The organism is Shewanella algicola, assembly GCF_014648035.1.
GTDB classification, from domain to species: Bacteria; Pseudomonadota; Gammaproteobacteria; order Enterobacterales; family Shewanellaceae; genus Shewanella; species Shewanella algicola.
Genome location: NZ_BMQI01000002.1, coordinates 1 through 115,343 on the forward strand (window position 1 = coordinate 1; position 115,343 = coordinate 115,343).

At 43.9% G+C, this 115,343-nt stretch carries 101 protein-coding genes and 1 pseudogene (1 of these 102 running past the window's edge); 29 read left to right on the plus strand and 73 right to left on the minus strand.

What is annotated here, in order from left to right:
- Positions 1 to 418: 418 nt before the first annotated feature.
- From IEY42_RS01245 to IEY42_RS01255, 3 genes are all read right to left on the minus strand, one after another.
- Positions 419 to 1,996, minus strand: coding sequence for a general secretion pathway protein GspF (locus IEY42_RS01245; RefSeq protein ID WP_188923575.1), 1,578 nt, complete (start codon positions 1,994 to 1,996; stop codon positions 419 to 421).
- A gap of 119 nt (positions 1,997 to 2,115) precedes the next feature.
- Complete coding sequence (locus tag IEY42_RS01250; protein WP_229779847.1) at positions 2,116 to 4,554, minus strand: LamG domain-containing protein; 2,439 nt, start codon at positions 4,552 to 4,554, stop codon at positions 2,116 to 2,118.
- 2 nt (positions 4,555 to 4,556) lie between these two features.
- Positions 4,557 to 5,825 carry a hypothetical protein gene (locus IEY42_RS01255; protein WP_188923576.1) on the minus strand — a complete coding sequence of 423 codons (1,269 nt, stop codon included), beginning with the start codon at positions 5,823 to 5,825 and terminating at the stop codon, positions 4,557 to 4,559.
- A gap of 390 nt (positions 5,826 to 6,215) precedes the next feature.
- On the opposite strand from IEY42_RS01255, the gene IEY42_RS01260 reads away from it, so the two are divergent.
- The 22 genes from IEY42_RS01260 (at position 6,216) to IEY42_RS01360 (ending at position 40,993) form a co-directional block, all read left to right on the plus strand.
- The gene (locus tag IEY42_RS01260; protein ID WP_188923577.1) at positions 6,216 to 8,873 is read left to right on the plus strand and encodes an HzsA-related protein; all 2,658 of its coding nucleotides are present in this window, start codon (positions 6,216 to 6,218) and stop codon (positions 8,871 to 8,873) included.
- Between the two features lie 55 nt (positions 8,874 to 8,928).
- The gene (locus IEY42_RS01265) at positions 8,929 to 9,669 is read left to right on the plus strand and encodes an outer membrane beta-barrel protein (protein WP_188923578.1); all 741 of its coding nucleotides are present in this window, start codon (positions 8,929 to 8,931) and stop codon (positions 9,667 to 9,669) included.
- On the plus strand, positions 9,639 to 10,301 hold the full coding sequence (locus IEY42_RS01270; RefSeq protein WP_229779849.1) for an outer membrane beta-barrel domain-containing protein: 663 nt from the start codon (positions 9,639 to 9,641) through the stop codon (positions 10,299 to 10,301). The genes IEY42_RS01265 and IEY42_RS01270 overlap by 31 nt, the downstream gene beginning before the upstream one ends.
- Before the next feature lie 52 nt (positions 10,302 to 10,353).
- Positions 10,354 to 10,872: a TlpA family protein disulfide reductase gene (locus IEY42_RS01275; protein WP_188923579.1), complete on the plus strand. Its 519-nt coding sequence runs from the start codon at positions 10,354 to 10,356 to the stop codon at positions 10,870 to 10,872.
- Positions 10,873 to 10,879: 7 nt separating this feature from the next.
- Positions 10,880 to 11,140, plus strand: coding sequence for a DUF4266 domain-containing protein (locus IEY42_RS01280; RefSeq protein WP_188923580.1), 261 nt, complete (start codon positions 10,880 to 10,882; stop codon positions 11,138 to 11,140).
- Entirely contained in the window at positions 11,127 to 11,927 is an 801-nt protein-coding gene (locus IEY42_RS22555) for a DUF3570 domain-containing protein (protein ID WP_248972619.1), read from the plus strand. Before IEY42_RS01280 ends, IEY42_RS22555 begins: the two co-directional genes overlap by 14 nt.
- Positions 11,903 to 12,286 carry a DUF3570 domain-containing protein gene (locus IEY42_RS22560; RefSeq protein ID WP_248972621.1) on the plus strand — a complete coding sequence of 128 codons (384 nt, stop codon included), beginning with the start codon at positions 11,903 to 11,905 and terminating at the stop codon, positions 12,284 to 12,286. Before IEY42_RS22555 ends, IEY42_RS22560 begins: the two co-directional genes overlap by 25 nt.
- On the plus strand, positions 12,286 to 12,906 hold the full coding sequence (locus tag IEY42_RS01290) for an AraC family transcriptional regulator (protein WP_229779851.1): 621 nt from the start codon (positions 12,286 to 12,288) through the stop codon (positions 12,904 to 12,906). The genes IEY42_RS22560 and IEY42_RS01290 overlap by 1 nt, the downstream gene beginning before the upstream one ends.
- Before the next feature lie 6 nt (positions 12,907 to 12,912).
- Positions 12,913 to 15,051, plus strand: coding sequence for a tetratricopeptide repeat protein (locus IEY42_RS01295; RefSeq protein WP_188923581.1), 2,139 nt, complete (start codon positions 12,913 to 12,915; stop codon positions 15,049 to 15,051).
- A complete protein-coding gene (locus IEY42_RS01300; RefSeq protein ID WP_188923582.1) occupies positions 15,051 to 18,095 on the plus strand; it encodes a tetratricopeptide repeat protein in 3,045 nt (1,014 codons plus the stop codon). Before IEY42_RS01295 ends, IEY42_RS01300 begins: the two co-directional genes overlap by 1 nt.
- Positions 18,082 to 18,870 carry a tetratricopeptide repeat protein gene (locus IEY42_RS01305; RefSeq protein ID WP_188923583.1) on the plus strand — a complete coding sequence of 263 codons (789 nt, stop codon included), beginning with the start codon at positions 18,082 to 18,084 and terminating at the stop codon, positions 18,868 to 18,870. The genes IEY42_RS01300 and IEY42_RS01305 overlap by 14 nt, the downstream gene beginning before the upstream one ends.
- Position 18,871: 1 nt before the next feature.
- Complete coding sequence (locus tag IEY42_RS01310) at positions 18,872 to 19,192, plus strand: hypothetical protein (RefSeq protein WP_188923584.1); 321 nt, start codon at positions 18,872 to 18,874, stop codon at positions 19,190 to 19,192.
- A gap of 119 nt (positions 19,193 to 19,311) precedes the next feature.
- Positions 19,312 to 19,965 (plus strand): MotA/TolQ/ExbB proton channel family protein, encoded by a 654-nt coding sequence (locus IEY42_RS01315; protein ID WP_188923585.1) that lies wholly within the window; start codon positions 19,312 to 19,314, stop codon positions 19,963 to 19,965.
- Positions 19,966 to 19,970: 5 nt separating this feature from the next.
- On the plus strand, positions 19,971 to 20,525 hold the full coding sequence (locus IEY42_RS01320) for a biopolymer transporter ExbD (RefSeq protein ID WP_188923586.1): 555 nt from the start codon (positions 19,971 to 19,973) through the stop codon (positions 20,523 to 20,525).
- Complete coding sequence (locus IEY42_RS01325; protein WP_188923587.1) at positions 20,522 to 21,055, plus strand: ExbD/TolR family protein; 534 nt, start codon at positions 20,522 to 20,524, stop codon at positions 21,053 to 21,055. Before IEY42_RS01320 ends, IEY42_RS01325 begins: the two co-directional genes overlap by 4 nt.
- A 1-nt stretch (position 21,056) precedes the next feature.
- Entirely contained in the window at positions 21,057 to 22,061 is a 1,005-nt protein-coding gene (locus tag IEY42_RS01330) for an AgmX/PglI C-terminal domain-containing protein (RefSeq protein WP_188923588.1), read from the plus strand.
- Between the two features lie 372 nt (positions 22,062 to 22,433).
- A complete protein-coding gene (locus IEY42_RS01335; RefSeq protein WP_188923589.1) occupies positions 22,434 to 23,306 on the plus strand; it encodes a transcriptional regulator in 873 nt (290 codons plus the stop codon).
- Positions 23,290 to 31,188: a type I polyketide synthase gene (locus IEY42_RS01340; protein WP_188923590.1), complete on the plus strand. Its 7,899-nt coding sequence runs from the start codon at positions 23,290 to 23,292 to the stop codon at positions 31,186 to 31,188. Before IEY42_RS01335 ends, IEY42_RS01340 begins: the two co-directional genes overlap by 17 nt.
- Entirely contained in the window at positions 31,185 to 33,278 is a 2,094-nt protein-coding gene (locus IEY42_RS01345; protein WP_188923591.1) for a PfaB family protein, read from the plus strand. The genes IEY42_RS01340 and IEY42_RS01345 overlap by 4 nt, the downstream gene beginning before the upstream one ends.
- A complete protein-coding gene (locus tag IEY42_RS01350) occupies positions 33,275 to 39,070 on the plus strand; it encodes a hotdog fold thioesterase (RefSeq protein WP_188923592.1) in 5,796 nt (1,931 codons plus the stop codon). Before IEY42_RS01345 ends, IEY42_RS01350 begins: the two co-directional genes overlap by 4 nt.
- Positions 39,071 to 39,089: 19 nt before the next feature.
- Positions 39,090 to 40,718 (plus strand): eicosapentaenoate synthase subunit PfaD, encoded by a 1,629-nt coding sequence (gene pfaD / locus IEY42_RS01355; protein ID WP_188923593.1) that lies wholly within the window; start codon positions 39,090 to 39,092, stop codon positions 40,716 to 40,718.
- A gap of 17 nt (positions 40,719 to 40,735) precedes the next feature.
- Entirely contained in the window at positions 40,736 to 40,993 is a 258-nt protein-coding gene (locus tag IEY42_RS01360; protein ID WP_188921947.1) for a hypothetical protein, read from the plus strand.
- A gap of 76 nt (positions 40,994 to 41,069) precedes the next feature.
- Here IEY42_RS01360 and IEY42_RS01365 read toward each other — a convergent pair whose 3' ends face one another.
- The 4 genes from IEY42_RS01365 to IEY42_RS01380 form a co-directional block, all read right to left on the minus strand.
- On the minus strand, positions 41,070 to 41,759 hold the full coding sequence (locus IEY42_RS01365; protein ID WP_188923594.1) for a fumarylacetoacetate hydrolase family protein: 690 nt from the start codon (positions 41,757 to 41,759) through the stop codon (positions 41,070 to 41,072).
- Positions 41,760 to 42,069: 310 nt separating this feature from the next.
- The gene (locus IEY42_RS01370) at positions 42,070 to 43,080 is read right to left on the minus strand and encodes a succinylglutamate desuccinylase/aspartoacylase family protein (RefSeq protein ID WP_188923595.1); all 1,011 of its coding nucleotides are present in this window, start codon (positions 43,078 to 43,080) and stop codon (positions 42,070 to 42,072) included.
- The gene (rimK, locus tag IEY42_RS01375) at positions 43,080 to 43,985 is read right to left on the minus strand and encodes a 30S ribosomal protein S6--L-glutamate ligase (RefSeq protein WP_188923596.1); all 906 of its coding nucleotides are present in this window, start codon (positions 43,983 to 43,985) and stop codon (positions 43,080 to 43,082) included. The genes IEY42_RS01370 and rimK overlap by 1 nt, the downstream gene beginning before the upstream one ends.
- Before the next feature lie 4 nt (positions 43,986 to 43,989).
- Positions 43,990 to 44,421, minus strand: a complete 432-nt coding sequence (locus tag IEY42_RS01380) for an ATP-dependent zinc protease family protein (protein WP_188923597.1) — start codon at positions 44,419 to 44,421, stop codon at positions 43,990 to 43,992.
- 554 nt (positions 44,422 to 44,975) lie between these two features.
- Between IEY42_RS01380 and IEY42_RS01385 the strand changes: the two genes are divergently transcribed.
- Positions 44,976 to 45,647: a DUF2461 domain-containing protein gene (locus IEY42_RS01385; RefSeq protein ID WP_188923705.1), complete on the plus strand. Its 672-nt coding sequence runs from the start codon at positions 44,976 to 44,978 to the stop codon at positions 45,645 to 45,647.
- Positions 45,648 to 45,831: 184 nt separating this feature from the next.
- A complete protein-coding gene (locus tag IEY42_RS01390) occupies positions 45,832 to 47,193 on the plus strand; it encodes an RsmB/NOP family class I SAM-dependent RNA methyltransferase (protein ID WP_188923598.1) in 1,362 nt (453 codons plus the stop codon).
- Positions 47,194 to 47,433: 240 nt separating this feature from the next.
- Here IEY42_RS01390 and IEY42_RS01395 read toward each other — a convergent pair whose 3' ends face one another.
- From IEY42_RS01395 to IEY42_RS01640, 50 genes are all read right to left on the minus strand, one after another.
- Positions 47,434 to 47,832: a DUF2802 domain-containing protein gene (locus tag IEY42_RS01395; protein ID WP_188923599.1), complete on the minus strand. Its 399-nt coding sequence runs from the start codon at positions 47,830 to 47,832 to the stop codon at positions 47,434 to 47,436.
- A gap of 82 nt (positions 47,833 to 47,914) precedes the next feature.
- Entirely contained in the window at positions 47,915 to 48,409 is a 495-nt protein-coding gene (locus tag IEY42_RS01400; RefSeq protein WP_188923600.1) for a chemotaxis protein CheW, read from the minus strand.
- A 2-nt stretch (positions 48,410 to 48,411) separates the two neighbouring features.
- Positions 48,412 to 49,494 (minus strand): chemotaxis protein CheW, encoded by a 1,083-nt coding sequence (locus IEY42_RS01405; RefSeq protein WP_188923601.1) that lies wholly within the window; start codon positions 49,492 to 49,494, stop codon positions 48,412 to 48,414.
- On the minus strand, positions 49,478 to 50,272 hold the full coding sequence (locus IEY42_RS01410; protein ID WP_188923602.1) for a ParA family protein: 795 nt from the start codon (positions 50,270 to 50,272) through the stop codon (positions 49,478 to 49,480). The genes IEY42_RS01405 and IEY42_RS01410 overlap by 17 nt, the downstream gene beginning before the upstream one ends.
- Positions 50,273 to 50,309: 37 nt before the next feature.
- The gene (locus IEY42_RS01415) at positions 50,310 to 50,774 is read right to left on the minus strand and encodes a membrane anchored protein in chemotaxis locus (protein WP_229779853.1); all 465 of its coding nucleotides are present in this window, start codon (positions 50,772 to 50,774) and stop codon (positions 50,310 to 50,312) included.
- Positions 50,767 to 51,972 (minus strand): protein-glutamate methylesterase/protein-glutamine glutaminase, encoded by a 1,206-nt coding sequence (locus tag IEY42_RS01420; RefSeq protein ID WP_188923603.1) that lies wholly within the window; start codon positions 51,970 to 51,972, stop codon positions 50,767 to 50,769. Before IEY42_RS01420 ends, IEY42_RS01415 begins: the two co-directional genes overlap by 8 nt.
- A gap of 8 nt (positions 51,973 to 51,980) precedes the next feature.
- Positions 51,981 to 54,227 carry a chemotaxis protein CheA gene (locus IEY42_RS01425; RefSeq protein WP_188923604.1) on the minus strand — a complete coding sequence of 749 codons (2,247 nt, stop codon included), beginning with the start codon at positions 54,225 to 54,227 and terminating at the stop codon, positions 51,981 to 51,983.
- Positions 54,228 to 54,242: 15 nt separating this feature from the next.
- A complete protein-coding gene (locus IEY42_RS01430) occupies positions 54,243 to 54,980 on the minus strand; it encodes a protein phosphatase CheZ (RefSeq protein WP_188923605.1) in 738 nt (245 codons plus the stop codon).
- A 13-nt stretch (positions 54,981 to 54,993) separates the two neighbouring features.
- Positions 54,994 to 55,377 carry a chemotaxis response regulator CheY gene (gene cheY / locus IEY42_RS01435; protein ID WP_007649667.1) on the minus strand — a complete coding sequence of 128 codons (384 nt, stop codon included), beginning with the start codon at positions 55,375 to 55,377 and terminating at the stop codon, positions 54,994 to 54,996.
- A 45-nt stretch (positions 55,378 to 55,422) separates the two neighbouring features.
- On the minus strand, positions 55,423 to 56,142 hold the full coding sequence (locus IEY42_RS01440; RefSeq protein WP_188917954.1) for an RNA polymerase sigma factor FliA: 720 nt from the start codon (positions 56,140 to 56,142) through the stop codon (positions 55,423 to 55,425).
- The gene (locus IEY42_RS01445; RefSeq protein WP_229779854.1) at positions 56,135 to 57,016 is read right to left on the minus strand and encodes a MinD/ParA family protein; all 882 of its coding nucleotides are present in this window, start codon (positions 57,014 to 57,016) and stop codon (positions 56,135 to 56,137) included. The genes IEY42_RS01440 and IEY42_RS01445 overlap by 8 nt, the downstream gene beginning before the upstream one ends.
- Before the next feature lie 4 nt (positions 57,017 to 57,020).
- Complete coding sequence (gene flhF, locus IEY42_RS01450; protein WP_188923606.1) at positions 57,021 to 58,409, minus strand: flagellar biosynthesis GTPase FlhF; 1,389 nt, start codon at positions 58,407 to 58,409, stop codon at positions 57,021 to 57,023.
- A 29-nt stretch (positions 58,410 to 58,438) separates the two neighbouring features.
- Positions 58,439 to 60,538 (minus strand): flagellar biosynthesis protein FlhA, encoded by a 2,100-nt coding sequence (gene flhA, locus IEY42_RS01455; protein WP_188923607.1) that lies wholly within the window; start codon positions 60,536 to 60,538, stop codon positions 58,439 to 58,441.
- A 112-nt stretch (positions 60,539 to 60,650) separates the two neighbouring features.
- Complete coding sequence (gene flhB / locus IEY42_RS01460; RefSeq protein ID WP_188923608.1) at positions 60,651 to 61,784, minus strand: flagellar biosynthesis protein FlhB; 1,134 nt, start codon at positions 61,782 to 61,784, stop codon at positions 60,651 to 60,653.
- Positions 61,785 to 61,793: 9 nt separating this feature from the next.
- The gene (gene fliR / locus IEY42_RS01465) at positions 61,794 to 62,597 is read right to left on the minus strand and encodes a flagellar biosynthetic protein FliR (RefSeq protein WP_188923609.1); all 804 of its coding nucleotides are present in this window, start codon (positions 62,595 to 62,597) and stop codon (positions 61,794 to 61,796) included.
- Between the two features lie 3 nt (positions 62,598 to 62,600).
- Complete coding sequence (gene fliQ, locus IEY42_RS01470; RefSeq protein ID WP_188917944.1) at positions 62,601 to 62,870, minus strand: flagellar biosynthesis protein FliQ; 270 nt, start codon at positions 62,868 to 62,870, stop codon at positions 62,601 to 62,603.
- A 12-nt stretch (positions 62,871 to 62,882) separates the two neighbouring features.
- A complete protein-coding gene (gene fliP / locus IEY42_RS01475; RefSeq protein WP_229779867.1) occupies positions 62,883 to 63,608 on the minus strand; it encodes a flagellar type III secretion system pore protein FliP in 726 nt (241 codons plus the stop codon).
- 35 nt (positions 63,609 to 63,643) lie between these two features.
- A complete protein-coding gene (fliO, locus tag IEY42_RS01480) occupies positions 63,644 to 64,045 on the minus strand; it encodes a flagellar biosynthetic protein FliO (RefSeq protein WP_229779869.1) in 402 nt (133 codons plus the stop codon).
- 42 nt (positions 64,046 to 64,087) lie between these two features.
- Positions 64,088 to 64,471, minus strand: a complete 384-nt coding sequence (gene fliN, locus IEY42_RS01485) for a flagellar motor switch protein FliN (protein ID WP_188923611.1) — start codon at positions 64,469 to 64,471, stop codon at positions 64,088 to 64,090.
- A 10-nt stretch (positions 64,472 to 64,481) separates the two neighbouring features.
- Entirely contained in the window at positions 64,482 to 65,510 is a 1,029-nt protein-coding gene (gene fliM, locus IEY42_RS01490) for a flagellar motor switch protein FliM (protein ID WP_188923612.1), read from the minus strand.
- A gap of 29 nt (positions 65,511 to 65,539) precedes the next feature.
- Positions 65,540 to 66,061 carry a flagellar basal body-associated protein FliL gene (fliL, locus tag IEY42_RS01495; protein ID WP_275974515.1) on the minus strand — a complete coding sequence of 174 codons (522 nt, stop codon included), beginning with the start codon at positions 66,059 to 66,061 and terminating at the stop codon, positions 65,540 to 65,542.
- 98 nt (positions 66,062 to 66,159) lie between these two features.
- Positions 66,160 to 68,043: a flagellar hook-length control protein FliK gene (locus IEY42_RS01500; RefSeq protein ID WP_229779855.1), complete on the minus strand. Its 1,884-nt coding sequence runs from the start codon at positions 68,041 to 68,043 to the stop codon at positions 66,160 to 66,162.
- A 301-nt stretch (positions 68,044 to 68,344) separates the two neighbouring features.
- Positions 68,345 to 68,791, minus strand: coding sequence for a flagellar export protein FliJ (gene fliJ, locus IEY42_RS01505; protein ID WP_188917937.1), 447 nt, complete (start codon positions 68,789 to 68,791; stop codon positions 68,345 to 68,347).
- Between the two features lie 3 nt (positions 68,792 to 68,794).
- Positions 68,795 to 70,135, minus strand: coding sequence for a flagellar protein export ATPase FliI (fliI, locus tag IEY42_RS01510; protein ID WP_188923613.1), 1,341 nt, complete (start codon positions 70,133 to 70,135; stop codon positions 68,795 to 68,797).
- Positions 70,132 to 71,199, minus strand: coding sequence for a flagellar assembly protein FliH (fliH, locus tag IEY42_RS01515; protein WP_188923614.1), 1,068 nt, complete (start codon positions 71,197 to 71,199; stop codon positions 70,132 to 70,134). Before fliH ends, fliI begins: the two co-directional genes overlap by 4 nt.
- A gap of 106 nt (positions 71,200 to 71,305) precedes the next feature.
- Entirely contained in the window at positions 71,306 to 72,352 is a 1,047-nt protein-coding gene (gene fliG, locus IEY42_RS01520) for a flagellar motor switch protein FliG (RefSeq protein ID WP_188923615.1), read from the minus strand.
- On the minus strand, positions 72,345 to 74,027 hold the full coding sequence (gene fliF, locus IEY42_RS01525; protein ID WP_188923711.1) for a flagellar basal-body MS-ring/collar protein FliF: 1,683 nt from the start codon (positions 74,025 to 74,027) through the stop codon (positions 72,345 to 72,347). Before fliF ends, fliG begins: the two co-directional genes overlap by 8 nt.
- A gap of 72 nt (positions 74,028 to 74,099) precedes the next feature.
- Positions 74,100 to 74,441: a flagellar hook-basal body complex protein FliE gene (gene fliE / locus IEY42_RS01530; protein WP_188923616.1), complete on the minus strand. Its 342-nt coding sequence runs from the start codon at positions 74,439 to 74,441 to the stop codon at positions 74,100 to 74,102.
- Between the two features lie 189 nt (positions 74,442 to 74,630).
- Positions 74,631 to 75,980 (minus strand): sigma-54-dependent transcriptional regulator, encoded by a 1,350-nt coding sequence (locus IEY42_RS01535; RefSeq protein ID WP_188923617.1) that lies wholly within the window; start codon positions 75,978 to 75,980, stop codon positions 74,631 to 74,633.
- Positions 75,973 to 77,196 (minus strand): sensor histidine kinase, encoded by a 1,224-nt coding sequence (locus IEY42_RS01540; protein WP_229779857.1) that lies wholly within the window; start codon positions 77,194 to 77,196, stop codon positions 75,973 to 75,975. The genes IEY42_RS01535 and IEY42_RS01540 overlap by 8 nt, the downstream gene beginning before the upstream one ends.
- Positions 77,197 to 77,424: 228 nt before the next feature.
- A complete protein-coding gene (locus IEY42_RS01545; RefSeq protein ID WP_188923618.1) occupies positions 77,425 to 78,855 on the minus strand; it encodes a sigma-54 dependent transcriptional regulator in 1,431 nt (476 codons plus the stop codon).
- A gap of 427 nt (positions 78,856 to 79,282) precedes the next feature.
- Positions 79,283 to 79,687, minus strand: a complete 405-nt coding sequence (gene fliS / locus IEY42_RS01550; RefSeq protein ID WP_188923619.1) for a flagellar export chaperone FliS — start codon at positions 79,685 to 79,687, stop codon at positions 79,283 to 79,285.
- A gap of 6 nt (positions 79,688 to 79,693) precedes the next feature.
- Positions 79,694 to 80,020 (minus strand): hypothetical protein, encoded by a 327-nt coding sequence (locus IEY42_RS01555; protein ID WP_188923620.1) that lies wholly within the window; start codon positions 80,018 to 80,020, stop codon positions 79,694 to 79,696.
- 12 nt (positions 80,021 to 80,032) lie between these two features.
- Positions 80,033 to 81,397 carry a flagellar filament capping protein FliD gene (gene fliD, locus IEY42_RS01560; RefSeq protein WP_188923621.1) on the minus strand — a complete coding sequence of 455 codons (1,365 nt, stop codon included), beginning with the start codon at positions 81,395 to 81,397 and terminating at the stop codon, positions 80,033 to 80,035.
- Positions 81,398 to 81,493: 96 nt separating this feature from the next.
- Positions 81,494 to 81,898, minus strand: coding sequence for a flagellar protein FlaG (locus IEY42_RS01565; RefSeq protein ID WP_229779859.1), 405 nt, complete (start codon positions 81,896 to 81,898; stop codon positions 81,494 to 81,496).
- 105 nt (positions 81,899 to 82,003) lie between these two features.
- Positions 82,004 to 82,822: a flagellin N-terminal helical domain-containing protein gene (locus IEY42_RS01570; RefSeq protein WP_188923622.1), complete on the minus strand. Its 819-nt coding sequence runs from the start codon at positions 82,820 to 82,822 to the stop codon at positions 82,004 to 82,006.
- 312 nt (positions 82,823 to 83,134) lie between these two features.
- The gene (locus IEY42_RS01575; RefSeq protein ID WP_188923623.1) at positions 83,135 to 83,956 is read right to left on the minus strand and encodes a flagellin N-terminal helical domain-containing protein; all 822 of its coding nucleotides are present in this window, start codon (positions 83,954 to 83,956) and stop codon (positions 83,135 to 83,137) included.
- A gap of 80 nt (positions 83,957 to 84,036) precedes the next feature.
- The gene (flgL, locus tag IEY42_RS01580; RefSeq protein ID WP_188923624.1) at positions 84,037 to 85,239 is read right to left on the minus strand and encodes a flagellar hook-associated protein FlgL; all 1,203 of its coding nucleotides are present in this window, start codon (positions 85,237 to 85,239) and stop codon (positions 84,037 to 84,039) included.
- Positions 85,240 to 85,249: 10 nt separating this feature from the next.
- Complete coding sequence (flgK, locus tag IEY42_RS01585; protein ID WP_188923625.1) at positions 85,250 to 87,163, minus strand: flagellar hook-associated protein FlgK; 1,914 nt, start codon at positions 87,161 to 87,163, stop codon at positions 85,250 to 85,252.
- Positions 87,163 to 88,299, minus strand: a complete 1,137-nt coding sequence (gene flgJ / locus IEY42_RS01590; RefSeq protein ID WP_188923626.1) for a flagellar assembly peptidoglycan hydrolase FlgJ — start codon at positions 88,297 to 88,299, stop codon at positions 87,163 to 87,165. The genes flgK and flgJ overlap by 1 nt, the downstream gene beginning before the upstream one ends.
- Positions 88,300 to 88,316: 17 nt before the next feature.
- Positions 88,317 to 89,414 carry a flagellar basal body P-ring protein FlgI gene (locus IEY42_RS01595; protein ID WP_188923627.1) on the minus strand — a complete coding sequence of 366 codons (1,098 nt, stop codon included), beginning with the start codon at positions 89,412 to 89,414 and terminating at the stop codon, positions 88,317 to 88,319.
- 10 nt (positions 89,415 to 89,424) lie between these two features.
- A complete protein-coding gene (flgH, locus tag IEY42_RS01600) occupies positions 89,425 to 90,099 on the minus strand; it encodes a flagellar basal body L-ring protein FlgH (protein WP_188923628.1) in 675 nt (224 codons plus the stop codon).
- Between the two features lie 9 nt (positions 90,100 to 90,108).
- A complete protein-coding gene (gene flgG / locus IEY42_RS01605; RefSeq protein ID WP_188923629.1) occupies positions 90,109 to 90,897 on the minus strand; it encodes a flagellar basal-body rod protein FlgG in 789 nt (262 codons plus the stop codon).
- An 11-nt stretch (positions 90,898 to 90,908) separates the two neighbouring features.
- Positions 90,909 to 91,652 carry a flagellar basal-body rod protein FlgF gene (flgF, locus tag IEY42_RS01610; protein ID WP_188917902.1) on the minus strand — a complete coding sequence of 248 codons (744 nt, stop codon included), beginning with the start codon at positions 91,650 to 91,652 and terminating at the stop codon, positions 90,909 to 90,911.
- A gap of 251 nt (positions 91,653 to 91,903) precedes the next feature.
- Positions 91,904 to 93,277, minus strand: coding sequence for a flagellar hook protein FlgE (gene flgE / locus IEY42_RS01615; protein ID WP_188923630.1), 1,374 nt, complete (start codon positions 93,275 to 93,277; stop codon positions 91,904 to 91,906).
- Between the two features lie 60 nt (positions 93,278 to 93,337).
- Positions 93,338 to 94,120 (minus strand): flagellar hook assembly protein FlgD, encoded by a 783-nt coding sequence (flgD, locus tag IEY42_RS01620; protein ID WP_188923631.1) that lies wholly within the window; start codon positions 94,118 to 94,120, stop codon positions 93,338 to 93,340.
- 23 nt (positions 94,121 to 94,143) lie between these two features.
- Complete coding sequence (flgC, locus tag IEY42_RS01625; RefSeq protein WP_188923632.1) at positions 94,144 to 94,560, minus strand: flagellar basal body rod protein FlgC; 417 nt, start codon at positions 94,558 to 94,560, stop codon at positions 94,144 to 94,146.
- A gap of 2 nt (positions 94,561 to 94,562) precedes the next feature.
- Positions 94,563 to 94,961 carry a flagellar basal body rod protein FlgB gene (gene flgB / locus IEY42_RS01630; protein WP_188923633.1) on the minus strand — a complete coding sequence of 133 codons (399 nt, stop codon included), beginning with the start codon at positions 94,959 to 94,961 and terminating at the stop codon, positions 94,563 to 94,565.
- A 136-nt stretch (positions 94,962 to 95,097) separates the two neighbouring features.
- Entirely contained in the window at positions 95,098 to 95,931 is an 834-nt protein-coding gene (locus IEY42_RS01635) for a CheR family methyltransferase (RefSeq protein WP_188917892.1), read from the minus strand.
- A gap of 56 nt (positions 95,932 to 95,987) precedes the next feature.
- Positions 95,988 to 96,908 (minus strand): chemotaxis protein CheV, encoded by a 921-nt coding sequence (locus tag IEY42_RS01640; RefSeq protein ID WP_188923634.1) that lies wholly within the window; start codon positions 96,906 to 96,908, stop codon positions 95,988 to 95,990.
- Positions 96,909 to 97,284: 376 nt separating this feature from the next.
- Here IEY42_RS01640 and flgA point away from each other — a divergent pair, with 376 nt between their 5' ends.
- From flgA to IEY42_RS01655, 3 genes are all read left to right on the plus strand, one after another.
- Positions 97,285 to 97,992, plus strand: coding sequence for a flagellar basal body P-ring formation chaperone FlgA (gene flgA / locus IEY42_RS01645; protein WP_188923635.1), 708 nt, complete (start codon positions 97,285 to 97,287; stop codon positions 97,990 to 97,992).
- Between the two features lie 73 nt (positions 97,993 to 98,065).
- Entirely contained in the window at positions 98,066 to 98,395 is a 330-nt protein-coding gene (gene flgM, locus IEY42_RS01650; protein WP_188923636.1) for a flagellar biosynthesis anti-sigma factor FlgM, read from the plus strand.
- Positions 98,396 to 98,491: 96 nt separating this feature from the next.
- Positions 98,492 to 98,917 (plus strand): flagella synthesis protein FlgN, encoded by a 426-nt coding sequence (locus IEY42_RS01655; RefSeq protein WP_188923637.1) that lies wholly within the window; start codon positions 98,492 to 98,494, stop codon positions 98,915 to 98,917.
- A gap of 52 nt (positions 98,918 to 98,969) precedes the next feature.
- Here IEY42_RS01655 and IEY42_RS01660 read toward each other — a convergent pair whose 3' ends face one another.
- The 3 genes from IEY42_RS01660 to IEY42_RS01670 all read right to left on the minus strand — a co-directional run bounded on the left by IEY42_RS01660 (position 98,970) and on the right by IEY42_RS01670 (position 102,687).
- The gene (locus IEY42_RS01660; protein ID WP_188923638.1) at positions 98,970 to 99,530 is read right to left on the minus strand and encodes a chalcone isomerase family protein; all 561 of its coding nucleotides are present in this window, start codon (positions 99,528 to 99,530) and stop codon (positions 98,970 to 98,972) included.
- A gap of 81 nt (positions 99,531 to 99,611) precedes the next feature.
- On the minus strand, positions 99,612 to 100,091 hold the full coding sequence (locus tag IEY42_RS01665; RefSeq protein ID WP_188923639.1) for a DUF2947 domain-containing protein: 480 nt from the start codon (positions 100,089 to 100,091) through the stop codon (positions 99,612 to 99,614).
- Positions 100,092 to 100,203: 112 nt separating this feature from the next.
- Complete coding sequence (locus tag IEY42_RS01670) at positions 100,204 to 102,687, minus strand: 6-hydroxymethylpterin diphosphokinase MptE-like protein (protein WP_188923640.1); 2,484 nt, start codon at positions 102,685 to 102,687, stop codon at positions 100,204 to 100,206.
- Positions 102,688 to 103,296: 609 nt separating this feature from the next.
- Between IEY42_RS01670 and pseB the strand changes: the two genes are divergently transcribed.
- Both pseB and pseC read left to right on the plus strand, forming a co-directional pair.
- Positions 103,297 to 104,295 carry a UDP-N-acetylglucosamine 4,6-dehydratase (inverting) gene (gene pseB, locus IEY42_RS01675; protein WP_188923641.1) on the plus strand — a complete coding sequence of 333 codons (999 nt, stop codon included), beginning with the start codon at positions 103,297 to 103,299 and terminating at the stop codon, positions 104,293 to 104,295.
- Positions 104,295 to 105,446: a UDP-4-amino-4,6-dideoxy-N-acetyl-beta-L-altrosamine transaminase gene (pseC, locus tag IEY42_RS01680; protein ID WP_188923642.1), complete on the plus strand. Its 1,152-nt coding sequence runs from the start codon at positions 104,295 to 104,297 to the stop codon at positions 105,444 to 105,446. The genes pseB and pseC overlap by 1 nt, the downstream gene beginning before the upstream one ends.
- A 230-nt stretch (positions 105,447 to 105,676) precedes the next feature.
- On the opposite strand, the pseudogene IEY42_RS01685 reads toward pseC, so the two are convergent.
- From IEY42_RS01685 to IEY42_RS01745, 13 genes and pseudogenes are all read right to left on the minus strand, one after another.
- Positions 105,677 to 105,940: pseudogene (locus IEY42_RS01685) on the minus strand (integrase core domain-containing protein); the annotation flags it as partial.
- A gap of 205 nt (positions 105,941 to 106,145) precedes the next feature.
- On the minus strand, positions 106,146 to 107,363 hold the full coding sequence (locus IEY42_RS01690) for a class I SAM-dependent methyltransferase (RefSeq protein WP_188923643.1): 1,218 nt from the start codon (positions 107,361 to 107,363) through the stop codon (positions 106,146 to 106,148).
- A gap of 1 nt (position 107,364) precedes the next feature.
- Positions 107,365 to 108,555: a class I SAM-dependent methyltransferase gene (locus tag IEY42_RS01695; protein WP_188923644.1), complete on the minus strand. Its 1,191-nt coding sequence runs from the start codon at positions 108,553 to 108,555 to the stop codon at positions 107,365 to 107,367.
- Positions 108,556 to 108,565: 10 nt separating this feature from the next.
- Entirely contained in the window at positions 108,566 to 109,291 is a 726-nt protein-coding gene (locus tag IEY42_RS01700) for an SDR family NAD(P)-dependent oxidoreductase (protein WP_188923645.1), read from the minus strand.
- Positions 109,288 to 110,433: an AMP-binding protein gene (locus tag IEY42_RS01705; RefSeq protein ID WP_188923646.1), complete on the minus strand. Its 1,146-nt coding sequence runs from the start codon at positions 110,431 to 110,433 to the stop codon at positions 109,288 to 109,290. Before IEY42_RS01705 ends, IEY42_RS01700 begins: the two co-directional genes overlap by 4 nt.
- Positions 110,433 to 110,678: a phosphopantetheine-binding protein gene (locus tag IEY42_RS01710; RefSeq protein WP_188923647.1), complete on the minus strand. Its 246-nt coding sequence runs from the start codon at positions 110,676 to 110,678 to the stop codon at positions 110,433 to 110,435. The genes IEY42_RS01705 and IEY42_RS01710 overlap by 1 nt, the downstream gene beginning before the upstream one ends.
- The gene (gene pseH, locus IEY42_RS01715) at positions 110,675 to 111,241 is read right to left on the minus strand and encodes a UDP-4-amino-4,6-dideoxy-N-acetyl-beta-L-altrosamine N-acetyltransferase (protein ID WP_188923648.1); all 567 of its coding nucleotides are present in this window, start codon (positions 111,239 to 111,241) and stop codon (positions 110,675 to 110,677) included. Before pseH ends, IEY42_RS01710 begins: the two co-directional genes overlap by 4 nt.
- A gap of 10 nt (positions 111,242 to 111,251) precedes the next feature.
- Positions 111,252 to 112,013: an SDR family NAD(P)-dependent oxidoreductase gene (locus IEY42_RS01720; RefSeq protein ID WP_188923649.1), complete on the minus strand. Its 762-nt coding sequence runs from the start codon at positions 112,011 to 112,013 to the stop codon at positions 111,252 to 111,254.
- Between the two features lie 19 nt (positions 112,014 to 112,032).
- Positions 112,033 to 112,266, minus strand: a complete 234-nt coding sequence (locus tag IEY42_RS01725; protein ID WP_188923650.1) for an acyl carrier protein — start codon at positions 112,264 to 112,266, stop codon at positions 112,033 to 112,035.
- Positions 112,267 to 112,347: 81 nt separating this feature from the next.
- Positions 112,348 to 113,085 carry a cytidylyltransferase domain-containing protein gene (locus IEY42_RS01730; RefSeq protein ID WP_188923651.1) on the minus strand — a complete coding sequence of 246 codons (738 nt, stop codon included), beginning with the start codon at positions 113,083 to 113,085 and terminating at the stop codon, positions 112,348 to 112,350.
- Positions 113,086 to 114,162 (minus strand): pseudaminic acid synthase, encoded by a 1,077-nt coding sequence (gene pseI, locus IEY42_RS01735; RefSeq protein ID WP_188923652.1) that lies wholly within the window; start codon positions 114,160 to 114,162, stop codon positions 113,086 to 113,088.
- A 2-nt stretch (positions 114,163 to 114,164) separates the two neighbouring features.
- Positions 114,165 to 115,274, minus strand: coding sequence for an aromatic ring-hydroxylating oxygenase subunit alpha (locus tag IEY42_RS01740; protein WP_188923653.1), 1,110 nt, complete (start codon positions 115,272 to 115,274; stop codon positions 114,165 to 114,167).
- On the minus strand, positions 115,274 to 115,343 hold the final stretch of the coding sequence (locus tag IEY42_RS01745) for a PseG/SpsG family protein (RefSeq protein WP_188923654.1). It continues 920 nt past the right edge of the window; the window shows 70 of its 990 coding nt (coding positions 921-990); the start codon falls outside the window, past its right edge; the stop codon is at positions 115,274 to 115,276. Before IEY42_RS01745 ends, IEY42_RS01740 begins: the two co-directional genes overlap by 1 nt.

The following is a 115,343-nucleotide window of genomic DNA, read 5'->3' on the forward strand; positions in this document are numbered from 1 at the left end:
ATTAAAAATCGATAAGCACAACATATAGTGGTTGGTTGTGCTAAGTGGATAGCCCTTACATAAAATCAGTACATACCATATAAAAGTGTCAATGCTGATTTTTTCACATACGAAGCATGTGATGCTTGGGGTTAATATCCCCCCCTTTGTTCGAGGTGAATCAACCGCATCCATGAGCCAATATTTAGCTACACATCAAGTCAATACAGCCAGCAACGAAGACATAGAACCTCAAGTGCAAGCGCGGCTTTGACCGTCCATGACATGGACGTCATGGCCGAGCTTACAAGGATGTACTGGCAGCGTGTCACAGAAGTGTTTGAACTTGAGGTGGTTCAGCCGCATCCATGCGAGCTAGCGAGATTTTATAAAGTTTCTTTAATCAGGCCAGTATAAAATTCTGGCGCAGTAACACTCCCTACACTATCGGTTGAAACGCGGTTAGCGAGTCGAGCATAGTGGCATTACCTAACCCTTGCATTGGGGCTACCGAGGTAAATTGGCCTTGTTCTCCGTGTAATGCCATGTAATTAAGCAGTACGGTTTCCACCAACAAATTCACGTTATTGGCCGATGGGGCTGACGCGGTATCGACTGACGCATCAGAGCGCATAAAGCCAATTTGTTGTTTCATCGCCATTTGGTCGTCATTGCCGCCCATTAATTGGGGTTTTCCAGACGGGTTATACACCAAAAAGAACGAGGCTCCGGTTGAAGAGTTATCACCCGTCCATTCGCCTTTACCACGGCCTTCCATTGAGTCATCAATACGGCCATTACTTGAAACAGAACCATCACTGAACACATACAACATTAACGGCATATTACGGCGCGAAGCATACTCTAAGCAGGCTCCCATACAGCGCCCTGCACGTAAATCGCGTAACTCACCGGTTGCCCGCTCGCCAGTGTGATAATCAAACCCACCCATAGTAACCGTACCCGCACCAGAAAAGCCGTTCACCACTAGCTTCATAATTGATGCAGTTTTTTGAAACTCTGATTCAGAATCAAACTCGTTAATGCCAAATATGCCACCAGGGCCAACAATATCTGGGTCTAATAATGGATTTAGGGTTGAAGGGTCGCCAAAACGATCCGCTAAATCAGCGCTTTTAACATAGCCGCAATTGACTAAATCTTTAATCACATCGCCACGGGTCACCTGAGTATTTACCGCCGCCATTTTTTGCGCGCTAATGCGTTGAATACTCTCCATAACCGCCACAGCATCGCGTTGCGACAATAAACTAAACAAGTCGCCCACATCCACCAAACCGGTGACATCAGACGGCCTATCAATTTTGGTTGGTCGCATGCTTAAATCAATAAAACTGGTTGGCGCCATTGAATTGCCGCCCGAGTCAGAATTACGCGAGCCCACCAACGGCATTAACGAGCCATTCGCGCCCGCCGCCGCAATGGCATACATTGGGTTATGCGGGTTGTTACCGGTGTCGTTGTCTGAGCGATTTGGGATCACAGCACCGTTTATGCGTGATGCCGTGTCTGGAGAAACCTTTTCTAAAATACCGCGTAAAAACGCAGAGTCAGAATGAAACGCTAAACCTAAATCGGTATTGATAAAATCAGACATGCCAACATTAGGATTAGCAATCGATGGCGCCATGTCACCCGGTAAGCCAAGCTTGTTGTATCCGGCCGTTGATAAAAAGTCTTGCTGGCCACCCGCGCCGCCAACTAATACATTTGAGCCGGCAATGTTAGCGCCACCAGCCAAATCAAAACTAATAAATGGAATTTTACCCGCACCTTGAACGCTAATGCCGCAAGAGCCCCTTAATGCTTCAAGATCTGGCGACAATGCCGCATGCGCATTGTTAGGATTAGCAAACATGCTAAACATAGATAATCCCGCAACTGCCGCACCACCTTTGTATAAACCCGTTGAAATAAACTCGCGTCGAGTCATGGGTTTACGGTGGTCGGCAAACAACAATGGACTGTCTGGATGAAGATGCTTTGATTTAGTCATTGTTGGATCCTTTTTGTCTCTGTTTTACGACAACATTTGCAGTGCTGTTCAGTGGTGCATGCATCAATTGAACAAAGCCCAATTGCGCGGTTGTTAATATATTTATCATCTGCGGCCCCCTATTGCACTAGCATGACAGCACTGGCCAATACCGCAGCACAGGTTGATTTAGCAATGGTTCGAGTGCGCTCTGCATTACAGGTACCACTGCACACCGACAAGCCGGTCACCAAGCTGTCTAATTCTGCATACACATCGCTTTGGCTAGGTTGGTTACTCAATGACAATGGCATTAATTGATTAATTAATGGATTGAGCAAGTTACCTCTATCAGCCGCACTTAATGCCACGCTAGGTACCGCAGTAAAATCAACATCAGGGAACCAATTACTGCGTATGCTGTTATCTTCAATTGCCGAGTCGCAATAAGCGATCGCTAATTGAGTAATGCCCATTTGCTGCGCTGAAATAAAGGTTTCAATGTTCTCAAGGCTAGGTAATTGACGTTTAACCAGCTCATAAGTGGCAAACACCTTGGTTGATTGTTGCGCCACTCCGGTTAGCACACTCATGCTGTGATTAATTTCAGCAAAGTTACGCACACCCACTTGAGCAGATTCAGTGGTGGCTGGCACCTCTGCTGGGGTAACAAATACGCCAGGTAGTACCACATTACTGTGCTCGCCTAATTGCTCAAAGGTTAAGAAAAACTCATCCTGACTCGCGCCTTTTTCAAGCGCGATAATGGTGCCAAGTGCCGAGATAGAAAACGGCTCTGCAAGTACCTGGCCAGCCGATACCGACAAGTCGAGATTAACGTACGACTGACCTTGTGCGCTTTCTTTACCATTAATACCAATACGTAAGCCTTTTACCTCAAAACTGTCGCTCACTAGCGTGCCGTCTATATTCACAATCGCAGCATTACTGAATAAATAACTGTAATTATCAAATTGGCTTACCTCAAACATCACATAAGTATTAGGTAAATCGATGAGATGGCTGATTGAGAACAATAAAAAGAACTTTTCACCAACGCCCACTTCATAATTTTGTTGCACTTGCTCAGGAGCTAAAACCCTGTTGTAAAGCGCAAGTAAGCGAACATCGCCCTGCCATACATGTTGATTAGACGCTTCACGGCCTAAAATTAGCGCAAAGCTGTCATCCCAATTTGCTAATGGAGCAATATCTTCATCAACCGCATCAATCAGCTGACCGTTCACATAAATACTGCGACCGTTAGTGGCGTTGTAGGTCATCACTACGTGTTGCAACGTCGCTTGCAGCACTTCGTCGGCATCGGGGGTGCTCAATGCAGGCTCACCATTACTACTTGATGCTTCAGTTCTGAGCATAAAGTCATAATTATATTGGGTTTGCCCAAGGGTAAAGTTACGCGCGTCATCACCGGCTGAATAAGTGACGATGCGGGCAGGCCCTTCTTGAGTCACATTATTGGGGGTGACCCAGGCTTCAATCGAAAACTCGCCCGTTGCGGTAATTAAATCGTACAATTTTTTACTATTGGCTGTGCTAGCCTGCGCTTTACCATTGGTAAATGACAATCCCCAGCCGCCTAACCAATCGACATCACCACTAAGGGTTAAGTTTGCCGCAGGAGAAATACCCGAGGTGTCATAGGCAATGGTGCCCTCACCGGTTTTGAATTGGTACAGCGCAATCACGTCAGTTTCAAAACGGCCACCGCTTGATGCGGTAATACCATCCGTTAACCGCAACGATTTAGACACCACCATATCCGCTGATATCTCATCGAGTTCAATGCCGTCACTTAACGCAGTAATCGCATCACGCATTTCAATACTGTCGTCTAAACAGTTATTCCAACAGTTATGAAACTCCGAGCCTAAGCGCACCACTAATCGTGATTGTGCTGGGTTATCTAAATTCATCACCCCTTTTGCGGCTTCATACGCTTGTTCAATATCGTTACTGGCAAAAAAGGGCGATTGTGCTGCTTGAGCCGCCTCGTTATGGCAAGAGACACAATGTTGATACACAACCGGATAAACATGCTGACTAAATAAACTGCTGTCATCTGGGTAGTTTTTGCTTGAACCTGGATCTCGAATCACGGGGACTGTTAGCTCAATCGTATTGGCTGTGCTCACTCGGTCATCAGCCCATAACTTAATCCACTGAGTCATGGTTTCGCCGCAAGCTGAATCACTGGCCAACCAACAATTGTGCCCACCAGCCACTTTGCTCACTAAACGCGAAGCATTAGGCTCGGTTAAATCAACTAAGGGGTTAGTGGCGGCATAAGCGTCGTTAACATCATTACGGCTGGCAAAATAAGGGGCTTGGTTACCTTCGGTATGACATGCACCGCACTTATCCTGAGTCGACATGTTGTCCCACAACGACGTTTTGTATTTTTGAATATCCGCGGTTGCCGCTGCTGGGCCTGTATATACGTTAGAGGTTGGCGTTTGCTGGGCGGGTGGATTTTCTTCAACATCACCACCGCCACATGCACTTAGGCCAAATAATAATGAGACAATAACAAGGCGTTTAATCATTAAAAATTTCATGCCTATTCTCCCATACAATAGTTGCCAACTTCAGCGAACACTCGCTTAAGTTGATAAGCATTCTGCTTAAAAGAGGCTGTTGTTGCGCTAATTTGCGCAATATCAGCTTGGCTTTCTGCATCACGCAAACACACTGACTTAAATACTTTTTTCACCTGGCATTGTGCAAAGGCATTGCTGTTAGCCAGCTCTTGTCCAAACGATTTAGCACCGCTACCTTGGCCGGGTAAGTCGCTGTCCCAGCCTAATTTTTGATTGGGCCCTTGGCGCCAATAATTTTGCCAATCATCGTTTGGCGTCACAAACCCATAAGGGAAACTGGTCGAGTTAATATGGTATTTAGCTTGAACGCGAGTGCCCGTGTCGGGATCGGTCTGACCGCTGGTGTTATAGGCAATTGCGCCGCTTTCACCGGTAGGGTCCTGCTCGGGGTTAAACTCATAATTATAGTAAGCAAATGCTTGTGCTAATGGATCCATACCACTGTGACAGCTTGAGCAGTTATTAATAAATAAACGGCTGTCGCCACCAGGGCTTCGGCTAACATCTTGGCGAATACGGTCAGTTGAACGAGTGTTGTCTTTAAGCGGTTCTAAATCGGTACATAAATGGTTCATTAAGGTAAAGCGGAACATGGCGCGGTTAGTGCCTAAATAAAAGAACTCTTTGGCCGCGGCGCGGCTGGTGAGCACCCCAGCGGTGGCAGATGAAGGCAAACCGTTTAGACTTGATTGTGTGGTGCGCTCAAGCCCCTCTTTTAAATCAATAAATTGGTCTTCTAATGCTTGGTAGTGCGCATTATCATTGCGGTTATAAGCGGGTAAATTTAAACTGTTTTTACCGACATACACCATATCAGCCTGCAAGATTTCTCTAAAATCGACATCATCTCTAACAGCCCCAATCACTGTGGCAGAATAATCATTTAATGGCGCAAAAATATCTTGTTCGATATTGGTCCACGGCGTAGCAAATAGTTTCAGTGTGGTGGAGTAAAACGCAGGGGTTTCCATCGCCAAATAAGCGGCTTCAATTGGCTTACCGTCATCGAGTAGTGTCGCCATGCTTTGCAAGGTTGTTTCTGACGCGGCAACACCGGCGATACGGTCATGCAATTGTTTAGCTTGCTCTAAACTACCTGCAACTACATTGGCAGAAAGTAGGCTTAATGCCCCAAGTGCCGATAGATTGATAAAATGCTTAACCTGCATGGTTTTTCCCAAATAAGATAATAAGCGCTGGCTTGTTACCGTACGAAGTCGAACCTTCATACTGTCTCCTTTTTCACACTGACGTTTAAGCCATAAACTTGCTCTGATGTAGATAAATGCTCACTTTTTATTCACCAGATGATTATTTAATCGATGTTATTGATTACACTCATCATGGCTGTTTTTTGAGCGATTACTGTCGAGAATGTTGCTGATTAAATCATTCAATGAGCCACATTAAAAGTTTTTATTTTGTTAATTTTTTTGACACTGCCAGCCAATTGATTGACGTCAAAAAAGTGCCTTGAACCGTCAAAAAAAAGTATTAAAACTATTTGCACAAAAGTCTTGAAACACTGAGCCTACAAGGCAATAATGTCAAGTGCAATCAGGTTTCACTAAGATATTTACAGCAGTCATTACAATAATAATAACCGTAAAGGAAAACAAATGAGGCCGACTTGGGGCTATAACATAATCGTGCTAACAGTAACTACATTGTTAATGGGATGTAACACTGAAACGGCGATAAAAGATGAACAGCCTGACCCCGTTCTTGTTGAATACCCGGTGGCTTATATCGAGCGAAACTTAACCGCTGTCGATCAATCACCCGCACAATTTGATAGCCTCAACCCAGCTTATTTTAATCCTGGTGCGCAACTATTAATTAAACGAAATGCCTTTGCCGACTCTCCTGCCACTAACTTAACAACCAGCTTATTTGGTGAAAATCAGCTTATTGATATTCGCGATCTTTCAATTTCTGACGACGGCCAACAAATGCTGATGGCGATCCGCGCTCCAGAAATTGACGATGCAGACGATGATGAGCAGCCTAAATGGAATATTTGGCGTTATCGCGTTGCCGATGAAACCCTAGAACGCGTAATAACTAGCGATGTGACCGCAGAACAAGCCGATGACTTAATGCCAAGCTTTTTACCTGATGGCAGAATTATTTTTGCCTCTACTCGCCAGCGTTTATCGCGCGCCATTTTACTCGACGAAGGTAAACCGCAATACACGGCATTAGATGAAAGCCGCGACAATGAAACCTTCAACATCCACGTAATGGACCCAGACGGCAGCGCCATTACACAGCTTAGCTTCAATTTAAGCCACGACTTTTATCCACTGGTACTGCAAAGCGGTAAAATCTTATACAGCCGTTGGGACCGAATGGGCGCTAATCATGGGGTTAATTTATACCGCATGAACCCTGATGGTAGCGATAATGAGCTGGTTTTTGGCTGGCATTCGCACCAACTGAGTTTAGATGAACAAAACGAATCGATTGATTTTATCAAGCCGCAACAGTTACCCAGTGGTGAGATTTTAATGTTGTTAACCTCACAAGATGACAGCGTAATTCAAAAACGCCCCGTGCTGATTAATATTGATGACTATATTGATGCTGAGCAAGCCACAGCGACATCGGGTGCCGAGGGCAGTGCCATTACTGACGCTGAACTATCTGATTTTAGCTTTTCATTTTCAACGGAACTGTCTCAAACCGGCCGTTTGAACCACTTATTCCCCCTACCCGACACTAGCCAACGTTACTTAATGAGTTGGGATTTATGCCGAGTGGTGGTCAACGATGCTATTCGTGCTTGCGGCCAGTTAACCGCTGAGCAACTGGCTGATGAAAACCTGATCCAAGCCGACCCGTTATACGAATTATGGCTACTTGATAACGCCGAAAACACCCAACAGTTAGTTGCTACAACGGCTCAAGGAACCGTGTTAACTGAGTCAGTGGTATTGCAACCAAGCTCGCAGCCTAAAAGCTTTATTGCCGATAAAGTGGTCGGTAATGAACTCGATTCGCAGCTTAGCCAAGAGTTAGCTGGTTCAATCCACATTCGCAGCGTGTATGATTTTGACGGTATCGACACCACCGCCAATGCCGGTGGAATAAGTCAATTAAGTGATCCATCACAAACGCCTGCAGCTAATTTACCTGCGCGTTTTTTACGTATTGTTCGCGGCGTGCCAATGCCGCCTGATGAGGTGCGCGACATTGCAAACACCGATTTTGGCCGCAGCAACAACCAACTCATGCGCGAGATTATTGGTTATAGCCCTATTCAACCCGATGGCTCGGTGAAAATTAAAGTACCAGCCAATGTGCCGTTAGCCATTAGCGTGTTAAATGCAGACGGCCAACGTATTGGTGGTCGCCATCGTCAATGGATAACATTAATCCCAGGTGAAACCTTAGAATGTATCGGCTGCCATACCGCCAATAGCCAATTAGCTCATGGCCGGTTAGACGCACAAGCAGACAGCATTAACCCTGGCGCGACCGGCGGCTTTGCTTACCCTAATGCCAGCAGCAACATCATTCCAGAGCAAGGGCAAACGATGGCCGAAGCTGATGAAATGGTCAATGGCCTTGCCGAGTTAACAGCCAGCCTGTCTTATCAAGACATTTGGACTAACCCGGTATTGTCAGACGTTAATCCAAGCATTAATTACAACTACAGCAATTTAGCCACGCCAGTCCCAACGGGCAGCGAATGCTTTGATAACTGGACTGCGTACTGCCGCATACAAATCAATTATGTCGAGCACATTCAACCCCTGTGGGATCTTGCAAGGCCTGTTGTCGACACAGCAACTCAAATGGTCGTTGCCGACAATACCTGTACAAGTTGCCACAATATTGTCGATGCCGACGGCGCAGCCCAGGTGCCAGCAGGGCAATTGTCATTAGTCAGTTCAGCGTCTAGCGACGAGCCAGCCCATTTAACCTCATACCGCGAACTGCTGTTTAACGATGTAGAGCAAGAAGAAGTGGATGGCATTTTAATCGACAGGTTAATTGAAGTGCTCGATGCTGACGGCAACGTGGTGTATCAAGTTGACAGTAATGGAGAGCTTATTCTCGACGCAGATGGTAACCCTATTCCAGTGTTAACCACGGTTAATGTACCCGCCATTTTGTCGACTAACGGGGCCAGTGCAAGCCGCTCATTTTTTGAGGTGATGAACAACACCACGCATCAAACTATGTTGTCGGCAGATGAACTCAAATTGCTCAACGAATGGCTAGACATTGGCGCGCAATATTACAACACGCCATTTTACTCACAGGACTAACAAAGCACAGCGCCAACCATCCCCGTTGGCGCAATAGACTTTGCGATAAGGAATTATGCTGACTTACATACGCAACACCTGCCTGCTACTGACACTATTGTGCTTAAGCCCAATATTGCAGGCTGACGACAACCCGAGTTTACGCATCGACGTACCCTTTGTTGAACTGCACTCAGGGCCGAGCGCTGGCTATCCAGTGGTATCGGTTATTGAAAAAAACGAGATGGTCAGCGTATTACTTAAACGCACCTCCTGGTTAAAAGTAAAAGACAAACGCGGCGTTGAAGGCTGGTTTCATGAAGATGATTTATTGGGATTATCTCAAGACGGTCAAGCCATTAGCGCCACACAAATCACAGCACAAGACGTCATAGACCGTCAATTTGAAGCTGGGATGATGTATGGCGACCTAGAAGGGGCCAACTTTTATAACCTGTTTGCTGGTTATGCTTTTACCCCCGTCTTTAGTGCAGAGTTATCAGCGGGTAAAGCGTTGGGGAGCATTTCAGACAGTGATGTATTTGAAGTGATGTTATTAAGTCACCCTATGCCAGATTTACTCGTTGTGCCTTACATCGGCGTTGGCGCGGGGGTCATTAATACCGAACCTCATAGCGTGTTAGCCGACACCGAGTCACGCCGTAGCACGCTAATGAGCGCCGCTGCTGGCATTAAATACCACCTTGCCCGTAATTTTATATTACGCGCCGAATACAAACTCTCGTTAGCCTTAACCGACCGAGATGAAAATGAAGAGATCCAAACATGGAAAATAGGATTCAGCGTATTTTTTTAATGCCATTACTGACCGCCAGTACCTTGGCGTTGAGCGCATTAACCCCAAGCTCAGTTGCCTTTGCCGCTGATGATACCGCTAACACTGTTAAAGCTGATGTAGAGCGCCGCGATGTGCTTGACGACCTGCTCGACACTGAAAACTTTGAAGTCGGGTTTCAGGGTGGCATTTTGTCGATTGAAGATTTTGAGTCCAGTTCATGGCTTAGCGCGCATCTTGGCTATCACATCAGCGAAAATTTTTATATTAAAGCCCGCTACGCCCAGGCTAAAGCAGGCAAAACCAGTTTTGAAAAACTGGCCAATGCCGCGCCGCTGTTAACCGACGATGAGCGAGAGTTAACTTATTACGGCTTAAACATTGGTTATAACTTGCTACCTGGTGAAATCTTTTTCAGTAAAGACACCGTGTTTAATAGCGTGTTTTCAGTTGAACTCGGTGGCGGTAACACCGACTTTGCCGGTGACGAGCAATTTACCGTTAACTTAACCGCCAACTATCGGGTATTTTTAACCGACTGGATAGCATGGGACTTAAGCATGAGTGATTACCTGTTTAACACCGAGGTTACTGGCGAATCTAAAACCACCCATAACCTCAATTTTGCTACCGGTGTGTCGTTTTATTTTTAAGTTTTACTGATTTCAAATCAGTACTTATAAGAAAAACCAATAAGGAAATTCAATGTTGTTCAGTCGATTTAGCGGTAAATGTCTTATTGCCTTAGGTGCATTGTTATTGTCGGTACAGATGTTGTCGATGCAAGCACACGCGCTCACTATTGGTGACGCGGCGCCCGACTTTACCTTAAAAAATCAGCAAGGCACTAACCTTAACTTAACCGAACAACGCGGTGAGATTATATTAATCAACTTTTGGGCGTCCTGGTGTGGCCCTTGCCGTAAAGAAATGCCGGTACTACAAAAGCTACAAGACAAGTATCAAGACCTAGGCGTGCAAGTGTGGGGCGTCAACGTTGAGCAACAAAACCAGGCCGGTAAAGACTTTTTAGCCGATCTTGATTTGAGCTTCTCAATCTTTTTTGACCAAACCAACTCCTTGTCTAAAACCTATCAGGTTGAAGCCATGCCGACGACGGTGATAATTGATCGTAACGGCAAGGTGCGTTTTGTGTTTCAAGGCTATCAAGATGGCTATGAAAAAAAATACGCCGCAGCCATTAAACAGCTGATCAGAGAGTAAATAGACGATGACATTCACTTTATCACCTCGCCTCATTGCCTTGTCTCTTAAAGGCATCGCCCTACTCAGCCTTATTGGTTTAAGTGGTTGCTCAAGCATGGGCATTGAACCCTGGGTTAAGCCCTACGAGCGTCAAAATTTGGCCGATCCAATTATGCGCTTAAATCGTCACCCTAGTGCCAGCATGCATGTGGCTCACGTACTTGAAGGCCGTGAATCAGCTCGTGGCGCAGAAGGCACTGGTGGAGGTGGTTGTGGTTGTAACTAATTTGCTTAATAACAGCGTCAAACTCTTCGCGGCGATATGCCTCGCTTTTACTACCTTAATGGCTCAAGCCGCGGTGCTCGATCCCGATCGCGCCGATATGCTTTATCACAGCTACGAAGGTGGCGGCATGACCATTGATGGCCCATCCGTCATGCTGCGAAAAAAGGCTTCTGAATCGGTGGCGATTACCGCTTACTATTATATGGACAGCATTTCATCGGCGTCAGTCGATGTTATCAGTACCGCCAGCCCGTACACCGAAAAACGTCACGAAGGTCAGATCGGAGTTGAATACCTATACGACAAAACCTTAATGTCGCTTAATTTGCGTCAAAGTAATGAAGACGATTACTTAGCCCAATCTTTTAGCATCAATGTGTCGCAAGACACCTTTGGTGATTTAACCAATCTTAATTTGGGGCTGTCTTATGGCGACAACGAGATAAAGCGTAATGGCGACGACATCTTTGAAGAGCAAAGCGAGCAATACCGCATTCGCGCAGGCATTAATCAAATCTTAACCCGCAACCTCACCGCCAGCCTCAACGTTGAAGCGATTGCAGACAGTGGTTATTTAAATAACCCTTACCGCACAGTGCGCTATGTCGACAGCAGCATTCCATCGGGAGTGGGGTATCAAGCCGAAGTCTACCCAGAAACCCGCAATTCGTTTGCGGCAAAATTATCAGCCAGTTACTTTTTACCTTACCGCGCTGCGCTGCGCTGTTTTTTCACTACCGCCATTTTAACGACAGTTGGGAAATCACCGCCAGCGATGTTGAAGTAGGTTATCGCCATCCCATAGGTGACAGTTTAGAACTAGAGCTAAAAGTGCGTTATTTCCAGCAAACTCAGGCAGAGTTTTACAGCGATTTATTCCCCTATCGTGACGCGCAAAATTATATGGCGCGCGACAAAGAGTTAAGTGACTTTAGCGACATTACCTATGGTTTAGGGATCACCTATATGCTGCCCGCGTCGATGTCATTTGGCGATACCCGCTCAGAGGCATCCTTACAGTGGGATTATATCGACTTTCAGTACAATAATTTTAGGGATCCCACCGCAGACGGCGGAGTCGGTAGCGAACCTTTTTATGGTTTCTCTGCCAATGTGATCCGCGCCTTTGTTAGCGTGTACTTTTAATGTCTGTATTTAACGTTATCGATAAAAGATTGACCCTACAACGCAATTACCAAGGCCTTAACCCTATGACTACCGTGCGTAAATCTTGTGCATTTTTAACCCGCTTATTTGCTGTCACTGCACTGCTTGCAAGCTTATTTGCCATACCAGTACATGCTGAAGGAGCTAATAAAGGCGCGCTGGCATCTGAGCTTGAAGACATTAAAAGCCAGGTATTAAAGCTCAATCGCGATTTGTTTATTTTAGAAGAAGACTTACTTTTTCCGGCCAGCACCCAAATTGCGGTTTTTGTCTCGGTTGATGTAGGGCGTTTTCTTAAACTCGACAGTGTAGAACTTAAAATTGACGACAATAATGTTAGCGGTTTTTTATATACCGAGCGTCAACGTAAGGCACTAGAGCAAGGCGGCATTCAACGTATCTACTTAGGCAATTTAAAAATGGGCCCTCACCTGTTAACCGCTATTTTTACCGGTAACGATGCAGAAGGTCGTACAGTACAACGCGCGATTAGCCATAACTTCGATAAAACCGATGAAACCGTGATGATTGAGCTTAAAGTTGAAGACAGTGAATCAAGCTATCGCGCAGATATCAAAGTCGAACAGTGGGCGTTGTAAATCATAATGGCCGCCATCATTCAATCTGTTAATACAAAGCGAACTTACCGCATTGGCCAACTTTTTCGCCCGGTGGGCGCTGCTGTGCTATTAACTTGCGCGTTAACCTTATTTGCCCAGCCAACAGCCCATGCAGCAGAGCAAACGGAGGCGGTCACTTCAGTAAAAACAGACTTAGAAGATAAGTTCTATCGCCAAGCCTTGTACTTTTACTTCGCTGGTGATTATGGCTCAGCACTGAGGCAAATTAGTTTAAACCGTCAACGTCAGGGCATAGATTCTGATCGCAGCCAGCTGTTTGAAGCAGGACTGCAAGTGGCCATAGGGTTACACGACCAAGCCACGCAAACCTTAACGCGTTTTGAACAAAACCAAACACACACGGCCAATGGCAGCCAAGGAAAATCGGCCACATCACCGCAAGAGCTACTGCTCATTGCCTTGTTGCAATTAACCGAGCAACAAATTGATCAAGGCGACAATGTTAGCGCCCAGCTCACCCTAGGTAAAATCACCACAGTATTACCTGATTATGTTGAGCAATATCATATATTAAGCCAATTAGCTTATTGGCCAGCACCGCCACCATTAACCGCACAAGTGCAGCAAACAGCCGTTGAAGATGACGTGGTGCAGACTAATTCATCTGCCGCTTACATCGCCTTAAACCAGGCATTACTGTACATGGAGCAGCAAGAATACAGCGCAGCTCAACCTATATTAATTGAGCTTAAAAACCAGCAATGGCAGGCTCCCGAGGTGAATTTTTGGCAAAAGCTGTTTAACCCGTTTGCACAGCCCGATATTTTTGACGCCAACGACCAGCTCAAACCACAAGTGCAAGATGCATTGTTGCAACAGCAAGCCATTAACGACTACGCCAAATTACTACTGGCGCAGCTCTATGTTGCTAATCAGCAATACGATTTAGCCTATAATGAGTTGGTTGATTTTCCGCAGCAAAGCCCCTACGCCGAATCGGCGCTATTTTTGTTTGCTTATTCTGCCCAGCAACAACAGCAATATGACATGTCGTTCAAACTGTTGGCGTTATTACAACAGCAATACCCCTACTCAAATTTAGCCTGGCAAGCCGCATTGCTTAGCGCCAAACAAGTGAGTGAGCAGCAATCGTTAGCACAAGGCTTAACCTTGTATCAGCAAGCTGAGCAGTTATATTTACAAAAAATTGCCGAGCTAAAACAATTCGGCAAGATCTTCAACGACAGCAAAAACATTATGGATTTTGCGACTAAGGCTGAAGATGAGCAAAACGCCTTATTAACACCAAAGTCAGATGTACTCGCGCTTATATTAACCCAACACTTTAACACCGACGCCCCCTGGCTTAAAAAAGCACTAAACGATCCGTTACTGGCAACCGATTACCAAACCCTGCTTAACCTTGAGTTACTCAGCGACAATATCAAAACCCAGCAGCGCAACAGCCAATGGATTAAAGACACATTAACACTCAACAACCAACGCCAAGCTAGGGTTTTAGAACAACAAAAGCAATTGGCTTACCATGAGATGATCCAAAGCTTAATGGCGCAAAAGCAGCGTATTGCGGACATTATCGCCCAGGCAGAAATCGAGCAAAGTCCACAGGTATTTGCCAACCCAACGCAGCAACAATGGTTAAATCGTATCGATGCTAGCCAGGCGACGCTGAATAAATTGGCTTCACAACGTAATATCGATGATGAACAGCAGCGACTCAATAAAGTCAAAGGCGTGTTGCAATGGCAATTACAAAGCACATTTCCACAACAGCTTTGGCAGCATAAACAGAGCCTTAAACAATTAACCGAGCAACTTGAACAGCTTGAGCTGCAAGCCAGTCGTTTTAGTGATTTATCCACTAACCCACGTTTACTGTCTGACTTTGACGTGCGCCAACAGCAAACACAAACCGACATCAACAAAATGACCTTGAATATCGAGGCGTTGAGTCTCAAAACCAGCCGAGAGATCCGCGGAAAAATCAGTATTTTCACCCAGCAACAGCAATATACATTACAGCAATTATTGCTCACCAGCCGTCACCAAATGGCCAATGTATTAGAGCAAATGGCGCAAGCTGACAACATATCATCCCCTGCTGCATCAAGTGTTGATAGCGCTTCACAAGGAGCGCGCTAATGTCTGCCTCATCTTATGCATCAAGCGCATTAATTATCGTCAGTGGCATGCTGTTATCGGGTTGTTTTAGTAGTGGGCAAACTGATTATAACCAGCAAGCTAAACGGGCTAGCTTGAGCGATTTAGCCAATAAAACCAGTAGCAAAAAGGTCGCCGCCGTTGAAATGAGCCAACAGCAACGAAGTGCCGCTTTAGCTGGGATTTATCAACAATTATTGACCTTAGAGCCCGATCCTGAAGTGCGTACTCATGTGGAATATCGCCTGGCGCAAATTAACACCGAATCTTTTGAAGCTCAATCTTATGCAGACTTAGGTGATGAGCTAACCGACCCAGCACAAGCCGACAGTCAGGTATTGGCCCAGCTCAGTAAAAATGATGCCGCATTGCAGCAATTAATTGAGCAATACCAGCAACTACTCCAACGCTATCCGCAGCGGGCTGAAAATGAACATTTACGCTACCAGTTAGCTAAAGCACTCGACTTACAAGGCAATCTAGACGCTAGCCTGGCGCAGGTTGAATTACTATTAGGCCAATATCCTCAAACCGATTATCTGGCTGAACTGAACTTTAGGCGCGGCGAGATTTACTACAATTTGCAAAATTACACTGCGGCTATTCAAGCTTATAAACAGGTATTAACTGCTAGCAATAACCAAAAATATCAGCTCAATAGTTTGTATATGCTCGGTTGGTCTGAATTTAAGCTCAACCGACTCGCTAATGCCGATAATGCATTTTTACAAGTGTTTGAAGCACTGGTTGCTAGCCAACAAAATAACCCACAAGTGGTTAATTTAACCGCGGGTGATTTTGCCTTTGAAAAGCTTGGCAGCCGCGCGCAAAACCTGGCCATTGATACTCAACGAGTGCTGAGTATTTCATTAAGCCAGCAACTGCAATCACAGTCGTTAGTGGCATTGGTGAATGACAATCAATCACTACCCTATATTGGCTTATATCAACATGTGTTATTTGCCAACTTAGCCACCTTTTTACTCGACAAAAAGCTTGACCATGATGCGGAGTTAACTTACCAGGCCTATATCGACTTTGCCCCTAATCATATTTGGGCGGCGCGCTTTTCACTGGAATTACTCAACCTGTACCAGCGTCAGGGCAAATTTGCCGCCATGCATAAGCTTAAAAATGATTATGTAAACCAATACGGTTTAAACAGCACGTTTTGGTTAAAGGCTTCAGCGGCGCACCAAGGTGAATTATTACCGCATTTACTGAGCTTTAGTGACGAGCACAGCCGCCGTTTGTATGCTAATGCGCAAACCCTGCAAGGCAATGCGCGCATTAACGCTTTTGCCCAGGCAGCCACTGCATTAAACACTTATTTGCAGCTGGCCCAATTGCCTCAAGCTAGGCCATTACTCAGCAAAGACATTATTCACGACCAGTATCTTTTTGCTGACGCGAACTTTGAAGCCAAGCAGTATCAAGCTGCGCTAGACAGCTATTACAACATTGCGTATGAGCCAACAGACGCAAAGGCGTCAACAGCGTTAAGCCAAATCCAGCAGCAATCAGCCTACGCCACAACCGTGACCATTCGTGAGCTAATAACACAGCAAAGCACAAATGCAGCAGAGATTGCCACACCATTAATTAGCAAACGCAATCAATTAGATAAACAATTTATTAAGCAATATCCGCAAGATGAACGCGCCTTACAATTGGCCGGCAATGCGGCGCAATATTCGTTTGACAGCCAAGACTACGTTAGCTTGAAATACTTTACCGATTTTGTCCTTCAAGCTCATGGCATAGCACCACTGACAGCAAGCTCTAGCGCAGCACAAACAGCAACGCCATTATCAGACACTGCCCGTAAACAAGTGCAGTTTGTCAGCCAACTGTATGCCAATAGCCTGTATCAACAAGAGCAATATGCACAGGCAGAAGACGCTTACGTGCTTGCGCTGCAATACACAGATAACAGCGCGACCGCTTGGAGCGAAATGCGCAACTTACTGGCCTCGAGTATTTACTTTCAAGCCCTCGCCCTTAAACAAACTGAGCCACTATTGGCTGTTAGTCAGTTATTGCGTGTCTCTCAAGTGGTGCCAGAATCACAATATGCGGTAAACGCAGAACTTGATGCCGCTAACCTATTGCTAGCACAACAGCGCTGGCAGCAAGCGATTGATGTGTTAAAACCATTTCAAAAACAATATCCAAACCATGAATTTAGCGCGGCCATTCCCGCAAAATTAGCCCAGTCATACGAAGCGTTAGCCCAGTGGGACTTAGCCGCAGAGCAATTATTAATTATTGTCGCCAACGAGCAACCTGGCCCGTTAAAGCGTGAAGCACAATACACCGCGGCCGAATATTATTTAAAAGCAGGCGATCGCAACAACGCCCTCACCACCTTCAGAAGCTATGCAAAAACCTACCCGCAACCATTTGATGTGGCCCAGGAAGTGCGCTTTAAAATGAGTGAGTTTTATCGCCAAAGCGGTGAAGCCAATAAACAATATTACTGGTTTAGGCAAATACTCAGCTTTGATCGCCAGCAACTGCAAAATGATGCTAGCGCCATTCAAGCCCGCCAGGTCGAGCTAGCCTCAATGGCCGCCTTTGCGTTAGGCGAAGCAGAGCAGCGTAGCTTTGCGGCCATTAAGCTCAATGCACCACTGCAAAAAAGCTTAAAGCGTAAACAAGACGCCATGAAAAAAGCCATTGATTATTATCAACAAGTACTCGGTTTTCAATTAGCTAAATACGTGCCGCATGCCACTTATAATCTGGCAGAAATGTACCGTCAATTGGCAAGCGATATGATGAATTCTCAGCGCCCGAATGATTTGGACGAGCTCGCACTTGAGGAGTACGAAATTTTACTCGAAGAACTCGCTTACCCGTTTGAAGAAAAAGCCATCGACATCCACATCAGTAACACCCAACGGGCATGGGAAGATATTGTTGATCAATGGGTTGATAAAAGCTTTATCCGCCTGGCAGAGATGTCTCCTGCCCTGTACCAAAAATCAGAATTAACACACGAGGTGATCGATGCGATTCATTAATTCATTATCAACCTCAACCATGAGGCAAAGCGTATTTATCGCCTTGTTCTGTGTGACATTTTTAGCCAGTTGCAGCACGGCGCCCAATAGTAATGATGTCAATACGCCAAGCCGCACAGCATCATCGGATGCCGCCGAACAACACATTGTCGACATGGTTAATATCGCTAACAAAGACGCCAATACGACTTTAACTGCTATTGCCGACAAACAAGATCAACGCAACGTGTATCTTGAACAAGCATCGCTTCGTTTAGCCGAAGTCCCCGCCGCGGTATTAGCACAATACCAACAAGCGATTAACGCGATGAAAACCCAGCAATGGCAAAACGCCAACAGCCTGTTTGATAACGTTATCGCAGCACAGCCACAGTTGTCAGGGGCTTATGTCAATAAAGCCATCATAGCAATTAACCAACAAGCGTTTGAGCAAGCCGATGCCCTGTTAGCACAAGCCATTAAGGCCAACAGCAGTAACCCATATGCGCATCAAATTAAGGCAAACCTTGCCAGACAACAAGGTCAATATGCCCAGGCTGAACAAGGCTATTTAACCGCACTAGCATTGTGGCCGCAGTATCCTCAGGCTCAAATCAATTTAGCGATGTTATTAGAGCTTTATCGCGGTAAGTTATTACAAGCAAGACAGTTTTATTTGGCTTATTTAGCCAATCAACCAGACGATGAACAGGCAAAACGCTGGCTTGCTGGCGTCGAAATTAAAATTAAACGTGCAGGGTTAACCCTACCCGATAACACCAACGGAGCAGGCTAAAATGAACATGATAAAAGCGCTGCAATTGATTGCTATTTGTTTGTGTTGGGCGGCGGCTATTCAAGCAAGTTTTGCCAATGAAGCCGACAAACCAAACACAACGGCGGTAAACAACAAGCCGGTGGTGATCGAAAGCCAAGTCACGGGTTCTCAAGAACAACCTAAAGTGCTGTACATCATGCCGTGGCAAGGAATCACCAACCCAATAGACATCAATAACAAAGACATGCGGCTCACCCTGCCTGAATTTAAACCCATTAACCCCAAAGCATTTAGGCAACAGGTGAGAGACTTTGCCAATAGCAATCAACAGACAGAGTAACCTCAATAAAATAAATACAGCTAAACACCAAAATACATTAACTACCTGAGTCACAAGATAATTGCCCCATGCAGCCATAAACACCTGGGGACAAACAACAAAAATAGAAGGAACATCACATGAGTTTTACCGACCATATCATTGCGTTTTTACAAAATGGCGGCCCATTTATCTACCCTATCGCCTTAGTGTTAGTGGTCGGTTTAGCCATTACCATTGAACGCTGGTTATATTTAAGCTCAGCGCATCGCACTAACCAAAAAGCATTTTCGTTGATTAAAAGTGCCCTCAAAACTGGCGACGTTAATACCATTAGTCAACATGCGCAAAATCATAAAGCACCGGTGTTTGACGTATTGCAGTCAGGTATTGCACGTATATCAAGTGCCAGCCGCCGTGAAGATGTTGAATACGCCATGGAAGAAACCGTAATGGAATACATGCTGCGCCTTGAAAAACGCACACCATTTATTGCCACACTGGCGAATATCGCAACGTTACTCGGTTTGTTAGGTACCATTATGGGTTTGATTGCGGCGTTCTCGGCCGTTGCCAGCGCCGACCCAGCTGAAAAAGCCAACTTATTGTCATCGAGTATTTCGGTGGCGATGAACACCACCGCATTTGGTTTGATCACCGCTATCCCACTGATTTTATTTCACTCGAGCCTACAAACTAAAACGGCCACCATTGTTGACTCAATTGAAATGGCAGGCATCAAACTGCTTAATTCGTTGTCATTTAACCAGCAAACGGATAACAACCGAGGCTAATGAGTATGAGACGCCACCGTCGCCCCAATACCCAAGATGCAGAACTGGATATCACCTCATTCATGAATTTGATGATCGTGTTAGTGCCGGTGTTACTGCTGAGTTTGGTGTTCTCACAAGTGCGCATTGTTAACTTACAACTGCCGGTATTAACCGAAGAAGAACAAGCACAAGATGAACAAGAACCCAAAATACTCGAATTAGTGATCACCCCTAGCCGCTTAACCCTCAACTATCCGGCGGGCATGGCACTGAAACAATTTGACCGAACAGAAACAGGCTATGACTTTGCCGCGCTGTCGGTGTACTTGCAAGATTTAAAGCTGACATTTCAGCAGCAAGGTATAGAGAAAAACGACATTGTATTACTGTTAGATCCAGCCATTGACTATCAAACCATAGTATCGGCCATGGACACAGTGCGATCGTTTAAAGCCGTGGTTGCCGCTAATTTGGTTGATGCTGAGTTGTTTCCAATGGTCTCGCTTGGTGATGCTCCGGCTGTTAGTGACTCAGAGTCACAGGCCACTATTGGACAACCAATAGGAGCCAAGCAATGATGAAACAATCGGCCAGAAGCCGCAGATTAGTTAAACATCACAAACGCTTAAAAGCGGGTAGTAAGCTTAACCTTGTCGCGTTGATGGACATTTTTACGATTTTGGTGTTTTTCTTAATTGTGAATCAGTCTGAAGTGCGCGTATTGCAAAATATTGAAAAGCTTAGCTTGCCAGTGTCTGTCGCTGAAACCTTGCCCGTTGAAAACCTTGTTATCACAGTCATCGCCGACACAGTGTTAGTACAAGACCGGGCTATATGGCAAAAAAGTGAAGATGGACAAGAACTCACTGAACAAGAAAACCCTGAGTTTATTAGCACCTTAACCACCGAGCTGACCTATCAAGCCAGTAAGCGCACCGAGCTGAGTGAAACCGAACAACAAAACGGCCGTGCGGTCACCATTATTGGCGATGCGGCAACACCTTATGTGGTGTTAAAGCAAATAATGGCAGCCTGTGCAGCAACTGGTTACCGTGATATTTCGTTAGCGGTTGAACAGCAGGCTAAACAAGCCGATGGGGAGAGCTAACATGACTACCGCTACCCTTGGAACCGCTCAATTTAATCAGCACACAAGCAATAGCTTTAATGATTTAGGCGACTTATTTAAGCCCAGCAAACAAGACAAACTGTTTAAACAGATTTTGTGGCTATTGCTGCTGGTTTATTTGGTGTTTGCCGTTGTGGTGCCGATGCTTGAGCAAGTTGAACAGCCACGTGAAGTAAAAGAGCAAGTACCGCCACAACTGGCGAAAATCATTTTGCAAGAAAAGCAGCTACCGCCACCGGTTAAACCTGAGGTGAAGCCACCTGAGCCGGAGCCTCTGCCTGAGCCAGAACCGGCTCCGCCAGAAGATAAGGTAGTCGAGAAGCCGGTAGAGCCAGTGGTAAAACCTCAAGTTGTGCAGCCATCAACCCGTGAAGCAGCCAAAGAAAAAGCCAGCACATCAGGCTTAGCCGCCATGAAAGATGAGCTATTTTCTATGCGTGAAGCCTTTGATGTTACCCCAACGGCGCAACGTAAACTTGACCAAACCACGAGCCAAGAGGTCAAAGTAAAACGTGACCTACTAGCCGGTGCGGCCAATAAACAAACTGATAGCTTGGCAAAATCAACCATTAGCCAAACGGTGTCTTCTGGATCGCTTAGCGGTAACGAAACCCAACAAATTCGTCTCGCAAAAGAAGAAGTGTTAGCCAGTCAGGGCGCCGCTGCTGAAAAGGCCAGCCAAGCCAGTCATGCTGGTCAACGTTCAGAGGCTGCCCTTAGGCGCACCTTAGAAGCCAATAAATCTCGGCTTTATTCGCTCTATAACCGCGCCTTAAGAAAAGATCCATTTTTAAAAGGCAAAGTGATGTTTGAAATTGTCATCCAACCCAATGGCAATATCAGCAAAGTGACGATTAAATCGAGCGAGCTCAACAATGCCAAGTTAGAACGTCAATTAACCTTGGTACTACGTTCAATTACTTTTCCGGCTGAAAAAGTCGCGGTAATGACCACCATCTGGTCTATCGACTTCTTCCCGAGTTAAGCAGCGTTACCCGCTGACTTTAGGCAATAAAAAAGCAGGTGATGATAGCCTCATTACCTGCTTCTTATCTCTGATGTTTTTTAGACATTACCAATGCCGACTAAACACCCTCGGCATACATAAAAATCACCATCAACATCGCTTTAGGCACTCATTCATGTAGGTATGCTAATGGCTGCTTGAGAGCGGTCTATTATCGCGAAATCAAACAATTTATTTACTCGATTTTCGCTTTTTAGTGTCGGGTGATTGTATCGAAGTGAAACCTCAGGTAATCTGCTTGTTGTTAATACGCATAAATGGATATTTGAGCTAACTTGAGTGAGTCTAGCGAGCGAACATCCCAATAGATTATTTGGAATCCCTGTCTAGATGGCAAAAAAGATTAATTCACATCCTGACCCTAAGCCTGCTGAAGGTCGGTCACGTCCCAAAACGGTTAATCACCGTAACGCGACAACCACACCCGAAATGCGGCAGTTTATTCAGCAATCCGAATACAGCGTCAGCCAATTAGCTAAAATACTTAATATTAGTGAAGCTACCATCCGAAAATGGCGTAAGCGCGACTCAGTCAATAATACCCCTAATACCCCACATAAACTCAACACCACGCTGTCACCCATGCAGGAATATGTGGTGGTCGGTTTGCGGTATCAACTCAAAATGCCGTTAGACAAACTGTTGTCGATTACCCAAAAGTTTATTAATCCTAATGTATCCCGTTCTGGTTTAGCGCGTTGCTTAAAACGTCACGGCGTATCAAAACTCGATGACGTTGACAGTTCATTTGTGCCTGAGCGTTATTTTAATCAATTGCCCATTACCCAAGGCACTGACGTGGTTACTTATGCTGTTAACCCACAAACACTGGCTGATACCTTATCCTTCCCCAGTGTCGATCATGTGGTACAAGTTGAATCATTAAGCATCCCCAAACAATACAGTCCAAAGCAAGCTTCTTCGGTGTTGTTGGGCGTCGATGCTGACACCGACTGGGTTTATCTAGACATTTATCAAGACAGCCATACTCAGGCGAGTAATCGTTATATGGCTTATGTGCTCAAGCACGGACCGTTTCATTTACGTAAATTATTAGTACGTAACTATCACACTTTTCTTGCTCGTTTTCCTGGATCAAGTCAATCAGCGGCAACGCCAAAGGCATCTAAAGCCGCTGCACCCCAACAGCAGATAACTGACTCTCAGTTATCAAGCGGAGACTCAAATGAGCCAATCCAGTAATATCGATAAGCGTTTAAATAAACGCTTAAAAGACATGCCGATAGCAATCGTAGGCATGGCGAGCATTTTTGCCAATTCGCGTTACCTGAATAAATTTTGGGATTTAATCAGCGAAAAAATCGACGCCATTGTTGATATTCCAGACAGTCATTGGAATGCCGACGATTACTATGATGCCGATAAATCAGCACCCGATAAAAGCTACTGTAAACGTGGTGGTTTTTTACCTGAGGTCGATTTCAACCCAATGGAATTTGGTCTGCCACCTAACATTTTAGAGTTAACCGACACCTCGCAGCTGTTGTCGTTAGTGGTAGCCAAAGAAGTATTAGCCGATGCCGGTATCGATGCGCAATACGATACCGACCGCATTGGTATTACCCTTGGCGTGGGCGGCGGACAAAAAATAAATCACAGTTTAAGCAGCCGCTTACAATACCCTGTACTCAAAAAAGTATTCAAAAACAGTGGCATTAGTGACCAAGACAGTCAGATGTTGATTAAGAAGTTTCAAGATCAATATATCCACTGGGAAGAAAACTCGTTCCCAGGGTCACTCGGTAACGTCATTGCCGGCCGTATTGCGAACCGTTTTGACTTAGGTGGCATGAACTGTGTCGTCGATGCGGCTTGTGCAGGCTCGTTAGCGGCGATGCGCATGGCGATTACCGAACTGGTTGAAGGTCGCAGTGACATGATGATCACCGGCGGCGTATGTACCGACAACTCACCGTCGATGTACATGAGCTTCTCAAAAACCCCTGCATTTACCACCAATGACACCATTCAACCATTTGATACTGACTCAAAAGGCATGATGATTGGTGAAGGCATTGGCATGGTGGCGATTAAACGCCTTGAAGATGCTGAGCGTGATGGCGATAAAATCTATGCGGTAATTAAAGGTATTGGTGCCTCATCTGACGGTAAGTTTAAGAGTATTTATGCGCCGCGCCCTGAAGGTCAGGCTAAAGCGTTAAAGCGTGCTTACGACGACGCCGGTTTTGCGCCGCATACAGTAGGGCTCATTGAAGCCCACGGTACAGGCACTGCAGCAGGTGATATTGCCGAGTTTAACGGTTTAAAATCAGTATTTGCTGAAGATAACGACACCCAACAACATATCGCGCTTGGTTCGGTTAAATCTCAAGTGGGCCACACCAAATCAACCGCAGGAACAGCAGGTGTAATTAAAGCGGCGTTGGCTCTGCATCATAAAGTATTGCCGCCAACCATTAACGTCAGTAAGCCACATCCAAAACTAGGCATCAGTGATTCACCGTTTTATCTCAATACCGAAACGCGTCCATGGTTACCTCGTGCAGACGACACGCCGCGCCGTGCCGGTATTAGCTCGTTTGGTTTTGGTGGCACTAACTTCCACATTGTGTTGGAAGAGTACCGCCAAGATCACGCCCGTAATGACAAATATCGTCAACGTGCGGTGCCGCAAAGCTTGTTAATCAGTGCTGATAGCAAGGCGGCACTGCAAAGTCAATTGGCTGAGCTACAAGCTGAAATAGCCGCAATCGATACAAGCAAAGCCAACAGTCAAGAACTGGCATTAACTGAGCTAGCCCAGCGTTTTGCCATTACTGACATTGCGCCAACAGCAGCACGTTTTGGCTTGGTTGTTGCGTCAATTGCTGACTTAACAGTGCAGCTTACTCAAGCCCTAGCGCAGTTAACCAACAATGATGCCGATAACTGGCAATTACCCTCTGGCGCAAGTTATCGCAATGCAAGCTTAGTCAATAAAAGTGCAGCACCTAAGGTGGCAGCATTGTTTGCGGGCCAAGGGGCACAATATGTCAACATGGCCACCGAGCTTGCGTGTTTCTATCCTGAAATGCGTCAGCAATTAATGCAAGCAGACAAAGTATTTGCCAAGCATAAGCAAACGCCATTATCGCAAATTATGTACCCTATTCCGGCTTTTGAAGCGCAAGATATTGCCGCGCAACAAGCCGCACTAACCAACACAGCTTATGCTCAAAGCGCCATTGGTGCGGTCAGCATGGGCCAATACGCACTGCTTATTCAAGCCGGTTTTAGCCCAGACATGGTCGCAGGCCACAGTTTTGGTGAACTCTCGGCCTTATGTGCAGCAGGGGTTATCAGCCAGGATGATTATTATCAATTAGCCTTTGCTCGTGGCCAAGCTATGGCGGCGACGCCAGCCGATCAAGACCCAGGCGCCATGTACGCCATCATTGTGCCGCCACAAGGTGCCGAGCAAGGTGTGAGCCAGTTAGAAAACTGCATCAGTGCCTTTGATGGAGTAAAAGTTGCTAACTACAACGCGCCCACCCAATTAGTGATTGCAGGTCCAACAGACGCTTGCGCTGATGCAGCAAAAGCCATTACTGCAGAGTTAGGCTTTAAAGCCATTGCCTTGCCAGTATCAGGGGCGTTCCACACGCCATTAGTTGGCCACGCGCAAAAGCCATTTGCGAAAGCTATTAGCAAGGTTAAGTTTGCTAAGCCTAAAGTGGCGTTATATGCCAACAGTACTGGCCAACTTCACCCAAGCGATGGCAAAGCAATTCAAGCCGCCTTTAGCGAACATATGCTGCAATCGGTGCGTTTTAGCGAGCAACTCGTTGCCATGTACGATGCGGGGGCTCGAGTATTTGTTGAGTTTGGACCTAAAAATATTTTGCAAAAACTGGTTGAAGCGACATTAGGCAACAAGGCTGAAGCGGTCAGTGTTGTCAGCCTAAATCCTAATCCTAAAGGCAGCAGCGATACACAGCTGCGTCAAGCGGCTACGCAATTAGCGGTATTAGGTGTGGCATTAACTGAGGTAGACCCTTATCAAGCGCCAATAGCAGAGCTTGCTAAAACCTCGCCGATGAACGTCAAACTGACGGCGCAAAACTACATTAGCCCAAGCACTCAAGCCAAAATGCAAAAATCATTGCAAAGCGGCGAAGTCACCAGCAAGACAGTGGAAGTGCCTGTCGAGAAGATTGTGGAAAAAATAGTGGAAAAACAAGTGATCAAAACCGAATACGTTGAAGTAGCTGGTGCACCAACTGCATCAGCTGACGCACCTATTGCACAAGCGCCTCTTACACAAGCAACGCCGCAGCCAGCGCACGCTAGCCAAACAACAGCTCAAGCGACTATCGCGCAAACGAACACAGCGGTAAGCAACGACAGCTTAAGTGCATTTTTTGCCGCCCAGCAACAAACGGCAACATTACATCAGCAGTTTTTAGCTATACCGCAACAGTATGGCGATACTTTTAATCAACTGATGACAGCCCAAGCACAAATGGCTTCATCAGGGGTTGCTATCCCAGAAAGCTTGCAACGTTCGATGGAATTATTCCACCAGCATCAAGCGCAAACACTGCAAAGTCACACACAATTTTTAACCCTACAAGCACAAACTAGCCAGGCTGCATTGGCCATGCTACAAGGTCAAGCACCAAGTGCTCCAGTGAGCAGGTTTGCCAATACCGCCACAGCGCCTCAAGAGGCTGCAACGCCTGTTGCTGCTCCCCAAAAACCAGTGATGACTCAAGCAGCTGCGGCTACACCTATTGCAGCCGCGGCCACAACACCAGTAACAGAAGTACCAGTGCCAGTAGTATCAGAGCCTATCGCTCAAATGGCTCAACCAACAGCATCTATGACTACAACATCACCAGTAGTAAGTGCATCAACAGGCTTATCTGCTGACACAGTCCAACAGACCATGATGGCAGTAGTTGCCGACAAAACCGGTTACCCTACTGAAATGCTAGAACTTGGCATGGATATGGAAGCCGATTTGGGCATCGACTCCATCAAACGTGTGGAGATCTTAGGTACAGTGCAAGATGAGTTACCAGGCTTGCCAGAGCTCAGCCCAGAAGATTTAGCTGAATGTCGCACCTTAGGTGAGATTGTTAATTACATGCAATCAAAATTATCAACCTCGCCAGCGTCTGTATCAACACCAGCGGCTAGCACACCTGCTACACAAGTATCAGCAACACCAACGTCAGGCTTAAGTGCAGATACTGTACTTAGCACTATGTTAAGTGTGGTTGCTGATAAAACCGGTTACCCAACAGAAATGCTTGAGCTTGGCATGGACATGGAAGCCGATCTAGGGATCGACTCAATCAAGCGCGTCGAGATTTTAGGTACAGTACAAGATGAGCTACCAGGCTTGCCTGAACTCAACCCTGAAGACTTAGCAGAGTGTCGTACTTTGGGCGAGATTGTTGATTATATGCAATCTAAGCTGTCAGCAGCTCCAGTGGCTGCACAAGTTCAAGCGCAAACGGTGCCAACATCTCCTGCTCAAGCATCAGCACCGGCATCAGGCTTAAGCGCGGAAACAGTGTTAACCACCATGATGTCTGTGGTCGCCGATAAAACCGGTTACCCAACGGAAATGCTTGAACTCGGCATGGATATGGAAGCCGATCTAGGGATCGACTCAATCAAGCGCGTAGAGATTTTAGGTACAGTCCAAGATGAGTTACCAGACTTGCCAGAACTCAATCCAGAAGATTTAGCTGAGTGTCGCACTCTAGGCGAGATTGTTGACTACATGCAATCTAAGCTAGCTCCAGTGGCTGCACTAGTTCAAGCGCAAACGGTGCAAACGTCCCCCGTTCAAGCATCAGGCTTAAGTGCAGACACAGTTCTTAGCACTATGATGTCAGTGGTAGCCGATAAAACCGGTTATCCAGCAGAGATGCTTGAACTGACCATGGACATGGAAGCCGATTTAGGGATTGACTCAATCAAGCGCGTAGAGATTTTAGGCACAGTGCAAGATGAGCTACCGGGCTTACCAGAACTCAATCCTGAAGATTTAGCTGAATGCCGCACCTTAGGCGAGATTGTTGACTATATGCAATCTAATCTAGCACCAGTAAAGGAATCAACTGTCCAAACGTCAGCAGCTCAAACATCACCAGCTCAAGCATCTGCGCCAACCTCTGGTTTAAGCGCTGAAGTCGTATTGACTACCATGATGTCAGTGGTGGCAGATAAAACCGGTTACCCAGCAGAAATGCTCGAGTTGACCATGGACATGGAAGCCGACTTGGGTATCGACTCAATCAAGCGCGTCGAGATTTTAGGCACCGTACAAGATGAACTAGCCGACTTACCTGATCTGAATCCAGAAGATTTAGCCGAATGTCGTACATTGGGCGAAATCGTCAGCTACATGCAAACAACCCTAAGCGCGCAAAATTCAACTGCGACAGCCACGGCAGAACAAAGCAGCGCAACAGCTAAGACAACACTTGATAGCACAGACTTACCGCCACACAGCGGGGTAGCGCTAAAAAAGTTGCCAGCGGCGGATAAACTCGAAGCATGTTATTCAACAGACAGCTGCATTGTCATCACTGATGACGGACATAATGCCGGTGTGCTTGCTGAAAAACTTAATGCCAAAGGATTAACCGTCGCCGTTATTCGTAACCCAGAAAGCATCAACGCTGCTCACTCGCCATTAAGCAGCGACATCAACAGCTACACCTTAACCAGCATTGATGATGCAGCCATTGCCAAGGTGATCACTGAGATAAGTGCTAAACACTCTATTGCGGGCTTTGTGCACTTACAGCCGCAGTTTAACGCTGACAGCAAAGACTTAGTCAGTTGCAATGAGGCAGCAAAAGCCGCTGTTGATAACGCCTTTTTATGGGCGAAACATCTGCATGCTGAATTTGCTAAGCCACTGCAATCACGCTTAAGTTACTTTACCGTGAGCCGTATCGATGGTGGCTTTGGTTATCTTGATAGCGCAGCACTCAGTAATGCAGAGCTTAACCAGGCAGCACTGTCTGGGCTCACCAAAACCTTAAGCCATGAATGGCCAAATGTGTTCTGCCGCGCGCTTGATATCGCCAATGATATTGATGCCAAATCGTTTGCCAATGCCATTATTGCTGAATTGTTTGATGTTAATGGCGACGCACCAAATGCTAAACGCATTACAGAAGTCGGCATTAGTCAACAAGGTCGCGTAACGTTAACTGCGGCGAGTCAACCTAACACCAGTGCAAGCTATCCTGCAGCCCAACTGACACAGCAAGACAATGTATTAGTGACTGGCGGCGCTAAAGGTGTCACTTTTGAATGTGCGCTAACACTGGCCAAGCAGTGCCAATCGCACTTTGTATTAGCTGGTCGCAGTCAGCACCTTGGTAATGACATGCCAGCCTGGGCTCAAGGTAAACAAGCCTCAGAGTTGAAAGCTGCCGCCATTAGTTACATTCAATCCCAAGGCAAAAAACCCACACCAAAGCAAATTGATGCATTAGTATGGCCAGTACAAAGTAGCTTAGAGATTGACCGTGCCCTCGCCGCCTTTACCAAGGTTGGCGCCAGCGCCCAATATGTTGCTATGGATGTCAGCAATGCTAAAGGCGTTATCGACGCACTGGCAGAGTTAACTGATGCTAACGGTAAAAAATTAGTCATCAATGGCGTTATTCATGGTGCAGGCGTATTAGCGGATAAGCACATTCAAGACAAAACACTAGATGAACTGAACCGCGTATACAGCACCAAGGTAACAGGCGTGGCAAGCATCATTAATGCGCTTGAACCACAACAGATCAAATTAGTCGCCATGTTCTCGTCGGCGGCAGGTTTTTATGGCAACACAGGTCAAAGTGACTATGCGATGTCGAATGAGATTCTCAATAAAACCGCATTAAAATTGGCCGCACAATTGCCACAAGCCAAAGTCATGAGCTTTAACTGGGGTCCATGGGACGGCGGCATGGTAAGTTCTGCGCTGAAAAAAATGTTTGTTGAACGTGGTGTATACGTGATCCCGCTTCAAGCTGGGGCCAACTTATTTGCTCATAGTTTATTAAGCTCGCAAGGCGTGCAGATGTTGATTGGTTCAGACATGCAAGGCTCAGGCACACAGGATGCAACTGCAAAAAAGCCTAATGCGAACACTTTGCCACACGCAGAGGGTTCGCTGACGTTTTCTGCGCCATATTGGGCTGCAGATACCCAAACCATTACAGTGACACGGGTGCTGCAACCTAATGAGCTTGCATTTGTAAACGATCACCGCATTGCCGGCAACCCAGTGTTGCCGACGGTGTGTGCTATCCAGTGGATGCGCGAAACTGCACAAACCTTGTGCCATGTGCCTGTAAGTATTGCTGACTATAAATTGCTTAAAGGGGTTATTTTTGACACCGACAAAGCTCATTTACTAAAGCTGCAACTCACCCAAACTGACACAGGCTTAAGTGCATTGATTTCGAGCTGTGTATTAGACGAGCCTGACAGCACAATGAAGCCGCAATATCAGGCAACATTAGGCGTCAATGGCGCGCTAACGCCCTCCGCGGTTGCTCAGTCGTCATTATCGGCAACCATGCTACAAAAGCTAGCACAGATGCCCGCAATACATGCTGGCAATACCTTGTATCAAAACGGCACCTTGTTCCATGGGCCGCGCTTGCAGGGTATTAAGCAAGTGTTGAGTTTTGATGATGCCGAGCTGCTATGTCAGGTTAAGTTACCGCAAATAGATCCTGCCGACTGCTCGGGCTTTGCGCCATCGGCAGTATCCGGTGGTAGCCAAATATTTGCCGAAGATTTGCTGTTACAGGCCATGTTGGTTTGGGCAAGACTCAAATACGATGCTGCCAGTTTGCCATCATCAATGGGGCAATTTATCACGGTAGCACCTTTTGCCAGTGGCGATGAGGGTTACATTCTGCTTGAGGTGGTAAAACACAGCGGCAGAATGTTAATCGCTAATGTGAGTTTGTATCATCAAGATGGACGTTTAAGCTGTCAAATGCATGATGCCAAAATCACCATAAGCAAAACGCTGAATCAGGCCTTTATCAATCAACATGAAAATCAGCACAGCAAGGATAACGTGTGACCTTTTCAGTAAACGCGATGTCCGCAGACCAACAAGCAGCGTTAACCACAAAGTTAACCGCTGATCTCAAACAACAACAAGCCAAGCCAATGCGCCTGGCCTTGTTGTTGGCAGCGCCTGATGCCAACAGTGTGAGCAATTTATCCATAAAGCATCAGCCGTTAGATGCTCAGTTGTTAGACGATCAGTTGCTAGAAGCCCTGCTGTTAGACGCGGCAGGCCTGCTTGGCAATCATAGCTGCGATATTGTGAATCTTAACGATAAACTGTGGATTATGCCGGCAATCACTGCGGCTAAAAATGGCTTACATGCTCATGCCTATTTAAACGGAATAGGTTGTGGTGATAAGGCCGATCAAGCAATGGCTCAGGCACTGGCTCATGCCAAAAGACAATATACCCAACCTCAAGCGGTAGAGTTAACTCAGGCTAATAATGCACTCAATGCATTGGTCGCGCTTATAAAAGACATTGCCTATCGACGTGTACCCAACAGTCAAGATTTTTGGTTTACGCCAGCACACCAAAGCCGCGTGGCAAGCTTGTGTTACCCAAGTAACATCGGAGTGCTCGCACTCGTGCTCACCCAGGGTAGTCAATTGCTTAGCGCTAAACCATTATTAGCAACGAACCGATTAATGCTGCCATTATCAGCACAAAATATTGCCAATTTACACACACAGTTAACGACCGTTAGCAACGCACTCAGCGAGCCATGCGATGAGCTAAGCCTGCTTAAATTTATCCGCCAACAGTGGCAACAATACCAATTGCAAACGCCTTATGCCTTGGTGTTAATGGCGACAAGTCAAAGCGGTTTACAGCAAGAAGCATCTGCTATGCTCGCAGCACTCGAGGCGCAGCAAACTCAACACAGCACAACGCTTAACAACACAAGGTTACACTACAAAACGCCTGCAGGCAGTTGCTTGACTACTTCGCCATTAGGCGCCAACGGGCTGAGTTTTGTCTACCCAGGTGTCGGCACGGTTTACCCACAAATGTTTAGCCAGCTCGGTCATGTTTTTCCTCAGGTATTTGCTAAGTTAGAGGCTCAAGGCGACTTGCCCGCCATGCTGCAAACTCAAGCGATTTATGCCACTGCAGAGAAAAACAACAACCACATGAGCCTCAGTGAGCTTGCCATTGCCGGTGTTGGCGCAAGTTACATGCTTAGCAAAATATTGCAGGATGAATTTGAGATAACACCGGCCTTCGCTTTGGGTTACTCTATGGGCGAAGCCGCCATGTGGGCCAGTTTAGGTGTATGGCAAGCCCCGCACCAGTTAATCGATTCAACCCAAAATAGCAGTATTTTCAATCAAGACATTTCAGGTGAGCTTCGCTGTGTAAGACAAGCCTGGCAATTAGCAAATGATGAACCGATAGTGTGGAACAGCTTTGTGACCCGCGCCACGGTTGCCGAAATCAGCCCGCATTTAGCCGATTACCCTCGCGCGTACATTGCCATTATTCAGGGCGACAGCTTAGTGCTCGCTGGCTGCGAGCAAAGCTGTAAAGCATTACTTAAACAAGCTGGTAAACGTGGCATAGCGGCCAATAGAGTCACGGCAATGCATACTCCCGCAGCACTCAATATTATTGACGATGTAAAACAGTTTTATCTGCAACCATTAGCCGCAACGCTGCCGACATCGACTCAGTTTTTATCGGCAGCACAAAAACAGCCAATTGAATTAACATCGCATGCTATTGCTCAGTCGATTGCCGACACCTTTTGTCATCCACTGAACTTTAGCCAGCTTATCAGCGACTCAATTAGCCAAGGCTGTCGTTTATTTGTCGAAGTCGGCGCCGACAGACAAACCGCCACCTTAATCGATAAAATTATTGGCCAACAAACAACCGATGTGCAGGCGCAAGCATTGGCCGTTAATGCTAAAGGTGCTGACGACATCAACAGTTTATTGAAATGTTTAGCCCAGTTAATGACTCACAGAGTACCCATGTCATTAACCCCGTTTACGCAAAACTTAAACGAAGCCATCGAACAACAAACCTTATTCATTGCCGCCAACAGCTTTGCTGTTGAACATGGTGACACTTTATTAGAAGGAGAACCTCATTGAGTTCTCAAGCTGCTCCCAAGATAGCCATTGTAGGCTTAGCCAATCAATATCCCGATGCCGATACTCCGGCAAAATTTTGGCAAAACCTCATCAACAAAAAAGATTCACGCAGCCAAATAAGCGCACAAAAACTCAATGCATCACCAGACGACTATATTGGTGTGCAGGGTCAGTCAGACCGTTTTTATTGCGACAAAGGCGGATACATTCAGAATTTCAGTTTTAATTCTGATGGTTATCATATCGATAGCAACGCGTTTGACGGCCTAGACGACAGCTTTTTATGGGCCACCGACACAGCACGTAACGCCTTAGTCGATGCAGGGATTACCGATCTTAATCATCCTAGCTTACAGCGTACCGGTATTGTGATGGGCGCCTTGTCGTTCCCAACGGCTAAATCAAACCAGTTGTTTGTGCCGCTGTATCACAGCGTGGTCGAAAAAGCCTTACAAACCAAACTACAGCAGCCTAATTTTGTGTTGCAAGATTTTGGTTTAACCGCACAAAACCAACAATACAATTGGCGCAATGGCGCAGTGGCTCACAATGCCTCAAAGCTGGTGGCTGATGCCTTAGGGCTGGGCGGCGCGCAATTAAGCCTAGATGCGGCCTGTGCTAGCTCTGTTTATGCATTAAAGCTTGCCTGTGATTATTTGCATACTGGTAAAGCCGACATGATGCTGGCTGGCGCGGTATCGGGCGCAGATCCCTTTTTTATCGACATGGGTTTTTCGATTTTTCACGCCTATCCAGACCACGGCATTTCAGCGCCGTTTGACAGCAACAGCAAAGGCTTGTTTGCCGGTGAAGGTTCTGGGGTGTTAGTGCTAAAACGCCTTGAAGATGCCCAGCGTGATGGCGACCATATTTATGCCCTCGTCAGCGGCATTGGTTTATCAAACGACGGTAAAGGCCAGTTTGTGCTTAGCCCAAACAGTAAAGGCCAAGTGCAAGCATTCGAACGAGCATATCGTGAAGCCGCCTTGTTAGACTCAAGCATTACCCCTGCCAGCATTGAAGTGATTGAATGCCATGCCACGGGGACGCCATTAGGCGACAAAGTTGAGTTAACTTCAATGGAGCGCTTTTTTGAAGATAAACTCAATGGCAGTGCCACACCATTGATTGGCTCGGCTAAATCTAATTTGGGCCACTTACTCACCGCAGCGGGTATGCCAGGGATCATGAAAATGATTTTTGCTATGCGTGAAGGTGTGTTACCACCGAGTATTAATATCAGCGCACCTATCGCCTCTCCTAATGGCTTATTTGGTCAGGCGGCCTTGCCAAGTGAAGTGCTACCTTGGCCAGATAAAGCCGGTAATAATGCCCGTCATGCTGGCGTGTCAGTATTTGGTTTTGGGGGCTGTAATGCTCACCTGTTGTTAGAGTCTTACTCTGAAACAGCGGTAACATCACCAGCCCCGACTCAAATGGTTAACGCCAGCGAGCAGCCGATGCACATTACCGGTATGGCCGCTCACTTTGGCCAGTGCAGTAGCATTAATCAGCTTGCTGAGCGTATTCGCGCCAAGCAACATTTGTTTACCCCATTACCGACTCAGCGCTGGAAAGGCATCAACAAGCATCCAGAACTGTTGGCCAAATATGGTATTGAGCAGGTGCCTCATGGCGCTTACATAAATCAATTCGACTTTGACTTTTTACGCTTTAAAGTGCCGCCGAATGAAGACGACCGATTAATATCGCAGCAGTTGTTATTGATCAAAGTCGCCGACGAAGCCATTGTAAATGCCAACCTTAAACCCGGCAGCAAAGTGGCGGTGTTAGTAGCCATGGAAACCGAGCTAGAATTACATCAATTCCGTGGTCGAGTGAACTTACACAGCCAACTCGCGCAAAGCTTAGCCGCTCAAGGTGTTAAACTCAGCGGCGATGAATACCAGGCCCTTGAAGCTATCGCTATGGACAGCGTGCTCGATGCCGCCAAATTAAACCAGTACACCAGTTTTATTGGCAATATTATGGCGTCGCGGATTTCATCGCTATGGGACTTCAACGGCCCCGCCTTTACCATTTCGGCCGCTGAACAATCGGTTAATCGCTGTATTGATGTGGCACAAAACTTATTTGCCATGGGCTCGTTACAAGAACCGCTCGATGCGGTGATTATTGCTGCGGTTGATTTGTCCGGCAGTATTGAAAACTGTTTACTCAACAATGCACGCCTGCAAGTAGCAGGAATGCAAACTGCGGGCTTATCGGCTAGCAACATTCACTTAGGTGAAGGTGCTGGCGCGATTGTATTACAGCAAGATCATCCAACCGACAGCTTTGCCAGTATTGATGCCGTGCAGTTTGCCAAGCAAGATCAGCTCAAACTCGAGCAAACTTGCGATATTAACGAACTCAATATTGCCCCGCTTTGCCAACAGTCTGATTTTGGGCTGCAGCTAACGAGTCAGTTAACTCAAATAGCTAAGCCAAATAGCATTACAAGCGCTCAGCATGTGTTAGGCCATACCTTTGCTGCCTCTGGCATGGCAAGCTTGCTTAATGCACTCATCCAAAGTCAGCAGTTACAACAAGCGGACGTTAATGCACAGGTGATTAGCGCCAGTGAAAATCAATACTCTCGCATTGGTTTATCGCTTAATACATTACAGCAACAGGCGCTTGCCAATCGCTTAAGTCAGCCGCTCACAGAGCAGCTGACCAAAAGCGCCAAGCTAAGCTTGATTAAACAAGTCAGTTTAGGTGGCCGCGATATCTATCAACACATTGTCGACAGCCCAGTTGCTGCTATCGATAACATTGTTAGCCAATGCGCGTCGATTAAACCCATTTCAGTGGAACAAGCCCCAACAAAAATGAATATAAACGAGCCCACTATGCCCGCAAGCCATTCAGCACTCAATCCAGGTACGCAGCCGCAAACAACACATCAGACTCATTCGACTCAAGGAATAAGCCAGCCAACGCCACCAGCACATTTAACGGCTTTTCAGCAAAATCAATGGCTAGCACAACAAGCTCATTTTGCATTTTTAGCCAGTCGTGAGGCAGGGTTAAAAGTCGCCGACAACTTGTTAAAATCACAACTGGCCTCAATGACATCTACCGCAACAGCGCAAACAATAGCACCTGCGTTAACCGCCAATGCGCCAACTCAGCATTACGTTGAAGCTCAATCGGTACTGGCACCCAACCATGCACAGGTTCCGGCCTACAGAGCCCCCACTCCGGCAGATAAACCGTGCATTTGGAATTATGCTGATTTAGTGGAATATGCCGAAGGTGATATCGCCAAGGTATTTGGCCCAGATTATGCCATCATCGACAGTTACTCTCGCCGCGTGCGCTTGCCAACCACAGATTATTTATTGGTGTCGCGTGTGACCAAACTTGATGCGACGATGAATCAATACAAACCTTGTTCAATGACCACAGAATACGACATCCCTGTTGATGCGCCGTATCTTGTCGATGGTCAAATCCCTTGGGCTGTCGCGGTAGAATCGGGTCAGTGCGATTTAATGTTGATCAGCTATTTAGGTATCGATTTTGAAAACAAAGGCGAGCGGGTTTATCGCTTACTCGACTGCACCCTGACCTTCCTAGGTGATTTACCCCGTGGCGGCGACACTCTGCGTTACGACATTAAAATCAATAATTTTGCCCGCAATGGCGACACGCTTTTATTCTTCTTCTCTTACGAATGTTTCGTCGGCGACAAGATGATTTTAAAAATGGATGGCGGCTGTGCCGGCTTCTTTACTGACAAAGAATTGTCTGATGGTAAAGGCGTTATCCAAACCGAAGATGAAATTAAACTGCGCCAGAAAGTGCTTAACAACCCAAATAAACCGACATTTGCACCGTTACTACACTGCGCACAATCAACCTTTGATTATGGTCAAATCCACCATTTATTAACCGGCGATATTGGCAGTTGTTTTGGCGGTGAACATGTTAATCACCAGTTGCAAACCGGCATGCAAAAGTCGTTGTGTTTTGCGTCAGAAAAGTTCTTAATGATTGAGCGAGTGAGTAACTTACAAGTGGGTGGCGGTACATGGGGCCTAGGGTTAGTTGAAGGCCACAAACAATTAGCCCCAGATCATTGGTATTTCCCGTGTCATTTTAAAGGCGATCAGGTGATGGCGGGCTCATTAATGGCTGAAGGTTGTGGTCAATTACTGCAATTCTTTATGCTGCATATTGGTATGCATACGCTAGTTAAAAACGGCCGCTTCCAACCGCTGGAAAATGCCTCGCAAAAAGTCCGCTGTCGTGGCCAGGTGTTACCACAGACCGCTGAACTGACTTATCGCATGGAAGTGACCGAAATTGGCATTCATCCACGTCCTTACGCTAAAGCTAACATTGATATTTTACTCAATGGGAAAGTGGTGGTCGATTTCCAAAACTTGGGGGTGATGATTAAAGAAGAAGCACAATGCACCCGCTACCTTGGCGACTCAATGGCTAATACAAGCATCAAGTCAACGGCGAACACAACAAATCAAACAACGACAGGCTTAAACAATTCTGCAAGCCAGCAAGATGTCGCTCCTCTAATGGCGAAAATAGCCGACACCAGCGCGCTAACCAATAAAGGCGTTATTCCGCTAAAACACGTTGAAGCACCCATTGTCAGCGCTGAATCAAAATACGCTAACCGCGTGCCCGACACGGTGCCTTTTACGCCGTACCATATGTTTGAGTTTGCCACCGGCGATATCGAAAAATGCTTTGGGCCTGACTTTAGTATCTATAAAGGGCTGATCCCGCCGCGTACACCTTGCGGTGATTTGCAGTTAACCACCCGCGTTATCGACATTAATGGTAAGCGTGGCGAATTGAAAAAACCGTCATCGTGTATTGCTGAATATGAAGTGCCAACAGATGCATGGTATTTTGCCAAAAACAGCCATCAGGCGGTAATGCCATATTCGGTGTTAATGGAAATATCATTACAGCCTAATGGTTTTATTTCAGGCTATATGGGCACCACGCTAGGCTTCCCGGGGCAGGAGTTGTTTTTCCGTAACCTCGACGGTCACGGCACCTTATTGCGTCATGTCGATTTACGCGGCAAAACCATCGTTAATGACTCTAAGCTATTATCAACCGTGATTGCTGGCAGTAACATTATTCAAAGCTTCACGTTTGAATTAAGTGTCGATGACGAACCGTTTTACACAGGCAGCGCAGTATTTGGCTACTTTAAAGCTGACGCGCTTAAAAACCAGCTTGGCATTGATAACGGTAAAATAACTCAACCTTGGCATATCGACAACAATGTCGTAGCCGACACCATTATCAATTTACTCGATAAACAGTCACGAGTATTTAATGCGCCTGCACATCAGCCACATTACCGCTTAGCCGGTGGTCAGCTTAACTTTATCGACACGGCAGAAATCGTCAATAACGGCGGCAAGTATAAGCAGGGCTATTTAGCTGCATCACGCACCATTGACCCAAGTGATTGGTTCTTCCAATTCCATTTCCATCAAGATCCGGTGATGCCAGGTTCATTAGGCGTTGAAGCTATCATCGAGTTAATGCAAACTTACGCGATTACTAACGATTTAGGCGCTGGCTTTACCAACCCTAAATTCGGCCAGATTTTGTCGGATATAAAATGGAAATACCGCGGCCAAATTAATCCGCTCAATAAACAAATGTCTTTAGATGTTCACATCAGTGCAGTGAAAGACGAAAACGGTAAACGCATCATCGTTGGCGATGCCAATTTAAGTAAAGATGGTTTACGCATTTACGAAGTAAAAGACATCGCTATTTGTATTGAAGAAGCCTAGCTTTTCAAGGAAAAATATAATGACAACCCAATTAAAAAACGAAAAGCTTTCTCCATGGCCTTGGCAAGTTAGCCAGCAGCACGTCAGTTTTGACCCTGCAGGAATGAACAAAAAGCTTAAAGACTTATCGCAAGCCTGTTATCTGGTAAATGACGCTCAGCAAGGTTTAGGCGTCGCGCAACAAGCTCAAGTGGTGACAGAATCAATTACTGCGGCCAATGAACTGCCTGTCAGCGCCTTTGCCCCAGCCCTTGGCACCCAAAGTTTAGGCGACAGTAATTTCCGCCGTGTGCACGGGGTTAAATACGCTTATTATGCTGGTGCTATGGCCAACGGTATTTCATCTGAAGAACTGGTTATTGCATTAGGTCAGGCTGGGATTTTATGCTCATTTGGCGCAGCGGGCCTTGTTCCATCTCGGGTTGAGCAAGCCATTGAGCGCATTCAAACCGCCCTACCAAATGGCCCCTATGCGTTTAACTTAATCCATAGCCCAAGTGAACCAGCACTTGAGCGTGGTAGCGTAGAGCTATTTTTAAAACACAAAGTGCGCACCGTTGAAGCCTCAGCCTTTTTAGGCTTAACGCCGCAAATTGTCTATTACCGCGCAGCAGGGTTAAGCCGTGATGCACATGGTGATATTCAAATAGACAACAAAGTTATCGCTAAAATTAGCCGCACTGAAGTGGCGATTAAATTTATGCAACCGGCACCGGTAAAAATGCTGCAACAACTGCTTGATGATGGCTTGATCAGCCCCGAGCAAATGGAGTTAGCCCAATTAGTACCGATGGCCGATGATATTACCGCCGAAGCTGATTCAGGCGGTCACACCGACAACCGTCCATTAGTGACCTTGTTGCCAACCATTTTAGCGCTGAAAGATGAAGTACAAGCCAAGTACAATTATAAAACCCCTATTCGTGTAGGCGCCGGTGGTGGTGTGGGTACGCCCGATGCTGCACTGGCAACCTTTAATATGGGCGCAGCGTTTATTGTTACCGGTTCAATTAACCAGGCTTGTGTTGAAGCCGGCGCCAGTGAACATACCCGTAAATTATTAGCCACCACAGAAATGGCCGATGTCACCATGGCGCCAGCAGCTGATATGTTCGAAATGGGCGTTAAGTTGCAAGTGGTTAAGCGCGGCACCCTTTTCCCGATGCGCGCTAACAAGTTATACGAAATCTATACTCGTTATGATTCAATAGAAGCCATTCCAGTTGATGAGCGTGAAAAGCTTGAAAAACAAGTGTTTCGTTCAAGCCTGGATGACATTTGGGCTGGCACAGTAGCGCATTTTAATGAACGCGACCCAAAACAAATCGAGCGAGCTACAGATAACCCTAAACGTAAAATGGCGTTAATTTTCCGTTGGTATCTTGGCTTATCAAGCCGTTGGTCAAATACTGGTGAAACTGGCCGAGAAATGGATTATCAAATCTGGGCAGGCCCTGCACTTGGCGCATTTAACGCCTGGGTAAAAGGCAGTTATTTAGATGACTACACCCAGCGCCATGCAGTAGACTTAGCCAAACATTTAATGCACGGCGCAGCTTACTTGGCACGCGTTAACCTATTAACGGCTCAGGGTGTTAGCCTACCCGTTGCATTACAGCGCTGGCGCCCAATAGATCAAGTGAAATAGCCTGAATAGGAACAATGATGAGCGACACACAAAAACTCGATTTTTCAGCGGTAAATGGCCCAACATTGGCGTCATTTAACCAGCAGAAAAACCTGATTAAACGCATGCTAAAAGGCAACAGCGCCACATGTGCCGACTGCAATAAACCACTGACATTGCAATTGCCGCCCAACAATAAAAATGCCAAGCCAAATGCGAAAGCGCCCGGTATTTATTGCGCTAAAGGCTGTACTGATATTGAGCTGGACATGGAAGCCGTTGCATTAATGAAATAATCCAAACTGATTTGGATTATGAATAAAAAAGACCCTCTTAGCTAAGAGGGTCTTTTTGCTTTTAGCACACCTTCATTCAAACTGCTTGCCACTGTTTAACTAACATGGCTGGACCACAAAGCTGAGTCATTGATTTATCGCCAGACAGTGCCGTTTCAAATATCTCAAAGGGTACATTTGGCCACAGGCTGATTTCAAACGAAGTATTAGCAGAAACAGCACCAACGCCTTTTGGGGTACCGGTCATCACAATATCACCGTCATTTAAGCTCATAAACTCACTAACCGCATCAAATATAGCTTGTGGTTGGTACATCATTAATTGCTGATGACCTAATTGCATCACCACATTACCAATGGTCAATTGAAAGCACCAATCTTTCATGTCTTCCGTTATTTCAATAAACTCACTCAGCAACACCGAACCATCAAACGCTTTAGCGCGTTCCCATGGCAACCCTTGTTTCTTTAACTTGGTTTGCAACTCGCGCTTAGTCATATCAAGACCTACGCCAATCGCGCTAAATTGGCCATTTTTAACCATAAAACACAGCTCAGCTTCATAGTGCAAAGGTTCAACTAAATGACTAAGTAATGTGTTACTAATGGCTGAATTGGGTTTCAAAAAAACCACCATTTCATCAGGCACGTCATTGCCCAGTTCATGAATATGGTCAACATAATTGCGCCCAATACAAACGACCTTCGAAGGGGTAATTAATTGTTGATTGTCTTGTTGTTTAAGTAATACCGTTTGTAAACCCACATTAACCTCGTCGAAAAATAAAGCACCCCAAAAACCATTAATTTAGGATAAGCGTTACACTAAGACATGAGCAATTAATATTTTTGATTATCTACCAAAAAATCATTATTTGGTTTTTTGAGTTGATTATTTGGGGTAATAGGGGGAATGGAGTTATACCAATCCATTCAATATGTGATCGTTCAATGGACGTTCAAAATACTGTAGGCAAGTAAATGATTGGATGAATCAAACGCTATGGTGTAAGCCATTGAGGATGTGTAATGAATAACGCAGCCATTGCCACGTTATTCATTTATATAGCAATAATCTACGCGTATTCCTGCATAAAATCATCAAGGTTGTCATTGATAATTTCAATTTCATCGCCTGTAAATTGGGCAATATGAAACAAGGCTTCGCCTTCATTGGTCACCGGAATATTACTGTTACCAATAATAATGCCGTCAGACGGTGCTAAAAGCGGCCATGGTTCGCCACCTATAGGGTTAACGATATTAGCCAATACCTGACCTTTTGATACACGTTCGCCCAGCTTTAGCTTAATGTTAACCAATCCATCGGCTTCACTGCGTACCCAATAACTGCGGCTGGCGTTCACACTGGTTGTTGTTTTAATTTTACCTTTTAGCATGCCAATACAACGCATCACATTAACCACACCATTGAGGCCTGACTTAATCGACATGTCGCTGAAGCGTAATGCTTCGCCCGCTTCGTATAAAATACACGGAATATCAAGGCTGTTGGCAAAACCACGCATTGATCCTTCGCGCGCTTTTGATGACATCACCACGGGTGCGCCAAATGCATTGGCCATGGCCAACATGGTTTCATTGTCAGTATCACAGCGGATCTGCGGTAAATTTTCGCGATGAATTGCGCCGGTATGTAAATCAACAATGTGAGTCGCACGCTTAACCAACATACTGCTAAACAAATGCGCTAAACGGCTGGCTAGCGCACCTTTAGCGGTGCCGGGAAAGCAACGATTTAAGTCGCGACGATCGGGCAAGTAACGTGATTGCTGAATAAAGCCAAATACGTTAACAATCGGGACCACTAATAATGTGCCGGTTAAAGTTTTAGCATTCACACGACCGAGCAAGCGTCGACATATCTCAATGCCATTTAACTCATCACCATGGATAGCTGCGCAAACTAATAATGTCGGCCCAGGCTTAGTGCCGTGGAACACTTCCACATGCAAATCCATTGGCGTATCGTTATACAGTTTTGCTGCGGGCAGTTTTACACTCAGTTGCGTGCCTGCCGTTACGCTAACATCACCAATAACAAACGGTTCGTGCTTTTTTGCCATTAACCGACTCCTTTAGTCTTCGAGCTAGTAGGCTTAACATTTTTTTCAATAAATTGAATGATTTTTTCTGCCACATCAATACCAGTGGCTTTTTCGATGCCTTCAAGGCCTGGTGATGAGTTAACTTCCATCACGAGTGGACCGTGCTTAGAACGTAAAATATCTACACCAGCAACGTTTAAGCCCATTGTTTTAGCCGCACGAAGCGCCGTTGAACGCTCTTCTGGGGTTAACTTCACAATGCTTGCAGAACCACCACGGTGCAGATTAGAACGGAACTCGCCCGGTAATGCTTGGCGCTTCATTGCCGCAATGACTTTATCGCCAATCACAAAACATCGAATATCCGCACCGCCAGCTTCAGCAATATACTCTTGCACCATGATGTTGGCTTTTAAGCCCATAAAAGCTTCAATGACCGATTCAGCGGCTTTACGCGTTTCGGCTAATACAACGCCAATACCTTGAGTACCTTCAAGTAATTTAATCACACACGGTGCGCCGCCTACCATATCAAGCAAGTCAGGAACATCGGCGGGTTGGTTAGCAAAACCGGTGACCGGTAATCCAATATTTTTACGTGACAAAAGCTGCAAAGAACGCAATTTGTCGCGTGAGCGAGTAATCGCCACAGACTCGTTTAATGGGTGAGTGCCCAGCATTTCGAACTGACGTAGCACGGCGGTACCGTAGAAAGTCACTGAGGCCCCAATACGCGGAATAACCGCATCAAATTTTGACAACTCTTCACCGCGAACATGAATGCTCGGTGCATTCATATTGATGTTCATATAACACTTTAATGGATCAATAATTTTAATTGTATGACCACGGGCTTCAGCGGCCTCTTTAAGTCGACTCGTCGAGTAAAGATTGCGGTTTCTCGACATAATGGCGATTTGCATTTTGCTATTCTCCTGCTAAAAACGACTCTGCCGAATTAACCAAAAAACGCCCTTCCAATGCGCGTCTGCCAAGTAACATTCTAAATTTCATGTGGTCTCGATTAGTTAACGTCAGCTCGATATCAAATTGTTGTTCACCGATAATAATCGGCGTTTTAATCACGTAGCGGTTAGTCACATGACCACCAGAGTCGCTGACGGCTCGACGATCAAATACAGGGAATTCGCACACTACTTCTCGGACTGAGTCTTGCTCCGGGTGAAGCCAAACTTTAACCCACTTTTGTTTTTCTTTTTGGAACGGTTTAATTTTAAACGCATGTAAACAGGACGTTTTTGCGCCAGTATCCACTTTGATTTTGACTCTTTCGTTGCCAATCTCAGGAAAAGTGCCCCACTCTCGCCAACCCACAATACCGAGGGAGTGTTCAGTCATGGTCAGTCCTTTCTTGTAGAGGAATTCTCATTCCAAAGTGTAATCTATCAATATAATCGATGTTCGATTATCTACTGTTATATCGCTAATCTGTGACTTAATTGTCATCATTGTCACTCTATTCAATATATTCTGACACACGTTCGCGCTCAGTTATTACACTAACATGTTAATCCATCACAGAGTGATAGGTGTCAGTGAATAGCACTAAATATGAAAAAGTATAGAAATAAAAAGTCACAATAGAAGGGATAAAACAACCTTTGAGCTCATTTTACCATTAACGCTTTATTTATATCAAACTAACATTCAATAGTTATAGAAAATAAATCAAAAACTCAGCATGTTACAAACACATTAGCTGACAAAGTAAAGCATCATAAAAATACATTAACTTTTAATATGTTGTGATTAAAACAACATTAAAAATAAAAATGACTAAATATCGCCCATATTTAAAACTGGGTAATGATTAACGTCAGTTTCACTCATTAAAGAGATTGATTATGATGTGGCATCATTTCAATATCTCATGCATTTCAAAAGGTATGCTCATGTTTAGCCAACAAAGCTTTGATTTTTTAGCTCTTCTCACCGCTAATAATGACCGAGAATGGTTCAAGACCAATCAATCGCAATATGAAGACAACGTTCGTACCCCAGCACTGAAATTTATTGAAGCGATGCAAGGGCCGATTTTGACTTTGTCACCTCGATTTACTGCCATTCCCAAAAAAGTCGGTGGCAGTTTAATGCGCCCACAACGTGACAGCCGCTTTAGTAAAGATAAAACACCTTACAAAACCAATGTCGGCATTCAATTTAGGCACTTTCAAGCAAAAGATGTTCACGCGCCGGGCTTTTATGTGCATGTGGCTAATGATGAATGTTTTATTGCTGCAGGTATTTGGCACCCTGAATCTCAAGCCTTAAATGCCATTAGACACTGCATTGATGAAAACCCAAACGGCTACAAAAAAGCCCTCGTAACATTAAAGCAAGCAGGTTTTGAATTAACGGGCGACAGTTTGATTAGACCGCCACGGGGATTTGACAGTCAGCACCCATTAATTGATGAACTCAAACGCAAAGACTTTATTGCCATAAAACCCGTCACGATTGAACAAGTGTGCAGTGAAAACTTTATCGATTTGTGTACTAAAGAGTTTGAGCAAACACGCTCATTAATGGCTTACTTGTGCTTTGCGTTGTCGCTAGACTTTTAACTCAGACAACATTGAACCTATAACAATGAACAGGCCTGAGTGCCGGTTCATTTTTATAGTTGTTTTAGCAACGCTAACTAACTCCGTTGGCTATGCTGTTTTCGCCTCAAGACATGGTAAACTAAGGCCATATTGCATTAAGTTGCACCTACACCTTTGCTATTTTGCCACATCAGGTTATCTCATGAGTCAAACACATTCTGCTAAACCCTTTCAGTCAGTATTTAATGACAGCGTTGTTATTGATGCCAGTACACCCGCGCAAAAGCGTGCGCTGAGTTATGCCACCACCATCGAGATGTTGTTTAACCAGGTTATGAACAGCAAAATGCCTGCCGATAGAATCATCGGTCAGTATTTTCGTGAGCACAAAAAGCATGGTTCAAAAGACAGACGTGTTATCCGCGAGAGTTTATTTGGTTTGTTCCGTTGGTGGGGCTGGTTGAGTCAATTGCAGGGCGAGCAGCCACACGTAATCTGGTTTAGACAGTTAAGTGCTTGTGCTGCACTTGAGCAACATGCATGGCAAGATATCACTCAAGCATGGAACACCTTAGCCACATGGTCGACAACAGAAAAAAATCCAACAGGCTGCGACAGTATCAATGACAAACTCGCACTGTTTATGTCGTTATCTGGACTAACAAGTTGTCAAATCAGCGATTTATTACCTAGCTGGTTTTGGCAAACCTGCCCTGTTGAACCTGCAGATAAGTTAGCGGTAGTAGAAGCGATGACCAGTCGTCCTCCAATCTGGGCGCGAGTACAGAGCATAAAAACCTCAGCGGCCATAACGCAACTGAATAAAGCCGGTGTAGACGCCATTGCCAGTCAATACTTTGCAGATGCCATAAGCCTGGGTCATAAAAGCATTAACCTCAATGAGATTGATACCTACAAGCATGGGCATATCGAGATCCAGGATTTAGCTTCACAAGTGATTGGCCAAATCTGTCAACCAGGAGCTGATCAAATATGGTGGGATGCATGCAGCGGCGCGGGTGGTAAAACCTTACAACTACGCTCGTTGATGTTACAACAAAATACCCAAAGCGCTGGCACGATTACCGCGTCTGACATACGCAATAAACCATTAGAAGAACTCAACAAACGAGCTAAACGCGCAGGCTTTAACAACATTAGCGTTGCCCCGTGGAAATCTGATGCCCTACCGGTTAATGCGGGTACATTTGATGGCGTATTAGTGGATGCGCCTTGTAGCTGCACAGGTACTTGGCGACGCAACCCAGATATGCGCTGGTTAGATGATGCTAGCGCTGTGACCGATAAGCCAGCGCTACAACTTGATATTTTAACCCGCAGTGCTGCTGCAGTGAAATCGAATGGCCAATTAGTGTATGCAACGTGCTCATTGTCACCAAGCGAGAACGAGCACGTTGTTGAAGCATTTTTAGCGCAAACCAATGAGTTTGAATTACTGCCAATTACACACCCATTTACTGGCGAATTGTGCAACATGATCACAATATGGCCTCAACTTGCAGACAGTGATGGTATGTTTGTCGCTAAAATGCGCCGTAAATAACCTGAGCTCGATGTATGGACTCCACCAACCACATTAGAAGTTGGCCATTACGTGAAGATGACCGAGGCCGTCTTTTAACGGCCCGTTTGAGAGCATGATGATAAACAAAAAAACGCCATCAAATTTGATGGCGTTTTTTGTTTAAATCGTTGTTATGGGTATCACTTATAATTGTAAGCCCATGCAACCCAGTTAGCAGGGTAAAGACTGTTTGATAGGCATTTATTATCCGAGCTTAAGTTACTTACGGTGCAATCGCAAAATCAGTTCGGCTTCTGCTTTAGGTAATTCGCATTCTTGCATTAGCTCTTCCACTCCAGCACCTAAACCCACCATTTTAACGGCACGAGAATACAGCTTAGCTTGTGGATCTTGTTGACTGGCTTCTTCAAGCATATCTGACTGTTGGGAGAGCTTCTTTTCCAACTCAACAACCCTGCGGCCAACCCCAATAGTACCGCTGCGCAGCTCATGCAACTCTCGCTTTACGGCCTCACGCTGACGATCGCTTTCTTTAACTAATACCGTTAACGCATCGACTTTAGTTTTCAGTTTTCGGGATTGTTTTTGTAAATAAAGCACGAAGCCAAGACAAGCGATAACGCAAACTAAAGCAGCAATTAAAAATTCATCACCCATTAACATACCTTTATTGCGTTCCCTGCTAAGCAACCCAAAGCCAACACGTTTATTGGGTTGGCTTTTTGAGACAAGGTTATGATTAAAGTTGAGTTAATTCAACCCACTCTTCATCTGATAACAATTTATCTAGGTCAACTAAAATCAATAATTCGTTATCGCGGTTACTCACACCTTGAATAAACTTGGCGCTTTCTTCGGTACCTACGTTAGGGGCGTTGTCGATTTCTGAACGACGTAAATAAACCACTTCTGCGACGCTATCAACCAAAATACCAATCACTTGTTTTTCAGCTTCAATAATCACAATACGGGTTGAGTCATCAAGCTCTGCTGACTGTAAGCCAAAACGTGAACGGGTATCAATAACCGTTACTACGTTACCGCGAAGGTTAATAATACCTAACACATAATGCGGTGCACCTGGCACAGGAGCAATTTCGGTATAACGCAATACTTCCTGAACTTGCATTACATTAATGCCGTAAGTTTCATTGTCTAACTTAAATGTTACCCACTGTAATACTGCATCGTCTTTACCTGCAGCAACCGCTGCTACACTTCTAGAATCGCTCATAGTTAACCTCGGTCAATCGAATCCTGACAGCCTAAACCTGCATCAAGCATTTCGATTAATGCTTGAACATGCAAAATGCCACACATTTGTTGTTTTACTACCCCAGCAAGCCATGGACGCTTACCCGGTTTTTCACGCCAATTGACGTGAGATTTATCTATTTTAACGGCATTAACCAGTGATTCACACGTTAATCCCCAATCACTGTTTTCTAACATAACAAGATATTGATAATCTACTGTTTCTGCCAGTTCCGGTGTATATTTTTCAGGCATAACCCAAGCACAGGTATCGACCACATTAATTTTACTGTCACGGTGTGTCTGCACACCTTTAAACCATGATGGACGACCAATAATGTGATTAATTCTGTCTATCTTGATGATGCCACCTAAACTAACCAGTGGCACAGCTAAAGTTAACCCGGCAACATTAAAGAATAACACCTGAAACTCATCTTCTAATACTTCTTGTAGATTACGAGTAATACTTGGCGGTGTTGCCCCTGTTTGGGTTTGCGCCTGTTGTGCCGCTTTGTCTTCAGCAAGCTTATCATGCTTAATAATAGCTTCTTTTAATTCAGCTAGCTCAATATTGTCAGTTTTTATATCGACTAACGGTTTGATTTCTTTATCCGTTAGTGGTTTATTTTGTAAGTTTGCCCTATCAGACGCTGCTTGCTCAAGGGTTTTGATCTCAGTTTGACTAATTGCCTGGCGCACACGTTCTGCACTGGCTTTTATTTGCTGCTTTATATCTAGATTTGGCGTTGCGGGCTTAGACACGGCAGACAACAGTTTTTCAAGCGCAAGTTTATCGACAACAGCCGCTGGCTCGGCAAAGTCTCTGTTTTGAGATTGTTTGGTCACTGCTGTTTGCGTGCTAATGACCGTCGTCGATTTACGACTTTCATGCCGCGCCACTCCAACCGTTTTGCTCGCAGCGATAACGTCTACTGATTTAACCGTGGTAGTCAGTTTTTCTGATAAGGCTTCAGGATCGACTGTAGGCTCCGATTGTTGACTCGGTTCCTGTAATAACAAACTGAAATAATCAAAAACAGTTTCATCAACCGATTTTGACATGAGCAAACTCCCGAGCGTATAAAAAATCAAGCAGGCGATTATAGGCTTTCACCCCACGACTTGTCGCGGAATAATGTGATGCGGGCAAATGCGCTAAGCTGGCGTCTCTAAATTTAGTGTCAACGGGGATCACATCATTAGGCCATAAGGTTTGGCCATATTTATCTTGTAAGAACTGCAAAGCGATGGGTGATGCTTTGGTGCGCTTGTCATACATGGTAGGTAAAACCGTGTAGCTGTAACGCGTTTTTTTAGACCGCCCCATGATTTCCATGGTTTTTACCATTCTTTCTAAGCCTTTAATCGCCAAAAACTCGGTTTGCACTGGAATAATAATATGTTGGCTTGCCGCTAACGCATTTACCATGAGTACACCAAGTACTGGAGGACAATCAATAATTGCGACATCGTACTTGTCTTCGACTAATGCCAATAGATTACGTAACACCAACCCCATGCCTTCTTGATGCCCCAATGAGCGATCTAACGTCGCTAAGGCCATATTGGCAGGAATGATATCTAAGCCTTCAATTTGAGTGGGTATGACATTTTGCAGTATTAATTCTTGGGTCAACGTTTGATGATTTAAAAACACGTCATAAAGCGAACCAGGCACTTCTTCAGAATCAATGCCTAGATAATAGCCCAAAGAGGCATGTGGATCGGTGTCAATCATCAACACCCGCTGACCACGCTTAACTAACGCTCCCGCGAGGCTAGCTACTGTGGTGGTTTTACCCACGCCACCTTTTTGATTTGCTACCGTCCATACTTTCAAAAAAAGCCTCTCAACTTATCATTATGTGATGGAATATTTATTGTTGTTTCTGCTGTTTATCATCACGGGTTGTTACCCGTATTCCGCCATTAGGTAAGCTTATCACTTTAACCCCTTGCGCATTTTCTGACACTATAACTTCTTGAGTTTGAAATATCTGTGCGCTGTCGGACGATTGTGGCATGTGGTTATTTTGGGACTCGACGTCATGATGAGTACCTGGGCCAATTAACACACTTTTTGCTTCATCTTGAGTACCGGTGTCAATAATGGCTTGGGTTTGTTCAGGATGTTGGCTTAGCCAATTAGCAATATTAGCCGCTTGCTCTTCAGGTACCATCAATAACACTTGTGATGATTTTAACTGCTCAATGTCTTGAGTCATTAATGCCATTTTTCGTCTGGCATCAACATATAAACTGGCCAAAACGATGATAGTAATACAGCACAAAAATAATACTAGCATGAGTTTAGTCGAAAAAACGCGAGTGGGCTTAGCCACGGCTAGTCTCTTTTAAGATGGCATCTGCCATACTATCAAGCGCGATTGAATGAGCTGCAAGACCTGCTGAAACAATTGCTTGCGGCATACCGTATACCACACAGCTTGCTTCATCTTGGGCCCAAATGGTTGCCCCGACAGACTTAAGCATTCTGGCCCCTTCGCGGCCATCGGCGCCCATGCCAGTTAATACCACAGCCAACACATCACCGCCAAAGGCTTTTGATGCAGACGCAAAGGTAATATCTACCGAAGGTTTATAGTTCATATCACTGGTGCCTGACACCACTTTTAAACGCCCCGTAGTTCCATTGCGTTCAATCATCAATTGCATCCCGCCAGGCGCAAGATAAGCGCAACCTGGACGCATAACATCACCCGTTTGAGCTTCTTTGACGTTAATTTTACACAGCGTATTTAATCGTGCAGCAAAAGCAGGTGTAAACGCGGCCGGCATATGTTGAATAAGCACAATGGGATGTGGGTAATTAGCCGGAAAAGCGGTCAACACTTTTTGCAGTGCCACCGGGCCGCCTGTAGACGTTCCGATAAACAGCGCTTTATATTGTTTACCACTCGCACGAATATTAGTTGTAGACGCAACAGCAGGCACTGGGCGCTCTATTGCTGCGGGTGTTAAACCACGACGAGATGTTAACCCTGTGTGGGTAGACGCTGAGTCGGTGTTAAGTCTCGATGTTAATGGTCGATGGGCTGCACTTAGGTTTGAGTGAGCTAAACCGCTCGAGCGACGCGTTTCTATGGGCGTTGGCGAAGGTGCACTCACAGGACGATACATTCGTCTTCGTCCCAACGCTTTAATACGTTGTTGTAATTGGCTAATGGCTTCGTCTTTATTAGTGGCGATATCTTCAAAACGTTTTGGTAAAAAGTCGAGCGCCCCTGCTTCTAATGCATCAAGTGTCGCTTTTGCTCCGTCGTGGGTTAACGAAGAAAACATCAAAATAGGGGTTGGGTTACTTGCCATGATTTCACGGACGGCACTGATCCCGTCCATCACCGGCATTTCAATATCCATAGTGATGACTTGTGGCTTTAATTTGGCTGCCATCTCAACGGCTTCTTTGCCATTTACAGCGACAGCAACGACCTCGAGATCAGGATCTTGATTAACAATCTCACTGACTCGACGTCGAAAAAAGCTAGAATCATCTACAACTAATACTTTTATGGCCATTTAATTCCTTAAATAATGGAACTTTTATTTTTGTTTTTGTTTTTGGCGTAATGTTTTAGTAAACCAGGAATATCCAGAATAAGTGCAATACCCCCGTCAGAAGTAATCGTTGCGCCTGCCATACCAGGGGTACCTTGCAGCATACTTCCAAGCGGTTTGATGACCACTTCTTCTTGACCAATTAATGCATCAACAACAAAACCAATTTGCATTGTACCGAGTTGCACAATAACAACATGACCATGTTTTTTATCACCGTGTTTAAAGGTGTTCTTTCTACTGTGTAGCCATTGCTCTAAGTAAAATAATGGTACAGCTTTATTACGGAAAATAACGGTTAATTGACCGTCTACAATATTGGTTTTACTTAGATCTAAATTAAAGATTTCATTCACACTAGATAATGGTAAAGCGAAAACTTGTTTCGACACATCGACCATTAAGGTTGGCATGATAGCTAAAGTTAACGGTACTTTGATCTCAAGAACGGTGCCTTTGCCCTTCATTGAATCAATATGAACGGTACCGTTTAGTTGATTAATGCGGGTTTTAACCACATCCATACCAACGCCACGTCCTGAAATATCAGAAATCTCAACTTTAGTTGAAAAGCCCGGAGCAAAAATCAGATTATAAGCTTCGTTATCAGTCATTCTCGCGGCGGCATCTTCATCTAATACGCCACGGGAAATCGCAATTTCTTTCAGCTTTTCTGGGTCCATACCTGCACCATCATCCTCGATTTTAAGCAGGATATGGTCACCTTCTTGGCTGGCAGATAAAGTAATGGTACCTGTACGAGGTTTGCCACTGGCTTCGCGAGAAATTGGCATTTCAATACCGTGATCGACTGAGTTTCTCACTAAATGGACTAAAGGATCGGCTAACGCTTCAACTAAATTTTTATCAAGATCGGTATCTTCACCAATCATGATTAAATTAATTTCTTTGTTTAAGGTTCGTGCCATATCGCGAACAACACGAGGAAAACGACCAAAGACTTTCTTAATTGGCTGCATGCGGGTTTTCATAACCGCGCCTTGCAAATCAGCCGTCACCAAATCAAGGTTGGCTAACGCTTTAGACATTTCTTCATCTTCGCGAGTAATGCCAAGGCTTACTAAGCGGTTACGCACTAACACTAACTCGCCGACCATGTTCATGATGTCGTCAAGGCGGGCAGTATCAACACGAACGGTTGTTTCACCTTGTGGCACGGCAGGCGCTTTGGCTGGCGCAGGAGCTAATGCGTTATCTTTAGCGGCTTCAACTTTAGGCACTGGAGCTGGAGGAGTCGCTTTAACGGGTGCACTTTTGGGCACTGCAGGTTTAACAACCTCAGTCGCTTTAGGTGGTACTGGTGTGCTGGCGGGTGCAGCTGCTGGCGTTGACGACTTGGCAACAATAGGAGCGCCACCTTTGCCATGTAATTCATCTAATAAACGCTCAAACTCATCGTCTGTGATTTCATCTGAGTCAACCATAGGCTCAACCACAGGTTCAGCTGGTTTTGGTTTTTCTGCTACAGGTTCATCTTTGGCTTTAAACGAGCCAGAACCATGTAGTTCATCAAGTAAGGCTTCAAATTCATCATCTGTTATTTCATCACTGTTTGATGACGTTGTTGATGGTGATGCAGGAGATTCAATGGCGGCTGATGCAGCATTTGATGTCGGGCTTTTACCTGTACCATGAAGGGCATCGAGCAGAGCTTCAAACTCGGACTCATCGATTTCATCAATACTTGATGATGACGCTGTGGCTTCTGAACTAATGTCTTCGACGTATTCAGGTTCAACAACTTCAACCGCTTCTTCAATAATTTCAGGCTCTGCAGCTGTCTCGCCCATTTCTGAAGGTAATGGTGCACCAGAACTTAATAGTTTTAATTTTGAGAGTAGTTCGGCATCGGCGGGATCTTGCTGTTGGCCCTGCTGTGTTTGGGCAAACATCGAATTGATGGCATCAACGGCTTGCAAAATAATGTCCATTAATTCTGCATTGACGCCGCGTTTGCCTGTACGTAACAGGTCAAATGTGTTTTCAGCTTCGTGACAAACGTCAACCATTGGCTTCAAACTTAAAAAGCCAGCTCCACCTTTTACCGTGTGAAAACCACGAAAAATGGCATTTAATAAATCACTGTCATCAGGATTATTTTCAAGAGCGACTAACTGCTCTTGTAGAAGCTCTAAAATCTCACCAGCTTCAATTAAAAAGTCCTGGAGTATCTCTTCATCAACATCAAAGGACATTAAATTGACTCCTAATTAGAAACCCAGACTTGATAGCAGATCGTCAACTTCATCCTGACCCGTGACCACGTCTTCGCGCAACTCAGCGTTCATGATTGGGCCTTCTGCCTCTATCTTATTATCGTTAACTGTAGGTAATGATTCAGCAGTATGCTCACCAAATACGGTTAACATTGACACTAAATTATTTTCTACTTCGCGCACTAACTCAATCACACGACGGATCATCTGACCGGTTAAATCTTGGAAGTCTTGCGCCATCAAAATTTGATTGAGCAATTCACGAAGTCGGTTAGAGTCATGCTCACTGTTTGACATAAATTGTTGTACGTCGTGGCAAAGTGATTTGAATTCACCTAATTCAATATCACGACGCATCAATTTATCCCACATCGGAGTCATTGATTGAATATTGTTAATAATGGTATCGGCCAAAGGCAAACATTCTTCAACTGCATCCATGGTTTTATTTGCAGCTTGTTCTGTCATATCAATAACGTAGTTTAATCTTTCTTTGGCATCCGGTATTTCGGTATTCGCCAACTCAGATAAACGGTTATCGACTTGAAAATCTTTGAGTGCGCTGTGCAATTGGCGAGTCAGTTTACCGACTTCTTCAAACAGCTCTCGCTGAAGTGGAGAAGCAAGCTCTCTAATAACTTCATCAGCTTGTTCTTGCATTCCCGCAGAAAGCAGTTCAACAAGTTGCTGGGCTTGCTCGAGAGTGATTAACCCCGATATTGATGCCTGCATGACTTATCCTTGCTTATGCGAGTCGTTCAAAGATTTTATCTAACTTTTCTTTCAACGTAGCCGCGGTAAAAGGCTTAACAACATAACCGTTTACACCCGCTTGAGCCGCAGCAATGATTTGTTCACGCTTAGCTTCAGCTGTTACCATTAATACGGGTAAATGTTTTAATGAATCGTCTGCTCGAATTGCTTTAAGTAAATCAATACCCTGCATTCCAGGCATGTTCCAATCTGTTACAACAAAGTCAAAATCGCCTTTTTGTAACATTGGTAGGGCCGTTGAGCCATCATCTGCTTCTTGAGTATTATTAAATCCCAAGTCTCGCAACAAGTTCTTAATGATACGTCTCATTGTTGAAAAGTCGTCAACAATAAGAATCTTCATATTCTTGTCCAAGGTTTCCTCCGGTGAGCTGACAGTCGTTTGCTCTATAATTAGTTATTATTCTTGTGTCCAATGCTTGAGTTTCGCTTTTAACCGAAGCATAGCCTGACTTAATATCTGGCTAACTCGCGATTCGCTTACTTCAAGGATTGCACCAATTTCTTTTAAGTTTAATGCTTCGTCATAATATAACGACAGCACTAATGCATCTCTTTCTGGCAATGTTTTAATTGCTTCAACTAGCGCAGATTGGAATTGTGTCTCAGCAAGAGAGTCAAATGTTTCATCTGGTGATTCGTCATCGGTGATTAACACATCCTGAGACACACCAAGATCTTCTATGCCTATGATTTTACCCACAGAAACATCATTTAAGATATGATGGTATTCATCAAGAGACATATCAAGCTTTTCAGCTATTTCAGTGTCACGTGCATCACGACCTAACTGTTGCCCTAACTCATCAATGACTTGAGCAACACGACGATTGTTACGATGCACAGAGCGTGGAACCCAGTCACCACGACGGATTTCATCAATCATTGCCCCACGAATTCGAATACCGGCAAAGGTTTCAAACTTAGCGCCTTTGCTGCCATCAAATTTTGATGATGCTTCGAGTAGCCCCATCATGCCGGCTTGTAATAAGTCGTCTAGTTGCACTGATGCTGGTAATCTTGCCAACATATGATGAGCAATTCTTTTCACCAACGGTGCATACTGTTCAACAATCGATGTTTTGTTATCGAACTGAGTATACGCTGCGGCTTTATTCACTCGCACTTTCCTCTTCTGTTGGCTTACGTTGCACTAAACGTTCAACAAAAAACTCTAAATGACCACCCGGTTGTTGTGGAATAGGCCAGGTCATAATTTTATTGGCTAAACCATGGTAGGCAATCGCTGATGGAGACTTTGGAAAAGCATCAACGACTAATTTTTGTTTACGGACAGATTTACGTAAGTTCTCATCAAAAGGAACGGTAGCCACTAACTCAAGTGCCACATCTAAAAATCTGTCTGTCACTTTACTGAGTTTAGCAAATAATTCCATACCTTCGCGTAAACTACGCACCATATTTGCCACAATTTTGAAGTGGAACACGCCGTGCTCACGACTTAAGATTTTAATTAAGGCGTAAGCGTCGGTAATTGAGGTGGGCTCATCACACACAACAATGAGCACATCTTGCGAAGCACGTGAAAAACTCAACACCATATCGGAGATACCGGCTGCTGTATCGACGATTAATATGTCAAATTGGGTGCGCATTTCGCTAAATGCACGAATTAATCCTGCATGCTGTGCTTGAGTCAATTCAACCATGGCTTGAGTGCCTGAGGTTGCTGGCACAATACCAATACCTTTAGGCCCACGCACAATGATGTCATCTAGCTCAGCATCGCCAGATAACACATGTGATAAGTTTTTCTCTGCTCGGATCCCGAGCATAACATCTACGTTGGCTAAGCCTAAGTCAGCATCAAGCACCAATACACGTTTGCCTTTTTCGGCTAATGCAACTGCGGTATTAATTGACACGCTTGTTTTGCCGACGCCACCTTTACCACCGGAGACGGCAATGACTTTAACTTTATCGTTATTTGGTTGATTCATCATACGTAAACCACTTGCTTGATCCCGAGTCATATCTTTACTCAAATGCATAGGCACTGTCGTTTGACCATGCCGTGTCTTGTGACGTTTGTTGTTCTGTATCGTTTAATGCTGCTAGTGCTTGTTTAGCTAATTCTAACGTATCTGCCACTTTCATGTCTTCAGGAACACGTTGGCCGTCAGTCACATAACTCAATGGTAACTCATTTTGAATCAATACGCTCAATGCACCTGCAATTGAGACGGATTCATCTAATTTGGTCAAAATTGCACCTGATAATGGAATGCGTTTAAAGTGCTCAACGGCATCTTGTAGCACGCGACGTTGCCCTGTGGCAGACATTACCAAGTAACTGCGGATAGGGATCCTACTATTTGCTGTCAAATTATCAAGTTGTTGATATAGACGCATGTCACGTTGTCCCATACCCGCGGTATCAATTAACACTAGCTTACGATTTCTAAATTGATACAAAATTTGCTCTAGCTCACTTAAATCATGTGCTTGCTTAACTGGGCAGCCCATAATTTTACCATATGTCGCTAATTGCTCATATGCCCCGATGCGATAATGATCGGTCGTAATTAATGCAACTTGCTCTGGGCCATGGTGTGCAGCAAAACGAGCGGCTATTTTGGCAAGTGAAGTCGTTTTACCAACACCCGTAGGTCCCACAAAAGCCACGACACCACCACGTTTTACAATATCATCACCTTGGTTATCCAGTAAGTTAGCCAAGCTTTGTGGTAATGCTCTAACGAGGTCGGCTGGCGAGTAATGTTGGCTTAATCCTGCTAGTTTAGCAGCAACCGCAGGAGAAAACTCTGCAGCCACTAATTTACTTTCTAACATTGCGCCCACGGGATCTGTACGCTTTTTATGATCTTTCATTAACGATGACACCTGATGAGTCAGCAAGTTTCTCAGTGATGCCATTTCTTCACGTAATGAATCCATTTCAGCAGATTGATTTTTATTGGATTTGTTAGATTTATCTAGCTGATTAACTGGCGGCGTACTTGGGTTTTGCTTAGGCGTTTTCGCCCCTTCTAATTGGCGCGCCCATTCAGGTAGCTCAGGTTCATCATGACGTGTAGCAGTCATTTGCTGCGTCATGCGATTGTGTTGTTTTTCAAGTAAGGCTTGCAATGAATCAGCTGCTGGAGGCGGGCTCACTTTTGAATGTGCTTTAACCGCAGGCTTAGCCCCAAGTGAGACTTTATCTTCACTCACATCCATAAAGCCAGTTGTAGGTGCTTGAGAAGCAATGGCCGCTTTAGGCTCATCGTAGTCAACTGCGGCAACGATTTCGATGCCACCAGTGACTTTTTTGTTTGACATAATGACAGCGTCAGACCCTAAGGTGTCTTTTACTTGAGCCAATGCTGCACGCATATCTTTGGCAAAAAATCGTTTAATTTTCACGTACGCACCTCTTTAAACTGACATTATCACTATTGACCTACAGCAGAAACAATCCTGATTTGTTTCTCATCGGGAATTTCTTGGTAAGAAATCACCCGTAAATTTGGAATAGTGTATTTAACAAATCGTGACAAAGTGGATCTTAGCATGCCAGATGTCAATAATATGGCTGGTTGCCCTACCATTTCTTGCTTCTGGGCAGCGTCTAAAAGTGACTGCTGCATGCGTTCTGCGAGGCCGGGTTCAATATTTGGCCCTTCTCCACCTGTCGCCTGCATAGACTTATGCAACATCTGTTCCAACTCAGGCGCCAATGTTATGACAGGGATTTCTAATTCTGGCCCTGAGATTTCTTGTACTATCATGCGTTTTAAGGCAATACGCACCGCTGCGGTCAGTACTTCGGTATCATTACTCTTACTGCCATACTCTAATAAGGTTTGTACAATTGTGCGTAAGTCACGTACCGACACCCCTTCGTTAAGTAGGTTTTGCATCACTTTAACCACCGAACCTAACGGCATAATGTCTGGTACAAAACCGTCAACGAGTTTTGGCGAGTTCTTAGCGAGCATATCCATTAATTGTTGCACTTCTTCGTAGCCCAACAATTTAGCAGCATTGTTACTTAACAATTGACTAATATGGGTCGCGACAACGGTCGCAGTATCAACAACGGTGTAACCTAAGGTTTGTGCGTGTTCACGCTGTTCAGGTGCGATCCACACCGCTTCTAAACCAAAAGCTGGGTCGCGGGTTTCGATGCCATCAAGCTTGCCATAAACCTGGCCAGGATTAATGGCCAGTTCACAATCATGTCTCACTTCGGCTTCACCGACCACCACACCCATCAATGAAATACGATAAGCATTAGGCGATAAGTCTAGGTTGTCACGAATATGCACTGCTGGCACTAAAAATCCGAGTTCTTGGGACAATTTTTTACGTACGCCTTTAATTCGGCCTAATAATTCACCACCTTGTGACTTATCAACCAATGGGATCAATCGATATCCCACTTCTAGGCCAATCGTATCGACGTGGCGGACATCTTCCCAGCTCAGTTCTTTTGGTTCTTTATCTTTGGTTTCTGCAGGGCCTTTGGTCGCCACTGCTAATGCCGCTTGTTTTTTATCCATATTACGTTTGTAAACAAAGTACGCCGCACCAGCAGTAATAAAAGCAAACGTTAAAAAGGCAACATGAGGCATGCCAGGCACAATCCCCATGATAAATAACAGTCCAGCAGCAATGGCTAACGACTTATGATTGTCAAACATCTGACTCATCATCATCTGGCCCATGTCACCAGACTCATTTTGACGCGTAACCATTAAGGCCGCGGCAATCGACAGTAACAAACCCGGAATTTGCGCGACTAAACCATCACCAATGGTTAACAGGGTATAAATCTCAACAGCACTAGAAAAATCAAGATCATGCTGCACCATACCAATAACAAAACCACCAAGTATGTTGATCACAAGGATCATAATACCGGCAATCGCATCACCTTTAACAAACTTCGACGCACCGTCCATTGCACCGTAGAAGTCAGCCTCACGGGTCACTTCAGCACGGCGAATGCGCGCTTGGTCTTGGGTTAAGGTACCCGCGTTTAAGTCAGCATCAATGGCCATCTGCTTGCCAGGCATTGCATCCAAAGTAAAGCGGGCGCTCACTTCAGAGATACGCCCAGCACCTTTAGTAACCACGGCAAAGTTAATGATAATCAGAATAAGGAAGACCACTAAACCCACAGCATAGTTGCCACCAATCACCACAGAACCAAAGGCCTCAATCACCTTACCAGCAGCATCACCGCCATTATGACCTTCAAGCAATACGATTCGAGTAGAGGCAACGTTCAAGGCTAATCGCAGCAACGTTGCAACCAACAGCACGGTAGGAAATGCAGCAAAATCAAGTGGACGGTCGGTATAAATCGCTACCAGCAATACCACTAAAGCCAGGGCAATATTGAATGAGAATAAGATATCGAGTAGAAAAGCAGGGATGGGCAATACCACCATGCCTAACGCAGCAAGCACTAATAATGGTGTACCAATGCCTTTAAACGTGGCAGGTCTTATTTGTTTAAATTGGCCAAAAGCTGCTTTTGCATCCATAAAAGAGGAACCCTTTGTTCAGTCTACGGCGTCAAAGGACTGTTAATTGACGCGAATAAACCTATGAAGCAAAAACTAAGCCATATATGAAAAGCAACAAAGATTAACTGATTTAGTATTTTAAATCGTCAGGTATTGGTTGATTAATTGGAATGGACTTAGGTCGGCGACCTTTACCCTTTTGATATTGCCGAAGTTGAAATACGTAGGCTAATACTTGTGCAACAGCAGTAAATAAACCTTCTGGCACTTGTTGATCGATCTTAGTGGTATGGTATATCGCCCTTGCGAGTGGCGGCGCTGACACAATCGCCACATTATGTTCGCGCGCAATTTCACGGATTTTAAACGCAACATCATCCACACCTTTAGCCACTAAAAATGGCGCTGATGAGCGAGTAACATCGTATTTAACGGCCACGGCATAATGCTCTGGGTTAACCACAATCACATCAGCATTAGGCACTTCTGTCATCATCCGCCGCTGAGCCATTTCGTGCTGCATTTGTCTAATACGGCCTTTAACTTCGGGCTTACCTTCAGTATCTTTGTACTCGTCTTTGACTTCCTGTTTAGTCATTTTAAGCTGTTTATTGTGATTCCAAATTTGAAAAGGCACATCAATCACCACAATTAACAACATCGAGCTGCACAGTAAAATAAACATCCACACCAGCAGTTCTAACGCATGGTAAACATTACCAGGCAGGTGATCGCTTGATAGCGTTAAAATATCGAAAAAGTAAAAACGTAATAAAAAATAAGCAGATAGTGCCACTACAGAAAATTTAGCAATCCCTTTGGCTAACTCAACTAATGCCTGGGTACCAAACATGCGCTTAAAGCCATTCATTGGGTTTAATTTACTGCCTTTTGGCATAAAGGCTTTAACCGAAAAAGACATACCACCTAACGCAACATTGCCAATAAACGACACCAGTGCCAGCAAGGCAATAAAGCTAATCAGCGGCCAGGCCAGTTCGTTACCGACGACGCCCCAAACCCGAAACATCGAGTTAGTATCAAATATTTGGTCGCGCTCCATCGTGAAAATTTGTTTCATGATGGTGTACAAGCTGATGGCAATTGACGGGCCTGTCATTGCAAAGCCTACCGATGCAGCGAGCAATACTGCTGCGGTACCTAACTCTTTTGAGCGAGCGACTTGGCCTTTTTCACGCGCTTGTTCAAGTCGTTTACTGGTGGGTTCTTCTGTGCGCTCTTGACTGCTATCATTTTCTGCCATGCGACCCCCTTAAAATACGACAACCGCATCGGTTTGACATTGAAGCTGCAATACATCGCACATCAGTACCTGTGCGGCCTGCCAAACTTCATCAAAATGCGCCATGATAGGGCCTAAGGTTAACCATAAAATCAACAAACCGCTGACCATGGTCACAGGGAAACCGATTGAGAAAATATTGAGCTGCGGTGATGCTCGGGTCATCACACCAAACGATAAGTTAATCAATAACAAGGCTACAATCGCAGAAATAGACATAGTCAATGCAGAGCCAAACATAAAGCTGCCCCACTCGGCCAAAGCGCGATAATTTTCAATCGCTATACCTTGGGTTGACACTGGAATGGTTTCGAAACTGGCCACCAGCATTCTAAACATCAACAAATGGCCATCAACGGCTAAAAAGATTAACGTTGATAATAGTAAAAAAAAGTTACTCACTACCGGCGTTTGCTCACCAGATCCAGGGTCTACCATTGAGGCAAAACCTAAACTGGTTTGCATACCAATAATTTGCCCTGTCAGTACAAAGGTTTGCATCACCATTAAGGTGATAAACCCCATCGTTACACCTATTAGGATTTGCTGCGCAATAACAAACACCGAACTAAATGCCATCAGTTCGATGCTATCCATGGGCGGCAAAACAGGCGCGACAGCCATGGTAATGGCCACCGCTAATAACAGTCTGACTCGAGAGGGGGTGGTGTTTGCGCCAAATACTGCCATCACCATTAACATTGACGATATGCGAAAAAACGGCAGCAGGTATGCAGCAATTATTTGACTGATTTCATCAAACAAAATATCCATGATTTACCCTATCACCATGGGAATGAGATTCACCATTTCAATAAAGAAGTCCATCATGGTTTGCACCAACCAATGCCCTAAAAACATTAAAGCAAATAAGGTCATCAACAAGCGAGGTAAAAAGCTTAAGGTTTGTTCGTTAATCGAGGTGGCCGCCTGGAATACTGCCACAATTAAACCAATAAATAAGCCAGGTAAAATAATCGCTGACACGATCAGAACAATAACTGATAGTGCTTCTCGAAAGATATCAATGAGCGATTCAGGAGACATAAATACCTGGCCTTATATTCCGAAGCTATTGGCTAACGTGCCCATCACGAGGCCCCAACCATCAACTAACACGAATAACATTATCTTAAACGGTAGCGACACGATCATCGGCGACAGCATCATCATACCCATGGCCATCAAAATACTGGCGACCACTAAATCGAGCACTAAAAATGGCACAAATAACATAAAGCCTATTTGGAAAGCGGTTTTTAACTCACTGGTAATAAACGCGGGGATCACCACGCTCATTGGCGCTTGCTCAGGGGATTGGATGTCTTTATAGCCTGATATTTCAATAAAGGTTTGTAAATCTGTGGTGCGAACTTGCGACAGCATAAAGGTTTTAATCGGCTCTTTACCCACATCATAGGCTTGGGTCAGAGTCATGGTTTCATTAACATAAGGCTCAACAGCTTCAACATAAATTTTATCAAATACTGGCGCCATAATAAAAAACGTCATAAACAAACTAATGCCAATAAGCACCTGATTTGATGGAGTTTGCTGCAACCCTAATGCCTGACGTAATATTGACAACACCACAATAATACGGGTAAACGACGTCAGCATTATCACCATAGCAGGGATAAAGCTCATAGCGGTCATCAGCAACAAGATTTGTAACGTGACCGAATACTCAGTTGAACCATCAGCGCCTGTTGTTACGGTTACCGCAGACAACACACCGTCTTGCGCCAATGCCTCAGGCACAAATAACATTGCCACCATGGCCATTAGGGTGATCACCAATAAACTGGTGCATTTATTCATTATTGCTGTTCCTTGGCTTGTTTAAGACGGCTGGAAAAAGAAGTGGTTGGCACGTCAACTTGGGTATCCAATTTATCAATTAAGCTGATTTGTTGCGAAGTCACCCCGAGTAAATATTGTTGACCGTTCACCTCAATCAACACCACTTTTTCACGTTGGCCAATAGGGGTTACCGCGAGGCTTTTAATCACTCCGCCGTTTGAGGGGACAAGATTTAACCGCTTAACAATGTAGGCTAAAACAAAAATGAGGGCGAGTACCACAATTAACCCGCCAACCATGTTTGCTAAGGTGGCGGTGTTTGACGCCTCAGAGGTACGAGTGAGTACTGCCGTAGTGCTTGAGTTAGCCGCATCGACGTCTGTCAATGCTTGGGCCATCACACTGAGCATTGAAATCATATTCGCCACGGTAATCCCTTGTGTTGTTGTCGATTAAAAAGATTACTTAAGCTTTTTAATGCGTTCAGTTTGGCTAATTACATCCGTTAAACGAATACCAAATTTATCGTTAACCACGACCACTTCACCATGAGCAATCAAGGTACCATTAACCATCACATCAAGTGGCTCACCAGCAACACGGTCAAGTTCAACTACCGAGCTCTGGTTTAACTGCAGTAAATTACGAATGCTGATAAAACTGCGACCCACTTCCATTGAAATCGTCACCGGAATATCAAGGATGGAGTCAAGCTTAGCGGCTTCTTCTTTTGTGATGGGTTTAGAGTCGTCAACTAACTCATCGAGTTCAACTTGTTGCGCTTCTTCTAACGCTTGCTCAGCCATTGCTGCAGCCCAATCATCACCAGTATCTTCTGTACTCATTTACATCACCTTATAAATCTGAAATATCACGAGACTTACCTTTACGTGTTACCAGTTGTAATTCTGATTTAACCGTTTCAGGTCGAGCTATTTTCTCACTGATTTTTAATGCTAAATTCTCTCGTGACTTGCCTAGCTTACAACGATAAGTGGGTAAGTCTTCAATTCGCATCATAATATGTTCTGGCAGGTCTATCGGAATAATATCACCGGCTTTAAACCCCATCACATCACGCAACGTGACCTCATGCTCAACAATGTTGGCGTCAAAGCCCACTTGAACGTCCATAATTTCATCACGCAATGCTTGTGACCAGCGCATATCAGTATCTTGCTTATCGCTTTGTACACCGGCATCGAGCAGTTCACGAATAGGCTCAATCATCGAATAAGGCATGGTAATATGAAAATCACCGCCGCCGCCGTCTACTTCAATGTGGAATGAGTTAATCACCACCACTTCTGTAGGGCTAACAATATTAGCCATTGCAGGGTTTACTTCCGAGTCAAGATATTCAAACTCAACATCCATTACCGGCGCCCAGGCGTCTTTATAATCTTCAAAAATAATCTTTAACAACAACTGCACAATACGGCGTTCTGTTGGGGTAAATTCTCGGCCTTCAATTTTGGCGTGGAACCGGCCATCGCCACCAAAGAAGTTATCCACCAATATAAACACTAAACGTGCTTCCATGGTGATAAGTGCTGTGCCTTTTAATGGGCTAAAACGCACCATATTTAAACTGGTAGGTACAAATAGCGTGTGTACGTACTCGCCAAACTTAAGCATTTGTACGCCATTAATTGACACTTCGGCCGCACGGCGCATCATGTTAAACATGCTTATGCGAAGATGACGTGCAAAACGTTCGTTGACGATTTCAAGCGTGGGCATACGACCACGTACAATTCGGTCTTGAGACGAGAAATCATAAGAGCGCGCATCTTCGCTATTCTCCTCAATATCGTCCTCATCGACATCGTCTACTCCATGAAGTAGCGCATCGATCTCATCTTGGCTTAATAAATCACTCACATCGTAGCCTTAGCAGTTAATGCATTTGGTTATTGCATCACAAAACCAGTAAACAGGACTTTTTCAACCACTTTTTTGCCTGTTATTGGTTGCAGCGTATTTTGTACATTAAGTAATGCTAATTGACGAAGCTCATCTTTACCGGCTTGGGTACTGAGCTTTTGCACATCTGCACCGCTAAACGTAGTCAGTAATGCATCTTCAATTAAAGGAATATGTTTTTTAGTTAAAATACTGTCATCTTCACCGCGCACCATAAGTTGCACTTTAATTTCAACTAAACGCGCACGGTCAACACCGGGAAGATTAAATAGAAATGGTCTTGGCATGCCAACGTAATCAGCTTGAGCCATAACTTCGGGTTCAGTCGTTTGCGCCTCTGGCGCATTGGGGTTTGCGGCAGCGGCAGGTTCATCAGAACCCATAAAAAACCACGCTGCACCACCCGCCAATAACACCACCACTAAACCAATGCCGCCAAACAGCACCAGTTTGTTTTTCTTTTTGCCACCCTCTGCAGCATCTTGTAACTCTAATTCTTCTTCAGCCATAATGGCTCCCAATTAACAAGGTGATCAATATGATGACAAACTCAATCACTTATTGTTATAAAAAATCGTATTATCTCATATGTGTATAGGTTACCTGCTTAAGCATAATAATCTATAGCAGAATGTAAACTCCTTGACGAATTTGTCATCAAGCTCACTTCTTGTGCTGCTATTTCATCCAATTGGCCATCTGCGGCAGTGCCCTGTTGTCCACTTTGTCCTTGCTGTTGCTCTCGCCCGTCGCCACCTTGAGACACATGACTATCGGTCAGTTGTAATCCTTCACTGGCTAACATGTCGCGTAAACGAGGAATCGCTTGTTCAACTAAGTCACGAGTTTGTGATTGTGCAACGTTAAACTGCACCTGAGTTTGGTCACCTTGGATTTGAATTTTCACCGTAAGGTGGCCTAATTCTGGTGGATCAAGGCGGATTTCGGCCTGTTGAATACCATTGCTCACCATAGTGATTAGCTGCTGCTTCATTGCTGGTGAAAACTTCTGGATCATCTCCTGTATTTGCGTGCCGGCATCGACTTGAGTTTGCGGCCTTAACGATAGTTGAAACTGCGGCACTTCACTCTTATGAGCTGGGGTAAAACTGCTTTGGTTTTGCAACGCTTTAGTATCTGTTTCAGCGGTTTCTGACATAAAGTCGAGGCCACTTGTAGTCACGCTGGCTGTGCTACTTAACTCATTTGCTGACACTTTAGAGGCGACCGAGTCGAGCACCACAGAAAACTCAGCCTTTGCCATTACTTTACCGTTAGCAGGATCGGCTTGAATATTGCCATCAATACGGGTTTTATCACCTAAAATTGATTTAGCGTCTGCAGCCCAAGCTCTTGCGGATTGTAAGTCAACTTTAGACGCTGAAGTCTCAGCGCCAAGTGTTGAAACTGAAGCGGCATTTGAAGATAACGACGCGGTTACCGCTGAGGCAGATTGGGTTAAGGTAACATCAATATCATCCGTATCGACACTATCGGTAGTTGCTGTTGTCACCGTTGTAAAATCAATAGCATCAGAGGCCTGTTTAGCGGTTTCAGCATCACCCGCAGTTGCTTTAGGCTTTATTTCTTCAGCAGTAACCGTGGTCTTTGTAAAGTCAATTCCATCGATATCATCAGTAATAGTCTGTGAGGCTGTCGTTGCTTGTGTATTGTTAGGTTTGACTTGCTCCAACATAGAGACGCCAAGCGCTTTGTCTATTTCGCTTTGCTCGTCACTATTGAGCAGTTGCAATGATACCTCTTCAGCATCATCTAATTTAAAGTCAATGTCTGCCATCGCCAAAATTGACTCATCGACCACAGGGGCCTGTAAATTAAAGTCCTTAATGATTGCGCTTAACTGATCACGATCTAATACCTGCAATTCTTTTGCAGATAAATGACTAAAGGCCATTAAACCACTGAGCTCTTGTTCACTCAGTTGCGCCACCACCTCTTTTGACGAGCTAAGCTGCGGTGCAAGGTCAATCGTGTTGGTAAATAGTTCGCCTTCAAACTCAATAGAATCGAAGTTAATTTGCTCTAGTTCGAATGAATTATCCGTAACAGGTACCGCGGCCGAAGAGACAGAGCTTGGTGCGTCAATAACCGGCTCTAATTGAGCACTTTGTTCAACGTATACGCCGAGCTTATCAATAAGCGGCAATTCGTTTCCGGCACCCGAGTGACGCTTCCCTAATGAGTCTGCCATGGTGAGCTGGGCAAAAATCATATCAGCGTCAGCATTTTCATCAGCAAGTTGTTCAGCCGTTTTATTGAGTTCTTTTTCGATATCGGCATCGTATATTGGTACTACAATATTGGTATCTTCAGCTTTAACACCGCTGCTTTTTACTGGCTCACTCGATTCATTCGCTTGAGAGAATGCAGACAAGAATGATGTATTTTCAATATCTTGCATATTATTCTTCGAACTAACATCAGCAGATTGACTGCTATTGCTCAGTAAGATATTGCTCATTTGCTGCATAATGGGCTCCACTTAATCAAATCAAGTTTGCTGTTGTATTATCAACAACGGATTCTACTTATATTCACCAGCGGGCTTAATGACCCTGATCATTCAGACAAATCACCCCAGACGATAAAGGCGGCTAAAACACCCTTGGTGACTGTCACTTCGCTGACGATTTCGCTTTCAATCATTAAAAGCAAGCAATTAAAGTGCCACTTATTTTTACTGGGTATGATTAATAAAGAGAGGGAGAATGAATAGGATGACTAGAAAGCTAACTAACAGGGAGAATAGAAAGCACAATAAGGTTAACGCACTATTTCATTTTGTTTCTAAAATATTGTTGCATGGCAAACTCATCAGACATTTTTTGCTCACGTTTTGACTCAGCGATTTGTGCTTTGGTAGCTTTTTTAGCGAGTAGCATTTCAACGGCTTTGCGTTTTTGCTGGGTTTCTTGCCAATGTTGTTGCCGATAGCCGACTTGTTTTTCACCGTCTTGCACAACTGCAACTTGCTGGTTAATCGCACTGTCTACCTGGCGAATAAACTGATGAAATTGATGATACTGGTTAGCGCGCAATGTGGTGCCGGTATGGCCTTCCATTTGCTTCATGTAATCTAGGCGATAATTATTTAAAGCATCAAGTTGCCCTTGACGCTTTTGCCGTTCAAATTGCGCCGCTTTTAACTGCAATGCGGCTTTCTCTTCGGCCTCAACCGCTAATTTAAGTACCGTTACAAGGGGATCGGTTTTAGCCATGGGTTAGCCTTGGCACTGCGCAGCAATTTGAGTCAGCATCACTTTACTGTCGTCAAAACTCACTGGGTCTTTAAAGCCCTGGCGTAAAAATGCATTCATGGCAGGTTGTAAGCGAATCGCATTATCAATGCGCGGATCGCTACCTTGTGCATACGCCCCAATAGAAATTAAGTCGCGGTTTTGTTGGTATAGCGAATACATTTGCTTCACTCGGCGCATAGCCTCTAAATGCTCACCGCTAATCACCATGGGCGCCACACGGCTAATCGACGCTTCAACATCAATAGCAGGGTAATGGCCAGAGTCAGCCAGTTGGCGCGACAACACTACGTGGCCGTCTAAAATCGCCCGCGATGCATCGGCAATAGGATCTTGCTGATCATCACCTTCGGTTAGTACGGTATAAAACGCAGTAATAGAGCCTTGTCCAGGCCCGCCATTGCCAGCTCGCTCAACTAAGCGCGGCAATTTAGCAAACACTGAGGGCGGATAGCCTTTGGTGGCCGGTGGCTCACCCACTGCTAACGCAACCTCACGCTGAGCCTGAGCATAACGGGTTAAACTGTCCATTAGCAGTAATACGTCGTAGCCTAAATCGCGAAAATACTCAGCAATTCGGGTCGAAGTTTCGCAAGCACGTAAGCGCATTAGTGGCGATGTGTCAGCAGGAGCTGCCACCACAACCGAGCGTGCACGGCCTTGCTCACCTAAAATCTCTTCAATAAATTCTTTTACTTCTCGGCCACGTTCTCCCACCAGCCCAACCACAATAATGTCGGCAGTTGAGCCGCGTGTCATCATGCCTAACAGCACACTTTTACCCACACCAGAGCCAGCAAACAAGCCCATACGTTGACCTTTACCGACGGTAAGCATTGAGTTAATGGCTCTTACGCCCACATCTAAAGGTTCAGTGATTGCCCTGCGAGATAAAGGGTTAATATTAGGGCCATGTCGAGCCGCCTGCTGATCGGTATTGAGCGGCCCTAATCCATCTAATGGTGCGCCACTGCCGTCGAGTACTCGCCCAAGCAATGACAACCCAACATTTAAACTCGACTGCTCACCTAGTGGTCTAACTCGCGCACCGGGCAATACACCACGTAGTTCTTCAATTGGCATTAAGTAAAGTAACTTGTCATCAAAACCAACCACTTCTGCAACCAATTCACCCGCCATGGTTTCAATTGAACATAAACTGCCTACTGGCGCACGACAACCAGTGGCTTCGAGTGTTAAGCCAACAACTCGCACTAACTGCCCGCTGGCAACAGGCCGAAGCGGCAACACTTGCTTATGATGAACGGCAAATTTATTGAGTAATTGGTGCTTCCGTGAACTCATCCATTGTCCTTAACATCATTTGGTTCATCGGTTAGCGTTATGTCTTGCTCAGCACTTTCTACAGATGCTGATTCTGTTGTTGCTAATGTTGGATCGAGTTCGGGCTCAATTTCAGCAGCAACTGCATCAGGCGTGTGCTCAGTTTGCGCGACATCTTGCGGCTGCACATTCTCAGGTTCAGTTTGCTTCGCTTGAGTTTGCGCTTGCTGATAAGCGCTTAAATCATCCACTGTGGTTGTTTGATAAGTAGGTGTGACGTCTTTTAACTGCTGGGTGTTTTTAGTTAACTGTTCGGCTTGTAATTCCAGCTCAGTAAACACTTGTTCAATGCGCAGATCTACCCGTAAGTCTACCGATGAACGCACGCTCTCGATGACGCAATCGCCATTTGATAAGGTCGGGTCAATATCGATTTGCCATTGGTTCTTTTGCAGTTGCTCTGGCGGGTAACTGTGTGAAACCACATCAGCATCGTGTTGATTTAAGCGTAATTTTACTAATTGATCTTTTAAAGGCAGTGCGTCAACACCTTGACGAAGGGCCGATAAAATATGTTCTGGGTGGGTTTTTAATTCATGCCCAATAACCGACTTAGCCAAACTAATGGTCATGGCCAGCAATTCAGCTTCGATTTCAGAGTCTAAAACGGCAAGCGGTTGTTCAAACTGGCTGATGAGTTGAGACAACTGCTCAAGCAACTGATTAACTTGGGTTTGACCAGCTTCTAACCCTTGCTGTTCACCTTGAGCAAAACCCTCACTGTGGCCTTGCTCTAAGCCCTCTAAGCGGCCTTGTTCTAATCCTTGCTGATACCCATCTTGCTTACCTTGCTCAAGCCCTTCTTGTTCAGCAGCGGCGCGAATATCTTCAATTTGCGCCATAGTTGGCGGCGCCATTGATTTTTCTGCTGTGACGGGTTTTGCTTCGTAAGGTTTTGACGACTTACCAAACATATTTGATGGGTCTTGGCTTTGATCTCGGGTGATATCAGGCAGCTGCCAATGACTGAATTCAACTTCATCATCAACACTAAGCACTTTTTTAGACGATTTGGATTCAGACATAGGAGTCTCTTCAGTTATCGCTGTCGGTTATCGCGGCAACAACGTATTGCCGCTGTCAAACTGTATCAAAGGCTAGCAAGATAAGGCTAGAGTGATAGGCTAAGAATTATAAAAACTCTTCACCACCGCCACCGCCAAGCATAATCTCACCACTGTCGCTTAAACGACGCGCAATGGATAAAATCTCTTTTTGCGCCACTTCCACTTCACTAATACGAATTGGGCCCATTGCCTCTAAATCATCACGTAATAGCTCAGCGGCACGTTTAGACATATTGCCCAAGATTTTTTCTTTTAAGGCTTCGTCAGCACCTTTAAGTGCTTTCATTAGCACATCTTGCTGCACTTCGCGTAACAAGGCTTGTATACCGCGATCGTCTACATCGATTAGGTTTTCGAACACAAACATCATGTCTTGAATTTGCTGCGCCATCTCTTCATCAGACTCACGCATGGTCTCCATTATTTGACTTTCAATACCAGTATCAAGGTAGTTCATAATATTGGCAGCCGCTTTTAAGCCGCCCATTTTCGCTGCTTGTGCCCCGCCCTGTCCGGCAAACTGTTTCTCCATGATGTCGTTCAATTCTTGTAATGCTGCGGGTTGTACTTCTTCAAGGTTAGCAATTCGCATCATTAAGTCTAAACGCGTGTTTTCAGGGAACTGACTAAAAATCTCTGCCGCTTGATCAGGCTCTAAATATGACATGACAATCGTTTGAATTTGCGGATGTTCGTTTTGAATAATGGTGGCTACCTGGCGTGCATCCATCCATTTTAACGAATCAAGCCCTTTAGCGCCGCTGCCCATAATGATTTGTTCAATCAAGTTACCGGCTTTATCTTCACCCAATGCGGCGGTTAACGCTTTACGGACAAACTCTTCGCTGTTAAAGCCAATTGACGAAAACTTTTGAATATCATCAAGAAACAACTTATGTACGCCAATAACCTTTTCTTGGCCAAATTCTTCCATTGCCGCCATCGCCATACCCACTTTCTGAACCTGCTTAGGCTCTAAGTGCTTTAAAATTGACGCTGCATCGGCCTCACTTAAACTCAGGAGTAAAATCGCAGTTTTTTCAATGCCGCTGAGTGATTCTGGGTCAAAAGCTGCGGCTTTTGCTGGTGCTTTTTCATTTTCATTAGCCATTGTCTTGTAACCAATTCTTAACTACTTGAGTGGAAAGCTCAGGCTCATTGGCCACGAGTGCTCTAATTGCTTTAATCATATCATCATCTTTATGCAAATTAGGAATTTGAATTGATCCATCATCAGCATAACTGTATTCGGCTTCTTTGGTATTCAGCATACCTAGGGTATCTGCAGCGTATTGATCTTCAATTTCAGCTAATTCATGCCCTAGACGTATTTCCGGTGGCATTTCGGTGCCTTGCGGGTTGGTAAGCTTTTTCAGCATTGGACGAACCACCGCTAAAAACAACACTAAAATTAGCAATGCGCCTAACACCAAACGAATGGCACGCCAAAACCAAGGTTGCTCCCACATGTCTGGCTCTGGTAGTTCTTCAATCAACTGATCCATAAACGGCACTGTAACCACCTCAAGCGCATCGCCACGCTGAGTGCTAAAGCCTACAGCACCTTCAAGTAAACGGCGAATGTTGGTTAACTCTTCTTCTGTACGAGGTACACGAGACACCTGGCCATTTTCATCTACTTGACCGGGTTTAAAATCAATGGCTACCGACACACTCACCCGGCGCACTACACCTATTTGTTGGCGAGTATGGCTAATGGTGGTATCAAGTTCATAATTACGGGTCGCTTCTTTAGACATATCGCCCGATGTTGTTGAAGTACTGCCAGCCTCACCTGCCACTTGCGGAATGTCTGATTCCATTGGCGGTTGATTACTTAACGCACCAGGGATGCCGCCAGAACTTTGACCAGATGAGTTACGTTCAATGGTCATTTCGCTACGAATAGCCGGTAAATCAGGTGAAAAACGCTTAGCGGTTTGCTCAATCGCGGTAAAGTCCATGTTCACATCCACTTGCGAAGTGAAGTTTTCTGGCCCCAGGATTGGCATTAAAATCGATTCAATTTTTCTGCGGTACTCTGCTTCTTTTTGCTGTACAAGCTCAGACTCGCGGCGTGCTCTAGCTGATGTGCCATCTTGGCTGCCCGAGTTTAATAAGCGGCCGTTTGAGTCAGTCACTGTCACGCGAGACGGCTCAAGCCCCTGCACTGCAGAGCCGACAATATCAACAATAGAGTCAATTTCTTCCTGGCCTAATCCACCACGGCGAACACTCACAACCACTGTAGCGCTGGCCTTTGAAGCATTACGGGCAAATACGTTTTCTTTTGGTAGGGCTAAAATCACTTTGGCGCGGCTAATACTTTTTAACTCTTCAATGGCGCGTGCTAGGTTTAATTCTTGGCTGTGCTTTAAGCGGGCCTGCTCCATGCGCTGGCTCACACCAAAGCCACTGTCCTGGCTTAAGTAGTCATTAGCCTGCGTACTGCTTTCAATACCCGCACGGCTTAATAGTAATTTCACATCTTGATAAACGTCTTCTGGTACCTTGACCACATCAACATTAATTTGATAATCAATTTGGCTTTTATCTAGCACATCAAGCACCTGGATCATTTCGGCCGTGTCCATTTTACCCAGTGGACGATATTCAGGCTCTTGCGCCCACATCATCACAAATACGGCTAACGCAAGACACACTGCCAACGCCAAAATCATGATCACTTGGCGCATCATGTCAGCACCGCCAACACCGCCCATTAACCCAGACTTATTCTCTTGTTGGACACCGGCGTCAACTGTTGAATCTGAACCTACCATTATGTCTGTGCTCACAATATGTACCTGCTATATGTCTGATGTGATTAATTACCTAGCGCTTAAAACCGACAGCGGCTAAACAGGCATACTCATGATTTCTTTATAAGCATCAACTAACTTGTTACGCACTTGCACCGTGGCCTCAAAGGCAACGCCGGCTTTTTCACGGGCAATAACAGTGTCAGACAAAGTCACCGTGGTATCACCCATGTCTAATCGTGATGCTAAATTTGATGATGTTTGTTGAAGTCCGTTCACGCTACCCACAGCCTGAGATAACAACTGGCTAAAATCAGCCCCTGTAGTGTTATTCACTTGCTGGGTTAAGTTAGGAGCAATAGACGAGCCAATAGAAGGAGCTATTTCGCCACGAAGCGATTGCATTTCTTGTAATAGTGGATTTGCGCTAATCTGCATGATGTCACTCCCTTTTGTCGACTTTTTGACGACTTCAATAATCTTATAAGGAGTTAAAGCAATATAGATGCCAAGATTTAAAACGAAAGGAATAACATCAACAAAAATAACCTATCTACATGCCAGCAGATAGGTTGATTTTATTTAAAGTTCAATCTAATCAGTCCATTAAGGTTTGCGCAAACAAGCTTACGCCGGTAATTGAATCCCCATATCGCGCATTTTTGCCATTTTGTAACGCAAAGTTCGCGCACTAATGCCTAATTTTTCAGCGACCATTTTCCGACTCCCCTGACATTGATTCAGGGTTTCTAAAATAATCACGTGTTCCTGAGCTTTTAATTCATCGCCTAGGCCTTCAACATCTTGGGGCTTGTCATTATCCACTTGCTCCGCAGGCATTAAACTGACATCAGCAGAATCAATAATAATGTCATTCACCCCAATCTCATCATTAACACGTAAAATCAGCGCCCGCTGAATCACATTATCAAGTTCGCGCACATTACCCGGCCAACGATGGGTTAATAAACGTCGGGTGGCTGCATCGTCAAGCTTTGGCACTGACGTCATATTTAAGGCTTTAGCATGTTTAGCCAGTAAATGACGCGCTAACGGTAAAATATCAGCCGGACGTTGATGCAGTGCTGGCCACGTTAACGGAAACACGTTAATACGGTAGTACAAATCTTCTCTAAACTCGCCAGACGTAGCCATGGCTTTAAGATCGCGGTTTGACGTTGCAAGTACCCGCACGTCCAATTTAATGGTTTTACGGCCACCTAAACGCTCCACTTCGCGCTCTTGCAATACACGCAATAACTTGGCTTGTAAGCCCAGCTCCATTTCCGATATTTCATCTAGTAATAACGTGCCACCTTGTGCCTGCTCAAACTTGCCTGGGCATGCCTGATACGCGCCAGTAAACGCGCCTTTCTCGTATCCAAACAGCGTGGCTTCAAGCATATTTTCTGGAATAGCCGCGCAGTTAATTGCAATAAATGGCTGACCATTACGCTGGCTATGCTGATGAATATAACGCGCTAATACTTCTTTACCGGAGCCACTTGGGCCCATGATCATCACCGAGGCATCAGACACAGCAACACGCTGCGCAAGTGCTAATAACGCTAAACTCTTGTCATCGGCAACCACGGGATTATCGTGGTTTTCCTTTAACGGTAAATAACGTGACACCTGGTTTAGCAACACTTCAGGCGCAAAGGGTTTGGCGAGGTAATCAACCGCACCTAACTTCATGGCACTTACGGCACTGTTAATCGTCGCATAAGCTGTCATTAACAATACCGGCACTTTAGGCTGATGTTGCTGCAAATAACTTAACAAGCCCATGCCGCCAATGCCGTCCATTTGCACGTCACTGATAACCATATCAAATTGATTGGCTTTTAAGGCTAAAATAGCCTCTTCTGCGCTACTCACATCAACACAGTCATAGTGCGCTAAGAGTAAAGTGTCTAACAATGCTTCACGTAAATCAGCATCATCTTCAACAAGTAATATATGTGCTTCAGCCATGTGCCACCTCCTGCTGATGTGCTTGTTTAGCGTGCGGGAAAATCAATCGAATATGGCAGCCCATTCCTGGTTTGCACGACAACTGAATTTGCCCGCCATGGTTACGAACCACAGACTGCACCACAGCTAACCCAAGGCCTGTGCCCTGGCTTTTAGTGGTATAAAATGGCTCTAACACTTGTTTTTGCATGGCAGGGTCAAGGCCTTTGCCATTGTCTATCACATCTAATAATAGTCCGTCTGCGGTTTCACTGGCAGACACTTTAATTTTAGTCGCGCCAGCTTCAATGCTGTTCATCACTAAATTATTCACCGCCGAACTTAACGCATTAGCGTTAGCAAGCATGGTCGAATGCGAGGTGTCTTCAGCTTGTAACTGGCAGTGTTTTTTATCTGCTATGGGCTCACAGTTCGCCATTACCTGGGTAATAATGTCATCTAAGGTAACAGATTCGGCCATGCTGTCTTGACGACCTTTGGCCATTAACAACATGTCATTAACTTGACGCTCTAACTCGTTTAAGCGATCCACCAATTTAGATTGAAACTTAGTGCGCGCCGTATCAGTTAACTTTGGGCTAGCCAAATTTGAGGCGTACAACAGCGCCGCAGACAACGGCGTACGTACTTGATGCGCCAGGGTCGCCACCATTTTGCCAAGTGAAGATAAGCGCTGTAAATGCGATATATTCTTTTGTAATAAACGGGTTTCAGTTAAATCGGTCAATACAATGAGCTGCCCAGGTTCTGGCGCTAATGGGGTAATGGCCAATTTAACACGACGACCATTTTTTAAAGACACTTCATGGCCGTCATCGTCTTGCGGCGCAAATGCACGGTGAATAATGTCAAACCAGCGCGCCCCTTGTAATGGCCGGCCTAATAGCTCGGTGGCCACGGGATTGGCTAGGGTAACTACGCCATCACCATCGATAATCACTACGCCTGATGGCATAGCCTGAAGAATATGTGCCATTTGATTAGACATATTGGCAGCCTTACTTGAATAAGCACTTACAACCGGCGCAAATACCGGTGCTTTAGCATGCGCAATACTTTGACGGATGGCATTGTTACTTGGCCGGTAGTCGACATGAGCCTCAGCCTGAGCCGCAGCATGAGGTGTGGCTGTAAGCGGGGTGGTGGTAAACGATGCTGTCATCGGCAACTCAACCTCCGCTGCACGCGGATTTGATAACACTCGAGCTGAATACATGGCCACTCCGTCAAAAGAATTACATTTAATCACCATAATGCATTTAGTGTGCCAAGGCGAGGTTCTAGGGGTTAGGAACTCGCAGGCTCGCCTGAGGACGGACATCGTCCTGCTAGGGTCTAGGTGCTAGATTCTAGGTTCTGGGGTTCTAGAAGCAAAAAACACATCCGTAGATGTGTTTTTAGATTGAATAGCTTAGGATGAATCAAAGCAATAATAGGCTAACGGTTATTCTTTGCTCATGCCGTATTTACGCATTTTTTCAACAAGGGTGGTGCGGCGAATGCCGAGCATTTCTGCGGCGCGGGCGACGACATTGTCTTGTTGTTCTAATGCCTGGCGGATCATGTCGATTTCGAGCTCGGCCAGTAAATCTTTAAGGTTAACCCCTTCTGGCGGTAATTCGCTCGGGAATCGGGTTTCAGGAATATCGACAGGCTCTTCATCGCTGAATATCGACGCGAGAGCATCGCGCTCGAGTTGCTCTTCGCTAATTTCAACGCAGTATTCGGGTACATCAATGTAACGGTATTTATGCGGTAAATCGTTTACATCAACGAGTCCGCCTGGGTATAAAATCGTTAAACGCTCAACTAGGTTAGATAATTCACGCACGTTACCCGACCAGTTATGTTCTTTTAACGATTCAATGGCGCGTTGGGTGAAGCGAACTTTACCGCGGCCTTCGTTAAAGACGCGGTTGACTAACTCGTGCAATAACAAGGGCACGTCATCGCGACGCTCGCTTAAGGCAGGCATTTCGATAGGAAATACATTGAGGCGATAGTATAAATCTTCACGGAAATCATTTTCTGTGATCATGGTTTCTAAATCACGGTGAGTCGCCGCCACAATACGCACATCGGTAGGAATAGTTTTACTGCCGCCAACCCGTTCAAATACACGCTCTTGCAATACACGCAGCAACTTAACTTGCATTTGCAGCGGCATATCACCAATTTCATCTAAAAACAGTGTACCGCCTTCGGCGAGCTCAAAACGGCCTTTACGGGCAGAAATCGCGCCAGTGAACGAGCCCTTTTCATGGCCAAACAATTCACTTTCAAGCAGCTCTGGCGGAATAGCACCACAGTTAACCGGAATAAACGGTCCATCACGGCGCTCAGACAAATAATGAATATTACGCGCTACCACTTCTTTACCGGTACCCGACTGCCCGAGTACCAGCACGGTGGCATCTGAGCCAGACACCTGATTAATTAAATGCCTTACGTTAGCTATGCCTTCACTGCGGCCAACTAAACTGCGGAATAATTTGGTTTGGTTACCACTGGTTAAGGTGTGTTCGCGTTTGGCCTGACCAAAGACTTGGCAAAAATGCAGTAACTCGGTTAATTGCGGGTAATTGAATGGCTCTTCTATTTGCCCAAGAATATTCGACAATTGCAGGGCTGACTCGCCCAGTATTAACAGAGGCTGCCACGGTGCGATAGAGGCGATATTTTTAATGCTGTCGGCAGTTATGCCGTCGTCAACGATAACCACAGCACGAAACCTCGATTGTTCAATCAAGGTCAATAAAGATTCATTAGAGACGACTTCGCACTGCTCACCTAAGAATTCGAAAATGCAGCACAAACGAGTCACGCGCTCTGATGGGGTAGCGACAATTAAAATTCTTTGTTCTATTTGCATCATTCAGACGGCCAAAAGCTCTTGTTATAGGTTTTCATCCGGGAAAGTTACGTTGCAAAAGCAACAAACTAAAGTTCAGTGTAGCCAAAAAACTGACAACACTAACGATATTCTATCATTATTCCTAAAACAGGATCGTAATTCTGTTATATACCATCAAGAAAAACGAACTCAATGATAAATACTCTTAACCCGAGTTATAGTTAAATATTGTATTATCAGCCCGCCAGAAGCAAGCAACAGTTACATTTTATCTACAACAAGCCACATTTTTTATGAAAACGCTGTTTTTTCAGTCAAAAATTTGCCAGTTTAACCAGCGATAACAACATTGAAATCAGTTCAGGCAAACCAAGGCTATTAACAAACGCCATAAAGCAAAAAAGACGCAAAGCGCCTTTTTTAGTTTACATACAGTATGCTGTAACGTTTAACTTGCCTCAGAAGTCAAGTTATGCTGATCTTGCGGAATCGCATCCCAACCTTCTTTAAGTGTTCTCAACACACTTACAGCATCATCAATAGCTTTAACATCATTATTCAAATTAGCCTCTGTGGCTTTCATAATGATAAAATCATATAATTGACTCAAGTTACCTGCAATCTCTCCGCCAGCGTCCATGTTCAAACTGTTATTTAATCCATTAACAATCCCAATCGCTTTGCCTATGAAGACCCCTTTATCTGACATATTTTTATTTTCAATAGCATAACGACTCTGAGCGAGTCTCTCTAGACCACCAGCAAACATCATCTGAACAATTCGATGCGGTGATGCAACTGAAATCTCGCTATCTAGTGACACCTTGCGATATGATTTTAAAGAACTTCTCATAATAACCTACCTATTTGCATCAATATTCTGATATACCTTAACTTGCCTTTGATGAGTGCGTTTTAAATTCAATAAATTTTGTCTATGAGACATGATTTGAGATGCTCTACGACTAAAGCTTTCTGTTAATTTCAGTTGCTTAGATAAAGATGGAGCAAATGTGTCATCTACGGCATCATTTATCATTGAATCGATACTTATTTGACGCTCTCTAATGCTATCAAGCAATAATAATACCAACTTATCAGAATCATCATTTTCAGCAGCAGTTTGCTCAATTTGATTTAACAAGTCTTCAATTTTGGCATTGGTAGTTTCAAGGTTAGTATCCAAAGACAGCTCCTTTTATGAACTTATGACACCAGGTAATGATGCTAAACTACTGGTCAAACTACTCCCTTGAGAGTTTAATTCTGAGACAATAAGATCCATTGCATTAAATTGTTTAAGTAAACGAGCCTCTAATTGTTCCATCTTTAAAGTAAAGGCTTCTCTTTGGTCGGTAATTCTACTTTTTTCGGAAGTATAAGTATTATTTCGACTATCAATAGCACCACCACTTTTAGTATAGCTTTCAACTAAATCACCAAATTTGTACGCTAGCCCTGTATCGCTGGTAGCAAAAACGCCCTCAACCAATGACATATTATTGGTAATGGAATCATTCAACTTATCATCATCAATAGACAACTTTCCATCACGATCAGTTGAAATGCCTAACTCGTACAATGCAGACTCTACGCCATCAACACTAACACGTTCACTCACCATTTTTCTGAGTTGGGATTCCAATGAGCGAATCATAGAATCACCTTGTAATGCGGCGGCAGTATCTTCTTCAACATCAAAAGAAGACAAAGTGCCCATTTTAGTAATCAAAGAGTTATATGAACTCACAAAACTCTCAATATTCGTTTTTACCGACTCAGTGTCTTGAGCAATAGTAAGTGTTGAGGTTTCACCCACATCAGCATCCGTTAGAGTAAGCTCAACCCCGGTAATCGCATCATCAATAGTATTACCTTGTGAAGTTAGCTTTTGACCATCTACATATATAATTGAATTTTGGGCTTCTTGTAAGGACTCTAGATTAGTTCCAGAGAACATATCTGATAAACCAGTACCAGTTGTATCTGTAGCTGTCACAGTAATTTCATTATCAGTGCCGGTTTCAGTCGAGGTGAACACTAACCGGCTACCCGCATCACTTTTAATAACAGTAGCTGAGACACCTGAATTATCTGAAGCATTATTTATTTTTGACGCTATAGCAGCAAGATTATCGGTATCAGTAATAGCGACAGAAAAGCTTTCACCATTAACAGAGAAATCTAGGCTTCCTTCACCTACACCAGCTGTAGCATCGCTAACTGTTGCTCCTGCAAGCTTTTGTGACTGAGCTAATTGCTCTACAACGATAGAATAACTACCAGGTTGGGAATATTGATCGGCTGTAGCAGTAAAAAAATCACTGTTTCCTGTGGATACAGTACGAATATTCAAAAACTCGCCGCTTTGCAGCTTTTCAGCTGCATCTTGGAATGTAGATAAAGCACTTTTAAGTGTACCAATAGCTGACACTTTAGCATCAATTTTCGTTTCTGTTTCAGTAAACCGTGCTTCTTTAGGGGTTTTCTCAGCATCAACAAGCACACCGACGATACTTGAAATATCAAGACCTGAACCAATACCCGTTGCTGTTAAAGCCATAAAAACCTCTCATTAAGCCTATTATTTACTGAAAAAACCAACTTAGATATCAAGCATAAATTAAGCCAACTTTACTTTTTGTGCCATTGAAGGAGATTACACTTCAATTTTCATCAACACACCTGATACTTCACTTATCTTTTGCGCTAACTGCAATGCTTCTTCACTTGGGATTTGCCTGATGATGTCGCCCGACTCTATATCTTGTACCTTTATGACTCGTTTACCAGAATCATCATCCACAGAAAACTTTAACCCTTTCTGCATCATTGCTACCATATCAGTTAAATCTGTAGCAACTTGTTGTAATTGCTCCTCATCAGGTTCAGTATCAGTCACTTTAGTTGTAACTTCTGATTGATTAACAGTTTTATCCAATGATGACTCATCAACTTTTTTTTGTTCTAAAATCGACTGGTTAAAAGCTAATGGTACAGCAGAGTCGACTCTACTAACATCAGAACTACTGGAAAATTGTGCGGTATTATTGATTTCCATCATGCACCTCAGTATAACCTAAAGAATGTAGCTTCCTAGAAGCATTTTAACGACAAAGGGAGATCCTACTTGGATCTCCCTAAAGCTATGGAACTTAAAACTGGCTGACTAAAGTAGCGATAGAGCGATCTGAGGTAACTGGTTAGCCTGAGCTAACATAGCTGAACCGGTTTGCTGTAGCACCTGATTCTTAGTCATAGTTGCAGTTTCTGATGCAAAGTCTACATCCACAATACGACTTTTAGCATCAGCAACGTTTGCCTGAGTGTTAGCACTGTTACTAATGTTATAAGCTAGGCGGTTTTGTTTCGCACCCAAATCAGCTCTTTGACTGTCAATAGTTTGGATTGCGGCATCAATAGCTGTTAGCGCTGATGCCCTGTTTGCTGATGTAGCATTATTGAGTGCATTTACTGATAAGGATCCTGCATCGCTTGTCTCTACAGTAATAGTGATATTTTCACCATCTTGATGACCTACCTGGAAGTTTTTACCTCCAGAGAATGTTCCGTCAAGTAACTTAGTATCACCGAACGCAGTATTATCGCCAATTTCTGTAATTTCTAGTGCTAACTCATCCATCTCAGCTTTTAACGCAGCTAAATCTTCTGTACTGTTTGCACCGTTAGCTGATTGCACGGTCAAATCACGCATACGTTGCAACATATTGGTTTGTTCTTGCATTGCCCCTTCTGAAATTTGAGCGATAGAGATGGCGTCGTTAGCATTACGCATGCCCACTTCCAAACCATTGACCTGTGAATTCAAACGGTTAGAAATTGCCAGACCTGCAGCATCATCTTTAGCACTATTAATTCTTAAACCTGAAGACAAACGCTCCATAGAAGTGGCAAGCGCATTGCTTGACGAATTTAGGTTTTTTTGTGCTTTCATTGAAGTCACGTTAGTATTTACTGTAATAGCCATGATTGCTTCCTCATATTGTTTCTGACTTGAGATACGCCTGTTTGCTTTATGTCAAGTCAGACAGGTCTTGCTCGTTACAATATATTTAACGGCACTAATGCTTTTATCTTTAGCTTTTTTTTTACTTTTTTATCAACCTAAAAAAAGTAGCTAAAAAGTAAGTAGTTAAAAGAGACACTTGTTAATGATATTTGCAAAGCCGTAGCAGGATAACGAAACCAATTAGATGAGATTACAAGAAAAGAGAACATGATAAAGCCCAGTGACTTACAACCAACTCTAAGTAACTGGGCTAACTGACGGTTTATCTACTTACCCAAGTAGTGATAAAGCAACTTGAGGTAATTGGTTAGCTTGCGCGAGCATCGACGACCCCGTTTGCTGTAACACTTGATTCTTAGTCATTGTTGCAGTTTCTTTAGCAAAGTCTACATCAACAATACGGCTTTTAGCATCGGCAACGTTAGCTTGAGTGTTCGCACTGTTGCTAATGTTGTAAGCAAGACGGTTTTGTTTTGCACCTAAATCAGCTCTTTGGCTGTCAATAGCTTGGATTGCGGCATCAATAGCGGTTAGCGCAGATGCCCTGTTCGCTGATGTAGCATTATTAAGTGCATTTACTGATAAGGATCCTGCATCGCTTGTCTCTACAGTAATTGTGATGTTCTCACCATCTTGATGACCAACTTGGAAAACTTTACCAGCAGAGAAACCGCCAGCAAGTAACTTAGTATCACCAAAAGCAGTAGTGTCACCAATGCTCTGTATTTCCTCAGCCAGCTGATCCATCTCAGATTTTAACGCAGCTAAGTCTTCTGTACTGTTCGCACCATTTGCTGATTGAATGGTTAAATCACGCATACGTTGCAACATATTGGTTTGTTCTTGCATTGCACCTTCAGCGATTTGGGCAATTGAAATAGCATCGTTGGCATTGCGCATCCCCACTTCTAATCCGCCAACTTGAGAATTTAGTCGGTTAGAAATAGCCAAACCTGCTGCATCATCTTTTGCACTGTTAATGCGTAAACCACTCGATAATCGCTCCATAGATGTTGATAACGCTTGGCTTGAACTATTTAAGTTTTTTTGAGCTTTCATTGATGTTACGTTGGTATTTACTGTAATAGCCATAAGTAATTCCTCATTCCTAGTTTTGTTGCCAAGACTGTGGAGCTTGGCTAAATTTTACAATTTAACGTGATTGCTTATTGTTAGATGTAATCAAACAATGAAAGCGAACCTACCGAACTAAACACACTCGATACCGCATTAAGTGCGAGTTGTTGCTTTTCAAATTCAGTAATGGCTTCGGCAAAGTCCAAGTCTTCTAACTTAGAAAGTGCACTGCTATTAATGATTTTTTCTTCCGAATGGTTTGAAGAAATACTCTCTAAACCTTTCAAATTGTTGCCTGCAATACTTCTAGCAGTACTGACTTGATTTTGACCACTATCAATATCATTCAATAGTTGTGCCAACTGTGATTGGCTTTGTGCAGTAGATGTTGCGTCAGGGCTTTCTAAGAAAGCTATCGCTTGGTTAAAAGCATCAAAAATACTGACAGTCTCTTTAGGCTCAATCGTGAAAGAGTCACCTGCTACAGGGTTACCACTTAAAGTCACTTCAATACCGTTAAAAGATACCGAGTTTGTTGCATCAAAATTAGTCACTGTTGTCGTAACAGTCCCTGCTGAGTCGACAACTTGCAGATCAACTCCAGCACCATTATCAACAAAATTAAATACATATGTATCAGCAATGTGGGATGTTTCATCGGTGATTTTTGCACTAGATAAATTGAACTCCCCCTGTTGTGAAGACAAATAATTGACACCGTAATCGCCAAGTGGGTTTGCAGCATTCATGAATGCAGTATCACCCGGAATATTTGTCGTCAATGCAATACCAGATGCCACAACACTTTTTCTGATACCAGAATCACCGCTATAAACAATTTCACCACTAGCATCAAAAGCAAATGGTTGATCATTTGTTTTAGTGCCCGCAAACATATAATTGCCAGATTCATCTTGGCTATTTGCAATAGAAAGCAGCTCTTCTAAGCTTTGTTTCATTTCATCGGCAATCATTTGCCGCTCATTTGAACTAAGACTGCCGTTGGCACCGCGTAATAACTGTTCTCGCATTGAGGCGATTAATGTCTCTGTGCTGCCAATTTTACTTTCACTGATTGCTAAGTGATTTGTTGCATAATCGATATTTTTCTCATATTGCTCGACTAGGGTGTTTTTTTGTTTAAGATTATCAATCGCAATGGCTGCTACTGGGTCGTCACCTGCGGTTTCGACTCTTTTGCCGCTCGAGATCTGCCCCATAATGCTATTGGTGGCCGATTGCTTTTCTAAAATGCTGTTAGTGCTTTGTTGAAACATTTGTCCGGTAGAAATTCTCATGATTTATCTCCTAGCGAACCGAGCTAAATAGGGTGTCAAAAATGGTTTGCGCGGTAGACATAATCCGTGCGGCGGCCTGATATGACTGTTGAAAGCGCAATAAATTGGCGGCTTCTTCGTCTAGGTTAACGCCAGATTCGCTTTGCACACGATCATAAGCTTGCTGATAAATTGCTTCTGCCGAGTTTAAACCCACTTCTGCCGCTTTGGTTTGACTACCAATGTCTAATTTGGTGTTTTCAAACACGCTGGTTAAGGTGCCAGTGCCGTTGTTCATTAATTTAACGTCCGACAATTTAGCCATTTCAACTGCATTGCTGTTGCTGCCTTCGGCAAACGTTAAGTCAAACGTAAAACTGTCGGCGGTTGCCGTGGGGCTTGAGGTAATATCAAAGTCCATACCAAAGGCATTAATGTTGTTATTGGTAATTGTGCCTGTGCCTAATGAAGTGCCCGCACTATTGAATGCCTCATAAGTATTGGCAGCAGTATTTAGCTCAAAGGTGATTGATGAGCCAACGCCTTGAAAACCTGTCGCGCTTGAGTCCATGCTGTTTAAGCTAACCGAAGTATTACCTGAATTTGTTGTGGCGGCTGTTAATGTTGGCCCAGCGGCAGCAATGCCTTTAGGGTCAGTCATGATGACACCAATACCCGCTGCAGCGCCGGCGGTTGGACGGATTTCAAACCTATCGCCAACATCCATTGCGCCACTGGCAATATTAATGGTGAAGCCTTCGTCGCTCACAAGCTGACTGCCGGTTTGGGTTAATGTTGTCACACTGCCCGTTTGAGTGTCTGTTAATTCAAAATCGCCTTCGGTGGTGAAACTTAACTCGTAACTGCTACCAGACAATGCGCCGACATCATCGATATTGACCGACATCACCGCGCTACCTGTATTGCTTGAGTACTCCCCAACGCGGCCTGCTGCCATTAACGGATTATTGATATCACGAAAAATATCGCTACCAACCTCACCGTTTAAATCAAAACCGCTTGATTGCATTTGGTTAAAGGTATCGGCGACACCTAAGGCCAATTGGCCTAATTCATTGCTGGCTGGGATTAAGGTGTCGTCGCGATAAGCAAATAAGGCACCTAACTGTCCGCCTAATTTACTGGGGTCGACATCTAATGTTTTGTTAGTAATAGAGGCAGTAATTTTAGGCTCGTTAGGGTATGGATCGCCGGCGCTCACGCCCATGCTCATTGCCACTTCGCCCGACACCAACATGACAGACCCGCCTAACATGATAGATTTAGCGCCCGTATCTAACGGGATAACGTTAACTTGCGCGTATTCGCTCAGCTCTAATATCAGTGCGTCTTGCTTGTCTAAAATTTGGTTGTTGTCGCCTTGATCTTTCATCAATTCTAAATTGATGTTAGCCAGCTCTTTGCTGATTTCGTTGACGCGGGTGGTCACTGACTCTATTTGGCTATTGGTTTGTTTTACCTGGTTATCCAGTTGCGACTGCATTTGATTAATGCCGATGGCCATTTGTTCGGCCGCGCCTAAACTGCTGCTACGAATACCTAAGTCGGCAGGTAGGTCGGCTACGCTGTTAAGGCTGGCAAAAAAATCATTGACACCATTAGGCACCATATTTCCCACTTGTGCATACAGCTGGTCGAGTTCGCTTAATTTTGAATATGAGGTTTCAGCCGCGCCCATACTGGTTTGGCCGATACGTAACTCGCGTGCGGCAAACTCGTTGTAAACACGTTTTACGTCAGACACATAAGTCCCTGTGCCATAGAAGCTGTCGCCAAGACGTTGTGATTGTAACGTGGCTTGCGTTGCCGTTTGACGGTTATACCCTTCGGTATTGGCATTGGCGATGTTATTACTGGTTACCCCAAGTTGAGACTGGGATGCCGCGACACCGGTACGTGCGATACTAAGTAGATCAATCGCCATTATTTAGTCTCCAGAGGTAATACAGATTTAAGGCCTTCTTTTACCGACTTCATCACGTTAATCACCTTATTGGCATATTGTGGGTCGGTGGCATAGCCTGCCTTTTGCAGTGCACGAATAAATTGAGTCGGCTCGCTGGCCACTTTACGTGCATCTTCATAACGTTCGCCTTGGCCAATAAATGACACAAAGTCGCTAAAGCTTTGTTCAAGGTTGTCGTACATTCTGAAGTCTGCTTTTTGTTGCACCGGAATGCCTTTTTCAAATTCCAGGGTGTTAACCGAGGTTTTTTCACCTTGCCAACGTTTGTCGGCTTTGATGTTAAATAAGTTGTGGCTCATGGTGCCGTCGTTACGGCGAACCACTTTTTGGCCCCAACCGGTTTCGAGGGCCGATTGAGCAATGAGTACTTCTGCTGACGTGCCTAATGTTTTGGCGGCTTTTTCAGCATGTGGATATAAGGTTGAAATAAAGTGTTGTGGGCTAGTAAATTCACTTACCGCAACTCCTTTCGCTTTTAATTTATTGGTTTCTTGCGGCAAATCATTGCCAGCGTTTACCGCCGAAATCGCCGGTATTGTGGCCTGTGTATTGGCAAACGATTGGCTCGCGAGCTGCTCACCGCGCAATACACTGGCAAGCTGTTGTGGCATTGCCGCTTCTAGTTGAGCGTCGTCAATGGCATGGTGCGATGTTGCCACGTGTTGATTTGACGCAATGCTGGCTAATGTGTTTTGGTCTAACTCACTTGGTTGCGCCACAAACATGCTTGGATTGACTTTGTTGTCGCTGTCGCCACGCAGTACAGAGGCAGGAGTAACTGGGCTGTTTTCGGGGTCTAGTTGTTGCACCATTAGCTCTGCTAGCCCCAACATGCCTTTGTTTGAGAGATCAACCGACATTTGCTGGTCGCGCATTTGCTCAAAAAACTCTGTGGTTTGGCTGTTCATCGGATTGTCTGACTTAAACGCGGCATTGGCATCTCGCATGCTTTTCATCAGCATTTGAATAAAAATACCTTCAAATTGCTTTGCCGCTTCTTTAAGTGCCCCCTTCTCGTCTTTCTGGGCTTGGACACGAAGTGAATCTAGTCCTCCTAGATCCAGAAAGTTCGATGAATTTGACAACTTTTCCATAGTCATACCGACAATTTTTAGATGATGATAAGTTCACCATGCAAAGCGCCTGCCATTTTTAATGCTTCGAGTATGGCAAGTACATCAGATGGTGCGGCGCCCACTAGATTGACGGCTCTGACAAGCTCATCAAGGCTGGTGCCTGGATTAAACATAAACATACGACGGTCTTTTTCTGACACATCGATAGTGCTGTTGGTGGTTACCACAGTATCGCCACCCGCTAATGCGTTAGGTTGTGATACTTGGGTGGCTTCAGCGATGGTGACCGTTAAGCCGCCATGGGTAACGGCTGCAGGCAATAATTTAACGTGCTGGCCAACCACTATGGTGCCGGTACGTGAGTTAACAATGACTTTGGCTGACTCATCAGCAGGCTCAACCTCAATGTTTTCAAGGGTTGATAAAAACGACACCCGTTGTGATGCATCACGCGGCGCACTCACTTGGATTGAAGTTGCATCAATAGCGCGGGCCATGTCTGGACCAAGCAAATCATTAATGGCATCGGCCATGCGTTTTGCGGTAGAGAAGTCTGAGCGACGTAAATTAAATGTGAGGTGATCGCCACTTGAAAATGGGCTAGCGACACTGCGCTCAACAATGGCGCCACTGGGAATTCGGCCTACCGTTGGGGTATTTTGAATCACTTGCGAGCCATCTAGGCCTTCGGCGCTAAAACCACTCACCACAAGGCTGCCTTGAGCAATAGCATAAACGTTGCCATCAACCCCTTTTAAGAAAGTTTGAATAAGCGTACCGCCACGTAAGCTTTTGGCTTCGCCTAAACTCGACACGGTAACGTCAAGGTTTTGACCCGGCTTAATAAACGCTGGCATGTCGGCATGCACAGCCACTACCGCGACGTTTTTTGAGTTGGGTCTTACTGAATCTGGTAAATTAATGCCAAAGTTTTTTAGCATAGTGCGAAAGGTTTGCTCGGTATAACGGGTTTTTTCACCGGTACCGGGTAAACCCACCACTAAACCATAACCAATTAACTGGTTGCTTCTTACGCCTTGAATATTGGCGATATCTTTAATGCGCTCGGCGTGAACGGGCGTGCTAAGGATTAACATTGAGGTAATAAGCGACAGCAACAATTTGATTTTCATGTCTTACTCCTTAAAAAGGCCACCAGTCGCTCATGAAAAACGAATTCAACCAACCGACTTTTTGTGAGTCTGCAAATGAACCTGTGCCACTGTATTGAATACGGGCATTGGCCACTCGGGTTGAATCGATGGTGTTATCTGGGTTGATGTCCTGGCTGCGCACTATGCCAGTAACACGAATAAACTCATCACCGTTATTGATCGAAATCCACTTTTCACCACGAATGACTAAATTACCGTTGCTGAGCACCTGCATGACGTTGGCAGAAATGCTGCCGTCTAGACTGTTAGACTGGTCGGCATCGGCTTCGCGGGTGGTGTTGATGCTATCGGAATAGCCTAAATCAAGTGGGATGCCATTAATGGTGACGTTTTTACCGCCGGCATAAACCGGTGCAACATTGAGGTCACTGCCTTTAGAAATTTCATTATTAGCGCTTTTTTTCGCTTGAGTAGACTCTTTTAACGTGACAGTAATGATATCGCCAACGCGATGAGCACGAATGTCTGAGTACAAACTCGATGCTTGAGTATCAAGAAAAATAGATCCCGAAGCGGCCACTTGCGTCGGCGGCGTATCTGGGTATACCGGCGCATAGTATGGGTCGTCGGCAATCGGCTTTGTTTGTGTAGAGCTACAGCCCGCCACCAACACCATTGACGCTAACGTAATATATTTAATCATGATATCTCCTTAGAGGTTCTGATTAACGTAAGACAGCATTTGGTCAACGGCTGAAATCACTTTTGAGTTCATCTCGTAAATACGTTGACCTTGGATCAGGTTCACTAGCTCTTCTGTCACGTTGACGTTAGAGGTTTCAAGTGCCCCTTGACGAATAGCGCCTAAACCATCTTGCGAGGCTGTGCCTTGAATAGGCGTACCACTGGCACCGGTTTCGGTGTAAAGGTTTTGCCCTAATGGGTCTAGCCCTGACGGATTAATAAAGTCGGTCATGGTTAACTGGCCAATCACCTGGCTTTCTGCAGTGCCAGGGATTTGCACTGACACTTCACCTTCGGCTGACACGGTAATACTGGTGGCATCATCTGGCACCGTAATGGCTGGCTGCACTACATAACCTGAGCCAGGGGTCACAATTTGGCCGGTATCGTCCAAGCTAAATTGGCCGTTACGGGTGTAAGCTGCTGTGCCGTCTGGCATTTGCACTTCAAAAAAGCCTGAGCCTTCAATCATTAAATCTAATGAGTTGTCGGTGGTCAGCATGCTGCCCTGAGTAAACATTTTTTGGGTGGCAACCACTTTAGTACCTGCACCAATGTTTAGGCCATTAGGTAATTTGGTGTTGTCTGCACTGACGCCGCCGGCTTGATTGACTGTTTGATACAGTAAATCTTCAAACACCGCGCGACTTTTCTTGAAGCCAACCGTACTGGCGTTGGCCACGTTGTTAGAAATAACCGAGATGTTGGTTTGTTGGGCATCGACACCGGTTTTACTTATCCATAACGCTGGAATCATAACTATTACTCCTAACTAATTCTCATCAAGGAAGTCGACGCACGATCTATCTCTTCGGCGTTCTTCATCATTTTGACTTGCATTTCGTATTGACGCTGAATGTCAATCATGGCGACCATTTCATGTACCGAGTTGACGTTACTGCCTTCAACGGCGCCGCTTTCAACTTCAACGTTGGGGTCGTTTGGGGCATTGCCGCCGGCCATAAGACGAAATAAACCGTCTTCACCGCGCATCATTTGATTGTTACCTGGGTTAACCAGTTTGATGCGAGCAACTTCTTCAATCACTTCTGCTGTCGCGCCTTGTGGCCTAACAGAGATAATACCGTTGGCGGCAATTTCGACTTTTTCAATTGGCAACGGTAATACGATTGGCCCAGCATCTCCCATCACGGGGCGATTACTGCTGTTAAGCAACAAACCTGTACTGTCAAATTTTAAGCTACCGGCACGGGTGTAGGCTTCAGAGCCATCAGCCGCTTGAACGGCTAACCAACCATCGCCTTTAACGGCAACATCTAAGTTACGGCCGGTTGTGACAATGGGGCCACTTTCAAAGTTAGTGCCTGGGCTTTCAATCATTGAGAAAACACGACTCGGCAGACCTTCACCAAACGCTTGCATAGCGCGAGCTTGCGTCATGTCAGCTTTAAAACCGTCAGTATTGGCGTTGGCAAGGTTGTTAGCACTGACCGCTAAGGCATTCATGCCTTGCTTAGCGCCAGTCATGGCAACATAAAGAAATTTGTCCATTTGCTGCTCCGTCAAACTTTCTACAAAAATAATATATGCAGAGATAAAGCAAACATCGTGCCAATGAGATTTATTTTGAGAGGAATATATTCAATATACTGAATATAAAAGAGTTAACGTAATTAAAAGATGTGATTAAGAGTCAAAAAAACAGCGGTGGGACGGTAAAATAAGTGGGAAAAACTTAAAATGGCAAGGTGTTGCCGACAACGGCAACACCTTGTGTGTTAATCAAAAATAGTGAGTAAAGATTAACGGATCTGTAATACTGTTTGGTTTAGGGTATTGTTCACTTCTAGGGTACGAGAGTTAGCCTGGAAGTTACGCTGAGCCGAGATTAAATCAACCAATTCGGTGGTTAAGTCTACGTTAGATTGCTCAAGTGCAGATGACTGAATACCACCAAAAGTACCGCTATTTGCTTCACCGGCTAACGCTTCACCTGAATCTAAACTGGCTTTCCATGAAGTATTACCCACCTGGGTTAACCCTTGCTCATTAGCAAAGCGCACTAACGCAACACGAGATAACGGTACGGTTGAACCGTTACTGTAACTGGCCGTGATTAGACCGTCTGAACCAATACCCACATTGGTTAAACGACCAACGGTAATACCATCCTGGCTTAATGCGGTGACTTCAAATGGTGAAGAATATTGGGTTGGGCTATCAAATCTGACTTCCAACGTTTGAGTGCCATCAGCACCTGGATCTAGCACACTTGCTCCTGCACTTCCTAACACTTCAGTTGTAATAGTAGCAGGGTCGCTCGCGGTATAAGCACCAACATCGTTAAACTTAAGCACAGCTCCATTCCATGTTGTGCCATCAATAGGGTTTGTTGCACTCGCGGTACTTGAACTATCCTTAGAACCATCACCAGTAGTATCTGTCTCATAAGTACCAGCAGTGGTTACATCAACAGGTTCACCATCTACCGCATAGAATGCCACCCAATTACTCTCGCCGCTATATGAACCACCCGTTGGCTTAACAAAATAGGTAGTCATAATATGTGACTCACCTAATGAGTCATAAATGGTCACTGACGTTGAGTTGTTGTAGGTGTCTGAGTTATCAGGATCGAATGCAGCAGGGTCTAACGCTTCTTCACCCACATTAAGGTTCATTTGCATCTCGACAACCCCAGTTTTAACCGGGCTACCTGCAGTATCAGGAATTTGGATTGGCTGGGTGGTGGTTAAACTTACTGAAGTTGAGTTACCTTCATCATCGACTGGGAAACCTTGTAAAAAGTTGCCTGCAGCATCAACCATATAGTTGTCTGAATCGACTTTGAATGCACCGGCGCGCGTGTAAGATAAATCTTGAGTGCCCACACCAGATGAGGTAACAAAAAAGCCGCCGCCGCTGATGGCCATATCCAATGAGTTACTGGTAAATTGCAAACTACCTTGGTGAAATTGCTGTGCAACTTGAGTGGTTGTTACCCCGCCGCCGACAGCCGTTTTGCTGTTAGAAAAAATAGAGTTGGCATACACATCGGCAAACTCCGCACGTGACTCTTTAAAGCCAACAGTATTAACGTTAGCAATGTTGTTTGCTGTTGTATTTAAGTCTTTTTGCGCGGCAGAGATACCACTCAGAGCAATGTTAAATGACATAATTCACCTCAAATGTTTAATTCAAAATCTACAGGCTGGTTCAGCATTCAGTAAATATTGTTAAGTTTCAGATACGGCAAGTACGTCAGTTAACTTAATACCGCCGACACCGCGCAAATTCAAAATGGCCCCTGTAGCTGTAGTGCCTAATGACACACTGCTAACATGAGCATAAGTAGATACCGCTAATTCCTGTGCTTCCCCGTCCACTTTTCCGCTGGCTTTAATTGAATACAAGCCTTCTTCAACAGGGGCACCATTTTTGTCTAAACCGTCCCACGACACATCGACGTTACCGCCGTCACTGCCGTCGACGCTAAAGGTTTTAATCACCTGACCTGATTGGTCTTCAACGCTAACAGTAATGGTGTCCATCGCCGATGGGGTACTGATAACACCGTTAATATTTGGGCTTTCAGTTGAAATGGCCCCGGTGTCTGATGGAACAAGTACTTTGCGACCCACTAAGCCCGATGCTTGTAACGCCTGGCTTGAACTCATTACCGTATTAAGGTTTAAAATCTCATCGTTAAGATTAGAGATACCATCTACGGTTGAAAACGATGCCATTTGGGCAATCATTTGATCGTTATCGACAGGTTCAAACGGGTCTTGCATTGATAACTGTTGACTGAGCAATGCGAAAAAATCTTCCTGCTTAAGCATTTGATCATTGGCTTCAGGCGTCGCGCTTTCTTCAGGTAGCCTAATCGAATCAAGAAACGGGTTACCTGTTGTTGTGGTCGTTGTGCTTTGCACCGAACTTTTTGTCACCGCACTGGTATTGGAAGTACTACTGGATGCTTGCGGTAAAGACTGACTGTAAGAATTAATTAGGCTCATAGCTGCCTCCTAGAAAAATCAAACTATTTACCCATATTCAATGTTTGTTGCAGCATGGATTTTGTCGCATCTGCTACTTGTACATTCATCTGGTAAGAGCGCGAAGCAGAAATCATGTCTGCCATTTCTTCCATCACATTAACGTTTGGCTTATAAATAAACCCGTCACCATCAGCCAGTGGGTGGCTTGGCGAATATTCTTTTACTAACGGTTTGTCGCTTTCAACAATTCCTTTTACTGACACCCCTGGTGATTGATTTTGTTGGCCGCTGGCTTTGGCCATTTCAGCTTCAAATACAGGATGTCGTGCACGATAGGTTTTATCGACACTACTCGAAACAGAGTCAGCATTGGCTATATTACTGGCGGTGGTGTTGAGCCTGACAGATTGCGCTGACATACCTGAACCAGAAACATTAAAAATATTGTATAAACTCATGATTAATCACCTCGCAATGCTTTACGCATGCCACTAAATTTACCTTCAAGAAAACCCAGTGACATTTGATATTCGAGCGCATTTTGCATAAATGCAGTCTGCTCTTTTTGCGTATCAACTGTGTTGCCATCGCCCGTGTCAGCTTGATTAGGCACGCGATATTGCACGTGCTGCTGCGTTAATGACGTTAAATCAAAGTGTTTTTCTGTGGTTTGACTCATGCCTAAGCCTTTTTGCTGAGACGTGGCAGCTTGCATAGCTGATGCAAAGTCGACGTCTCGCGCTTTATAGTGAGGAGTATTGGCATTGGCGATATTACTTGAAATCACTTCTGCTCTTTGCGCACGCACGCCCAAAGAATATTGGTGAACACCTAATGCATTATCGAAATTAATCGCCATAAAATTGCCTCCGTCAGCTAACTGATAGAATTAAAGCAAAGGTTATGCCAACAATTAAAATATTTGAACAAACGATATTAAAAACGAACATACCGACGAACGTCGGCATGGCAAAAATTATAAAGCATTAATTTAGCTAAACTTTTTTCTGGTAATAAATCCCAGGATTACAACGGACCATGTTGAATTCTTCGGTTAAGCCGGCAATAGATTCTGACGCACCTAAAAATAAAATCCCTTTAGGGTTAAGCGCGGCAGCAAATTGCCGCAAAATTTTTGCTTTTGCCTCTGGGGCAAAGTAAATCAGTACATTGCGGCAAAAAATAATGTCGTATTTACCTAATAAGCTATAACTTTCAAGGAGATTGTGCGCTCTAAAATTAACTAAACGCTTCACATTATCTTTTACTTTCATGTTGCCTGACGGTAAAGCATCAAAAAACTGACGCTTGCGTTCATCAGACAAACCACGCGCTAACGCTAAGCTGTCGTATTCCGCATTTTTACAGCGTTCGAGCATTGATGGCGATAAATCCGTTGCTTGAATCGATGCCCCGCCGCCTAATGCGCCAGGCTTACGCTGTTGATATTCTAAAACCGTCATTGCCAACGAATATGGCTCTTGCCCTGATGAGCAGGCAGCAGACCAAATTTTTAATGGCCGACCAAGTTTGCTGTATTCAGGTAATAGTGTGTTGTGTAATAACTCAAAAGGATAACGGTCACGAAACCATAAAGTCTCATTGGTGGTCATCGCATCAATAACTTCGGCACGTAATTGACGTTCAGTCGGCTTCATCGACTTTTTAACCACCTCTGATAATGACGGTAAGTTATGCTTACCCATCAAAGGAGCTAAACGGCTACGTACTAAATATTGTTTATTCTCGCCTAACACAATACCGCTATGCTGCTCTAAAAACAGCCTAAATTGATTGTACTCTGCTTCAGCAAGTGATTTATCTGTCACATTATCATCCTAAAATAAGTAAGCTTTTATACGCTTAACAACTCAAACCATTGTCATTATAAACTCAAATGTTTATTTACCGCTGCAGCTAATTCATCTGGATTGAATTTAGCGATAAAATCATTAGCACCTACTTTTTGAACCATTGCCTGGTTAAATACACCACTGAGCGATGTGTGCAGTACCACTTTGATATTTTTCAATTTAGGATCGTCGCGGATTTCAGCCGTTAAGGTATAACCGTCCATTTCTGGCATTTCGATATCAGAAATAATTAACGGGATTTCGTGCGACACGTCATCCATTTCGCTAGCAATACTCTTAAGCTTATCTAACGCTTCTTTTCCGTCTTTGGCGGTATCAATTTGTAGGTTTAATGATTCTAACGAGCGGATAATCTGTTTACGCGCCACCGCTGAGTCATCGATAACCATAATATGGTAATGCTGTTCTCTGTCGATAGTCAGTGTTTCATTGACTTCTTTACTGATGGTGGTTTTTACTGGAGAAATTTCATCAAGAATTTTCTCCACATCTAAAATCTCAACTAACTCGCCTTCAATTTCAGTTACTGCGGTTAAGTATGAATAACGACCCGCGCCCTGAGGTGGTGGCATAATCGCCGACCAATTCATGTTGATAATTCGTTCAACTGAACTGACCAAAAAACCTTGTACGCTGCGGTTATATTCAGAAATAATAATAAAGCAATTTTCGGTAGAAGTTAACGGACGGCCGCCCGTTGCTGCACTTAAATCAATCACTGAAATGGTTGCACCACGAATGTGAGCAATACCTTTAACAAATGGATTTAAATTAGGTAAGGTCGTTAATGGCGGACATTGCAGAACTTCTTTCACTTTAAACACGTTAATGCCAAAGCGTTGACGGCCACTAAGTCTAAATAGCAGTAGCTCTAATCTGTTTTGCCCAACAAGTTGGGTACGTTTATTTACTGATTCTAAAATGCTCGACATATCGCGGCCTTGTAGTTAACTGTCACCCTAAAGGATAATTTGTTATTAAAATTATAATAAGCTTAGTTGTTTATTTTGGCTCATTATAATTGATACTTGGTTAGTCACACACGTTACTGGCAACTAATACGTGTTAATCATTGTATGCACACCCAGGACGCCAATACCAATCCAGCAACTCAATCAAAAATAGGCATACAACTTGCTTTAAACTACTTAACAAGACAGTGCGGTACTTTTTTGACGGAGGGTAACATTAATGATTAGCCCTTATACCGACCCGTTTTCTGTCTATTCAATACGCCAATGTGGTTTGCGTATTTATGGTTTTTCAAAGTATAGGTGTATTCTGGCAAAACAAGCTAGTATCTTCATTATGAAAGTAATTTTTTTATGTTTTTTGTGCTCACTCTCGCTTTCTTTGCCCGCATTTGCCAGCGAAGAAGCTGTTGCTCCCTCATTATCGACCATTTATCAATTAGCTAAAGAGGCGGTTGAGGAAAAAATGGATGTAGACTCAAATGCTAAGGTCGACATTACCCCTCAAAACCTCGAAGGCCGCCTCACTCCGCCGCGCTGTTACCCGCCGATTTCAGTCGAATTAGCCAGCGACAGGGAAATAAGCCGAAATAACACCGTCAAAATAGGCTGTGAAACCCCCGATTACGATTATCCGTGGCAAATGTATTTGTCTGTACGAGTCAGCATTCAATACCCTGTGGTAGTGGCTACAGAGCTATTGTCACCGGATGAAATTATTGATTATCGACATTTAAGCATTGAGTATGTTGATCAATACAGTTTAAAGGGTCAGTTTTTTTCTGATGTAAAAGAATTAATAGGTTCGCGCGTTAAACGCAGAGTTGCAAAGGATTCGCCGCTTATTGGCAACAACCTGTGCTTTGTGTGTAAAGGCGACATGATTTCAATTTATGCCAAAACCCAAAGCATACAAATAAAAACCTTAGGTGAAGCGTTACGTGACGGCAATATTGGTGAATCAATCCGGGTTAAAAACAGTCAAAGTAACAAACAATTAGAAGCGATAGTAATTGCCGTTGGCGAAGTTGAAGTAAGAATGTAAAATAGTCTAAAGTTTTTTCCTAGAGCGCCGATAGCCTGTAAGGAAAACCTGATTCATTACGCTGGAGCCTCACATGGCAATTGATATTAAGCACAATACTGCGACCAATACACAGATGCGCACCGCACGTGAAATGCAGTCTACTTCGCAAACAGATACCGCTGCGCCGCAAAAGTCTGCTGCACCGGTTAAAAGTGATTCTGTTAGCATCACTTCGCAAGCTCAACAGTTGCAAGGTGCACAAACTAAAATGGCAGCATTGCCAGAAGTAGATCAAAAAAAGGTTGCTGAGATTAAACAAGCTATTTCAGAAGGTCGTTATAAAGTTGACCCAGAAAAGCTAGCTGCAAACATTGCGAGTTTTGAAGCTGAATTAAGCGGCTTGTCATTCGATAAAGAGTAGCAGTAACACGTTACTCTTTATGGTATTTTCAACGAATTCTTAGGTGCATAATTGCATCATAGGTAAGTGCTGTTCACGAAAATAAAAGAGTAATATATGACCGATTTAACTGTGCTACTTGATGCTCAGCATCAAACGCTGACTCAACTAAAACAACTTATCAGTGACGAAAAAAGTGCATTGCTAAAACAAGATGCAGACAAATTGCTGCAACTTGCCAAAGAAAAAATGCAGCGCATGAGTTTGCTCAAAGTCACTGATGAAAAGCTCGCAGCGCACCCTGAAAATGACAAGTTAACCACGCAGCCAGAATTGGCCGAAAAAGTGGCATCTGCTAAAGCAATATTGGTGGAGTGTAAAGACATCAACGCGCAAAACGCCAACCTCATTGAACACAATATCGCGACCATCAATCGCTTGTCTCAAGCACTGCAAGCTAGCCGAAACGCCACCAGCCTTACCTATAATGACAAAGGTAAAACCTCAACGATATCAACCTTAGGTAATGATTTCACAGCCTAGAACGCTTCGCTGCTAGAGACTATTAAATCAGATCTAGCACCTAGCAGATGATTTACTGCGCTAACATATCCTGTTTTAAGCTTTTTTGTGCTGGGTTATCACCTAACCAAATCTTTAATAACGCCTGACGGAAAGCCTCTCCCGCAATCTCACCTTGAACCTGATCATTCTTAATGCTGGTCACGCCTTTGCCTTTTTGAGTCACAAAAGTAAATTGATCGCCCTCAACAATTTCATCGGCAAATAATTGGGTAAAGTGTTGAATATCCATTTTAATCGAACCTGTATTGCTATCTGTTGCCGCGTCAAAGCCTTCTTCTATCGCATTGCGCATTTTATCTGAGGTGATCATCCCAGACGTAATGGTTAACTGAATCACTGCTATAGGTTGTTCAAGCACACTGTCTAACTGATCTGCTGCTGTTGGCAAATATAAACTGCCAACATATAGGTCCATAAAAAACTTACTGCGCACACCAGCACCATTAAGTACTAAAGCTTGTTCTGCAAACGTCGCTTGCTCAGCAACATCGACATCAGCAACCACTTTTGCCTGTGCAACAACCGGCAACATCACAGCAAAAACTAACCCAATTAATTGATTAAGTTTCATATATTCTCGTTATTGTTATGTATTTTATGCATTAGGTGTGAGAAAACAGCGCCATAAAGGCGCCCAAGCAGTAAAAATCTGTTAGCCACGCATACCCAATTTATATTGACCGTTTTGCTCAAACATCAGCGCTTGTTTGTGTTTAGGTGCCATTAAAATTGGACCGTCATCAAAAAACAAAAAGCACTTCCAGTTACGTACAAATACGTCCCAACGAGTTTCAATCACTTGGTATTTTTCATAGCAAAAATAAACGACTGCATCATCTGGCCATTGAATATGCTCAAGCATAGCTTCTGGCAAGGCGTTATCATTTGAATCCCACGCCGACTGCCAGTGTTCGGTTGCACTCCAGGCATCTTGCTTTGCTGGCCAATCACCTTTAGCAAATTGTTCAGCACGGCTGCTCTTATTGCTTATCCACTTATTCCAGACTTCCATGGCACTTTTATCAGCCAACGGCTTAATCAACGCCTTATCATCATCTGACACAGGCAAATCTTTATGGTTAAAAATCCACTTACGTTTATAATTCTCAAATGAAATATAAGTATGTCCCACGTGACCCCACTATTGAAATGTATAATTTATTCGCTAGTCATTATACGTTTTGACTGGTCACAAAGGAAATTATGGTTATCAATAACTACCAGCACTATATTGATTGCCTTTTTCAACCACCAAGTTGCTGCAAGTAACGTATTGCGGCTTGATTATTAACATCTAGGCTCAATACATTTTTAAAACATGCTTTAGCACTATCCATTTGATTCATTTGAACTAAAAAAATACCGAGCTTTAGCAATACTAAAATATCTTCAGGGTATTTATCTAAATAATCTAGGTAGATATGTAACGCTTTTTGTGGTTTGCCACTCAAATTTAACGCATGAGCATATTGAGGTAGGTATTCATCACTATAGTGAATAATTTCTGCAAGGTATGTCGTCGCGAGCCCAAGTTTATTGAGCTCCAAAGATAATTTTATAACCTGTTTTAACTCAGCCTCACGACAAAGTTCTACCGACAATTTTAATATAGTTTCAAGCGCCATTTGAGGATGTTTCTCTAACATTTGTTGGTAGCTTAAGGCTAGATGATAAAGTCGAGAAACCTCAGCACTAGTATCAATGAAAGGTAAAGTATATTCCACAATCTTAGAGATACCGAGTAGATGTCTATTATGGAGCAGAATTTGTAGTTTCTTAAAAGCATTATCCATTCTGGGTAGAACAGCATCGCTGGTCTCGTCTATAAAATGTTTAACAACAAATTGTTCGTAGAATGATGCTTGAGAAGTTTGAATTTTTTCCAGATCTGTCGCTGATAAACTCTCGTATTGCAAAGGGTGATTATGTTGCCAAATAACTGACCTCCCCCATTGCTTATCATTATTCCACTGATGACATAAGGCGTTGACATCACTTATAGCTTGGTATTCGTTTATTCGACAGTTAATACGTTTTATAGATGAAGTGATTAGTTCGGATAGCTCAGTCGATATGGTCTCCAATGCTTGGTAGTAGATGCGAGTTTGGTCTATCACATCTTGTTGTGACCATTCGTCTTTTTTCTTTGTCGACAAAAAATGAGAAAACTCATAGTAACCGTAAAATTTAATAAGATGGACTAATGAAGTAAATTTTTTATTTATTTTTTGTTCTACCTTATCAATTTTATCTGCCAAAGCAGGAATGAATTGAGGTTTTTTTTGGCTTTTTTCAATTTTAGTATTCAGTACCAATGCTTCAGATATTAAGATCTTAAGCCGTTGAAGTTTATCCAGAGTTTTTGTGAGGTTATTCAATGTATCAATTAGATAGCCAGTTCTTTGTTGCGTAGAGAGTTGATAAGTTTCAGGCCTTAGCATTTGACGGTTTTTATGGGTAATGGAATCAAGCTGCACATCCTGACATGCTCGATACTCCACACCGTTTACTTTAGCAGCATCTTTGGACAAGTTAATATAAATCGTGCTTGTTTGATGCATAATCGAGGTCTGTAATGATTCTATTGCATGTAATAATTGAATCGGGGTCTCTGCCATTTCACCGGAATAAGTCTCCACCCATTCTAACATAACACCGATATCGGGCCCTAAACTTGCGCCAAAGGTTCCCTGTGTGTGTGTAACTCCTTTTTGGGAATGACAAAAATCGACACCGCATAGCAAGACTTGCTTAAATCCCATTTCTGTTGCAATTTCAATAGCACTATTTGTCACTGTTGGGCCGACTGACTTTATATTGTCATGGTCAGTATCGTTGTCCCAAGGCCAACGCGAACCAGTATACAGTGCAGAGCCTCTCCATTGCCCCATAATTTGCGGGGCAACATGATAGGAGTTAATCAATAAAGCATTATGCTCTAACTCCATAAACTCTTTATTAACATCAAAACTGTGAGATAGTGGATCAACTGATACTACTATATCCACTTTAATATTAAGTTTAGCAAGCTTCCCCATTATCCTAGATACAGCAATGACAATTAATCGTTCAGTATTCGCTTTAATCCATTCAATAGAATCATCTAGAGATGGCCCTCCTCCTAATATAATGCAGCTTTTACCAACAAATTGTTGCTTTAAAATAGAGGCTGGCAATAGGTTCTCTGCTAGGTTTTGTAACTGAGCCTTAACGAAAATCTTTTGATTAAAACCAACACGTTTTTCAAAATACTCATGTTCTAGCGTCTTTTCAACTTGAGCATTAAGCTTGCAATAGGACTCAAGATGGTTCTCGGCTACAGCGATGGAACGATGAATTCTAAATTTCTGCTTAACAATATATAAATTGTTTTCATTTTCTTTGATAAGAGCAGAAAATTTTTCTGGTGAAGAAATGATCAAGTCATTGTGTAAAGCTTTAGGGATATCGATTGTCAATAAAGCTAAAATGTCAGGTAATTCAACAAAGATATATTTACTCCCCCTTGCCAGCGGACGATCCATCAAGTAATTAGTTAACAGGCCAGAATCCATACCAATGATGACATGTAATGTATCATCTGTGTTAAAGGCATTTTTAAACCTTTCATCGTACAATGAGACTGAGTCAACTTTTTCAAAGGTCTTTCTATTAACACTTGGTAAGTATCCTTCTCCGAACTGACTAATAGCAAATATGTTAGTTATTTCTGATGGTGTATTAAGCATGTAGCCCTCTGCGGTTGATTGTACATAAATAATGTCAATTAATTGTCATTAAACTTCGACTCACTCAATCAAATCAACAAATTTAATCCTAAACCCATCTGCTAATAGCAAAATCAATGCCGTTTTTAAATTATATTTGCTTTTGGCAGTAGTTTTTTCACAAGGATAGGAAATCACGATATTTAATCTAATATACAGCTAAAAAAAAGCAAAAAGATTAGACAATAAGAATTAAGTTATTAAGATAATAGTATTTATATAGTTTCCCTCGCAAATACACTAACATATGTATCTTCAGGGCAAGATGAAAAACGTTTTTTGAACCCTTTTTAGTATGTTTTTACAACTACATTTGTTCAGTAAGTTTTCGCTTATAATCGACTGGAAGTAAATCAGTATTACAATAATTCATAGCGAACAAAAAACACACTCATGCGGTTCCCCTGTAAGTATGTGGTCATGAGTGGTTTCGTGCTCAAATCTATTTATGGAACGTAAATTGCTTAACTCTTGTAACTATTTTTTAAATTATCAAAAGATTGCCTTTAACCAGCTTAAAGCCGAAATAAAAACAAAGCTGGACTGCTAAGACACTAATTGGGAGAGTACATGTTTGACAATAAATCGATTATAATAACTGGCGGTACAGGTTCATTTGGTCAGAAATATACTAAGACTATTTTAGAGCGATACAACCCCAAAAGATTGATTATTTTATCTCGCGATGAACTCAAGCAGTATGAAATGCAGCAAATCTATAATGCACCGTGTATGAGATATTTTCTTGGTGATGTCCGTGATGGCGATCGTATGATGCAGGCATTTAAGGAAGTGGATTATGTTATTCACGCTGCGGCAATAAAGCATGTCCCAGCAGCGGAATATAATCCGATGGAATGCATCAAAACCAATATTCATGGTGCTGAAAATGTCATCAAAGCGGCAATTGCGAATAAGGTCAAAAAAGTTATAGCACTTTCTACCGATAAAGCCGCAAATCCAATCAATCTTTACGGTGCAACTAAATTAGTTTCCGATAAGTTGTTTGTTGCAGGTAATAATATTGTAGGCGAAGGCGATACACGATTTTCAGCGGTAAGATACGGTAATGTTGTTGGCTCTCGCGGCTCAGTAGTGCCTTTTTTCCAGCAGCTATTTAGTAATGGTGCAACAGCACTGCCTATAACTCATCCAGACATGACACGTTTTTGGATAACATTGCAAGACGGTGTTGATTTTGTACTCAAAAATTTCGAGCGTATGCAAGGCGGAGAAATCTTCGTACCTAAAATACCATCGGTGCGTATTACTGATTTAGCTGAAGCTTACGGTCCTGGCCTTAAACACGATATTGTCGGTATTCGCCCTGGTGAAAAAATGCATGAAATTATGTGCCCTGCTGATGATTCACATCACACCATCGAATTTGATGATCACTTTGTGATAACCCCAAGTATTTCCTTCTTTGGTCGTGAGCATGATTACTCTATCAGTCAACTCGGTGAAAAAGGAGCTTTAGTTAAACCGGGGTTTGAATATCATTCTGGTAACAATCACCACTTTTTATCTACCGCTGAAATAAAAGATTTGGATGAGGAGAGTGTTTAATGATCCCATACGGACGGCAAGATTTAAATACGGCAGATATCGAAGCTGTCGTTAGCGTCTTAAAAAGTGATAATTTAACCCAAGGGCCCCAAGTCCCTCTGTTTGAAGCTAATATTTGTCGCGAAACACAAGCTAATTTTGCCGTAGCAGGAAATAGCGCAACATCGATGCTGCACGCTGCCTGTCTAGCATTGGGGGTTAGCAAAGGAGATATTGTTTGGACAAGCCCGATCACTTTTGTTGCCTCCGCCAATTGTGCACTCTATTGCGGTGCAGAAGTTGATTTTGTTGATGTTGATCCGTCAACAGCCAATATGTGTCCCCTTGCATTAGAGAGAAAACTTATTCAGGCCAATAGGTTAGGAATATTACCTAAGGTTATTATTCCTGTGCACATGGCTGGCCACAGTTGTGATATGCAAGCGATATCTAAGCTAGTAAAGCCTTATGGGATAAAAATCATTGAAGATGCCGCGCATGCTATTGGTGGACGCTATGCTGATATGCCTATTGGTAGTTGTCAATTTAGTGATATTACCGTTTTCAGTTTTCATCCTGTTAAAATCATCACCACTGCTGAAGGAGGCGTTGCAACAACAAATTGTCTGCGACTTTCTCAAGCAATGCAATCGTACCGCAGCCATGGCATAACTAAATCCGCAAATGAGATGCTAAGACCTGATGAAGGTGATTGGTACTATGAGCAACATAACCTTGGGTTCAATTATCGGATGACAGATTTACAAGCCGGATTAGGTAATAGTCAAATTACACGCTTGAGTGAGTTTGTTGCTAAGCGTAATAAATTGGCTAAACGTTATCAGTTGCTGCTTCATAAGCTGAATATTAAGTTCATTAATCCGATTGAGCATTGTCACAGCGCATATCATCTGTTTATTGTGCACTTGCCTGCGGATATTGACCGCAAGTCTGTATTCAATTTAATGCGTTTAGCCGGAATTGGTGTACACGTGCATTATTTCCCTGTTTACCTTCAGCCTTTCTATCTACAAAAAAGCTTCTTGCCTGGTCATTGCCCTGGAGCGGAAGCTTATTATAGTCACTGTTTAACGTTGCCGCTTTACACTGAGCTAACAGAAAGTGAACAGGATTTTATTGTCACTAATCTTACTAAAATATTAGGCTCTTAAGAATGAAAATGGCACTAAAACCGTGCTGATTAAGTTGTAGGTACAAAGTCATCTTGTTCGAAAACTAATCTCACTAAAAGTTCTTATATAGATATTTTAAGTTTAGCTTCCCGGAATTTTTCAAGATAGTTGTCGCCTTAATTATTTTGTAAATAAACAGGCTGCGGTAAGTTAAAGCAAGTGAATTATCAAAGACATTCAGTTCAATTTAAAGAAGCTATATGTACTGGTCAAGCCAAACTGGACACTTTTAATTGAGAATTTTCAAACTCTACAGGTGACAGATCACCATTAGCAGAATGAAGTCGCTCCAAGTTGTAATATTTCATGTAAGCCGTCACATCTTGCTTCATAAACTCCCTTGTTGGTTGAGCAACTTTAAAAATCCAATCGTGTTTCAAATTACCAAAGAAACGTTCAACGACGGCATTATCCCAACACGCACCCACATCCCCCATACTGGCTCGGACACCATAGTTCGATAGCAGCTTACCGCAATAGACTATCAAAAAGATTTAGAGATTTTGTAAGTACATGAGTAAAAAATAATATTATCCTAGAATCAGTTTACCTTGAGCCTTTATATCTGAAAAAGGCTTTCTTCCGGGCTATTCTGGAACAGAACCTTATTACAGTCATAGTCATTATTTTGTAACCCTCCCTTAACAGAGAATGTGCAGAATTTTATTGTTGCCACGTTCATTCAAAATCTAAATAAGGATCGATGATTTGAGGGTGCCAATTTTGAGACAGTTTTGTCATTCTTTCTCTAGTCGGCGCATAAATTGGTACAATATAGACAATATTAACCACCAATTCTAATCCAGTGCTAGATAAAATCTCTTGTCCCGCAAAAGTGTGACCTGCAAGCTCATAATCATAAAGCATTATTTTTTGATTCTCTATTGCCGTAAGTATTGAAGGATACGATTGAATTAATAAATAAAAATCTCCACCGATGCCCCACAACCCGACTTTTTCTTGCTGCGTTAGTTTCTGCTGGATCCGATTAAATAGAGCACCCAAGTAACCATTATACTGAGAGAAACGCTGCTCAACAGCAAGCTTAGCGGAGTGTTTTATAACGCTATGATGACTTATTTGCACCGTGGTCACTTTTTTTAATAGCAACAATAATCTGGGAATGTCACCTGTGGTTAGCTGCTGTTGATTGATAATTTTCAAACCCGCTTTTTCAGCAATTAACTTGAGAGAGTCTTTGGTGTAATAATGAATATGTTGGCAATGAACAATATTGGTCACACCCAAGTTATCTGTAAAAGCATCTGGACTGCAATCTGGCACTTCGATGAAAATAATACCGTCCTCAACTAGACATTCGCTCATTTGCGTTAAATAACGCACCGGTTCGACTATGTGCTCAAGAACATGTGTGCTGATTGCGATATTGATTGGATATTTAGCAAAATGAGGTAGGATTGTATCCAGTTGATTTAAGTTAGCAGTAATATGTTCGACTGTATTCGATTGTATGTGGTCGTGAAAATCTACACTAGAAAGCTTGATTGAAAACTCTTTAAATTGACTATCAATATGCTTCAGCGTCGCACCACCACCCGCGCCAAAGTCAACAATATGCGCGCCCATTTTTATATAGGATGCGAAAAAAGCTGACATCTCCTCATAAGGAGACTTCTCTCCTTCAGGAGTATCACACCACATATCAGGCTCTAGCGCATTGGAAAAATAAAGTGCACCAAATATTGCATCAGTATAAGGGATGGTTACTTGAACATGGCTACAATGCTGGCACTGTCCGATAGGGAAACGGAGCACTTGCCTTTTGAGTTCTTTAGCCTGCTTATCCCAAATGCCGGAGGTAAGTGTATCTATGTGCTGCCATGCTGTATGACCGCATACTTCACATGATGTTTGCGTCGCAACTATCGTGCTCATCTTAGTCATTCCCGGTATAAAAAGGGTCTAAAACATTATGCCAATCTTGGCTAAGTGCTCGCATCTTTATCCTTGTTTCTGCAAGTTGAGGACTCATAAAAACGGTATACTTAGCCGAAGGGATTTGGCTACTGCATAAGATGGGGTGCTGCTGGAGTATTCTGTCTTTTAGTGCGTAATCAAACAGCACAATATTGCCTTGCTTAATCGAGTCATTTATATCAGCATGCTCAGTCATCAGGTTATAAAAATCAGCCCCTACTCCCCAAATACCAACCTTACCATCTCGGCTTATACTCTCACGTAATGCATCGGCTAGATTAGCCCGTAATTGACGACATTGTGCTTGATAATGTTTGATCACATTCGCGGCATCAAATAAAGAAGATGATGGATGAGATTGGACTATTTCATTTGGGGTTAGTAATACCTGTAATCTGGGTATATAGCCTGTTGTTATACGACTAATTTTGACCACTTTAAATCCAGCTCGTTTCGCTGTAAAAGTTATAGAGTCTGCCGTATAGTAATGGATATGCTGTAAATTAACTAAATTACTCATACCAATGGATTGAAGGATATGGCATTGTGAAAAGTCAGGAACTTCAATAAACACCACCCCACTTGGGCTCAATTGTCGTTTGATATGCTGTAAAAAGTTAACTGGATTAATTACATGCTCTAATACATGCGAAGCCATCGCTAAATCAATCCCCTCTGGCCAATGTTGGTTAGGCAACTGATCGAGATTATTTAAATCGAACGAGAGATAGTAAATATTATCTTCAGAAAAACGGTCATTAAAATCGATACCGACTAACTTACTGTCTGGCAGTCGTTTATTGGCAGCTGCTAATAGTTTCCCTTCGCCACAACCAAAATCGACGACAGTCTTAGGTGTCGAATCATTTAATGCAAAGTCTATCATCTCTTCATATGGACTATTATCACCCACTAGAGTTTCATGCCACATGACGGCTTCTTGGGTAGAGTGAAAATACAACTTTTCAAATAAAGCTGGTGTATATTCATGACTAATCTGCACGTGTCCACAATGTTTACATTTAGATAAAGGATAAACTGAGTTTTGACGGGAAAGTATTGTGCTACTTTCCTCCCATATCCCAAATGAAATATCTGAAAATATTTGCCATTGCTGACGGTTACAAAGCTGACATGAAGCTATAGCCATAGGTGAAGTCCTAGTTGGTAATACCGCCGTCAATCGTCAGCGTCTGCCCAGTGATAAATGCTGCTTCATCGGATAACAAGAAACTGATTGCAGGGGTTATATCTGCAACTGTGCCCAAACGATGCATAGGTGTACGGCGGATAATTTGATCGCGTTTTTTATCTGAAAGTGTCGACGACATCTCAGTGTCGAGATAACCAGGAGCAATCGAATTAACGGTAATATTTCGGCGGCCATTCTCTCTAGCAAGTGCACGGGTTAAACCATCTAACCCCGCCTTTGACGCAGAATAGGCTGCAAGACCAGTATAACCTCGACTACCAATGATTGAGCTTATATTGATAATTCGCCCCGCAGTATTCTGCCTTAAGAATACCCTAAGTACTTCACGGGCAAAGTACAACGCACCGTTTAAGTTCACTTGCAATAACGCATCAGATTCTACATTAGGAAAGGTGGCTAACACCCCCTCTTTTGCAATACCGGCATTATTGATGAGCCCCCAAAGTGGTACTTCTGCCCATTCACAGGCAGATTTTACAAATGTAGCGGTTTGTTCTGCATTACCGACTTCACATTGAAACCACTTAACATGTTCGTTGTTATTTACTAGGTCGTCGACCGCCGTCGTTTTATTGCGACTACAGGTAGAGACCTTATAACCTTGATTAAGTAAGTGAATAACTATGCCTAAACCCAGCCCACGACTACCGCCTGTGACCATAATGTGTTTCATTGAATCAACCTTTGTTTTTTACCCGTCGCAGAAAGACTAATTTGCTCACTAAAGGTGATAATTCTAGGGCGTGCCGCAGGTTCTAATTGTTCGGCAAGTTCTTTAAGTGCTTCTTTAGCAATCTGTTGATCATCAGCGCATAACTCTACGCAAATAAGTGCCCCTGTAATAGGGTTAGCTTTGGCATAGACTCTTGCGTCAGTTATTCCAACCAATGCAATAATTTTTTGCTCTAAGGTTTCAAGATTAACCTTAACACCACCTACATTCACTAAACTATCTTCTCGACCAGTAAATAATACTCTGTCACCACTGAGTGTAATACAGTCGCCGGTGTCGATAGACTCGTTAAGCCTGTTTAATTGTAATGTATGCGTAGCGGTTAATTGCAAGCCATTAAATTCTTGTTTTAGCCAAGTTCGAGGAAAGCCCGCTAATCCATCTTTAACTGAAAATATGACACCAGCTTCAGTCGTTGCGTAGATATGACGCACCTTAGCCTTAGGACATTGTAACTTGATAGTATCTAAGGTGTGCTGGTCTGCTATTTCTCCGCCCAGAGTAATAACGGCCAATGGTGGTGATTTTGTATGCCAGCTCATTAATAACGCCCGCATCATTGAAGGAGTCGCACTAATGGCATTAACATTATGCTTTATCGCAAGCTCGGCTTTGCATTGAAGATTGGCATCAACATCGGCAATCAAGGTGTCTTTACTAACAATAGCCTGCAAAATGACTTGTAAACCAGCAAAGCTCATTGGGTGATAACAAAGTAGCCACCTGCTAGCCACTTTTTCGGGATTGTTAGCATTTTTAGGCATCAATTTGCTTAGCCGATGAAAAACCAACTTGGGTTGCCCCGTCGTACCCGATGTTAATAGTCCAATAGCGAAACCTGTTGGAAGATTGCTGCCATCAATATCTTGATTAGTTCGATTAAAAATAACTGGGATATCAGCTTGTTGTGCATCAAGCATCGCCTGGATCATTTTCGATACTAGAGGACTATTTGAGGTGTTATCAGTACCACTAAGTTCGATAAACGCTCTGCCTTCACAGCTAGAGCTAGGAGTAAAATCAATTCCACTGCACTGTAAGTCCGGCTCAATTAATGAGAATAGCTCATCGATAACAAACATTAAACTGCAGCACCTTCATAAAGCGCTATCAGTTCAGCAATGCTGTGAAACGTCTTAAATCCATCACGAAAAGGATCTATTCCGGTTGTTAATTCTAAAGTCACAATCAATGTTGCTAAGTCCAATGAGTCCATTGGTAAGTCGACTAAAAATTCTGACTCGACAGTTATTTCAGGACAAACCTCGGCCTTATTTTCAATAATTTGACGGGTCTCATTGAGGATGATATCGGCTAAGTTACTCATATATTATTCCAATCATTAAAAGCGGCTGAAATTTTATCTAAGCTAAAATGTTGCTTTTGGGTTAACCAATCTTCTTTTAGCTGCTCAAAAATGTGCACATCCAGTAGCTGGCCATTTTTACAAATATGTTGCTTTAGGTGACCGACTAAACGCGTTTTATGCAATGTCTGTAGCTTGACCACTTTTTCATTTGCATCAAGTACATAGTTTACAATTTTGTTGAGTTTTAGCTGGTAAAAAACATAGTTACAAATATAAGTATGCATTGTGACACCATATTTGAGTCTCGCATGACGCTCATAAATATAAGACCCCGTACTGCAGCGTTGGTGTTGTCTATCTATATCGGTAAAACACAAAAAGCCAATTGAAACACCATCATCTTGGATCATGTAACCACGATAGTTGTCATTTTTTTCAAGTGACTGTATCCAGTTTTTTTGTTTGTCTAATGATGGCTCTTCAAGATCACTGAACATGTGTTTAGTAATTTCTGGATCGGTACGCCACTTGAGCAATAACTCTGCATCACTGACATCTACACGTTTAAAATTTAACGCCATTATCTACTTCTTAATTTGCTAAATAGCCGCCTTCAACTGGCAGTGTGACAGCGTTTATCCACTTAGCAGCGTCGCTAAGTAAAAAGGCTACCGCATTGGCCACATCTTCTGGCTGCCCTAATCCCATAGGATGTTGGTTAAGCATATGCTGATATTGTGCTTCGGTCATACTGTCTTGGGTGCGTTGTGCCATCTCTGTTTCAACGAGTGCAGGCGCAACACAATTAACCCTAATATTATCCCGCAGTAACTCCATCGATAACCCTCGAGTTAGCGACATTAAACCTGCTTTGCTTGCGCCATATACTGTATTACCTGTTTGGCCAATAAGCCCCGCAATTGAGGACACAAAAACAATCGCACCTTGCTTAGAGCGATCACGCTTGAGCCTGAAACCTTTGGCGATAGCCATAGCACTAGCTAAATTGACATGCATAGTTTCGTTAAAAAATGCTTGGTCAAATACCCGTATAGGTTTGGTTATTTGAATGCCTGCGCAATGAACAAAACCATCAATATAACCGTATTCTTTAACTAATGACTTGACCCAATCAGAAAGTTTATCGGTATCAGCCATATCAAATGGCGAACAAACATGACCGCAGCCTTCAAGGCTTGAGGCTGTTTTTTCAAGAGCGACCAGGTCGCGACCATTGAGTATCAAGGTTGCGCCCAATTTAGCGAGTAACACGGCGCATGCGCGGCCAATGCCTGCCGATGCGCCAGTAATCAATACTCTTTTACCGCTGAAATCCATAGGATTAAAGATCATCTCGGTACCGACTAGTTAATTATACAGTTAAATGTTCTTCAACCAGTGTAATAAGATCCGCTACTGTTTTGATTTCTTCTAATTTGTCACCTTGAATGATGATGTCAAAATATTCATCAGCCATTGCAATCACGCTCAGAAAAGCTAATGAATCCCACTGCTCAAGCTCCATCAATACTTCATCACCTTTTAAGGTGTTATCATCAAGTTCTAATATCTCTTCTAAGTTGTTTAAAAATTCTTGTCTGTTCATCTTATTCACCTCTAATTTATCGTGTTTTTTATTTACAGTGCCGCTAAATAGTGTATCGGCAAAAATAGGTATTTGTTTATGTTAATGTGCTGTGCGTTGTGCCACATGAGCATTTATCTTTGTAAGCTGCGGATTATTAAGCAGCAAAGTACAAATTTTTTCAGGACTCGCCTCAAGCCAGTCATTGCCTAAATGCTCAAATAGTTGTTCAACAAGATGAAGGTCATCTTGTTCATCAACGCAAAGCCTAAACTGCCCCCAGATTAATTGACCGGTTTCTATCGATACAATATGCGCATCGGGTTTGCTATAAAGATAAAGGGTCACATGTTCTCGTTGTGGCTGAGTCGTCGCCTCTTTATAGGCGTTTGACAGGCTTGCCATGTTAAATACTTCCACATCAAACCCCCTGGGGAAATACGCGAGGCTAATGTGTGTGTACTGTGATATGTCCCCTTGACGATGTTGTTTCACTGCCTCATCAATAAGGCTGGGGCAGATAAGCGGACAATCCCCCGTGAGACGAATAATAATATCCTCATCGGTTGCCTGTGCCATTAATGCTGCGTGATAAAAACGATCTAGTACATCATGTTCGTCACCACAAAAATACAGCTGCTGATTGGCTTCACAATAGTCAACAATGGGTTGATCTGTCGACTCAGTAGTGGTGGCGATAATATGAATATCAACCAGTGTTGACTGCTTAACTCTGCCAATGTGATATTCCAACATAGGGCGACCATTTATTGGCGCTAACACTTTGCCAGGTAATCGACTCGATCCCATGCGAGCTTGCGTAATGCAAATGACGCGCATTTATTTCTCCTTTTTAATTAAAGGAAAAGACAGATAAGCTTCTTTCATTGGCTCGCCAAAGGCAACATCTTGGGTAGCGATTTGGCCAATTATTTGAGGTAAGTAGCGCGTGTGTAGCCCATGAGCGGGTCTAACTGATCGCACATTTTCAGCGGTAAACTTTTGGCCTTGTTTAATGGCCTGCGAAATATACAAGGAACGCCTGAAATCTCTTCCACCTGCTTCACTGGGTTTTACTTCATAGCCAGCAACGCCCAGTGCACTGTGCACTTTATCCGCTTGTTGTTTTAATTTAACAAATTCATCAGGTTCTAATGAAAATGCAGCATCTACTGAGCCATCACTTTTATCGAGTGTAAAATGCTTCTCAATAACACTTGCACCAAGCGCTACCGCGGTAATAGATGCGGTATTTTCAATGGTGTGATCACTCAAGCCGATAGGAAAATCAAACCGCAGGCACAGATCGGTAATAGTGCGTAAATTACAATCTTCAATCGGCGTTGGGTAACCGCTAATACAATGCAGTAATGCCAACTGCGTGCCACCTGCCAAGGCAACAGCTTCAACAGCCTCTTCAATCTCTTCCAGAGTGGCAAGACCAGTTGAAATAATGATTGGCTTACCGGTTTTTGCTGCAGCGCTAATCAATCCGATATCGTTAATTTCAAAAGAAGCAATTTTATAAGCAGGGCAACCAAGGGAGTCAAGCAGTTCAATGGCGCTAAGGTCAAAGGGAGATGAAAATAATGTAATATTATTTTGTTTTGCTCGTTCAAATAGCGCTTTATGCCACGCCCAAGGGGTGTGGGCCTCTTGATAAAGGTCATATAGCGTACGACCAGCCCAAAGGCCACCTTCAATACTAAACTCTGGACCATTATGGTTTAGCGTTATTGTATCAGCGCTATAGGTTTGAATTTTGATAGCGTCAACACCTGTTGCCGCTGCGGCATCAATCATCGCCAAGGCTTGATCTAAATTACCTTTATGGTTACCTGATAATTCTGCAATAACATACGGTTTATGCAGTGGGCCTATTTCTCGGCCATCGATATTAATTGTGGAAGCAAACATGCTTATTCTCCCGAACTTAACTGCGGTTTAATATCGCTACGCCAGGCGTCATGAAAATGTCGGATCCTGTCTTCACATTGACCCAATATGCCAGGTGTATTAACAGCAGGCATATTCGCTTGGCAAGATTCAGCCACTAATCGGTCTTCTTCCAAAATGGTATGGTTAAACTCTGTAAAGTTAGCTTTAATGACCGCTTTTACAGCATCACTTGTGGCACTGCCATCCAGTCTTTTTATCATTCGTAGCTGAAAGTTCAGTTGAGATTGGGTGGATGTTAACGGATCATAGGTTTGTAGCGACATTAGCGACCCATTGGTTAATCCAATCGCCATATTAGGGTAAATAAAGAAGTGATTATATTCAGTATACTCGCTACTTTGTTCAAGTTTTAGGTGTTTTCTCGCCCCTGCCCACCATTTTTTAGGCGTATCTTGCAGCGGTGTATTACCCGTTGTGTGGCCATTAAAAAACTCAATGTCACATTCTGCTTTGGCAAATTTGGCAAACGATTCCGGGTGTACACCAGCGACATGATAAACTTCTAGTACCGTTTCGCAGGCGATTTTCCAATTGGTATTCCACTGATAATGACCTTGTTGAACGGGATCGGTAAACTCAGCTGAAATACGGCTTAAAATGGGATAATACGGCCCAAGATAATTTTCAAGTGACGGGCCAGCTTTCGCGACGCGAACAAAGAGCAACTCTCCGCAACTTTCTAAAGTAAACTCTTTCAGTGATAACGCCTTTTTAGCAGCCTCATCTAAACCAAAATCAGTACGATTTTGTGGAACGCCAGCCAATGCACCATCGCTTTTGTAACTCCAACAATGATAAGGGCATACTAGTGGCCGATTGCCCTGAGTTTGTGTTTGAAGCTGTGCTCGTCTATGACTACAAATATTAAGCAATGCACTAACTTGACCATTAAAATTTTGCACCACTACTGGGGTATTACCCACTTTAAGGGTAATAAAATCATGATTTTTAGCTACTTGATCTTTAAAACCAACAAATATCCAATTTTTCTCAAACACTTCTTCGCGCTCAAGTTCAAAGGTGGCCTGATCATAATAATGGGTCGGGTGAATGGCTTGTGTCACTATCATTAAAGTTCCGATTTTTGTTGTATGTTGACAATCAACTTTTTAATAATTCGTTGACAGCCAAGGCCGTCA

Bases quoted from the DNA above. Each gene is read 5' to 3' on its own strand.
- IEY42_RS01245 (WP_188923575.1), bottom strand. From the start codon at position 1,996: ATGACTAAATCAAAGCATCTTCATCCAGACAGTCCATTGTTGTTTGCC.
- IEY42_RS01250 (WP_229779847.1), bottom strand. From the start codon at position 4,554: ATGAAATTTTTAATGATTAAACGCCTTGTTATTGTCTCATTATTATTT.
- IEY42_RS01255 (WP_188923576.1), bottom strand. From the start codon at position 5,825: ATGAAGGTTCGACTTCGTACGGTAACAAGCCAGCGCTTATTATCTTAT.
- IEY42_RS01260 (WP_188923577.1), top strand. From the start codon at position 6,216: ATGAGGCCGACTTGGGGCTATAACATAATCGTGCTAACAGTAACTACA.
- IEY42_RS01265 (WP_188923578.1), top strand. From the start codon at position 8,929: ATGCTGACTTACATACGCAACACCTGCCTGCTACTGACACTATTGTGC.
- IEY42_RS01270 (WP_229779849.1), top strand. From the start codon at position 9,639: ATGGAAAATAGGATTCAGCGTATTTTTTTAATGCCATTACTGACCGCC.
- IEY42_RS01275 (WP_188923579.1), top strand. From the start codon at position 10,354: ATGTTGTTCAGTCGATTTAGCGGTAAATGTCTTATTGCCTTAGGTGCA.
- IEY42_RS01280 (WP_188923580.1), top strand. From the start codon at position 10,880: ATGACATTCACTTTATCACCTCGCCTCATTGCCTTGTCTCTTAAAGGC.
- IEY42_RS01290 (WP_229779851.1), top strand. From the start codon at position 12,286: ATGTCTGTATTTAACGTTATCGATAAAAGATTGACCCTACAACGCAAT.
- IEY42_RS01295 (WP_188923581.1), top strand. From the start codon at position 12,913: ATGGCCGCCATCATTCAATCTGTTAATACAAAGCGAACTTACCGCATT.
- IEY42_RS01300 (WP_188923582.1), top strand. From the start codon at position 15,051: ATGTCTGCCTCATCTTATGCATCAAGCGCATTAATTATCGTCAGTGGC.
- IEY42_RS01305 (WP_188923583.1), top strand. From the start codon at position 18,082: ATGCGATTCATTAATTCATTATCAACCTCAACCATGAGGCAAAGCGTA.
- IEY42_RS01310 (WP_188923584.1), top strand. From the start codon at position 18,872: ATGAACATGATAAAAGCGCTGCAATTGATTGCTATTTGTTTGTGTTGG.
- IEY42_RS01315 (WP_188923585.1), top strand. From the start codon at position 19,312: ATGAGTTTTACCGACCATATCATTGCGTTTTTACAAAATGGCGGCCCA.
- IEY42_RS01320 (WP_188923586.1), top strand. From the start codon at position 19,971: ATGAGACGCCACCGTCGCCCCAATACCCAAGATGCAGAACTGGATATC.
- IEY42_RS01325 (WP_188923587.1), top strand. From the start codon at position 20,522: ATGATGAAACAATCGGCCAGAAGCCGCAGATTAGTTAAACATCACAAA.
- IEY42_RS01330 (WP_188923588.1), top strand. From the start codon at position 21,057: ATGACTACCGCTACCCTTGGAACCGCTCAATTTAATCAGCACACAAGC.
- IEY42_RS01335 (WP_188923589.1), top strand. From the start codon at position 22,434: ATGGCAAAAAAGATTAATTCACATCCTGACCCTAAGCCTGCTGAAGGT.
- IEY42_RS01340 (WP_188923590.1), top strand. From the start codon at position 23,290: ATGAGCCAATCCAGTAATATCGATAAGCGTTTAAATAAACGCTTAAAA.
- pfaD (WP_188923593.1), top strand. From the start codon at position 39,090: ATGACAACCCAATTAAAAAACGAAAAGCTTTCTCCATGGCCTTGGCAA.
- IEY42_RS01360 (WP_188921947.1), top strand. From the start codon at position 40,736: ATGAGCGACACACAAAAACTCGATTTTTCAGCGGTAAATGGCCCAACA.
- IEY42_RS01370 (WP_188923595.1), bottom strand. From the start codon at position 43,080: ATGGCAAAAAAGCACGAACCGTTTGTTATTGGTGATGTTAGCGTAACG.
- rimK (WP_188923596.1), bottom strand. From the start codon at position 43,985: ATGCAAATCGCCATTATGTCGAGAAACCGCAATCTTTACTCGACGAGT.
- IEY42_RS01380 (WP_188923597.1), bottom strand. From the start codon at position 44,421: ATGACTGAACACTCCCTCGGTATTGTGGGTTGGCGAGAGTGGGGCACT.
- IEY42_RS01385 (WP_188923705.1), top strand. From the start codon at position 44,976: ATGTTTAGCCAACAAAGCTTTGATTTTTTAGCTCTTCTCACCGCTAAT.
- IEY42_RS01390 (WP_188923598.1), top strand. From the start codon at position 45,832: ATGAGTCAAACACATTCTGCTAAACCCTTTCAGTCAGTATTTAATGAC.
- IEY42_RS01395 (WP_188923599.1), bottom strand. From the start codon at position 47,832: ATGGGTGATGAATTTTTAATTGCTGCTTTAGTTTGCGTTATCGCTTGT.
- IEY42_RS01400 (WP_188923600.1), bottom strand. From the start codon at position 48,409: ATGAGCGATTCTAGAAGTGTAGCAGCGGTTGCTGCAGGTAAAGACGAT.
- IEY42_RS01405 (WP_188923601.1), bottom strand. From the start codon at position 49,494: ATGTCAAAATCGGTTGATGAAACTGTTTTTGATTATTTCAGTTTGTTA.
- IEY42_RS01420 (WP_188923603.1), bottom strand. From the start codon at position 51,972: ATGGCCATAAAAGTATTAGTTGTAGATGATTCTAGCTTTTTTCGACGT.
- IEY42_RS01425 (WP_188923604.1), bottom strand. From the start codon at position 54,227: ATGTCCTTTGATGTTGATGAAGAGATACTCCAGGACTTTTTAATTGAA.
- IEY42_RS01430 (WP_188923605.1), bottom strand. From the start codon at position 54,980: ATGCAGGCATCAATATCGGGGTTAATCACTCTCGAGCAAGCCCAGCAA.
- IEY42_RS01445 (WP_229779854.1), bottom strand. From the start codon at position 57,016: ATGACTCGGGATCAAGCAAGTGGTTTACGTATGATGAATCAACCAAAT.
- flhA (WP_188923607.1), bottom strand. From the start codon at position 60,538: ATGGATGCAAAAGCAGCTTTTGGCCAATTTAAACAAATAAGACCTGCC.
- flhB (WP_188923608.1), bottom strand. From the start codon at position 61,784: ATGGCAGAAAATGATAGCAGTCAAGAGCGCACAGAAGAACCCACCAGT.
- fliR (WP_188923609.1), bottom strand. From the start codon at position 62,597: ATGGATATTTTGTTTGATGAAATCAGTCAAATAATTGCTGCATACCTG.
- fliQ (WP_188917944.1), bottom strand. From the start codon at position 62,870: ATGTCTCCTGAATCGCTCATTGATATCTTTCGAGAAGCACTATCAGTT.
- fliP (WP_229779867.1), bottom strand. From the start codon at position 63,608: ATGGCCATGGTGGCAATGTTATTTGTGCCTGAGGCATTGGCGCAAGAC.
- fliO (WP_229779869.1), bottom strand. From the start codon at position 64,045: ATGATTTCAATGCTCAGTGTGATGGCCCAAGCATTGACAGACGTCGAT.
- fliN (WP_188923611.1), bottom strand. From the start codon at position 64,471: ATGAGTACAGAAGATACTGGTGATGATTGGGCTGCAGCAATGGCTGAG.
- fliL (WP_275974515.1), bottom strand. From the start codon at position 66,061: ATGGCTGAAGAAGAATTAGAGTTACAAGATGCTGCAGAGGGTGGCAAA.
- IEY42_RS01500 (WP_229779855.1), bottom strand. From the start codon at position 68,043: ATGCAGCAAATGAGCAATATCTTACTGAGCAATAGCAGTCAATCTGCT.
- fliJ (WP_188917937.1), bottom strand. From the start codon at position 68,791: ATGGCTAAAACCGATCCCCTTGTAACGGTACTTAAATTAGCGGTTGAG.
- fliI (WP_188923613.1), bottom strand. From the start codon at position 70,135: ATGAGTTCACGGAAGCACCAATTACTCAATAAATTTGCCGTTCATCAT.
- fliH (WP_188923614.1), bottom strand. From the start codon at position 71,199: ATGTCTGAATCCAAATCGTCTAAAAAAGTGCTTAGTGTTGATGATGAA.
- fliG (WP_188923615.1), bottom strand. From the start codon at position 72,352: ATGGCTAATGAAAATGAAAAAGCACCAGCAAAAGCCGCAGCTTTTGAC.
- fliE (WP_188923616.1), bottom strand. From the start codon at position 74,441: ATGCAGATTAGCGCAAATCCACTATTACAAGAAATGCAATCGCTTCGT.
- IEY42_RS01535 (WP_188923617.1), bottom strand. From the start codon at position 75,980: ATGGCTGAAGCACATATATTACTTGTTGAAGATGATGCTGATTTACGT.
- IEY42_RS01540 (WP_229779857.1), bottom strand. From the start codon at position 77,196: ATGTATTCAGCTCGAGTGTTATCAAATCCGCGTGCAGCGGAGGTTGAG.
- IEY42_RS01545 (WP_188923618.1), bottom strand. From the start codon at position 78,855: ATGATGCAAATAGAACAAAGAATTTTAATTGTCGCTACCCCATCAGAG.
- fliS (WP_188923619.1), bottom strand. From the start codon at position 79,687: ATGAGAAGTTCTTTAAAATCATATCGCAAGGTGTCACTAGATAGCGAG.
- fliD (WP_188923621.1), bottom strand. From the start codon at position 81,397: ATGGCTTTAACAGCAACGGGTATTGGTTCAGGTCTTGATATTTCAAGT.
- IEY42_RS01565 (WP_229779859.1), bottom strand. From the start codon at position 81,898: ATGATGGAAATCAATAATACCGCACAATTTTCCAGTAGTTCTGATGTT.
- IEY42_RS01570 (WP_188923622.1), bottom strand. From the start codon at position 82,822: ATGGCTATTACAGTAAATACTAACGTGACTTCAATGAAAGCACAAAAA.
- IEY42_RS01575 (WP_188923623.1), bottom strand. From the start codon at position 83,956: ATGGCTATTACAGTAAATACCAACGTAACATCAATGAAAGCTCAAAAA.
- flgL (WP_188923624.1), bottom strand. From the start codon at position 85,239: ATGAGAATTTCTACCGGACAAATGTTTCAACAAAGCACTAACAGCATT.
- flgK (WP_188923625.1), bottom strand. From the start codon at position 87,163: ATGGCGATTGATCTACTTAGTATCGCACGTACCGGTGTCGCGGCATCC.
- flgJ (WP_188923626.1), bottom strand. From the start codon at position 88,299: ATGGAAAAGTTGTCAAATTCATCGAACTTTCTGGATCTAGGAGGACTA.
- IEY42_RS01595 (WP_188923627.1), bottom strand. From the start codon at position 89,414: ATGAAAATCAAATTGTTGCTGTCGCTTATTACCTCAATGTTAATCCTT.
- flgH (WP_188923628.1), bottom strand. From the start codon at position 90,099: ATGATTAAATATATTACGTTAGCGTCAATGGTGTTGGTGGCGGGCTGT.
- flgG (WP_188923629.1), bottom strand. From the start codon at position 90,897: ATGATTCCAGCGTTATGGATAAGTAAAACCGGTGTCGATGCCCAACAA.
- flgF (WP_188917902.1), bottom strand. From the start codon at position 91,652: ATGGACAAATTTCTTTATGTTGCCATGACTGGCGCTAAGCAAGGCATG.
- flgE (WP_188923630.1), bottom strand. From the start codon at position 93,277: ATGTCATTTAACATTGCTCTGAGTGGTATCTCTGCCGCGCAAAAAGAC.
- flgD (WP_188923631.1), bottom strand. From the start codon at position 94,120: ATGAGCCTAATTAATTCTTACAGTCAGTCTTTACCGCAAGCATCCAGT.
- flgC (WP_188923632.1), bottom strand. From the start codon at position 94,560: ATGAGTTTATACAATATTTTTAATGTTTCTGGTTCAGGTATGTCAGCG.
- flgB (WP_188923633.1), bottom strand. From the start codon at position 94,961: ATGGCGATTAATTTCGATAATGCATTAGGTGTTCACCAATATTCTTTG.
- IEY42_RS01640 (WP_188923634.1), bottom strand. From the start codon at position 96,908: ATGTCGAGCATTTTAGAATCAGTAAATAAACGTACCCAACTTGTTGGG.
- flgA (WP_188923635.1), top strand. From the start codon at position 97,285: ATGAAAGTAATTTTTTTATGTTTTTTGTGCTCACTCTCGCTTTCTTTG.
- flgM (WP_188923636.1), top strand. From the start codon at position 98,066: ATGGCAATTGATATTAAGCACAATACTGCGACCAATACACAGATGCGC.
- IEY42_RS01655 (WP_188923637.1), top strand. From the start codon at position 98,492: ATGACCGATTTAACTGTGCTACTTGATGCTCAGCATCAAACGCTGACT.
- IEY42_RS01660 (WP_188923638.1), bottom strand. From the start codon at position 99,530: ATGAAACTTAATCAATTAATTGGGTTAGTTTTTGCTGTGATGTTGCCG.
- IEY42_RS01670 (WP_188923640.1), bottom strand. From the start codon at position 102,687: ATGCTTAATACACCATCAGAAATAACTAACATATTTGCTATTAGTCAG.
- pseB (WP_188923641.1), top strand. From the start codon at position 103,297: ATGTTTGACAATAAATCGATTATAATAACTGGCGGTACAGGTTCATTT.
- pseC (WP_188923642.1), top strand. From the start codon at position 104,295: ATGATCCCATACGGACGGCAAGATTTAAATACGGCAGATATCGAAGCT.
- IEY42_RS01690 (WP_188923643.1), bottom strand. From the start codon at position 107,363: ATGAGCACGATAGTTGCGACGCAAACATCATGTGAAGTATGCGGTCAT.
- IEY42_RS01695 (WP_188923644.1), bottom strand. From the start codon at position 108,555: ATGGCTATAGCTTCATGTCAGCTTTGTAACCGTCAGCAATGGCAAATA.
- IEY42_RS01700 (WP_188923645.1), bottom strand. From the start codon at position 109,291: ATGAAACACATTATGGTCACAGGCGGTAGTCGTGGGCTGGGTTTAGGC.
- IEY42_RS01705 (WP_188923646.1), bottom strand. From the start codon at position 110,433: ATGTTTGTTATCGATGAGCTATTCTCATTAATTGAGCCGGACTTACAG.
- IEY42_RS01710 (WP_188923647.1), bottom strand. From the start codon at position 110,678: ATGAGTAACTTAGCCGATATCATCCTCAATGAGACCCGTCAAATTATT.
- pseH (WP_188923648.1), bottom strand. From the start codon at position 111,241: ATGGCGTTAAATTTTAAACGTGTAGATGTCAGTGATGCAGAGTTATTG.
- IEY42_RS01720 (WP_188923649.1), bottom strand. From the start codon at position 112,013: ATGATCTTTAATCCTATGGATTTCAGCGGTAAAAGAGTATTGATTACT.
- IEY42_RS01725 (WP_188923650.1), bottom strand. From the start codon at position 112,266: ATGAACAGACAAGAATTTTTAAACAACTTAGAAGAGATATTAGAACTT.
- IEY42_RS01730 (WP_188923651.1), bottom strand. From the start codon at position 113,085: ATGCGCGTCATTTGCATTACGCAAGCTCGCATGGGATCGAGTCGATTA.
- pseI (WP_188923652.1), bottom strand. From the start codon at position 114,162: ATGTTTGCTTCCACAATTAATATCGATGGCCGAGAAATAGGCCCACTG.
- IEY42_RS01740 (WP_188923653.1), bottom strand. From the start codon at position 115,274: ATGATAGTGACACAAGCCATTCACCCGACCCATTATTATGATCAGGCC.